This window comes from Mycolicibacterium sp. SMGY-1XX (genome assembly GCF_059132455.1).
Genome location: NZ_CP101139.1, coordinates 7,162,425 through 7,267,506, shown reverse-complemented (window position 1 = coordinate 7,267,506; position 105,082 = coordinate 7,162,425). Strand labels below are relative to the sequence as shown.

Annotated in this window: 91 protein-coding genes, 1 pseudogene and 1 riboswitch (1 of these 93 running past the window's edge); of the genes and pseudogenes, 57 read left to right on the top strand and 35 right to left on the bottom strand. The window is 66.8% G+C overall.

The annotated features are described in order from the left end of the window. Positions 1-611 precede the first annotated feature (611 nt). From rpmH to NL241_RS34645, 9 genes are all read left to right on the top strand, one after another. Positions 612-755, top strand: coding sequence for a 50S ribosomal protein L34 (rpmH, locus tag NL241_RS34685; RefSeq protein WP_005142265.1), 144 nt, complete (start codon positions 612-614; stop codon positions 753-755). Between the two features lie 22 nt (positions 756-777). After that, positions 778-1,134 (top strand): ribonuclease P protein component, encoded by a 357-nt coding sequence (gene rnpA, locus NL241_RS34680; RefSeq protein ID WP_494396416.1) that lies wholly within the window; start codon positions 778-780, stop codon positions 1,132-1,134. Next, positions 1,131-1,436, top strand: coding sequence for a membrane protein insertion efficiency factor YidD (yidD, locus tag NL241_RS34675; protein ID WP_487692068.1), 306 nt, complete (start codon positions 1,131-1,133; stop codon positions 1,434-1,436). The genes rnpA and yidD overlap by 4 nt, the downstream gene beginning before the upstream one ends. Next, positions 1,429-2,535 (top strand): membrane protein insertase YidC, encoded by a 1,107-nt coding sequence (gene yidC / locus NL241_RS34670; RefSeq protein WP_494396415.1) that lies wholly within the window; start codon positions 1,429-1,431, stop codon positions 2,533-2,535. Before yidD ends, yidC begins: the two co-directional genes overlap by 8 nt. Before the next feature lie 126 nt (positions 2,536-2,661). Then, positions 2,662-3,219 (top strand): Jag family protein, encoded by a 558-nt coding sequence (locus NL241_RS34665; RefSeq protein ID WP_487692067.1) that lies wholly within the window; start codon positions 2,662-2,664, stop codon positions 3,217-3,219. A 51-nt stretch (positions 3,220-3,270) separates the two neighbouring features. Then, positions 3,271-3,969 carry a 16S rRNA (guanine(527)-N(7))-methyltransferase RsmG gene (rsmG, locus tag NL241_RS34660; RefSeq protein WP_487692066.1) on the top strand — a complete coding sequence of 233 codons (699 nt, stop codon included), beginning with the start codon at positions 3,271-3,273 and terminating at the stop codon, positions 3,967-3,969. Then, entirely contained in the window at positions 3,966-4,913 is a 948-nt protein-coding gene (locus tag NL241_RS34655; RefSeq protein ID WP_494396414.1) for a ParA family protein, read from the top strand. Before rsmG ends, NL241_RS34655 begins: the two co-directional genes overlap by 4 nt. Further along, the gene (locus NL241_RS34650; RefSeq protein ID WP_494396413.1) at positions 4,910-5,893 is read left to right on the top strand and encodes a ParB/RepB/Spo0J family partition protein; all 984 of its coding nucleotides are present in this window, start codon (positions 4,910-4,912) and stop codon (positions 5,891-5,893) included. Before NL241_RS34655 ends, NL241_RS34650 begins: the two co-directional genes overlap by 4 nt. Positions 5,894-6,212: 319 nt before the next feature. Beyond that, the gene (locus tag NL241_RS34645) at positions 6,213-6,974 is read left to right on the top strand and encodes an acetyltransferase (RefSeq protein ID WP_487692063.1); all 762 of its coding nucleotides are present in this window, start codon (positions 6,213-6,215) and stop codon (positions 6,972-6,974) included. On the opposite strand, the gene NL241_RS34640 is transcribed toward NL241_RS34645, so the two are convergent. The 8 genes from NL241_RS34640 to NL241_RS34605 all read right to left on the bottom strand — a co-directional run bounded on the left by NL241_RS34640 (position 6,961) and on the right by NL241_RS34605 (position 17,769). Next, complete coding sequence (locus NL241_RS34640) at positions 6,961-8,187, bottom strand: N-acetylmuramoyl-L-alanine amidase (RefSeq protein ID WP_487692062.1); 1,227 nt, start codon at positions 8,185-8,187, stop codon at positions 6,961-6,963. The two genes, NL241_RS34645 and NL241_RS34640, sit on opposite strands and share 14 nt — an antisense overlap. Positions 8,188-8,345: 158 nt before the next feature. Then, positions 8,346-8,684: a thioredoxin gene (trxA, locus tag NL241_RS34635; RefSeq protein ID WP_487692061.1), complete on the bottom strand. Its 339-nt coding sequence runs from the start codon at positions 8,682-8,684 to the stop codon at positions 8,346-8,348. Continuing rightward, a complete protein-coding gene (gene trxB, locus NL241_RS34630) occupies positions 8,681-9,682 on the bottom strand; it encodes a thioredoxin-disulfide reductase (RefSeq protein ID WP_487692060.1) in 1,002 nt (333 codons plus the stop codon). The genes trxA and trxB overlap by 4 nt, the downstream gene beginning before the upstream one ends. Before the next feature lie 82 nt (positions 9,683-9,764). Beyond that, on the bottom strand, positions 9,765-10,247 hold the full coding sequence (locus NL241_RS34625; protein WP_494396412.1) for an RsmA family anti-sigma factor: 483 nt from the start codon (positions 10,245-10,247) through the stop codon (positions 9,765-9,767). Positions 10,248-10,279: 32 nt separating this feature from the next. Continuing rightward, positions 10,280-10,846, bottom strand: coding sequence for an RNA polymerase sigma factor SigM (gene sigM, locus NL241_RS34620; protein ID WP_494396411.1), 567 nt, complete (start codon positions 10,844-10,846; stop codon positions 10,280-10,282). Between the two features lie 64 nt (positions 10,847-10,910). Then, a complete protein-coding gene (gene murJ, locus NL241_RS34615) occupies positions 10,911-14,639 on the bottom strand; it encodes a murein biosynthesis integral membrane protein MurJ (protein ID WP_494396410.1) in 3,729 nt (1,242 codons plus the stop codon). Beyond that, positions 14,636-16,996, bottom strand: coding sequence for a hypothetical protein (locus tag NL241_RS34610; protein ID WP_487692056.1), 2,361 nt, complete (start codon positions 16,994-16,996; stop codon positions 14,636-14,638). Before NL241_RS34610 ends, murJ begins: the two co-directional genes overlap by 4 nt. Next, positions 16,993-17,769, bottom strand: a complete 777-nt coding sequence (locus NL241_RS34605) for an NUDIX hydrolase (RefSeq protein WP_487692055.1) — start codon at positions 17,767-17,769, stop codon at positions 16,993-16,995. Before NL241_RS34605 ends, NL241_RS34610 begins: the two co-directional genes overlap by 4 nt. 92 nt (positions 17,770-17,861) lie before the next feature. Between NL241_RS34605 and NL241_RS34600 the strand changes: the two genes are divergently transcribed. Continuing rightward, a complete protein-coding gene (locus tag NL241_RS34600; protein ID WP_487692054.1) occupies positions 17,862-19,382 on the top strand; it encodes a CCA tRNA nucleotidyltransferase in 1,521 nt (506 codons plus the stop codon). A gap of 5 nt (positions 19,383-19,387) precedes the next feature. After that, on the top strand, positions 19,388-19,891 hold the full coding sequence (locus NL241_RS34595) for a pullulanase (RefSeq protein ID WP_494396409.1): 504 nt from the start codon (positions 19,388-19,390) through the stop codon (positions 19,889-19,891). Between the two features lie 63 nt (positions 19,892-19,954). Here NL241_RS34595 and NL241_RS34590 read toward each other — a convergent pair whose 3' ends face one another. After that, positions 19,955-20,728 (bottom strand): TIGR03084 family metal-binding protein, encoded by a 774-nt coding sequence (locus NL241_RS34590; RefSeq protein WP_494396408.1) that lies wholly within the window; start codon positions 20,726-20,728, stop codon positions 19,955-19,957. A 9-nt stretch (positions 20,729-20,737) separates the two neighbouring features. Beyond that, entirely contained in the window at positions 20,738-22,024 is a 1,287-nt protein-coding gene (locus tag NL241_RS34585; RefSeq protein ID WP_494396407.1) for an MFS transporter, read from the bottom strand. A gap of 119 nt (positions 22,025-22,143) precedes the next feature. Between NL241_RS34585 and NL241_RS34580 the strand changes: the two genes are divergently transcribed. Then, on the top strand, positions 22,144-22,749 hold the full coding sequence (locus tag NL241_RS34580) for a YqgE/AlgH family protein (RefSeq protein WP_494396406.1): 606 nt from the start codon (positions 22,144-22,146) through the stop codon (positions 22,747-22,749). Here the strand turns inward: NL241_RS34580 and NL241_RS34575 are convergent. Then, a complete protein-coding gene (locus NL241_RS34575) occupies positions 22,746-23,111 on the bottom strand; it encodes a hypothetical protein (protein ID WP_494396405.1) in 366 nt (121 codons plus the stop codon). The two genes, NL241_RS34580 and NL241_RS34575, sit on opposite strands and share 4 nt — an antisense overlap. A gap of 38 nt (positions 23,112-23,149) precedes the next feature. Continuing rightward, complete coding sequence (locus tag NL241_RS34570; RefSeq protein WP_494396404.1) at positions 23,150-24,037, bottom strand: LpqN/LpqT family lipoprotein; 888 nt, start codon at positions 24,035-24,037, stop codon at positions 23,150-23,152. A 221-nt stretch (positions 24,038-24,258) separates the two neighbouring features. On the opposite strand from NL241_RS34570, the gene leuS reads away from it, so the two are divergent. The 3 genes from leuS to NL241_RS34555 all read left to right on the top strand — a co-directional run bounded on the left by leuS (position 24,259) and on the right by NL241_RS34555 (position 28,385). Beyond that, positions 24,259-27,108 carry a leucine--tRNA ligase gene (gene leuS / locus NL241_RS34565; protein WP_494396403.1) on the top strand — a complete coding sequence of 950 codons (2,850 nt, stop codon included), beginning with the start codon at positions 24,259-24,261 and terminating at the stop codon, positions 27,106-27,108. A 63-nt stretch (positions 27,109-27,171) separates the two neighbouring features. Beyond that, complete coding sequence (locus tag NL241_RS34560; RefSeq protein ID WP_487692044.1) at positions 27,172-27,906, top strand: GntR family transcriptional regulator; 735 nt, start codon at positions 27,172-27,174, stop codon at positions 27,904-27,906. After that, a complete protein-coding gene (locus NL241_RS34555) occupies positions 27,906-28,385 on the top strand; it encodes a RidA family protein (protein WP_494396402.1) in 480 nt (159 codons plus the stop codon). The genes NL241_RS34560 and NL241_RS34555 overlap by 1 nt, the downstream gene beginning before the upstream one ends. Here the strand turns inward: NL241_RS34555 and NL241_RS34550 are convergent. Then, a complete protein-coding gene (locus NL241_RS34550; protein ID WP_494396401.1) occupies positions 28,382-28,969 on the bottom strand; it encodes an SRPBCC family protein in 588 nt (195 codons plus the stop codon). The genes NL241_RS34555 and NL241_RS34550 overlap by 4 nt on opposite strands. 208 nt (positions 28,970-29,177) lie before the next feature. Between NL241_RS34550 and NL241_RS34545 the strand changes: the two genes are divergently transcribed. The 17 genes from NL241_RS34545 to NL241_RS34465 all read left to right on the top strand — a co-directional run bounded on the left by NL241_RS34545 (position 29,178) and on the right by NL241_RS34465 (position 48,915). After that, entirely contained in the window at positions 29,178-30,173 is a 996-nt protein-coding gene (locus NL241_RS34545; protein WP_487692042.1) for an LLM class flavin-dependent oxidoreductase, read from the top strand. 367 nt (positions 30,174-30,540) lie between these two features. Further along, on the top strand, positions 30,541-31,551 hold the full coding sequence (locus NL241_RS34540; RefSeq protein ID WP_487692041.1) for an ABC transporter substrate-binding protein: 1,011 nt from the start codon (positions 30,541-30,543) through the stop codon (positions 31,549-31,551). Between the two features lie 35 nt (positions 31,552-31,586). After that, positions 31,587-32,387, top strand: a complete 801-nt coding sequence (locus NL241_RS34535; protein ID WP_494396400.1) for an ABC transporter ATP-binding protein — start codon at positions 31,587-31,589, stop codon at positions 32,385-32,387. Then, positions 32,384-33,235, top strand: a complete 852-nt coding sequence (locus tag NL241_RS34530) for an ABC transporter permease (RefSeq protein ID WP_487692039.1) — start codon at positions 32,384-32,386, stop codon at positions 33,233-33,235. Before NL241_RS34535 ends, NL241_RS34530 begins: the two co-directional genes overlap by 4 nt. Then, positions 33,232-34,017, top strand: coding sequence for an ABC transporter permease (locus NL241_RS34525; protein WP_487692038.1), 786 nt, complete (start codon positions 33,232-33,234; stop codon positions 34,015-34,017). Before NL241_RS34530 ends, NL241_RS34525 begins: the two co-directional genes overlap by 4 nt. Next, positions 34,014-36,317, top strand: coding sequence for a xanthine dehydrogenase family protein molybdopterin-binding subunit (locus NL241_RS34520; RefSeq protein WP_494396399.1), 2,304 nt, complete (start codon positions 34,014-34,016; stop codon positions 36,315-36,317). Before NL241_RS34525 ends, NL241_RS34520 begins: the two co-directional genes overlap by 4 nt. Continuing rightward, entirely contained in the window at positions 36,314-37,186 is an 873-nt protein-coding gene (locus NL241_RS34515; protein ID WP_494396398.1) for an FAD binding domain-containing protein, read from the top strand. Before NL241_RS34520 ends, NL241_RS34515 begins: the two co-directional genes overlap by 4 nt. Beyond that, the gene (locus NL241_RS34510; RefSeq protein WP_487692035.1) at positions 37,173-37,664 is read left to right on the top strand and encodes a (2Fe-2S)-binding protein; all 492 of its coding nucleotides are present in this window, start codon (positions 37,173-37,175) and stop codon (positions 37,662-37,664) included. Before NL241_RS34515 ends, NL241_RS34510 begins: the two co-directional genes overlap by 14 nt. Beyond that, positions 37,661-38,683, top strand: coding sequence for an FUSC family protein (locus NL241_RS34505; protein ID WP_494396397.1), 1,023 nt, complete (start codon positions 37,661-37,663; stop codon positions 38,681-38,683). The genes NL241_RS34510 and NL241_RS34505 overlap by 4 nt, the downstream gene beginning before the upstream one ends. A gap of 40 nt (positions 38,684-38,723) precedes the next feature. Further along, on the top strand, positions 38,724-39,944 hold the full coding sequence (locus NL241_RS34500; RefSeq protein ID WP_494396396.1) for an amidohydrolase family protein: 1,221 nt from the start codon (positions 38,724-38,726) through the stop codon (positions 39,942-39,944). Positions 39,945-39,962: 18 nt separating this feature from the next. After that, positions 39,963-41,144, top strand: coding sequence for an acyl-CoA dehydrogenase family protein (locus tag NL241_RS34495; RefSeq protein WP_487692032.1), 1,182 nt, complete (start codon positions 39,963-39,965; stop codon positions 41,142-41,144). Between the two features lie 34 nt (positions 41,145-41,178). Beyond that, on the top strand, positions 41,179-43,359 hold the full coding sequence (locus NL241_RS34490; protein ID WP_494396395.1) for a thiamine pyrophosphate-dependent enzyme: 2,181 nt from the start codon (positions 41,179-41,181) through the stop codon (positions 43,357-43,359). 364 nt (positions 43,360-43,723) lie between these two features. Then, complete coding sequence (locus NL241_RS34485; protein ID WP_494396394.1) at positions 43,724-45,190, top strand: APC family permease; 1,467 nt, start codon at positions 43,724-43,726, stop codon at positions 45,188-45,190. 4 nt (positions 45,191-45,194) lie between these two features. After that, positions 45,195-46,235, top strand: a complete 1,041-nt coding sequence (locus tag NL241_RS34480; RefSeq protein WP_494396393.1) for a carbohydrate kinase family protein — start codon at positions 45,195-45,197, stop codon at positions 46,233-46,235. Positions 46,236-46,266: 31 nt separating this feature from the next. Further along, entirely contained in the window at positions 46,267-47,526 is a 1,260-nt protein-coding gene (locus NL241_RS34475) for an aminotransferase class III-fold pyridoxal phosphate-dependent enzyme (RefSeq protein WP_494396392.1), read from the top strand. Positions 47,527-47,535: 9 nt separating this feature from the next. Next, positions 47,536-48,183, top strand: coding sequence for a class II aldolase/adducin family protein (locus NL241_RS34470; protein ID WP_494396391.1), 648 nt, complete (start codon positions 47,536-47,538; stop codon positions 48,181-48,183). Positions 48,184-48,309: 126 nt separating this feature from the next. Continuing rightward, positions 48,310-48,915, top strand: coding sequence for a TetR/AcrR family transcriptional regulator (locus NL241_RS34465; protein ID WP_494396390.1), 606 nt, complete (start codon positions 48,310-48,312; stop codon positions 48,913-48,915). Here the strand turns inward: NL241_RS34465 and NL241_RS34460 are convergent. Beyond that, entirely contained in the window at positions 48,902-49,567 is a 666-nt protein-coding gene (locus tag NL241_RS34460; protein WP_494396389.1) for an SDR family oxidoreductase, read from the bottom strand. The two genes, NL241_RS34465 and NL241_RS34460, sit on opposite strands and share 14 nt — an antisense overlap. Before the next feature lie 50 nt (positions 49,568-49,617). Between NL241_RS34460 and ggh the strand changes: the two genes are divergently transcribed. Next, complete coding sequence (gene ggh / locus NL241_RS34455) at positions 49,618-50,958, top strand: glucosylglycerate hydrolase (RefSeq protein WP_487692025.1); 1,341 nt, start codon at positions 49,618-49,620, stop codon at positions 50,956-50,958. Here the strand turns inward: ggh and NL241_RS34450 are convergent. The 11 genes from NL241_RS34450 to NL241_RS34400 form a co-directional block, all read right to left on the bottom strand. Then, positions 50,955-51,443: a MarR family winged helix-turn-helix transcriptional regulator gene (locus NL241_RS34450; RefSeq protein ID WP_487692024.1), complete on the bottom strand. Its 489-nt coding sequence runs from the start codon at positions 51,441-51,443 to the stop codon at positions 50,955-50,957. The genes ggh and NL241_RS34450 overlap by 4 nt on opposite strands. Positions 51,444-51,515: 72 nt before the next feature. Further along, on the bottom strand, positions 51,516-52,253 hold the full coding sequence (locus tag NL241_RS34445; RefSeq protein ID WP_494396388.1) for an amino acid ABC transporter ATP-binding protein: 738 nt from the start codon (positions 52,251-52,253) through the stop codon (positions 51,516-51,518). Beyond that, complete coding sequence (locus tag NL241_RS34440; protein WP_487692021.1) at positions 52,253-54,037, bottom strand: ABC transporter substrate-binding protein/permease; 1,785 nt, start codon at positions 54,035-54,037, stop codon at positions 52,253-52,255. Before NL241_RS34440 ends, NL241_RS34445 begins: the two co-directional genes overlap by 1 nt. A gap of 48 nt (positions 54,038-54,085) precedes the next feature. Further along, on the bottom strand, positions 54,086-54,757 hold the full coding sequence (locus NL241_RS34435) for a GntR family transcriptional regulator (RefSeq protein ID WP_487692020.1): 672 nt from the start codon (positions 54,755-54,757) through the stop codon (positions 54,086-54,088). A 208-nt stretch (positions 54,758-54,965) separates the two neighbouring features. Continuing rightward, the gene (locus NL241_RS34430; protein WP_494396387.1) at positions 54,966-55,760 is read right to left on the bottom strand and encodes an LLM class F420-dependent oxidoreductase; all 795 of its coding nucleotides are present in this window, start codon (positions 55,758-55,760) and stop codon (positions 54,966-54,968) included. A gap of 68 nt (positions 55,761-55,828) precedes the next feature. Beyond that, positions 55,829-57,910, bottom strand: a complete 2,082-nt coding sequence (locus NL241_RS34425) for a PhoX family protein (RefSeq protein WP_494396386.1) — start codon at positions 57,908-57,910, stop codon at positions 55,829-55,831. 126 nt (positions 57,911-58,036) lie between these two features. Next, positions 58,037-59,968 (bottom strand): DNA/RNA non-specific endonuclease, encoded by a 1,932-nt coding sequence (locus NL241_RS34420; protein ID WP_487692016.1) that lies wholly within the window; start codon positions 59,966-59,968, stop codon positions 58,037-58,039. A 63-nt stretch (positions 59,969-60,031) separates the two neighbouring features. Continuing rightward, the gene (locus tag NL241_RS34415) at positions 60,032-60,919 is read right to left on the bottom strand and encodes an Rv0045c family esterase (protein WP_494396385.1); all 888 of its coding nucleotides are present in this window, start codon (positions 60,917-60,919) and stop codon (positions 60,032-60,034) included. A gap of 88 nt (positions 60,920-61,007) precedes the next feature. Next, positions 61,008-62,081, bottom strand: coding sequence for an inositol-3-phosphate synthase (locus tag NL241_RS34410; RefSeq protein WP_487692014.1), 1,074 nt, complete (start codon positions 62,079-62,081; stop codon positions 61,008-61,010). A 69-nt stretch (positions 62,082-62,150) separates the two neighbouring features. Continuing rightward, entirely contained in the window at positions 62,151-62,696 is a 546-nt protein-coding gene (locus tag NL241_RS34405) for a PadR family transcriptional regulator (protein ID WP_487692013.1), read from the bottom strand. Between the two features lie 108 nt (positions 62,697-62,804). Further along, positions 62,805-63,668, bottom strand: coding sequence for a DUF1707 SHOCT-like domain-containing protein (locus NL241_RS34400; protein WP_487692012.1), 864 nt, complete (start codon positions 63,666-63,668; stop codon positions 62,805-62,807). A gap of 151 nt (positions 63,669-63,819) precedes the next feature. On the opposite strand from NL241_RS34400, the gene NL241_RS34395 reads away from it, so the two are divergent. From NL241_RS34395 to NL241_RS34365, 7 genes and pseudogenes are all read left to right on the top strand, one after another. Beyond that, the gene (locus NL241_RS34395; RefSeq protein ID WP_487692011.1) at positions 63,820-64,242 is read left to right on the top strand and encodes a DUF5318 domain-containing protein; all 423 of its coding nucleotides are present in this window, start codon (positions 63,820-63,822) and stop codon (positions 64,240-64,242) included. Beyond that, the gene (locus NL241_RS34390) at positions 64,235-66,706 is read left to right on the top strand and encodes a transglycosylase domain-containing protein (protein ID WP_487692010.1); all 2,472 of its coding nucleotides are present in this window, start codon (positions 64,235-64,237) and stop codon (positions 66,704-66,706) included. The genes NL241_RS34395 and NL241_RS34390 overlap by 8 nt, the downstream gene beginning before the upstream one ends. 14 nt (positions 66,707-66,720) lie before the next feature. Next, a pseudogene (locus tag NL241_RS34385) lies at positions 66,721-68,301 on the top strand (glycosyltransferase family 87 protein); the annotation flags it as partial. Then, positions 68,275-68,410: riboswitch (cobalamin riboswitch) on the top strand. Its footprint overlaps the pseudogene before it by 27 nt. Positions 68,411-68,444: 34 nt before the next feature. Beyond that, a complete protein-coding gene (locus NL241_RS34380) occupies positions 68,445-69,416 on the top strand; it encodes an ABC transporter substrate-binding protein (RefSeq protein WP_494396384.1) in 972 nt (323 codons plus the stop codon). Beyond that, positions 69,413-70,039, top strand: a complete 627-nt coding sequence (locus NL241_RS34375; protein WP_494396383.1) for a (2Fe-2S)-binding protein — start codon at positions 69,413-69,415, stop codon at positions 70,037-70,039. The genes NL241_RS34380 and NL241_RS34375 overlap by 4 nt, the downstream gene beginning before the upstream one ends. Positions 70,040-70,059: 20 nt before the next feature. Then, the gene (locus tag NL241_RS34370) at positions 70,060-71,052 is read left to right on the top strand and encodes a FecCD family ABC transporter permease (RefSeq protein WP_494398447.1); all 993 of its coding nucleotides are present in this window, start codon (positions 70,060-70,062) and stop codon (positions 71,050-71,052) included. Beyond that, positions 71,049-71,870, top strand: coding sequence for an ABC transporter ATP-binding protein (locus NL241_RS34365; protein ID WP_494396382.1), 822 nt, complete (start codon positions 71,049-71,051; stop codon positions 71,868-71,870). Before NL241_RS34370 ends, NL241_RS34365 begins: the two co-directional genes overlap by 4 nt. Here the strand turns inward: NL241_RS34365 and NL241_RS34360 are convergent. Further along, on the bottom strand, positions 71,840-72,886 hold the full coding sequence (locus tag NL241_RS34360) for a LacI family DNA-binding transcriptional regulator (RefSeq protein ID WP_487692006.1): 1,047 nt from the start codon (positions 72,884-72,886) through the stop codon (positions 71,840-71,842). The genes NL241_RS34365 and NL241_RS34360 overlap by 31 nt on opposite strands. 83 nt (positions 72,887-72,969) lie before the next feature. Further along, a complete protein-coding gene (locus NL241_RS34355) occupies positions 72,970-74,322 on the bottom strand; it encodes an MFS transporter (RefSeq protein ID WP_494396381.1) in 1,353 nt (450 codons plus the stop codon). A 337-nt stretch (positions 74,323-74,659) separates the two neighbouring features. Here NL241_RS34355 and NL241_RS34350 point away from each other — a divergent pair, with 337 nt between their 5' ends. From NL241_RS34350 to NL241_RS34300, 11 genes are all read left to right on the top strand, one after another. Then, a complete protein-coding gene (locus NL241_RS34350; RefSeq protein WP_494396380.1) occupies positions 74,660-75,877 on the top strand; it encodes a CaiB/BaiF CoA transferase family protein in 1,218 nt (405 codons plus the stop codon). Then, complete coding sequence (locus NL241_RS34345) at positions 75,874-77,259, top strand: aldehyde dehydrogenase (NADP(+)) (RefSeq protein ID WP_494396379.1); 1,386 nt, start codon at positions 75,874-75,876, stop codon at positions 77,257-77,259. Before NL241_RS34350 ends, NL241_RS34345 begins: the two co-directional genes overlap by 4 nt. Then, a complete protein-coding gene (locus NL241_RS34340) occupies positions 77,256-78,359 on the top strand; it encodes an extracellular solute-binding protein (RefSeq protein ID WP_494396378.1) in 1,104 nt (367 codons plus the stop codon). The genes NL241_RS34345 and NL241_RS34340 overlap by 4 nt, the downstream gene beginning before the upstream one ends. Next, positions 78,356-79,141 (top strand): enoyl-CoA hydratase/isomerase family protein, encoded by a 786-nt coding sequence (locus tag NL241_RS34335; RefSeq protein WP_494396377.1) that lies wholly within the window; start codon positions 78,356-78,358, stop codon positions 79,139-79,141. Before NL241_RS34340 ends, NL241_RS34335 begins: the two co-directional genes overlap by 4 nt. An 11-nt stretch (positions 79,142-79,152) precedes the next feature. After that, positions 79,153-80,328, top strand: a complete 1,176-nt coding sequence (locus NL241_RS34330; protein WP_487691998.1) for a fumarylacetoacetate hydrolase family protein — start codon at positions 79,153-79,155, stop codon at positions 80,326-80,328. Further along, positions 80,325-81,086 (top strand): SDR family oxidoreductase, encoded by a 762-nt coding sequence (locus NL241_RS34325; RefSeq protein WP_494396376.1) that lies wholly within the window; start codon positions 80,325-80,327, stop codon positions 81,084-81,086. The genes NL241_RS34330 and NL241_RS34325 overlap by 4 nt, the downstream gene beginning before the upstream one ends. Positions 81,087-81,207: 121 nt before the next feature. Continuing rightward, positions 81,208-81,498 carry a 30S ribosomal protein S6 gene (rpsF, locus tag NL241_RS34320; protein WP_327532011.1) on the top strand — a complete coding sequence of 97 codons (291 nt, stop codon included), beginning with the start codon at positions 81,208-81,210 and terminating at the stop codon, positions 81,496-81,498. 100 nt (positions 81,499-81,598) lie between these two features. Next, positions 81,599-82,114: a single-stranded DNA-binding protein gene (locus NL241_RS34315; protein ID WP_487691996.1), complete on the top strand. Its 516-nt coding sequence runs from the start codon at positions 81,599-81,601 to the stop codon at positions 82,112-82,114. Positions 82,115-82,161: 47 nt separating this feature from the next. Beyond that, on the top strand, positions 82,162-82,419 hold the full coding sequence (gene rpsR, locus NL241_RS34310; protein ID WP_487691994.1) for a 30S ribosomal protein S18: 258 nt from the start codon (positions 82,162-82,164) through the stop codon (positions 82,417-82,419). Positions 82,420-82,438: 19 nt separating this feature from the next. Beyond that, positions 82,439-82,897: a 50S ribosomal protein L9 gene (gene rplI, locus NL241_RS34305; RefSeq protein ID WP_487691993.1), complete on the top strand. Its 459-nt coding sequence runs from the start codon at positions 82,439-82,441 to the stop codon at positions 82,895-82,897. Positions 82,898-83,391: 494 nt separating this feature from the next. After that, on the top strand, positions 83,392-86,469 hold the full coding sequence (locus NL241_RS34300) for a replicative DNA helicase (protein WP_494396375.1): 3,078 nt from the start codon (positions 83,392-83,394) through the stop codon (positions 86,467-86,469). Between the two features lie 882 nt (positions 86,470-87,351). On the opposite strand, the gene NL241_RS34295 is transcribed toward NL241_RS34300, so the two are convergent. Next, a complete protein-coding gene (locus NL241_RS34295; protein ID WP_494396374.1) occupies positions 87,352-88,002 on the bottom strand; it encodes a TetR/AcrR family transcriptional regulator in 651 nt (216 codons plus the stop codon). A 377-nt stretch (positions 88,003-88,379) separates the two neighbouring features. Here NL241_RS34295 and NL241_RS34290 point away from each other — a divergent pair, with 377 nt between their 5' ends. From NL241_RS34290 to NL241_RS34280, 3 genes are read left to right on the top strand one after another with little or no spacing between them, the layout of a single operon-like run. Beyond that, a complete protein-coding gene (locus NL241_RS34290; RefSeq protein ID WP_494396373.1) occupies positions 88,380-89,174 on the top strand; it encodes an SDR family NAD(P)-dependent oxidoreductase in 795 nt (264 codons plus the stop codon). A gap of 1 nt (position 89,175) precedes the next feature. Then, complete coding sequence (locus tag NL241_RS34285) at positions 89,176-90,033, top strand: LLM class F420-dependent oxidoreductase (RefSeq protein WP_494396372.1); 858 nt, start codon at positions 89,176-89,178, stop codon at positions 90,031-90,033. A 9-nt stretch (positions 90,034-90,042) separates the two neighbouring features. Further along, the gene (locus tag NL241_RS34280) at positions 90,043-90,594 is read left to right on the top strand and encodes a nuclear transport factor 2 family protein (protein ID WP_494396371.1); all 552 of its coding nucleotides are present in this window, start codon (positions 90,043-90,045) and stop codon (positions 90,592-90,594) included. 1,196 nt (positions 90,595-91,790) lie between these two features. Here NL241_RS34280 and NL241_RS34275 read toward each other — a convergent pair. The 7 genes from NL241_RS34275 to NL241_RS34245 form a co-directional block, all read right to left on the bottom strand. Then, positions 91,791-92,432 (bottom strand): TetR/AcrR family transcriptional regulator, encoded by a 642-nt coding sequence (locus NL241_RS34275; protein ID WP_494396370.1) that lies wholly within the window; start codon positions 92,430-92,432, stop codon positions 91,791-91,793. 83 nt (positions 92,433-92,515) lie between these two features. Next, positions 92,516-94,201 (bottom strand): MCE family protein, encoded by a 1,686-nt coding sequence (locus NL241_RS34270; protein WP_494396369.1) that lies wholly within the window; start codon positions 94,199-94,201, stop codon positions 92,516-92,518. After that, a complete protein-coding gene (locus tag NL241_RS34265) occupies positions 94,201-95,370 on the bottom strand; it encodes an MCE family protein (protein WP_494396368.1) in 1,170 nt (389 codons plus the stop codon). Before NL241_RS34265 ends, NL241_RS34270 begins: the two co-directional genes overlap by 1 nt. Next, complete coding sequence (locus NL241_RS34260; RefSeq protein ID WP_494396367.1) at positions 95,367-96,686, bottom strand: MCE family protein; 1,320 nt, start codon at positions 96,684-96,686, stop codon at positions 95,367-95,369. Before NL241_RS34260 ends, NL241_RS34265 begins: the two co-directional genes overlap by 4 nt. Next, complete coding sequence (locus tag NL241_RS34255; RefSeq protein WP_494396366.1) at positions 96,683-97,747, bottom strand: MCE family protein; 1,065 nt, start codon at positions 97,745-97,747, stop codon at positions 96,683-96,685. The genes NL241_RS34260 and NL241_RS34255 overlap by 4 nt, the downstream gene beginning before the upstream one ends. After that, complete coding sequence (locus NL241_RS34250) at positions 97,737-98,768, bottom strand: MCE family protein (protein ID WP_494396365.1); 1,032 nt, start codon at positions 98,766-98,768, stop codon at positions 97,737-97,739. The genes NL241_RS34255 and NL241_RS34250 overlap by 11 nt, the downstream gene beginning before the upstream one ends. After that, the gene (locus NL241_RS34245; RefSeq protein WP_494396364.1) at positions 98,768-99,970 is read right to left on the bottom strand and encodes an MCE family protein; all 1,203 of its coding nucleotides are present in this window, start codon (positions 99,968-99,970) and stop codon (positions 98,768-98,770) included. Before NL241_RS34245 ends, NL241_RS34250 begins: the two co-directional genes overlap by 1 nt. Before the next feature lie 224 nt (positions 99,971-100,194). On the opposite strand from NL241_RS34245, the gene NL241_RS34240 reads away from it, so the two are divergent. From NL241_RS34240 to gntH, 3 genes are all read left to right on the top strand, one after another. After that, positions 100,195-100,956: a hypothetical protein gene (locus NL241_RS34240; protein ID WP_494396363.1), complete on the top strand. Its 762-nt coding sequence runs from the start codon at positions 100,195-100,197 to the stop codon at positions 100,954-100,956. Between the two features lie 655 nt (positions 100,957-101,611). Continuing rightward, positions 101,612-103,285, top strand: coding sequence for an acyl-CoA synthetase (locus tag NL241_RS34235; protein ID WP_494396362.1), 1,674 nt, complete (start codon positions 101,612-101,614; stop codon positions 103,283-103,285). A 1,204-nt stretch (positions 103,286-104,489) separates the two neighbouring features. Beyond that, positions 104,490-105,082 carry the start of a guanitoxin biosynthesis MBL fold metallo-hydrolase GntH gene (gntH, locus tag NL241_RS34230; RefSeq protein ID WP_494396361.1) on the top strand. 757 nt of this gene lie beyond the right edge of the window, so only the first 593 of its 1,350 coding nucleotides appear in the window; its start codon is at positions 104,490-104,492; its stop codon lies beyond the right edge, outside the window.

Sequence of the window (105,082 nt, the reverse complement as noted above, 5' to 3'; positions counted from 1 at the left end):
CGACAGATCCCCCCTGGCTCAAACTTCCCAACTTTCACGCGAAACTCACCTGGCCGACAAAACTGTCCACAAAGTTATCCACAGATGTGGACAGGACGGTTGTCCTCGCCTGGCAGTCTAGCGGCGACAGGACGCGGGTTCGATTCACAGACGGGCCCGGCTGTTGACCAGGGCGGAGACGTCCGCGAGGTAGACGACCCGGGATCCTCGCTTCGTTGTCTGGGGCCGTCCCGGTCGGAAACGGCATTGGCAGAAGCTAACAGTTTTATCTCAGGGTGCCAACCGTTCTACAACATTCCGTAAAGCTTCCGGCAGCGTGCCGGCGCGGGACCGGCGGGGACCGTTGTGAAGGTGGTGTTTTCGGTACTCAGCGGCTCCCTCAGGGCCGGCAGAGGTCCCTGTACGAGCAGGTTTGACCCAGCGCAAACACGTCAGTACCCTCGAACAGTCGCCCGAACGTCGGCGGCACGGCAGCGAACCCGGATTGGTTTGTCGATCCGTGTGAACCGCGCCGGTTACGAGCAAGACGCATGAGCTTACCAACGGCCATCGTGCTTGCCTGCAAACGCAGGTGGAGTGTCGGTGGCCAGACGCAACAAGGAGAGACAGCCGTGGCCAAGGGCAAGCGGACCTTCCAGCCGAACAACCGGCGCCGCGCACGGGTGCATGGATTCCGGCTTCGGATGCGCACGCGCGCCGGTCGCGCGATTGTCACCGGACGGCGCCGCAAGGGGCGTCGTTCGCTGACTGCCTGATCCGATACGGGCAGTCGGGACGTTGCTCCCCGCGCGGTATCGGATGACCCGGTCCACCGACTTCGGCACCACCGTCAAGCGGGGAGTCCGGGCAGTTCAGCCTGACATCGTCGTCCACGTCCGTCGGGACGAGGGCAGCGCCGACGGCCCCCGGGTCGGTCTCGTCGTCTCCAAATCGGTCGGTTCGGCGGTGACGCGACATCGCGTCTCACGGCGACTGCGTCACGTGGCCCGGCATGTCATCGACACCCTGGATCCCGGTGAACGGATCGTCATCCGCGCGTTGCCCAGTAGCGCGCATGCTCTTTCGGCTCAACTCGAGCAGCAACTCCGCAACGGCCTGGAGCGGTCCCACAAGGTGATGGGCGCCCGCCGGTGAGCACTCGCACACGACGCGCGACACAGCTCCCGCTCCGCTCGTTGATCTTCCTCATTCAGCTGTACCGGCACACGGTGTCCCCGCTGCGGTTACCGACGTGCCGGTTCACGCCCACCTGTAGCCAATACGCCGTCGACGCGTTGACCGAATTCGGTCTCGTCCGGGGGAGTTGGTTGAGCGCGGTCCGCCTCGCGAAATGCGGTCCGTGGCATCGGGGAGGATGGGACCCGATACCCGAACGCCATCACAGTGCTCCAGACCCAGATGCCGTGACCGGCGGCAGAAACGAGTCGTATGTTTAATTGGTTCAGCCTGGACATCATCTACTACCCGGTGTCCGGGATCATGTGGCTCTGGTACAAAGCGTTCGCGTTCCTGCTGGGGCCGTCCAACTTCTTCGCCTGGGCGCTGGCGGTGATGTTCCTGGTCTTCACCTTGCGTGCCATTCTCTACAAGCCGTTCGTCCGGCAGATCCGCACCACGCGGCAGATGCAGGAGTTGCAGCCACAGATCAAGGCGCTACAGAAGAAGTACGGCAAGGACCGTCAGCGCATGGCGCTGGAGATGCAGAAGCTGCAGCGCGAACACGGGTTCAACCCGATTCTCGGCTGCCTGCCGATGCTGGCGCAGATCCCGGTGTTCATCGGTCTGTTCCACGTGTTGCGCTCGTTCAACCGCACGCAGGGGGGTTTCGGGCAGCTGCAACTCTCCGTTGCCGAGAACGCCCAGACCGCGAACTACTTCTTCAGTGCGGCCGACGTCCGCAACTTCCTGGACGCCAACCTGTTCGGTGCGCCGCTGGGCGCCACCATGATCCAGACGACGGGTCTGGACGCGTTCACCGAGTTCAACCGGGTGGCCGTGATCCTGGTGGGTGTGCCGGTCATGATCGCCGCCGGTGTGGCCACCTACTTCAACAGCCGTGCCTCCATTGCGCGGCAGAGTCCGGAGGCTGCGGCCAACCCGCAGACCGCGATCATGAACAAGCTGGCGCTGTACGTGTTCCCGCTCGGCGTCACCGTCGGTGGTCCGTTCCTGCCCCTGGCCATCATCTTGTACTGGTTCGCCAACAACATCTGGACCTTCGGCCAGCAGCACATCGTCTTCGGCCGCATCGAGAAGGAAGAAGAGGCCAAGAAGCAGGAGGCGATCGAGCGTCGCGCGGCCAACGCCCCGGCACCGGGTGCGAAGCCGAAGAAGAAGTCGCCGGGCGCCGCTGGAGCGGCCACCGCTTCGGGTGAGGTATCCGACTCGACCACCGCCGAGGGCGCGGCAGAATCGTCGGACAAGCCGGTGAGCGACAACGGCAGCGCTCCCAAGACCAACACCGCTACGGGTAGTGGCGCGGGCCAGAACCGAACGCCGCGGCCGGGAGCCAAACCCAAGAAACGGAAACGTTGATCATCAGTTGCCGCTGAGGCCAGAGCACGGCCTCCCGGACAGCTTCAAAGACCGACACTGTGGTGCTGTGCAGGATCACCGGCATCGTGTGGAAGCCACAGTGTGACTGAGAGGGATGGAAGACACATGACTGAAGCCGACATCACCGAGCAGCCCACCGACACCGAGACGGATGCGGCGGTGGAAGCGACCGCTGACGGTGAGAGCAAACCGGGTGATCTCGAGGAGCGCCTTGTCGCCGAAGGCGAGATCGCGGGTGACTACCTCGAGGAGCTGCTGGACATCCTGGACTTCGATGGCGACATCGACCTGGATGTGGAAGGTAGCCGCGCTGTGGTGAGCATCGACGGCGGCGACGATCTCGTGAAGCTGGTGGGGCGCAAGGGCGAAGTGCTCGACGCGCTGCAGGAGTTGACCCGGCTCGCTGTGCATCAGAAGACGGGGGAGCGCAGTCGGCTCATGCTCGACATCGCCAGCTGGCGTCGCAAGCGTCGTGAGGAGCTTGCCGCGCTGGGCGACAAGGTGGCCCGCCGGGTACTGGAAAGCGGCGAACGCGAGCAGCTGGCTCCGATGACGCCGTTCGAACGCAAGATCGTGCACGACGCAGTGGCCGCCGTCTCGGGTGTGCACAGCGAGAGCGAGGGCGTGGAGCCGTCGCGTCGCGTGGTCATCCTCGTCGACTGACCGTAGTTACATCCATGTAGTTCTCAGATTCAAGCGCGTCGAACCGGGAGGATGTTTCACGTGAAACACGACGGTACGGCGACGGGGCCAGCGGTGGCCGCCGAGGTGTTCGGCGAACGGCTGCCGCTGGCCCAACGCTATGCGGAGATGCTCGCTACCGACGGAGTGGAACGCGGCCTCATCGGCCCCCGCGAGACCGATCGGCTGTGGGACCGTCACCTACTCAACTGCGCGGCGGTCGGCGAGCTGATCGCGCGGGATGCGCGAGGAGCTGATGTCGGCAGCGGTGCCGGGCTGCCCGGGATACCGTTGGCGATAGCGCGGCCCGATCTGGACCTGACGCTCATCGAACCGATGCTCCGGCGGACGGTGTTCCTGGAGGCCGTGATCGACGAGCTCGGGTTGACGACGGTCCAGGTGTCACGGCACCGGGCAGAGGAACCGGCGGTCCGCGCTGCAGCAGACTTCGACTTCGTCACCTCCCGGGCCGTGGCATCCCTGGACAAGCTGACCCGATGGACGGCGCCCTTGCTCAAGGCGGGCGGCATGATGCTCGCGCTGAAAGGGGATCGTGCGGAAGCCGAGATTTCCGAGCACGGTCAGATGATGGCTTCGTTGGGCATTGTCGATGCAGAGGTGATGAGATGTGGCGGGGAGTATCTAGATCCGCCGGCGACCGTGGTCGTCGCGCGGCGGGCAGCAGAGTCCAAGGACCGGCAGCGGAAGCCGTCGGGCAGGAGGGGTCGATGACAGTGTCACACTCGGGGAGCTCGTCCCACACTGATGTTTCACGTGAAACGTGGGGGACAAGTCCGGGCGACTCGGATACCCCTATCGGCGCTGCGGCCGAACGGGCGATGCATGTCCTGCACAAGCAGAAGCACCTACCGCGCCCCCTGCAGCGCCGGGTGTTCACCATCGCCAATCAGAAGGGCGGCGTCGGCAAGACCACGACGGCGGTCAACATGGCCGCCGCGCTGGCGGTGCAGGGACTGAAGGTTCTGGTGATCGACCTCGACCCGCAGGGCAATGCGAGCACCGCCTTGGGGATCGAACGTCGGCAGTCCGGCACACCCTCGTCGTACGAGGTATTGATCGGCGAGATTCCGTTACACGAGGCCCTGCAGCAGAGCCCGAACAATCACCGGCTCTACTGCGTACCGGCCACCATCGATCTTGCCGGCGCGGAGATCGAACTGGTGTCGATGGTGGCACGCGAGAACCGATTGCGGAACGCGCTCGCCGAGTTGGCAGAGTCGGACTTCGACTACGTGTTCATCGACTGCCCACCTTCTTTGGGACTGCTGACCCTCAACGCGTTGGTGGCCGCTCCCGAGGTGCTGATCCCCATCCAGTGCGAGTACTACGCGCTGGAGGGTGTCTCGCAGTTGATGAACAACATCGAGATGGTGAAGGCGCACCTGAACCCAAGCCTCAACGTCACCACCGTGCTGCTGACGATGTATGACGGGCGCACGAAGCTGGCCGATCAGGTGGCCGATGAGGTACGGCGGTACTTCGGCGACAAGGTGCTGCGCACCGTGATCCCACGCAGTGTGAAGGTGTCGGAAGCCCCCGGCTACAGCATGACGATCATCGATTACGACCCGGGTTCGCGCGGGGCAATGAGTTATCTGGACGCCAGCCGCGAGCTCGCTGAACGCGGCGCCGCCTCACCGAAGGGACAAGCATGAGCCAGCCGTCACGACGCAAGGGCGGTCTCGGCCGCGGCCTGGGTGCCCTCATCCCCACGGGCCCGGCCGACGGCGAGCGTGATGCACTGAGCCCGAAGCTGGGCAGCGCCGCGGCCGATGTGTTGATCGGGGGACCGCCGGCTCCCGCCAACGAAGCCGGCGCTGTGTACCGGGAGATCGATCCGGCGGCCATCGAGCCGAACCCTCGGCAGCCGCGTCAGGTCTTCGATGAAGAAGCGCTGTCCGAACTGGTGCACTCCATCAAAGAGTTCGGGCTGATGCAGCCCATCGTGGTGCGCGCCCTTCCTGTCGACGGTCCCGGTGCACCCGCGCGGTACCAGTTGGTGATGGGGGAGCGGCGTTGGCGAGCCGCACAGGAAGCGGGCCTGTCCACCATCCCGTCCATCGTGCGCGAGACCACCGACAACGACATGCTGCGCGACGCGCTGCTGGAGAACATCCACCGGGCGCAGTTGAACCCGTTGGAAGAAGCGGCGGCGTACCAGCAGCTGCTCGATGAGTTCGGGGTCACGCACGATGAACTGGCCTCGCGCATCGGACGATCGCGCCCCTTGATCACCAACATGATCAGGCTGCTCCGGTTGCCGATCGCCGTACAGCGTCGGGTGGCCGCGGGTGTCCTGTCCGCCGGCCACGCCCGCGCGCTGCTCGCTCTGGAAGCGGGTGCCGAGGCGCAGGAGGAGCTGGCCGCACGCATCGTCGCCGAGGGATTGTCGGTCCGGGCCACCGAAGAAGCCGTCACGTTGGCGAACCGGGGGGACGGACCGTCCCCGGCGGCTCCGCGCCGCAAGCCGATCCAGATGCCGGGGCTACAAGATGTCGCGGAACGGCTGTCCGGTACCTTCGACACTCGTGTGACCGTCAGCTTGGGGAAGCGCAAAGGCAAGATCGTGGTGGAGTTCGGATCCGTGGACGATCTGCAGCGGATCGTCGACTTGATGGGCCAAACGAAGTCGTGACAACGCCGAAAACCCGCGACCGGTCACCCCAGGTAGAAACGTCACTGTGACGACAGCTCTGCGCCGGGCCCGAGAGTTGGGCTGGTACAACGGAAAGCTGTTGCACTGCTTGCGGTTTGGCCAACATGTCCAGCAGAGTCGCGGGATCGGGTCGGCTCCTGGCCGAGGAGTGGTCTTCTCTCCTATCCTGGAAGGGCTCGGTACATGGTCCGACTCGTCGGCCGGCTCGCACGGCCCCACGCAAGGGGGCAGTGACGGCGGTCGCGATGCCGACGTCGTAGGGCGCATGTCCGCACCGCAGAAAGGCCGGGGAAACTAAGTGTCTGCTCGAATATCGCCGCTACGCCTGGAAGCGTTCGAGCAGCTGCCCAAGCACGCGCGGCGATGCGTGTTCTGGGAGGTGGCCCCGGAGACGGTCGGGGGAGAAGACCACCTGACCGATCCCGAATTCGAAAAAGAAGCGTGGCTGTCGATGGTCATGCTCGAGTGGGGCTCCTGCGGGCAGGTCGCCACCACCGTTCCGGCCGACGAGGACGCCGACAGCGAACTGCCATGTCTGGGATATGTGCTCTATGCCCCGCCGCATGCGGTGCCACGAGCACTGCGCTTTCCCACCGCACCGGTGAGCGCCGACGCGGTGCTACTGACATCGATGGCAGTTGAGCCGGGTTCGGCAAGCGACGGGTTGGCGCACAGTCTGGTGGCGCACGTGGTCACCGAGATGGTCCGCCGCGGCGTGCGGGCCCTCGAGGCGTTCGGCCGCACCGCGGACGCGGCCGAACTGCTGGATCCGGCGACCGCGGATCACACTCTGGACGCCGCCGTGCTCGCGCTGGGGGACTGCGCATTCGATCAGTGCATGATCGAGGCCGACTTCCTGCAGGAGGTCGGCTTTGTGGTGGTGTCCCACCACCGGTATTTTCCGCGCCTGCGTCTGGAACTCGACAAGGGGCTCGGTTGGAAGGCCGAAGTCGAAGCGGCGCTGGAGCGACTGCTCGAGAGCTCGCAGTTACAGGCCCCGGTGGGCGCCTCCGCCGGCGCCTGCGTCAGTCAGAAAACGGCGCAGATCACGAACCGCTGAAGCGCCCGGCCGCCTGACCCATCGCGGCTTCGTGTGCCAGCAGCTCGGCGAACGTGAAAGTTCCTGTGGGACGGTCGTTTTTGCCGAGCAGATACAGCCGCTTGACCGCCGCGAGAATACCTTCGGCGATGGCGTCACGGGTCTGGGGAGACACCAGCATCGCCCGGTCGCGGGGGTTGGTGATGTAGCCGATGTCCACCTGCACGGTGGGCATCCTGGTCAGCCGAAGCAGGTCCCAGGTGCGGCCATGCGTCCGGCAATCCCGTAACCCGGTGCGCGCCACCACTTCTCGTTCGATGAAGCTGGCCAGGTTGCGGCCGATGGTGGACACCGAACCGTGCGAGTTGCCGAAGTGGAAGGTGGCCACGCCATTGGCGGCGGGGCTGGCCTGGGTGGCGCAGCGCAGGCTGATCATCAGATCAGCGCCGACGGCGTTCGCGGTGGCCGCGCGTTCGGCATCCGAAGGGCTGTGGTTGGCCGGGCGGGACAGGAACGTCTCCATGCCGATGGCCGTCATCCGGCCTTCGAGCCGACTTGCCAAGTCCCACAGCACATCCGCTTCGCTGATCGGGCCGTCCGGGCCCTGGGTGATCAGCCCGTGATCGGCACCGCCTCGGCCCGGGTCGATGATGATGCGCTTGCCGGACAGCTTCGGGCCGGACCGGCGCACCAGCTCCTCTTCGCGGATGGCGTGCGGTGAGCCGCCGGTGACCCGGGAACCCAGAAAGTACAACGAGCGCAACGTTTCCGGGCCGCAGATACCGTCGGAGGCCAGGCCGTACTCGCGCTGGTAGGAACTGAGCGCATTGTGGGTCTGCAGGCCGAAGTGGCCATCGACCATGCCGGTGTAGAAACCGAGATCCTGCAGGCGGGCCTGGAGGGTGGCGACATCGTCGCCGTACATCGGTGCGCCGAACTGGTGGTGCAGAGTGCGCGCCCCCAACCGGTAGGACGCCTCCTTGAGCGCGCGGTAGGTGGCCTCGCCCACGATCCCGTCGACCAGGAGTCCACGGCGCTGTTGGAAGGCTCGCACGGCGTGGTCGAGATCGGCGTCGAAGACATCGGGGGCGACATGCCGGCCGGTGGTCAGGTCGTCGTCGGGATTCTCGACCAACCCGAGCGCGGAGAGCGCCGCCCGGATTTCGGCCACTGCGACACCACGATCGCCAAGACGCAGAGCGTCACCGGCTTCTGCGCGGCGCGGAGTCGACATGTGTGGGCCCTTCGGTCACGGTGGTTCGACCGCCGATGAGCAGCCGACCAGGCGAGGCAGACTAGCCAGTATTCTCTCAGACCCGCGCCCGATTCCGGAAAACGCCAGGCGGGCGCGCGTGCCGCCTACCTGGGGTCAGCGGGTGAGACCGAAGGCTGTCAGGACACCGCTTCGCCGAGCTCGCGCAGCAACGCGGCCTTGCCTTTGGCGCCGACGATGCGTTTCACGGCCTGGCCGTTCTGGAACAGGATCATGGTGGGAATGGACACCACCTGGAAGTCCCTCGCCGTCTCCGGATTGGCGTCGACGTCGAGCTTGGCGACAGTGAGCTGACCGGCCTTCTCACCGGCGATCTCCTCGAGCACCGGGGCCACCATCTTGCACGGGCCGCACCAGGTGGCCCAGAAGTCGACCAGCACGGGGGTGGTGCTGTTGAGGACATCTTCGGCGAACGAGTCGTCGGAGACGGTCAACGTCTTGCTGTCTGCTGCGCTCACTGGGGTGCTCCAATCATCTGGGTTTCGGGGGTCTCGGAGGGGGCGGGAGTGTCGGTGAGCCAGCGCTCGGCGTCGATGGCGGCCGAACAGCCCATGCCCGCCGCGGTGATGGCCTGTCGGTAGGTGTGGTCCACCAGGTCGCCGGCGGCGAACACGCCCTCCAGCGACGTGGCCGTGGTGCGGCCCTGGGTCAGCACGTATCCCTCGGGGTCCAGGTCGACGAGACCGCGGACCAGTTCCGAGCGGGGATCGTGGCCGATGGCGACGAACACGCCGGTCACGGCCAGGGTGGACTCCTCGCCCGTGATGGCGTCGCGGACGCGCAACCCGGTCACGGTGCCTTCGCCTTCGACCGCGACCACCTGGGTGTTGGTCAGGATCTTGATCTTCTCGTTGGCCTCGGCGCGGTCCAGCATGATCCGCGACGCGCGGAACTCGTCCCGTCGGTGCACGATCGTGACACTGCGGGCGAACTTCGTCAGGAAGGTCGCTTCTTCCATGGCGGAGTCGCCACCGCCGATCACGGCGATGTCCTGGTCCTTGAAGAAGAAGCCGTCGCAGGTGGCACAGGCGCTGACACCGCGCCCCAGCAACTCCTGCTCGCCTGGAACGCCCAGGTACCGCGCGGCGGCACCCATGGCGAGAATCACGGCACGCGCGCGGTACACCTCGCCGCCGCCTGTGGTGACGGTCTTGACGGGCCCGTCCAGGTCGACGGACTCGATGTCTTCCATCTGCAGGTCGGCGCCGAAGCGCAGCGCCTGCTCACGCATCTCGTCCATGAGTTCGGGACCCATGATGCCGTTGCGGAAGCCCGGGAAGTTCTCCACCTCGGTGGTGGTCATCAAGGCACCACCGAACGAGGTGCCTTCGAAGACCACCGGCGACAGGTTTGCCCGAGCCGCGTAGATAGCCGCGGTGTATCCGGCAGGACCGGAGCCGATGATGATGACGTCATGAATCGGCGCCTGGCCGTTCTTCGACGATGTGTCAGTCATGCGGGCCTTTCTCACAGTCGTTCGGCGATCAGATCGCCGCATCTCGTTAACAACAGCGTAGGCGGGGGTGTTCCCGCCTGTGTCACGGCCGGGTGACGGTTGTGTCGGCGAACAGCCCGGTGTGCGCCACGCTGCACTGTGGCGCCACGGCGAGAGCGTTCACCACACCCGGTTGCTCGGACTCCAACAGCAGCACGACGGCCGGGCGGCCGTTGATCTCGACGGGGCGGGCTCCCTGCACCGCTGTGGTGATGGGGTACCCCAAACCGCTCAGACATGACGCCAGCCGCGAGGGATCCCGCAGGGACCCCAGGTCAGGCGGCTGGTGCAGGAGTGCGCCGAGTTCGGCGCCCGACAGCGGAATCACCGGACGAGGAACACCGACCGTGAGCGAGCGTGCGGTGGTCAGGGTGCCGGCGGCCGGGGCCGCGTCGCTCAGCAAAGTGGGAACCGACACGCCGATGGCCACCGCGATCGCGGCGATCCCGATGACCACCCCAGCCGGGCGCACGCCACCGCGTGCCGGCCGGGCGGCGTGGGCGGGCTGATCCGCTGAGGTCCCCACCCGGGTAAGTGTCCAACATCACCAGCAGCGGTTCACGCGGCGTCTCGGTGAGCCGGGCGCAGCTCTGCCAACAGCACCGCCAGCCGGGCCCGTCCGCGCGAGCATCTGCTCTTGACGGTGCCCTCGGGCACGCCCAGCAGTCTGGCGGCGTCGCTGCAGGAATAGCCGTGCATGTCGACGGCCACCACGGCGGCGCGCTGCTCCGGCGGCAGCGTGGCCAGGGCCCGGTGCACCAAGACCGCGGTGACGACAGCGGCATCGACGTCCGAGGCGCTCACCCGGTCGGCATCGGTCAAGGCGGTGAGCACGTCCTCGCCGCGGCGGAGCTGATCGATGCACTTGTTCAGGACGATCCGGTGCAGCCAGGTGCTGACGGCGGCGTGTCGGCGGAACCGGGCGGCGCCGTTGTGCACGGCCAGCATCGCCTCCTGCACGGCGTCGGCGGCATCTTCGGGGCTGCGGGTGCGCCGCAGCGCCAGCCGGGCCAGCTGTCGCTGGTACCGGTGGAACAGTTCCTCGAAAGCACGGGGATCCCCGGCGGCGTGCGCGGCGATCAGCTCGACATCGGTGCGCTGAGTTTCTGGCGAGATCGGGGCCACGGACGGCACAGTATGGGCCGGCCCAGGGCACGGCACTTCACCGCGGCCACCGTCTGTGCACAGGTCAGGACGCCGCGCGCACCGTGATCTCGTTGATGTCGGTACGGCTCTGCCCGTCGGTGGTGCCCATCTTGGAGATCCACACCAGAAGATTCGAGGTGGGCTCGGCCGCGTTGACCTGGATGGTGTTGTCACCGGTCTGCAGTGTCTGCGGCTGGGTCAGGGCCGTGGTGGCATCGAGGCTCGACGGGTTCGCCGACGACGCCGAACGGATCTGGACCTGGGTGCCGGTGCTGGTGACCCCCAGCGAGACCGACGCCACCCGGGTGGCCGACGGCAGCTGCAACAGCAATCCCACGCCGTTCTTGAAGCCCGGGAAGGGATCGGCGTCGGAGTAGGTGTCGGTGGGCCACACGGTGGCGCGGTCACCGTCGATGGCCAGCTCCGCCAGGTCGGGATTGTCGGCGCCGCCCTCCGGTGAGAACACCGTGGCGCTGACCGGCTGCACCACGGTTCCCGGGGTCGTCGACGTCTGCTCGCTGGAGCTCTCCTCCGACGGGGGATTGAGGCCCAGTTGCTCGCCGATGCTGGTGCCTCCCACGTCACCGAAGATGCGGCTGAGCACGGTGGCCAGCAGCACCAGGGCGACGATGATCACGACGGCGCCGGCGGCCAGTCCGATCAGCACGCCGCGGCGTCGCCGATTCTGCGTGTCAGGGTCGTCGGAGGCGGTCAGGCGGGCCGCCAGGCCCCGCGCGGGGGGCACGGGTTGGACCGGTTCCAGCAGGTCGGTCCGATCGGCCTCTGCGGTGGCCTGCTGCAGCAGGTTCAAAAGTGTTGGTGCGGTGCGTATTCCACCACTCGGCTGTACCGAACGGGCCGCGGCGGCCGAGATCTGGAACGGGATGTCGTTGTCCACAGAGCGCGGTTCCACCGGATTCCCCGCTGGATCGAGGTCCGCTGGAGCCAACCCGCTGGGGGTGCCGCTCTCCGGCAGTGGCCAACGATTGACCAGCAGCGCATACAGCGCCGCCCCGATTCCGCGGATGTCGTCTTCGGGGCTCGCATCCTCCATGGTGGCCGGGAAAGCCAGGGCGACATCGCCTTCGATGCTCACCCGGACCCGGCTCGGGTGATCGATCGACAGCGCGACCCCGGCATGGTGTGCCGCTTCGGCAGCCGCGGCCAGCGATTGGATGGCGCGGGCTCCACCGATGGCCGACGGTGCGGTGTCGGCCACCTCCTGCAGGGACCCGCCGCGGATCCATTCCGACACCACCATGCCGCCGGCACCGGTTCGGGCGACGTCGAGAACCCTGGCGACGCCGGGCATTTCGATTCGGCTGAGTTTGAGGGTGCGGGTCAGGATGGCTTCGAGTTCTTCGTCGGGCAGCGTGCCTTCAGGGTCGACGAAGGTCAGCGCCACCTGCCGGTCCAGCGCGGTGTCGAGTGCCTGCCAGAACTGCAGATTGGGCGGGCCGCCGTGGAAGACGAGCAGCCGGTAGCGGCCACCGGCGATGCTCGCCCCGGGAATCAGCTGTACATCGTCATCGGGAGCGGCGTTGTCCAGCGCCGGCTCGCGCGGAGCGTCGAAGGCGATGGGTTCGCGTGTCGGGTCGCCGGCGAAGTCGGCGTTCGGACGTTTGGGCGGTACGGGAGGGGCGACGGTACCCACGGGCGGATCGCCCGCACCGGGATCGAGATCGGGGTCCAGCCCGGGGTGGAAGTCGGGCTGGAACTCGTCGGCTGACTGTCTGGGCAGCTTGGTCGTCGGGGCCCCGGCATCGGGGTTGCCCGAGGTCTCGTCGCTCACCGTCGGTCCTTTCCCCATCCCTGCGGCAGCCGCTGCCGAAGGCGTGTCCTCGCCGAACCGAGGCCCGGCCGGGGGACGGCCCGGCCGTCCTCCCGATCCGGGCGAAGTCCTGTGCTCAGGGTACGGGACCCGCGCAGTGGCCGATGACGAGTCAGGCAGCGCCGCCGCAGGTACCGGCGCCGCAGGAGCGCGGCCGAGCCGACGTTTGACCGCCGCGGCTGCGGCGACCGCGTCGGGCACCTTCGCCCACAGCAACACGGCCACCACGATCGCCAACATCAACACCGCGAGCACGAACAGCCGTAGCAGCGAACCGGCGCCACCGAAGTTGGTGGTGAGTGCTTCCAGGCCCAGCAACTGGTCGACCGCGTGGGCGAGCAGGCCGGACAGCAGCGAGGCCGCCGTCGTCACCAGGATCGTCCGCACCACCGGCAGTTCCAGCAATCTGCCACCACGTGGCCTCAGTGCACGGCGCAGCAGCACATGACCCATCACGGCCCCGGCCGTGAATCCCAGGCCGTTGGCCAGGCCGAGGTAACCGGCCACCATGTCCGGGTTGTCGGTCAGGTGCGGCGCGGCGAAGGAGGCCGCGACCTTGACCGTGGTGATCACGATGATGACGGCGATCGGTGTCCACGGTTGTTCCCGCGCGTAGAACACCCGCAGCTGCAGCAGCACCAAGGCATACGGGATCAGGGTGAATGCCGACAATGCGATCGCCAGGCCGAGGTAATTGGCGTCGACCGAACCGAAATTGCCGTAGGCGAACAGCGCGCTACCGATCGCGGTGCCGCCGACGGTCATCACGGCCACGATCGGGATGAGGGTGATCATCGTCAGCCGGGTGGCCAGCGACAGGTCGGCCAGTACCGCGGAGGTGTCTCCGGAGGCGGCGTTACGCGACAGCCGCGGCATCACCACCGTCAACACGGTGACGCCGATCATGCCGAACGGCAGCATCAGCACCAGCCAGGTGTAGTTGTAGATGGCCGGACCCGAAGCGGCTGCGGTACTGGCGATCTGGTTGCCGATCACCAGGCCGATCTGGCTGATCAGCACGTAGAGCACCATCGCCGAGGCCATGGTGCCGAACTTCTTGAGCCGGTCGTCGATGCCCCACAGCGGGCGAAGGCTGATCTTCTCCTTGCGGATCGCGACGAACAGCACCGCGGTCTGCGCGAAAACGCCCAGGGTGGTGCCGATCCCGAGGACCAGCAGTTTGGCGTTGCCCATCTCCACCGGGTCGATGGACAGCTCGCCCGGTACCAGCACATACAGCCCGAGTGTCGCGATGGCGACGATGTTGTTGACCACCGGCGCCCAGGCCGGCGCGCCGAAGACGTTGCGGGTGTTCAGGATTGCCATGAACACCGACGACAACCCGTAGAAGACCACCTGCGGGAGCAGCAGATAGGCGAACGCGGTGGTCAGCGGCTCGTTCACCTGCGGGTCGTCCCCGAGCATCAATCGGACCAGTTGGGGCGCACCGAGCACCGCCAACACGGTGGTGACCAGCAGCAAGGTGGTTGCCAGTGTCACCAGCCGACGGATGAAGCCGGTGCCGCCGTCGGGGTCATCGCGCTCGGCGCGGGTGAGCACCGGCACGAAGATCGCGGTGAACGTGGCCTCCAGCACCAGCGCCGCAATGAGATTCGGCAGCTGGTTGGCGACGGTGAACGTGCTCGACAACGCGGCACCGAGGATGGTGGCCAGCAGCACGATCCGGATGAAGCCGGTGAGCCGGCTGATCAACGTCGCGAACGCCATTCCCCAGGACCGCGACACCACCGCCGAATCGGACAGTTCGGCGCGCACCGCTTTGGTGCGCTGCCCGGGCTTCACCCACACCGATTGCTGCCGGGTGGTCCGGGGCGGGCGGGAATCGCGCGCAGAAGTGGGTTTGCGCGGGGGTGGGGGAGTGGGCCTGGGTGGACGCGCAGGGATGCGCCTGGGTGGCTGCCGGCCGGACGTGGCACTCATGGGCGACCCGGTTCTGGTCGATCGAGATCGGCACGGTCGGGCTGGCCGCGGAACCGGTGCCAGAGCCGGCGGCCGGTCAGCAACGCCAGCACCGCACCGGCGGACAGCGTGATGAAGAACAGCACCTTGCCGTAGGCGTTCGAGTTCACCGAAAGGCGCACGGGTTCGCCCAGCGGCAGTCCGTCCGGGGTGCGCAGTGAGGCGTCGACGGCCACCCGCTGGGTGAAGTGCACCTCGATGGGCACCCGCAGCGGCAGGAATCCCGGGGGCAGCTCCTGCTCGCCGATGTCCTCCACGGTCATACCCGGAGGCACGGCCAGGTCGAGCCGCACCCGGATCGGTACCGCCAGGTCATTGCGCAGGGCCAGCGGCAGGGGGCTGCGTTCGGTGGCCAGTGTGTAAGCACCGCCGGGGTTGACGATGGTGACCGCGCCGAAGAGATCCTCGATGGTGCCCCCCACCACGCCGAGGCGTTGGCGCGCCAGGTCGTTGCGGGACGGGGCGGGTTCGGACTGACTCAGGGCCCGCAGCATGTCCTCCCGCAGCGGGGCGGTGTAGGCCACGCCGGTGAGCCCGGTCTGCGGGTTGGTGGTCAGCGCGGCCGTGAGACCCCACAGCCGGCGCAGCTGGCCGGACAACTGGCCCACCACGCCGTCGTCGATGCGACCTTGGGCGTTGCCGTCCGCGGCCGCCGACACCGGCTGCAGCGGACCGTGCACCGCCGCGGCTTGGGCCACCACCGCGGGCAGCGGCTGGGGGACCGCCAGCCCGGACCGGATGCTGGTGGCCAGCGTGGTGAGAATCGCCTGCGCGTCATTGGCGCTGAGGTTCCAGGTCAGCGGCGGCATGAGGATCTGGGCGCGCGGCTCGGTCGCCGGATGCAGGCCCCGCCACAGCATCGCCGACAACGCGTCCTGGCGTCGGGACACGCTGTCCTGGTCCAGCGGCACCGACAGTGACGAGTCCAGGTACGACGGCGCCGCCGGCGACTCGCCCAGCCCGGCGAGCGCGGCGCCCACGGTCGGGTCGAACGGCATCGCGACCACCTGGCCGGACAGCCGCCGCGGCGCCAGGTCGGCGGTGGCCGCTTCGCCGGTGGTCTCGTCCTGGGCGAAGCCGTCGGCGGCGGCGATGGCCACGGTGGGGCCCTGTGCGGTGAGCAGCTGCACCGTGCGGCTGGTCAGTGGGCCGTCACCCACCAGGGTCACGCCGCGGGTGGAGGTGACACCCAGGATCTGGTCCACCAGATCGAAGACGGTGGTGGTGGCGAACATGCTCAGGTTGGGGTCGCCCACCCGGTCCACCGCGTCGAGATTGGCCTGTGCGTACGGGGTGGCGGTGACACACATCCGCTGGGCCAGCTCCCGTAGCCGGTCCAGCCACGCGGTGGCGGCGGCCTGACCGGCGCCGGGTTGACCCGGTGGCGCCAGCGGATCCGCGGAGTTGCCCACCACGTAGCCGCCCGTCATCGCATTGACGGTGACCAGCAGGTCGGGGTCGACGGCCAGGCACAGCGCCCGGGTGACCTCGCCGCCGGGATCGACGGTGGGCCCGGTGGCGAATTCCGCGGCGGCCAGCAGGGTGTCGAGGCGTCCGCCCGGGGCCAGCGACGTGGCCAGCGAGTCGTCGGTCAGCCGCACCGGTGTGGTGCCGCCGGGCACCCCGGGTGCCAGCTGAGGCCGGTCCGCGATCGGCCACAGCATCGTCACCGGTACGGGGCGGGAGGTGTCGGGGGCTACGACGTCGTCGACATCAGCGCCGACGCCCTCGGGACCGCTGTCGGGGTTGTCGGCCGCCCGCGGCACCCCGAGCACCGGCAGCAGGAACCGCGCGTCGTCCAGGCGGGCGGGCTCGCCGTAGTCGGGGGTGCCGTTGACATTGACCAGCAGCGGATACACGCCGGGGGTGTCGATGTTCAGCGCGGGTTCGGTGGCCGAGCGCAGGGGATAGGACAGTGTGAACGGAGCCCGCTGACCCTGCTGCAGTTCTTCGGAGACGTCGATGAACTCGGCGACCGCGCTGTACTGGTCGTTCTCCCCGCCGAGATCGGTGCGCAACTGGCTGGAGTCCTCCACCATCGGGGCCCGTTCCAGGCGCGCGACGATATCCCGGACCGGCCGGTCGCCGACGTTGTCCACGGTTCCCGACACCGTGACCACCGGCGCGCCGGTGGTGGTGACGGTCTCCGGGGTCACCCGGTCGACGTTGATCACCAGGAAGGGTGCCGAGCCCGGTTCCCCGGCAGCGGCCTGCGGCAGCGCCGCGGGCAGTGCGAGGAGGGCGAGCAGGATCGCGATGGTGACGAACCGGGGCGCCGTGAGAGAGAACTTCTCCAGCCATCGACGCCGGCGCGTCACGGGCTCGGCCCGCAACCGCCCGCCCGGCCGGGTGCGGATTCGTCGGGCCGGCGGCGGCGGGTACGCGAATGCGTCTGTGGCCGCCGGCGTGGAGTGCTGCGCGGCAGCGGCGGCAGCGCGTTGGGCCCGTCGGTCTGCAGCTTGTGGATGAGCTCGCCGGCGACCTCGGCCAGCTTGCGCTCGTCCGCGTAGGCCAGCCGGTTGGGCAGTTCATTGACCGGCACCCAGGCCACTTCGGTGACCTCGACGTCCTCGTCGGAGAGCTCACCGCCGGAGAACCGCATCAGATAGTGGTGCACGGTCTTGTGCACGCGCCGCCCCTCGGTGACGAACCAGTAGTCGATGCTCCCGAGCGCGGCCAGCACACTGCCCTGGATCCCGGTCTCCTCCGCGACCTCGCGGATCGCGGTCTGCTCCGCGGTCTCGCCCTGCTCGATGTGGCCCTTCGGCAGCGACCACAGCATGCGGCCGCGGCGGTCGATCCGGCCGATCAGTGCGGCCACCTGTTCTTCCAGGGGTCCGTCCAGGCCGTCGATCACCAGGCCGCCCGCCGACGTCTCGTGCACCGTGCGCAGGCGGGCCGCGTTCTTGTGGGCCTGCCGCGGCCGGCGCGGTTTGGCCGGTGCGGCCTCGGGCTCAGGAGATGGCGTCGCGGGAGGTGAGGGCGTGGGGGCCGCGCTGTTCTCGGCCGCGGCTTGGGGTGGACCGGCGGCACGACGACCCCGGCGGCGACCGCGGCGCCGTCGTGGTTTGGCCTGTTCGCCGTCCGACACCCAAGCGATAGTAGCTGGCGCCAGGTCAGCCTCTTGCCTCACTCGCCGGTCGGTGGCGGACGGACCGGCCGAGCCCTCTAGGCTCATTGAACGTGCCTGACGTCGCAACCGATGCCGAACTGCTGGCCCGTGCAGCGGTCACGCTGAACGGGCATGCCCAGGTGTTGGAGTCCCTCGGCGAGCTGTTCGACGGAGCCGGACGTCAACTCTTCCTGGTGGGTGGGCCGGTGCGGGACGCGCTGTTGGGGCGGCTCCCGCAGCCCGGGGACGGCGTCGCCTACGACCTCGACTTCACCACCGACGCCCGCCCCGATGAGATCCAGAAGATCCTGCGGCCGTGGGCCGGATCCGATCGGGCCATCTGGACCACCGGAATCGAGTTCGGCACCATCGGCGCGGCGCGCGCCGGCGTCCGCGTGGAGATCACCACGTTCCGGGCCGACAGTTATGACCAGGTGTCGCGCAACCCCGAGGTCCGGTTCGGGGACCGTCTCGAAGACGATCTGGTGCGCCGCGACTTCACCGTCAACGCGATGGCGGTCCGGATCACCGGTGCGGGCCCGGGGGAGTTCCTGGACCCGCTGGGTGGGCTGGACGCGCTGCGGGCCCGGACGCTGGACACCCCGTCGGCGCCGGAGACGTCGTTCGGGGACGATCCGCTGCGGATGCTGCGGGCCGCCCGGTTCGTCTCGCAGCTGCGGTTCGAGGTGGCGCCGCGGGTGCGCACCGCCATCGTGGAGATGGCCACGCAGATGGCCCGGATCACCCCGGAACGCATCGCCGCGGAACTCGACAAGCTGATGCTCGGCGCCGACCCGGTGGCGGGCATCGAGCTGTTGGTCGACACCGGTCTGGGGGAGCAGGTGCTGCCCGAGGTCGGCGCCATGCGGATGGCCATCGACGAGCACCACCAGCACAAGGACGTCTACCAGCACTCGCTCACCGTGTTGCGGCAGGCCATGGATCTGGAAGGGCCCGCCGGTTCTGACGGTGGCGGCCCGGACCTGGTGTTGCGATGGGCGGCCCTGCTGCATGACATCGGCAAACCCGCGACCCGCAGGCATGAGTCCGACGGCGGGGTGAGCTTCCACCATCACGAGGTGGTGGGCGCCAAGATGGCCCGCAAGCGCATGCGGGCGCTGAAGTACTCCAAGCAGATGGTCGACGACGTCTCCCAGCTGGTGTATCTGCATCTGCGGTTCCACGGCTACGCGGATTCCAAAGGGACGGGCAAGTGGACCGATGCGGCGGTGCGCCGGTATGTCACCGACGCCGGGCCGCTGCTGGGCCGCCTGCACAAGCTGGTGCGCGCCGACTGCACCACCCGCAACAAGCGCCGGGCGGCGCGGCTGCAGGCCAATTACGACGATCTCGAGCAGCGCATCGCCGAGTTGGCGGCCAAGGAAGACCTGGCCCGGGTGCGGCCGGACCTCGACGGTAACGCGATCATGGAGCTGCTCGGCATCCCGGCGGGTCCGCAGGTGGGGCAGGCCTGGCGGTATCTCAAGGAGCTGCGCATGGAACGCGGCCCGCTCGAACACGACGACGCCGTCGCCGAACTCCTGCGGTGGTGGGAGGCCGACGGGAACCCGCAGAGGTCGCAGCCCGACTAACGGGTATGGATTACTGCCTGGGTGCCGATGACGGCACCGCCACCATGTGGTCGGCCCTGCCGGACGTGGACACCGACGGCGACGGTGTGTTCGACGCGGTGGCGCTGGATTTCGACCGCGACGGCCTCGAAGACGACGCTCTTGCCGATCTCGACGGCGACGGGGTCGCCGATCACGCTGTGCTGGACCTCGACGGGCAGCCGTCGTGGTTCACCGACGACGGCACCGGAACCTGGGCGGTGCCCGCCGACCCGGCCGGCCGCAGCGGGCCGTTGCGCTGGCTGAGCCTCGACGGCCTGGAGAGCTCCGGAGGTCCAATGGTGGATTTCGACGGTGACGGGGCCGTCGATGATCTGCTGCTGGACAGCGACGGCGACGGCCTGGCCGACCGGGTGCTCGGCGACGACCACCGCACCGGCTATGTCGACCATGACGGCGACGGTCGCTGGGACGTCAAGCTCGTCGACGCCGACGGTGACGGCACCGCGGACGACGCCGCCCCCCTGTGACCTACGGCCGAGCGCGCGTGTCTGTACAGCGACGCGCCGCCTCAGGCGTACAAATGCGTGCGCTCATCGGCCCGGGCCGGGAGGCCCCGCGAAGGCCTGCGCAATCGTCAGCCAGGTCTGCGCATCCGCGCCCACGGCCGTCACATCCAAGGCCGCACGGGGCCGTCGCTGGGTCACCAGAAAACAGAAGTCCTCGGCCGTCCCGGTGACCCGCTGAGCCGCATCCTCGGGACCCCACACCCAGGTCTCACCGGCCGGCCCGCGAAGTTCCACGTGAAACGTTTCCGTCGGCGGAGTCAAGCCATGGACGGTAAAGGCGAAGTCACGAGTTCGTATACCGAGGTGGGCGATGGACCGCAGCCGCGCCGTCGGCGCCCGCACCACCCCCAGCGCGTCCGCCACATCCAGGCCATGCGCCCAGGTCTCCATCAACCGCGCGGTCGCCATCGACGCCGCACTCATCGGCGGCCCGAACCAGGGCAGCTTGCGTCCGGCGGGCACGGTACGCAACGACGCGTGCAGCGCTGCACGGGTGGACCGCCACGCGCTCACCAACTCCGCCGGAGCCGTCGCCGCCAGCTCCTCGGCCCCGGCATCGACGAAGCCCGCCGGATTGGTGGCAGCGGCTGCGAGCACGTCGGCGAACGCCGGCTCGTCGCTGACCGACAGCAGCGCCACCCGGTCGGTCCACAGCAGATGAGCGATCTGATGGGTGATGGTCCAGCCCGGCGCCGGGGTAGGGGTGTGCCAGCGCTCGTCGGGAAGGTCGGCCACCAGCGCGTCCAGCTCGTCGGATTCGGCTTCCAGCTCGGCGATCAGGGGACTCGCGTCGGCCATGCCGTCACCTTAACCGGCCGCGGATCGCCGGCCGATGATCATGTGGGCGGCCATGCCCAGCAGGTAGACCGCCGAGCCCGCCACCACCAGACCCGGGGAGTACCCGTCGGCCGGGATCACCGCGGCCGCCAGTGTGGTCGCCACGATGAACGACACCCAGAACAGTGAATCCTGGACCGCGAACACGTGACCGCGCAGGGCGTCGTCGACGTCGATCTGCATCGCGGAGTCAGCGCACAGTTTGACGATCTGGCCGGCCGCGCCGAGCAGGAAACCGCAGGCGAACATCATGGGCAGGTACAGCGCGATGCCGGCCAGCTGGATCACCGCCGCGCACAGCAGGGCGCCGTTGGTGGTCGTGAACCGTCCCCAGCGCTTCACCGCCATCGGGGTGATCAGGTTCGCCAGGAAAGAGCCGGACCCGGTGGCCGCCACGAAGGTGGCCGCACTGCCCAGCCCGGCCACCTCCACGCTGGGGATGTCGGTGTGACGCACGATGACGAGCACCAGCAGCGTGTTGATGCCGAAGACCATGCGGTGTGCGGCCAGCGCGGTCAGTGTGGCCGCCACCGACGGCACCCCCGCGACCGTGCGGAAACCGTGCAACCAGCCCGTCGACACCGCGTAGAGCACCGACCCGTGGATGGCGCGCAGGGTGTCGTCGGGCCCGAGGATGTACGGCGGGAACCGCAGGGCCAGCAGCAGCGCCAACCCCACCGGTAGGGCCACCAGGAACTGGATCACCGAGGCGCCGATGTCGTCGGCACCGATCAACCACCGGGGGACCAGCATGAAGATGGCGCCGAAGAAGGTCGCTGCGGCCCCCGCGGCGGTGGCCACGGAGTTCATCGTCACCACCTGGCCCCGGGGCACCACGTGCGGTAGGGCCGCCGACAGCCCGGACGCCACGAACCGGGTGAACCCGTTGACCAACAACGCGCCGCACAGGATGGGGATGTCACCGGCGCCGACGGCCAGCAGCACCCCGACCAACACGATGAGCAACAGCCGGCCCAGGTTGGCACCTACCAGCACCGAGCGCCGGTCCCAGCGGTCAAGCAGGGCACCGGCGAACGGTCCGAGCAGTGAGTACGGCAGGAACAACACCGCGAAGGCACCGGCCACCGCCCAGGGAGTGGCCGCCCGGTCGGGATTGAACAGCAGGGCGCCGGCCAGGCCCGCCTGGAACAGCCCGTCACCGAACTGGCTGGCCAGCCGCAACTCCAGCAGCCGCCAGAACTGCGGGAGGCCTCGCACCGAACGCCACACGGCCACGGCGGCACGCGCGTCAACCACTGAACCTTCTTCCCCTGCACGTTGCGGCGCACGGTTGCCTGATGGGACCAGCCTACAAATATGCGTCATGCCGACCTCGGTTCGCCACGACGGCGGCACGCTGGTGCCATGATGGACGGGTGGCCCAGTCGGAAGACCCCGAGGATTTTGTCGCACCCGCGGCTCACCGGGTGCGCGCCGGTACGTTGTTGCTGGCCAACACGGATCTGTTGGAGCCCACGTTCCGGCGCAGCGTCATCTACGTCGTCGAGCACAACGACGGCGGCACTCTGGGCGTGGTGCTGAACCGGCCAAGTGAGACCGCGGTCTACAACGTCTTGCCGCAGTGGGCGAAGCTGGCCGCCAAACCGAAGACCATGTTCATCGGCGGGCCGGTCAAGCGTGACGCCGCGCTGTGCCTGGGCACGTTGCGGGTCGGGATGGATCCCCAGGGTGTCCCGGGACTGCGCCATGTGGCGGGCCGGATGGTGATGGTGGACCTGGACGCCGAGCCCGAGACGGTGGCTCCGGTGGTCGAGGGTGTGCGGATCTTCGCCGGCTATTCGGGTTGGACCATCGGTCAGCTGGAAGGCGAGATCGATCGCAACGACTGGATCGTGTTGTCCGCGTTGCCTTCTGACGTTTTGGTGGAGCAGCGGGTGGATCTCTGGGCGCGGGTGCTGCGGCGCCAGCCGATGCCGATGTCACTGCTGGCCACGCACCCCATCGACGTCAGCCGCAACTAGCCCTTGTTGGCCAGCGGCGATCCGCTGGCGCACGACAGCGTGCAGGACGCGCAGCTGCTGCCGCAGTCGGCTTCGGGCTGCGGGCGGGTGGCGAACCGCGCGCCCTGCCACGAGCCGGCGATGACGGTGCCCAGCGCGCCGAGCACACACACGATCAGCACCACGAGCCCGGTCGACGCGGGCGCCAGGAGCGCCACCGCACCGCCGGCGGCGAGCATCACCCCGGCGGCCAGCTGGACCGGCGCCACGGTGCGTAGGACCTGCTGGGTGAAGTCGGCGGTCCGCGGTCGCGTCAACGTCCACACTCCCGAGCCTGCGGCAGCAATCGCGGCGCACAGGCACACCACACCGGCAATGAGCATGCGCTCACCTTACGAGGTGACGCCGCTGCCCGGAAAATTCAGGGCGCGGGCGCGGGTACCGGGGCCGGCGGTGCCGGCGGCGCTGCCGGCGCAGGACCGGTGATCCGGAATCCGTTGACGATCGCGTCGGTGGCGTCGGCGGCGGCCACCACCTGGCTGACGGCGGTGGTCACCGACAGGGTCACCAGGTACTTGTCCGCGCCGGAGCTGGCCAGCACATGACGGCGTGAGGTGTTGAGCGTCATGTCGTTCTGCCGGTAGGTGCCTTCGATCAGCGAGGACGGGAATCCGCCGAACGGCGCCAGCGACGCGTCGGTGGACTGCCAGTTCGGCAGTTGCTGGCTGTCGATGAAGCCGTGGGTGATCGCCTCGTTGCCGTCGAACGCACCGCCGGCCAGCCGGTAGATCACCACCTGCGCATTGGAGGTGTAGAGGCCGTCGCCGCCCACCCGGTCGGCGATCACCGCGAAGGCGTCGGGCACGTTCGGGTCCGGTACCTGCGACCACCCCGGCGGCATGGGCAAGGTGATGTGCAGCGCAGTGAAGGTTCGCGGGTTCTGCGGCTCCAGGACGACGCCTTTGCCGGCGAGGAACTCCTTGATGGTGCCGGAGGTGGCGGGCACCAGGGCCGGTGCCGACGGAACGTTACGCGGAGCACCGAGCGTGGGCTGGGCGACCTGCTGGATCTGCGGGGCGTACTGCGCCTGGGGGGCGACGTTGGCGGTGGCCGGCTGGGTGGGCACGCCGGCCGGGACGGGTGAGACGCCGGCTTGCTCGATCATCGTCGCCGGTGTCGGAAGCGGTGGCAGCGGCAGTGTCGGCTCGGCGGTTGCGGTGCCTCCGGCGAGGCTCACGGCGATACCTGCGGCGACACCCCCCGCGAGCACCCGCTTGCCGGCGGCGCGGGCGGTGACTCTGTCGAACATGGCCACTCGATCCTTTCGGGTCCGTCTGTGTGGGTATGGCCCCCGCCATCCCAGGTCAGGCGCCGACTGTATCCATCACCGTGACGGGTTTGCCAGAGCTGGAATCGAGCTGGAATCAAGCGCTGATGTGTCCGCAATGGAACCGATACGTTGCCGTGACCGGCGGCACCGGCCCGCCACGCGCTTTTGGCCCCCGGACTTGGCCTTATTACCCTGTCAGCGTGGCGCACCCCCCTGTTTCCGAGACCTCCGGTCCTACCGACGACACCCCTGCGTTCCGCTACTCGGCGGACCTCGCGGGCCGGATCGAGCAGAACTGGCAGGAGACCTGGGAGCGGGAAGGCACCTTCTACGTTCCCAACCCGGTGGGCTCCCTGGCGCCCGCGGACGGCAGTTCGGTGCCCGCGGACAAGATGTTCGTCCAGGACATGTTCCCGTACCCGTCCGGTGACGGCCTGCATGTCGGGCATCCGCTCGGCTACATCGCCACCGATGTGTACGCGCGGTACTACCGGATGCAGGGCCGCAACGTGCTGCACGCGCTCGGGTTCGACTCCTTCGGCCTGCCCGCCGAGCAGTACGCCGTGCAGACCGGTACCCATCCGCGCACCCGCACCGAAGCCAACATCGTCAACTTCAAGCGCCAGCTGGGCCGGTTGGGTCTGGGGCACGACGCCCGGCGCAGCTTCTCCACCACCGATGTCGACTTCTACAAGTGGACCCAGTGGATCTTCCTGCAGATCTACAACGCCTGGTTCGACACCGAGCTGGGCCGCGCCCGCCGCATCGACGAGCTGATTGCCGAATTCGACTCCGGCACAAGGACACTTGATGACGGAAGATCCTGGCAGGAGCTTTCGCGGGGCGAACGCGCCGACGTGATCGACGGTTACCGCTTGGTGTACCGGGCGGACTCGATGGTCAACTGGTGCCCCGGCCTGGGCACGGTGCTGGCCAACGAAGAGGTGACCTCCGACGGCCGCAGTGACCGTGGCAACTTCCCGGTGTTCCGGAAGCGGTTGCGGCAGTGGATGATGCGCATCACCGCCTACTCAGATCGGCTGCTCGACGACCTCGAGAACCTGGACTGGCCCGAGAAGGTCAAGACCATGCAACGCAATTGGATCGGCCGCTCCGTCGGTGCGTCGGTGCAGTTCGATTCACCCGCCGGGGACATCGGCGTGTTCACCACCCGCCCGGACACCTTGTTCGGCGCAACGTATCTGGTGCTGGCACCCGAACACGACCTGGTCGACACCCTGGTCTCCGAGACGTGGCCCGACGGGGTGGACCAGCGCTGGACCTACGGTGGCGCCACTCCCGCCGAGGCCGTGGCGGCCTACCGCGCCGCGATCGCCGCGAAGTCCGACCTGGAGCGCCAGGAGAACAAGACCAAGACCGGTGTGTTCCTGGGTGCGTACGCGGTCAATCCGGTCAATGGAGCGCAGGTTCCGATCTTCATCGCCGACTATGTGCTGGCCGGCTACGGCACGGGCGCCATCATGGCGGTGCCCGGCGGCGATCAGCGGGACTGGGACTTCGCCACCGAGTTCGGCCTGCCCATCGTGGAAGTGGTGTCCGGCGGGGACATCTCGCAGGCGGCCTACTCCGGTGACGGGACGCTGGTGAACTCCGGTTACCTCGACGGCCTGGACGTCGCCACCGCCAAGGCGAAGGTGACCGAGCACCTCGAGGCCGACGGGCGCGGTCAGGGCCGCGTCGAATTCAAGCTGCGCGACTGGCTTTTCGCCCGTCAGCGGTACTGGGGCGAACCGTTCCCCATCGTCTACGACGCCGACGGGCGCGCGCACGGGATCCCGGAGTCGTCACTGCCGGTGGAGCTTCCGGACGTGCCGGACTACTCGCCGGTGCTGTTCGACCCCGACGACGCCGACAGTGAGCCGTCCCCGCCGCTGGCCAAGGCCACCGACTGGGTGAACGTCGAACTCGATCTGGGTGACGGGCTGCAGCCCTACACCCGTGACACCAACGTCATGCCGCAGTGGGCGGGCAGCTCCTGGTACGAGCTGCGCTACACGGACCCGCAGAACCCGGATGAGTTGTGCGCCAAGGAGAATGAGGCGTACTGGATGGGCCCGCGGCCCGCCGAGCACGGACCGGGTGACCCGGGTGGTGTGGACCTCTACGTCGGCGGCGTCGAGCATGCCGTACTGCACCTGCTGTACTCGCGGTTCTGGCACAAGGTGCTCTTCGACCTGGGCCACGTGTCCTCCAGCGAGCCGTACCGCAGGCTGGTGAACCAGGGCTACATCCAGGCGTTCGCCTACACCGACTCGCGCGGCTCGTATGTGCCGGCGGCCGAGGTGATCGAGCGCGACGGCAAGTTCTTCTATCAGGATCAGCAGGTCAACCAGGAGTTCGGCAAGATCGGCAAGAGTCTGAAGAACTCGGTCTCGCCGGACGAGATCTGCGACAACTACGGCGCCGACACCCTGCGCGTCTACGAGATGTCCATGGGTCCGCTGGAAGCGTCGCGGCCCTGGGCCACCAAGGACGTGGTCGGCGCGCATCGCTTCCTGCAGCGGGTGTGGCGACTGGTGGTCGACGAGGCCACCGGCGAAATCCGGGTCAGCGATGCCGATCTCGACGATGCCACGCTGCGGATCCTGCACCGGACCATCGAAGGGGTGTCCGACGATTATGTGCACCTGCGCAACAACACCGCGGCCGCCAAGCTGATCGAGTACACCAACCACCTCACCAAGGAGGCGGTCACCGCGCGCGCGGCCTTGGAGCCGCTGGTGCTGATGGTGGCGCCGCTGGCACCACATCTGGCCGAGGAATTGTGGCGGCGGCTGGGCCACGACACGTCGCTGGCGCACGGTCCGTTCCCGGTGGCCGATCCCGCCTACCTCGTCGAGGACACCGTCGAGTACCCGGTCCAGGTCAACGGCAAGGTGCGGGGCCGGATCTCGGTGCCCGCCGACGCGGACAAGAACGCGGTGGAGGCGCTGGCGCGCGCCGACGAGAAGGTGCTGGCGTTCTTGGCGGGTGCGGAACCCAAGAAGGTGATCGTGGTTCCGGGCCGGATGGTGAACCTGGTGGTGTGATTCGGCTGGGTACCGCTTCCGACGACGGATCGAATAGAGTATCCAATGTCGAAAGGGGGGCCCATGTCACCGCGATCCTCCACCACCCCGCCGCGCGCCCACACCAGGTCGGAGCGCAACGCCGGGCCGCGGGCGGACTTCGTCCGGCCGAAGACGGCTCAGCAGGCGGTGGCCGAAGCGCTGCGACAGGACATCACCACCGGCAAATTGCCCCCGGGGAGCTGGATCGTCCAGGAGTCGGTGGCCGAGCAGTTCGGCGTCTCGCGTATCCCCATCCGGGAAGCGCTGAAGACACTCGAGGCCGAGGAGTACATCACCTATGTTCCGCACAGTGGGTACCGCGTCACCAAGCTGAGCCTCGCGGAGCTCACCGAGGTGTTCCGGTTGCGGGACATCCTGGAAGAAGAACTGATTCGTGATGCCATGCCGGCCATGACGGATGCCGTGATCGACGAGATGCGCAGCTGCATGGCCGCGATGGATCGGGCCGCCGAGAACGAGGACCTGGTGGCCGTCGGTATCGCGAACCGCCGATTCCACTACCTGACCTTCGAGACCAGCCAGATGGCGCGCACCAAGCGAATCGTCAATCAGCTGTGGAACACCGCGGACGCGTACCGGCCGCTGTATGCGCACCTGATGGATCTGAGCCGGGTGAACGTCGAGCACCACCTCATGGTGGACGCCCTGGACGCCCGCGATGTCGAGCGCGCGGTCGAGATCAACAACGCCCACCGCGCGCATTCCGTGCAGCACCTCACCGTGGCGTTGAGCCAGGATTCGGAGCAGGCTTCGTAGTGGCGCGCGATGCCGCAGTGGGCGCCCCGCACCACCGTCTGGCGCAACGGGGCCTCGAGCTGCCCCCGCCCGCGGCGCCCAAAGGTGCGTACTTTCCCAGCCGGCGCTGTGGTGACCAGCTCTGGGTGTCCGGCACCACGGGCCGGGTGGGGTCCACGCCCGCGCTGCGGGGTGTGGTCGGCGCCGACGTCACCCTCGAAGAGGCCCAGGACCAGGCGCGCACGGCCGCGCTGAACCTGTTGGCCGCGATCGACGCCGCGGTGGGACTCGACGCCGTAACCGCTCTGGTTCATCTACGTGGATATGTCCGGGCCACAACGGAATTCGACGCCCACCCCGCGGTGGTGGACGGGGCGTCGAAACTGCTTCTCGAGGTCTTCGGGGAGCAGGTCGGAGCACATGCGCGCACCGCCATCGGCGTGGCCTCGTTGCCCGGCGGAGCCTGTGTGGAGCTGGAACTCGTTGTGACGCTGAGCTAGCGGACGCGTTGGGCGAGCCGGCCGAAGGCCAACCCCAGTGCCACCCCGGCCACGAAGGTGGCCAGCAGCGGCTGCAGCGCCGGGGGCACGGTGTCGGCTCGGCGCGCGGCAGCGGCCGCCGGGGTCTGCGAATCCTGTTGCGGCGCAGCGATCATGGTGTTGAGGCGTTTGGCGAACTGGCCCAGGATGCGATTGCTGACCTGCGAGATGACGCCACTGCCGAACTGCGCGATGCGCCCGCCCAGCTCGAGGTCGGTGGACACGGTGACGTCGGAGGTGCTGCCGTTGCCCTCGGCCACCATCGTGACCGTGGCCTCGGCGGTGCCGTTGCCCTTGCGATCGCTGGCGCGGCCCCGCACCACCATCTGATGGCCGATGTCGTCGCGCTCCACCACGGTGGCGGTACCGGACAGGGTCAGGCCCACCGGGCCGACCTTGACCGCCACCTGGGCGCGGTACTCCTGGCCGTCCTGTCCTTCCAGGGTGGCTCCCGGAATGCAGCTGGCGACGCGGGGGATGTCGGTGAGGGTGTCCCAGGCGACGGACAGCGGAGCGTCGACTGTGAAGGTGTTGACCAATCGCACGAAATTCACCTTTTCTTCGCGTTCCGGTTGTGAGCCTGCCGACCCAACCTTACGATTGGATACACTATCCAACCAGGTGTGAGTCGAGGCCGCGAGGTACGAGCGGCCGAAGAGCTCACACCCGATTGATCAACAGAGTGCGAGTCGAGGCCGCGAGGTACGAGCGGCCGAAGAGCTCACACCCGATTGATCAAGAGAGGCACTGCCGATGTTGAGCAAGGGAGTCGGGCTCTTCCCGACGGAGCCCGCCGGCACAATGCGTGAATATGTCCAGCTCAGCGAGTCGCTGGGCTACGAACACGCGTGGTTCGGCGATTCGCAGAACATCTGGCGGGAGTCGTCGACCGTCATGGGTGCCGCCGCCGTGGGCACCGAGAAGATCATATTGGGCACCGGTGTCACCAACGCCGTGACGCGCCACCCGTCCCTGTTGGCCTCGACGTGGGCCACCTTGTCGGAGTTCACCGGCGGACGTGTCGCCCTGGGCATCGGCACGGGGGATTCGTCGCTGCGCACCATGGGCCTCAAACCGCTCAAGCTCGCCGAACTCGAGGAGTCCATCTCCCAGCTGCGCACGCTGTTCCGGGGTGAGAAGGTGCGCGAGGCCACCAGCGGCGCGGAGTACCACCTCAACTATCTGAGCGCGCCGTTGGACATCCCGATCTACATCGCGGCCTCCGCACCGAAGATTCTGAAGATGTCGGGCCGCATCGCCGACGGGGTGATCGTCCTGGTGGGTACCGCCCCCAACTTCATCGAGGGCGCGCTGCGCACCATCGAGGCGGGTGCCAAGGAGGCCGGCAAGACCCTCGACGACATCCACATCGTGTTGTGGACGCCCACTGCCATCGATGAAGACCGGACCAAGGCGCGAGACCTGGTGCGCGCGCACGTGTCCCGAGTGGTGATCCGGCCGCTGCCGGCCAAGGTGGAGCCGGCCCTGGAGCGCGCGATCGAGCGGATCCGGGAGCAGTACAACTACTACGAGCACATGAATCCCGAAGCGGCCCATGCCGATCTGGTGCCCGATGACCTGGTCGACCTGTTCGCGCTCGCAGGCACTCCGGACGAGTGCGCGCAACGGCTCAAGGAGATCGAGGCACTCGGTGTCGATCAGGTGTCCATCGTGCCGTTCGTGCGCCCGGGCGAGAGCCGGGCACCGACCATCCGGACCTTCGCCGAGATCGTCGACCGCGCATCGTGACCTCCTCGCCGGCGGGACCCAGTGCACGGAGTCATCCGGCGCCGGGCAGCGCGGTGCCCGGTGCACCGCCCCCACTGAAGCGGGCGCTGACGCCCGCCGACGGCGAACTGACCACCCCCGACAAGGCGCACCACGAACACCCGGTGTCGCCGGTCCCAATCCGAGAGCATCGCGGCAGCGGCGGATACACCGCAGCGGTGGCGATGTTGGGAATTGCTGTGGGGCTTGAACTCTCGAATGTGATGACAATGCGCCGACAAAGCGGTCGGCGCACGTGACCTACGCGCTACTGTCGCCTGACATTGACGCAGATCACACCCAACCGTATGTTGTATCCAATATTCAGTACCGATCCGGGAGGCCCCCGATGTCCTCGTTTCTGAAAATCCTCACCACCATGTTCGCGGTGATCGCGCTCTGTCTGGGCCTGTCCGCCTGTGCCGACGAGTCCCAGGCACCGCAGTCCGGCGGCGGCGAATCCGCCGAAGGTGGTTCTGCCACCAAAGAACTGAGCATCTCCGCCACCGGCGTCGACAGCCTGCCGTTCATGGCGATCCTGCAGGCCGGCATCAACAAGGGCTGGTTCGAGGAGGAAGGCCTCACGGTCGACCTCTACTCCGGCGGCGGCGGCGGCAACACCCTGCGCGTGGTCACCAGCGGCGACGCCGACATGGCGATCGCGGGTAACAGCTCGGTGCTTCTGGCGGCCCAGCAGCCGAACTCGAACCTCAAAGTGATCGCACCGTGGTTCCAGGTCAACGACTTCTCCTGGATCAGCCCTCCCGGCCGCAGCATCGAGGGTGCCACCCTGGGCTTCAGCTCCGCCGGTTCGTCCACCGAGCTGATCGTCAAGGGCCTCGAAGAGAAGCTGGGCGTCAAGGCCCAGGCCGTCGGCGGTATGGGCGACAACTGGACCGCCGCCAAGGCCGACCAGATCACCGCCGGCTGGGCGATGCAGCCGTTCATCGCCGACAAGGTGCAAAGTGAAGGCGCCCAGGTCCTGGTGAACTCCCGCGACGAGCTCGGTGACCTGCCCGCCGACCTGGTGGCCGTCAACGCCGAGTACGCCAACGCCAACCCCGACAACATCAAGGCGTTCTTCACGGTGGCGCAGCGGCTCAACGAATGGGTGATCAGCAACCCCGACGAGGCCGCTGCCGAGATCGGCCCGCTGGTGGGCGTCAGCCCCGAGGTCATGAAGGCCGCGTACGAGGCCACCCCGGACATGGAGAAGGCCTACTCGCTCAAGGTCGACGCCGACGGTCTGAACAACCTGTCCGATCTGATGGTCAAGGCCGGCCAGATCGAGCAGCCGGTCGACTGGTCCACCATGCTGGATCAGCAGTACCTGCCCGAAGACGCCCGCGCGACGTTCTGACGTCGCTGACCCGCCATCGAAGAGAGACTCACGACATGGAACCCCAAGGCATCGAACTGGACGACGTATCGGTCGTCTTCGACACCCCCGGTGGCAAGGTCACCGCGGTCGCCAGCGTGAATCAGCAAGTGCCGCATGCCAGTTTCGTGTCGATCGTGGGGCCGAGCGGCTGTGGGAAGTCGACGCTGCTGGCGGTCATCTCCGGGCTGCAGAAGGCCACCTCCGGAAAGGCCAGCGTGGCCGGGGTCCCGGTCACCGGCCCCGACCCGAAGATCGGCGTGGTCTTCCAGGAGGATTCGACCCTGCCGTGGCGCACGGTCGAAGAGAACGTCGGTTTCGCGATGGAGATGATCGGCGTCCCGAAGGCCCAGCGTCAGAAGCGCGTCAAGGACGCGGTGGAACTGGTGGGCCTCGGCGGGTTCGAGAAGGCCTACCCGTCGATGCTCTCCGGCGGTATGCGCCAGCGGGTGGCCCTGGCCCGCACGCTGGCGGTGCAGCCGGAGGTGGTGCTCATGGACGAGCCGTTCGCCGCGCTGGATCAGCAGACCCGGTTGTTCCTCGGCGCCGAGGTGCGTCAGATCTGGGCGCGCACCAAGCAGACCATCGTGTTCGTCACCCATGACATCTCCGAGGCGATCCTGCTGTCACAGCAGGTGTGGGTGATGTCCTACCGCCCCGGCACCATCATCGATGTGGTCGACATCGACCTGCCCGACAGCCGCGATGCCGGGGTGGTCTCGACGCCGAGGTTCAACGAACTGCACAACCGGATCTGGACCTCGTTGCAGGCGGAATCGATGCGCGGATTCAAGCAGCAGGAAAGCGTCACATCGTGACCACGTCCTTTGTGGCGCAGGATGACCTGCCCGCCGAAACCGCGCCCACGCCGACCGGTCCGCCGGAACCCGGCCGGCGTCCACGATGGCGCAGTCGCGGCCTGGTCAGCGCGTTCTCCACCATCGTGATCCTGGTGGTGTTCGTGGCCATCGCCGAACTCGGTGTCGCCACGGGCATGTGGAACGCCAGTGTGCTGCCGGCGCCGTCGACCATCTTCGCCGAGCTGGGACCGTTGCTCACCGAAGGTCAGTTCTGGACCGACGCGGGACGCACGGGCCTGGAGGTCGCGGTGTCCATCGTCGCCGGAAGCCTGTTGGGTTTCCTGGCCGGACTCCTGTTCTGGAAGCTGCCGACGGTGGGCCGGGTGTTCGAGCCGTACCTGGTGTCGTTCTACGCCGTACCGTTGGTGCTGTTCTACCCGGTGATGATCGTGCTGGTGGGTATCAACGCCACCTCGGTGATCATCCTGGCCTCCATCATGGCCGCCATCCCGATGGCACTGAACACCGCGGTGGGCCTGAAATCGATGCCGCCGGTGTACATGAAGCTGGCACGGTCGCTGAAAGCCTCGCCGCGCCAGACACTGTTCGCCATCGCCATTCCCGCCGCGGGACCGTTCATCGTCGCCGGGTTACGCCTGGCGGTGGTGTACGCCCTGATCGGCAGTATCGCCATGGAGTTCACCACGGCTCAGGCCGGTCTCGGCTACCGCATCCGCTATCTGTACGAGATCTTCGACAACGAGCTGATGTTCGCCTACATCGTTGTCGTGGTGGTGCTCTCGGGTCTGCTCACCGTCCTGCTGACGTTGATCGAACGAGTCCTACTCCGCGGGAGGAACCTGTGACCGCAACACTGCCGCGCGCAAGCGCCGGCGCGCCGGCCCGGCCGAAGCGGCTGCGCTCGATCCTGCAGAGCCAGTTCGTCGGCTCGGCACTGCTGGCACTGCTGGTGGTCCTCATCTGGGAGGTCGTCTCCGGGATGACGTTCGTCATCCCGTCCCCGGCCGCCACCGTCACCGTGCTGTTCGAGAACCTCTCGGATCCCAGCTATCTGTTCGACATGCGCGTCACCGCGCAGTCGGTGTTCCTGGCGTTTGTCATCGGCACCGCCATCGGCGGATCGCTGGGCCTGGCGCTGGGCCTGTTCAGTTGGTTGCGCACCGCGCTGGAGCCGCTGATCATCATCCTCAACGGCATCCCGAAGATCGTGCTCTACCCGGTGCTGCTGCCGATCTTCAGCCTGTCGGGCTCCAAGGTCGTCATGGGTGTGCTGTTCGCCTTGTTCCCGGTGTTGATCAACGTCTCCACCGGTGTGCAGGAGATTCCCCGGGTCTACTGGAAGCTCGCCCGGTCGGTCCGGGCCAACTCCTGGCAGACACTGGTGCACATCATTCTGCCCGCCATCAGGCGGCCGCTGCTGACCGGTATCCGACTGGCCGTCAGCCTGGCCGTGGTGGGTGTGGTGCTCTCGGAGTTCTTCGCCACCCGAAGGGGTTTGGGCCGCGTGGTGCTGCAGTCGTACAGCCACGGTGACTATCCGTCCATGGTGGCCACCATCATGCTGCTCATCACGGTGTCGTTCGCCATCTCGATCGCGCTCTGGCAGTGGGAGAAGCGGCTCCATTGAGTGCACAGCAGTCAGCCGGGAGTTATGTCGGCAACTCGGTTCCGCGCCGTGAGGACACCCGTCTGCTGCACGGCCAGGGCCGGTTCCTGGCCGACCACGCCGCCGGTGCCGCGCACGTCGCGTTCGTCCGCAGCACGCGGGCCCACGCGCGTATCACGGGCATCGAGCGCGCCGCGGCCGAGCAGATGCCGGGGGTGCTCGGCATCTACCTCGCCGGCGATCTGGATCTGGCCGGTGTGCCCATCCCGTCCCTGACCACACCGGATCCGGACTTCACCGCCGCCACGTCTTGCGTGCTGGCACCGCAGTGCCTTCCGATCCTGGCGCACGACCGGGTGCACTATGTCGGTCAGCCGCTGGCGGTGGTCATCGCCGACGACCGCTACCGCGCCGAGGACGCGGTGGAGAACGTTGTGGTCGGCTACGACGAACTGCCTGCGGTCACGGAGGCGACGGACGCGCTGGCGCCGGACGCACCGGTGCTGTTCGACCACCTGGACTCCAACGAAGTTGCCCGGCTGGAGTTCTCGTTCGGCGAAGCCGCCGCCGACGCCCACACCGTGGTCACCGGCACGTACCGGATGAACCGGCACGGGGCGGTACCGCTGGAGTGCCGCGGCGCGCGCGCCGAGTACGACCCCCGGCGCGGTCAGGTGGAGCTGATGACCTCCACGCAGGTGCCGCACATGGTGCGCAACGCCGTCTGCGGGGTCACCGGTTGGTCACGCCAGGAGATCAAGGTCGTGGTGCCCGATGTCGGTGGCGGTTTCGGCACCAAGGCCAACGTCTACGGCGAAGAGATCGTCGTGGCCATCCTCGCCCGCCGCACCGAAGGCCGGCTGATCTGGGTGGAGGACCGCCAGGAACATCTGGTGGCCAGCGCCCAGGCGCGCGATCAGCTGCACCACACCCGGCTCGCGGTGGACGCCGACGGCCGGATCCTGTGCTGGGAGGACGATTTTGTGGTCGACGTCGGCGCGGGCAGCCTGTGGGTGGCGGGTATCGTGGCGAACACGGCGATCCACCTGCTGGGCCCGTACCGGATCCCCGCCGCCCGGATCCGGGGCCGCGCCGCGGTGACCAACAAGACGCTGGTGGCGCAGTACCGCGGGGCCGGCCGGCCGGAGGCCACCTTCGCCCTGGAACGCGCACTGGATGCGGCTGCCGTGGCGCTGGGGCTGACCGGCGAACAGATTCGCCGCCGAAACCTGTTGACCGACAGCGACATGCCGTATCCGCGGCCCATCCCGTACCGGGACGGGGTGCCCATCGCCTACGACGGTGCCGACTACCGCGCCTGCCTGGACTCGGTGGTCGAGGCCTTGCCGCGCAGTGAGGTGCACGCCTGCGAGTCGCAGTATCCGGACCACCGCATCGGCTACGGCGTGGCCTCCTACCTGGAGGCGACCGGCCGCGGCCCCCACGAGACCGCGCGGATCCGCGTCCTGCCCGACGGTGGCTTCGAGGTCACCGCCGGTGCCGCGGCGGCGGGCCAGGGGCACGAGACGGTGTTCGCCCAGGTGGCCGCCGACGCGCTCGGTGTCCCGATGGACCGGGTGCTGTACCTGCCGTCGGACACCGAGCGCCTGCCCGACGGGATCGGCACGTTCGCCAGCCGGTCCGCGGTTCTTGCCGGTTCGGCAGTCCACCAGGCCGCCCAAGCGCTGACCGAGCTGGCCAGGGAGCGTGCCGCGACGCTGCTGGGCACGTCGTCGACCGAGTACCGGGACGGCGCGTTCCACGGTGGCGGCCGTGCACTGTCCTGGATGGAGCTGGCGGCTTCCGGCGCGGACGAGGGCAGCGGCGCGTTGGACGTCACCTCCGTCTACCGCACCAAGACCGTCACGTGGACCATGGGCGTGCACGCGGTGATCGTCGGCGTACACCGCCGCACCGGCATCGTGAAAGTGTTGCGCTACGCCGTCTCTCATGAGGGTGGCCGTGAGATCAACCCGAAGATCGTCGAGGGACAGGTCATCGGTGGGGTGGCCCAGGGCATCGGCGGCGCGCTCTTCGAGCACTGGGGCTACAGCGGCAAAGGAGAGCCGCTGTCGACGACGTTCGCCGCCTACCATCTGCCGCTGACCACTGACGTGCCGGCCGTGAGGGTCAACCACCTGCACGCCGACACCCCGGTCAACCCGATCGGGGTGCGCGGTGCCGGCGAGAGCGGCACCATCGCGGTGTACGCGGCGCTGGCGGGCGCGGTCGACGACGCGCTGGGCAACACGGTGCACACCGCCACCACACCCATCTCCACCGGTGACCTGTGCCGTGCGCTGGCGGGAGTGGCGTCGTGAAACCCGCCGAATTCGACTACATACGGCCGGCTTCCGTGTCCGAAACGCTCGAGCTGCTGCGGGATCACCCGGAGGCGAAACTGCTCGCCGGTGGCCAGTCGCTGCTGACCTTGATGAACCTGCGCCTGGCGCGGCCCACGCTGGTGATCGACATCGGCCGGTTGACCGAGCTGGACCGAGTCTTCGATGACGAGGACACGCTGGTGGTCGGCACGCTGGTGACTCACCGCACCGTCGAGACCGATCCGCTGATCGCCGCCCGGGCGCCGCTGCTGGCCGACGCCGCGGGATACATCGGCCACATCGGGATCCGCAACCGTGGCACCATCGGCGGTTCGATCGCCCATGCCGATCCCGCCGCCGAGATGCCCCTGGCCACACTGGTGCTGGATGCCACGTTCCACGTCGAGTCGGCGGTCACCGGCCGGCGGCAGGTGCCGGCCGAGGACATGTTCGTGTCGTTCTACGAGAACGCCCTCGAGCCGCACGAGATGCTGACCTGGATCTCCGTTCCTGCCATCCGGCCCGAGCAGGGCTGGGGATTTGTCGAATATGCCCATCAGCACGGTGATTACGGCCTCGCCGGTGCCGGCGTGGTGGTGACCTTGGACGCCGACGGCCGGGTGCAGCAGGTCCGTGCGGCCGTGCTGTCTGCCGCCGACCGGCCGTTGCTGTTCACCGAGACACCTGCCGCGCGTCCCAGTACCGCACTGTGGGAGGAGCTCGCGCACACCTGGGCGGCCCAGACCGACCCCGCCGCCGACGACCGCGACTACGCCCAGAGGTTGTGCGCCGCCGCCCTGGCGGAAGCGCTGACCGCTGCCGAGGGCCGGGCGCGACAGGAGGAGCTCACCGATGTCCGACACTGAGGGACCCACCATCTCGGTGACCGTCAACGGCCGTTTGTTCCGTCGCTCGGTACCGCCGCGGATGACGCTCGCCGATTTCCTGCGCGACGAGTTGGGTTTGACCGGAACACATCTGGGCTGTGAGCACGGGGTGTGCGGCGCTTGCTCGGTGTTCATCGAGGAGCGCAGCGCCCGCGCCTGTCTGACGCTGGCCGTACAGGTCGACGGGATGTCGGTGCGCACCGTGGAGGGGCTCGACCACTTCGAGGAGACACCGCGGCTGCGCGCGTGCATGCGCGACAACGGGGGCCTGCAGTGCGGGTTCTGCACGCCGGGGTTCCTGGTCACGTCGCTGGAACTACTGCGCGACACCGACGCCGAAAAGCCGCTCACCGAGGAATCGGTGCGAGAGGCGTTGTCCGGCAACATCTGCCGGTGCACCGGCTACCAGGGCATCGTAGCTGCGGTGTTGGACGCGGCGACACCACCGGACGAGTGAGCCGCTGGGCGCCCTACCGGCCCGCCGAGCTGTTGCGCCCGGTGGGCCGGAGCCGCTGGGGGATGGCCGCCGCCCTCGGGGCGGCGCTGGGGGCCGGGCTGGCGCTGCCCGCGTGGGCCGGACACGCTGAGTTCGGGTCGGCCATCGGACTGGGATTCGTGCTGACCGCGGTGCCCACACTGCCGGAGTCGTTGCGCGCCATGGCCGCGACGGTGTGTGCGCGGGCACTCTGTGTATCGGGCGGGGCCGTGGCGGTGGTACTCACGGGCGGCCACCAGACGGCGCTGGCCGTCGCCACGGTGGCCGCCGCGGTCATCGGGGCGTTCCTGCGGTTGGTCGGTCCCACCGCGGCGCTGGCCGTGGTGCTGATCGCCGTCGACACCGGGGGGTTCCACGGCGCGCCCGCCGGCTGGGCCGAGGTGCCGGCCTATCTGGTGGGCGCCGTCGCGGTGCCGCTGGCCTGGAGTGTGTGGGTGGTGTTGCGTCGCCGGCTGCCGGCCGGCATCGACAGTCCGGCCGCCGCCGATGGGCGGCGCCATGCGCACGCCGCGCGGGTCGGCGCCGCGGTGGCCGTCGCCATCACCGGCGCCTTCGCGCTGGCGGCCGTGCTGCCCACCGGGGCTGTCGGCGCGCACTGGTTGGTCACATGTGTCGTGCTCACCATTCAGCCGGGCGCGGAGCAGACGGGAGTTCGCCTGGCGCAGCGTCTTTCGGGTAACACCGTGGGTACTGTCATCGCCGCGGTGCTGTTGGGGACGCATCTGCCGGTGGCCGTGGTGCTGGCCGTCACGGTCGTGCTGTTCACCACGGCCATGGCGCTGCGGCCGGTCAACTACACCTGGTGGGCGGTCACCGGGCCCCCGGTGCTGTTGGTCATCAGCGAGTTCCCGCACGTGTTCCCGTGGTATGAGGGCGGGGTGCGGTTGGGGATGAATCTCCTGGGCGCCGCGGTGGTGGTGCTGGTGGTGTTCGCGGTCCCGGCGGTGTGGAACCGGGTTCACCCCACCGTCACCGGGTGAGTGCGTTACTGTATATCGGATCCAATTTTGGGAGGCCGGCTTGACGACTCTGCTGATCGAAGACATCGGACTGTTGGTGCACGGCGATGCCGCTGTGGCACCCGTCCGCGACACCACACTCGTGATCCAGGACGGGGTGATCGCCGGTATCGGCGCAGACCATCCGGCTCCGGACCAGGTGCTCTCCGCGGGCGGGCTGACGGTCATGCCCGGACTCGTCGACGGGCACGTCCATCCCACGTTCGGGGAGTGGACGCCGGCGCAGGACTCCATCGGCTGGATCGGCAACTATCTGCAGGGTGGCACCACCTCGATGGTGTCGGCGGGCGAATTGCACATCCCCGGACTGGCTTTCGACGAGCTGACCCCCGAGCTCGTGCTCAGCATCGCCATCACCTCCAAGCACACCACCGGGCGGATGCGTCCCTCCGGTGTCAAGGTCAACGCCGGCACCGTGCTGCTGGTGCCGGGCATGACCGAAGAGCATTTCGACCGGGCGGCACGTGAAGGCATCGACCAGCTGAAGTTCATCTTCTACAACTGGAACCTGTTGGGCGACGGCGAAGCTCAGCGCTACGTCAGCTGGGCCCACGAACGCGGGATGACGGTCAAGATGCACTCCGGCGGGGTGTCCCGCTCGGGCTCGAGCCGGCCCGCCGGCCGGGAGGTGGTGCTTGCCGTGCGTCCCGACATCGTGGGCCACATCTCCGGCGGCCCCATCCCCGCCCCGGACGACGACATCATCGCGATCATCGACGGACTGGACACCGCGCACTTCGAGATCTGCGCCTCGATGAACTACCGCGTGACGAAGCTGGTGGCCGAGGAACTGCAGCGACGCGGGCGCCTCGACCGGCTGACCCTGGGCACCGACACCCCCGGTGGCACCGGGGTGATCCCGCGCGGGATGCTGCGCACCATCTGCCTGTTGGCCTCGGTCTGCGGAGTGGACCCGGTGGCGGCCGTGGCCGCGGCCACCGGTCAGACCGCCGCCGCCCACGGACTGAACACCGGGCGCGTGGCCGTGGGCATGCCCGCCGATCTGCTTGTGCTGGGCCCGATCACGGGCTCCGGCGCCCGCGACGGGCTGGAGTGTTTTGCCACCGGTGACCTGCCGGGCATCGCCACCGTGCTGGTCGACGGCGAACCGCTGGTCAAGACCCGCAGCCAGCAGACCCCGCCACCCAGCCAGGGCGTCACCTGGCGCCACCTGCCCTCATCCGCCACCCAGCCGCAAGCACCGGCCACCGGCTGCTGCTGACACCTAGGAGATCCCGTTATGTCCCGCCTTCCCGAACCCGCCGCCCCCGACACCCTCTTCGGGATCGACGGCCTCCTCGACGAGGAGGAGCGTCAGATCCGCGAGGCGGTGCGCACCATGGTCAAACAGCGCATCGCCCCTGATATCGCCACCTGGTACGAAGACGGCGAACTGCCGGTGCGCGACCTCGCCGTCGAACTCGGCGAGCTGGGGCTGCTCGGCATGCACCTGCAGGGTTACGGCTGCGCCGGCACGTCGGCCACCGCGTACGGCCTGGCCTGCCTGGAACTGGAAGCCGGTGATTCCGGGCTGCGTTCACTGGTCAGTGTGCAGGGCTCGCTGGCCATGTTCGCCATCCACCGGTACGGCAGTGAGGAACAGAAGCAGCGCTGGCTGCCGGACATGGCCGCCGGGCGTGCGATCGGCTGTTTCGGGCTCACCGAACCCGACCACGGTTCCGACCCCGCCGGAATGCGCACCCGCGCAACACGGTCCGGCGACGACTGGATCCTCAGCGGCACCAAGATGTGGATCACCAACGGGTCGGTGGCCGACGTGGCCGTGGTGTGGGCCCGCACCGACGACGGGGTCCGCGGGTTCGCGGTACCCACCGACACCCCCGGTTTCAGCGCGCACACCATCAAGAAGAAGATGTCGTTGCGTGCCTCGGTCACCAGCGAACTGGTGCTCGACAACGTCCGTCTCCCGGAGTCCGCCCGCCTGCCCGGGGCCACCAGCCTCGGTGCCCCGCTGAGCTGCCTCAACGAGGCCCGCTTCGGCATCGTGTTCGGCGCACTCGGCGCCGCCAGGGACTGCCTGGAGACGGCACTGGACTACTCGCGCTCGCGCAAACAGTTCGGCAAGTCGATCGCCGAATTCCAGCTCACCCAGGCCAAACTCGCGAACATGACCCTGGAGTACGGCAAGGGCCTGTTGCTGGCCCTGCACCTGGGCCGGATGAAGGACGGCGGGGGGCTGGCCAGCCAGCAGGTCAGCCTCGGCAAGCTCAACAACGTCCGGGAGGCGCTGGCCATCGCGCGGGAGGCGCGCACCATCCTGGGTGCCAGCGGTATCACCTCGGAATATCCGGTGATGCGGCACGCCAACAACCTGGAATCGGTATTGACCTACGAAGGCACCTCCGAGATGCATACCTTGGTCATCGGGCAGGCGCTCACCGGCAGTCCCGCGTTCCGCTGAGCCCACGCCCGGACAGACAAGCCGAGGAGGACCGATGGCACTGCCCGTCGACGAGTACTTCACCACCACGGTCCCCGGGTGGCACAGAACCGCACCGCGGCCGGCCGGCTCGGATCCGGTCCGGCCCGGGTCGGCGCTCACGGTGCACCAGGCGACGGCGCTGTACGACGCCCAGCTGGCCAGCCGGCACCTCGACCTGGCGGCGCGCTGGTTACGTGGCCGGGACAGGGGCTTCTACACCATCGGGTCGTCGGGTCACGAGGGCAATGCCGCGGTGGCGGCGGCGCTGCGGCCCACGGATCCGGCTCTGCTGCACTACCGTTCGGGTGGTTTCTACGTGGCGCGCGCACAACAGGTCGACGGCAGCGACCCGGTCCGCGACGTGCTGCTCGGTCTGGTCGCGGCCACCGAGGAGCCGATCTCCGGTGGCCGTCACAAGGTCTTCGGCCGTCACGACCTGAACATCATCCCGCAGACCTCCACCATCAGCTCCCACCTGCCGCGGGCGGTGGGCGTGGCGTTCTCCATCGCCCGCGCCCGCAAGCTGGGCGTGGACAGCCCGTGGCCGGCCGATGCCGTGGCGGTGTGCAGCTTCGGTGATGCCTCGGCCAATCACTCAACGGCCGTGGGAGCCATCAACACCGCACTGCAGGCGGCCTATCAAGGTCTGCCGATGCCGTTGCTGTTCGTCTGCGAGGACAACGGGATCGGTATCAGCGTCAAGACACCGCGTGGCTGGATCGCCAACACCTACGCCCACCGCCCCGGGCTGCAGTACTTCCACGGTGACGGTTGTGATCTCCCGTCGGCGTTCGACGCGGCGACCCAGGCGGCGGCGTGGGTGCGGGCCAATCGCAAGCCCGCGTTCCTGCACCTGCGCACCGTCCGGTTGATGGGCCACGCCGGCACCGATTACGAACAGGCCTACCGCAGGCCCGAGGAGATCACCGCCGACTACGCCGCGGACCCGGTGCTGACCACCGCTCGACTGCTCGTGGATGCCGGTGTGTTCACCCCCGAGCAGGCACTGCAGCGGTACGAGGCCACGCGCACCGAGGTCATCGAGATCGCCACGCAGGTCAGCGAACTCGCCACCCTGGATTCGGCCAAGGCGGTGATGGAACCGCTGGAGGCCACCCTGGACGAGGCCGTTCGCGTCACCACCGCCGACCCGTCCACCACCGCGCACTCCGGTGCCGAGGACACGCCGCTGACCGTGGCCCTGGCCGTCAACCGTGCGCTGCAGGACGTGCTGGCCACCCATCCGGGCGCCCTGATCTTCGGCGAGGACGTCGCCCGCAAGGGCGGCGTGTACGGCGTCACCCGGGGCCTGCTGGGCAAGGCCGGCCCGGCCCGTGTCTTCGACACCGTGCTCGACGAGCAGGCCATCCTCGGACTGGCTCTCGGTGCGGGGGTCTCCGGGCTGCTGCCCATCCCGGAGATCCAGTACCTGGCCTACCTGCACAACGCGGCCGACCAGATCCGCGGGGAGGGCGCGACGCTGCAGTTCTTCTCCAACCGGCAGTACCGCAATCCGATGGTGGTCCGGGTGGCCGGCTACGCCTACCAGAAGGGTTTCGGCGGGCACTTCCACAACGACAATTCCATTGCGGCCATCCGTGACATCCCCGGCGTCATCATCGCCTCACCGGCGCGCCCCGACGACGCCGCGGCCATGATGCACGCGTGTGTCGCCGCTGCCGAACGGGCCGGTGCCGTCTGCGTGTACCTGGAGCCAATTGCGCTGTACCACACCAAGGATCTGTACGACGACGGTGACGGCGGCTGGCTGGCCACCTATCCCGGCGGTATCGGCGACGCCGGGGTGGGCCGGGCCCGCACCTATGGCGATGGCGCAGACCTGACCATCCTCACCTTCGGCAACGGGCTGCGGATGAGTCTGCGGGTGGCCCGCCGGCTCGAGGAGGCCGGTATCGCGCCCCGCGTCGTGGACCTGCGGTGGCTGGCACCCCTTCCGGTGTCGGACATGCTGCGCGAGGCGCGGGCCACCGGGCGGGTCCTGGTGGTCGACGAGACCCGTCACACCGGGGGCGTGGGGGAGGGCATCCTGTCCGCGCTCGTCGAGGGCGGTTTCACCGGGCGGATGTCCCGGGTGGCCGGCGCCGACAGCTTCATCCCGCTCGGCGACGCCGCGCTGACGATCCTGCTGTCGGAAAGCGAGATCGAGACCGCGGCCCACGCCCTGCTCCACTGACCCCCAGCGCGGCCACTCCCATCAAGGCCGAGCGCGCGTGTCTGTACGTCGACACGCCGTTCCAGGCGTACAAAGGTGAGCGCTCGCCGCGGTTCCTGAGCGCCCGCGTTGCGCCCAGGTTACAAATCAAACCAACTGTTGTTCTATTTCGGACGTCCGTCTAAAGTAACTTTCACGGTTGCGGCCCAGTTCATCGGGGTCGATCCGGCGGGTCCACGTCGTCAGCGTTGAGCGACCGGACCTGACGGGTGCGCGTGTCACCCGCCTTGTTCAGGCTGCCGCCACGATGGCGGTCGTTCGGTGATGAGATCGCATCCATTGCCGCCCCTGCCCATGTACCGTGAGTTCCACTGGGAGACAACATATGTCAAGATCCGCACCGGACGCTGCCGCTCAGGCCTCATCGACGGACCCGAACCCGGGGACGGCGCAGTTCAAGGCCAACATGGGGCCGATCAAGGTATCGCTTCTCGTGGTCGCCTGCGCCGCGCCGTTGGGATCGATGATCGGCAACACCCCGATCGGGTTCACGCTTGGAAATGGCGCCGGGCTGCCCATCATCTTCCTGGTGGCGGGCCTGGTGCTGGGCTGCTTCGCGGCCGGCTATGTGGCCATCAACCGGGCGGTGCCCGGTGGTGGCGGGTTCGCCCGCTACGTCCACGCCGGCTTCGGGCCGGGTGCCGGATTGGGTGCGGCCTATGCGACCACGCTGGCCTACGGCTCCGGCACCATCGCAATCACCGCCGCCGCAGGCTATTTCGTCGACGTCATCGCCCTGGACTACGGTGTGGACCTGCCGTGGTGGGTTTATTCGGTGGTCGCACTGCTCATAGTCGGGTTGCTGGGCCGGCATGCCGCTGATCTGAGCGCGAAAGTGCTGCTGATCCTGATTCTCGCCGAGTTCGCGATGCTGGTCATACTCGACATCTTGATCCTGGCGCACAGCGGGTTGTCCGCGCTGCCCACGGAGATCTTCGCGCCCGAGCAGGTGTTCTCGGGCAGCATCGGGCCGGCACTGATGATCGCGTTCACATCGTTCATCGGCATCGAGTCGGCGGTCATCTACGCCAACGAGGCCCGTAATCCGGGTAAGACGGTACCGCGTGCGATCTACCTGTGCGTCGGGGTTATCTCGGCGTTCTACTTCTTCACGGTGTGGCTCATCGTCGGCTCGGTGGGCGTCGGTCAGATCGTGCCCGTCACTGAAGAGGCGCAGGGAGATCTGCTGTTCGTGCTGTCGGGCGAGCAGGGCGGTGACTGGCTCACCGCCATGATGCAGATCTTCTTCTGCACCAGTCTGCTCGCGTCGCTGGTGGCGCTGCACAACGCGACCACCCGCTATCTGCAGACCATGGGAACCCAGGGAACGATGCCGAAAGTGTTGGGATCCCTGCACCCTCGCTATCAGGGCCCCGCGCGGGCCAGCGAGGCCATGTCGATCCTGACGGCCGTCCTGCTCGTCGTGTTCGTGGCCGTCGGCGCCGATCCCTACCTCGGGGTGTACACCAGCCTGGGTGGACTGTTCACCGTCGGCATCGTCGCCATGCAGGGCGTGGTTGCCGTGACCGTGGTGGTGTTCTTCCGTCGGCGCAAGGACGGCCATCTGTGGAAGACGTTGGTGGCCCCGGCAATCGGCGCGCTGGGACTGTTGACCGCCACCGGTTTGATCATTGCCAACTACTCGGTGCTCACGGGCACGGAGGACGTGATCCCGAACCTGCTTCCGTGGCTGATCCCCCTGGCCTTCCTGGCCGGTTTCCTTGTCTACCGCAAGCGGCGGGATGTGGTCGTGGACTTCGATCCCGTGCCGGCGCCACACAGTCAGCCGTAGCCGAATGGTCGACAACACCTCTCCCAGAAACACTTTGGGCAAGGTCGCCGTGCTGGGCCCGCACATCGTGGACATCCTCGGCCGGCCCGTGGCGAGCATCCCGGCCGGCCAGGGCAGCGTCGTCCTCGACGAGATCCGCGTGACAGTGGCCGGAACCGGCGGCGGCGCGGCCGTCGACCTGGCCAAGCTGGGGTGCTCGGTGTCCTCGCTCGGCGCCATCGGCGACGACCTCCTCGGCCGTCTGCTCGGCATGCAGCTGCAGGTCCACGGCGTCGACACCACCGGCCTGGTTGCACGCCCGGGTGCGGTCACCTCGTCGACCATCCTGCCGATCCGGCCCAACGGGGAGCGGCCGGCCCTGCACGTGCCGGGCGCCATGGCAACCCTGGGGGCCGCTGACCTCGACCGAGCCGCCCTGCTGGCCGCCGATGCCGTCCTGTTCGGCGGCCCGGAAACCACTCCGCTGCTTCTGGATTCCGAGGGGCTGACGCTTTTCGAAGCCATCCATGCGGCGGGCACACCCACCTACATGGACCTGCTGTATCCCGGTAAACCGGAGACGCTGAGTCTGCTGGCTCCGATGCTGCCGCTGGTCGACTGGTTCATGCCCAACGATCAGCAGCTGCGCGGACTGACCGGGATCGACGATCTCGTCGCCGCGGCGCAGAGCCTGCTCACGCTCGGGGTCGGCGCCGTCGCCGTCACGGTTGGTGCCCACGGTGCCGTCATCGTGCAACCCGACGTCGCGCCGGTGACGGTGCCCGCGTTGCCCACCACCGTCGTCGACACCACCGGATGCGGTGATTCTTTCAACGCAGGCATGATCGCCGGACTGCTGGTGGGGTGTGCACCCGCCGATGCCGCGCTGATCGGTTGTGCCTGCGGAGCTTTGGTGGCGACCGGCCTGGGTTCCGACGCCGGCATCGAGGACCTCGACGGCGTGCTGCGGGTCATCGCCGATGCCGAGCCCACTGCCGCAAGTCGCATCCGCGAGCACGTGGACCAGCACGTCGCGACCCGCACCGGCGTCGTGCTCGACGCTTGAGCCAAGTTTTTCATTCGAGAAGGAGAACACTGTGACCACCGATCTCGGCCTGACCACTGACCTGCGACACCGCAGCGTCGACAGCGAGTTGCGCCGCCGTGCGGGCGTCGTGGTGCCGAACGGGATGTACGGGCACCTCGACATGCGTGCCTTTCCGGCGATTCCGCAGTACATCGCCCGTTCGCGTGGCGCGCGCCTATGGGATGTCGACGGCAACGAGTACGTCGATCTGATGTGCAGCTGGGGACCGGTGGTGCTCGGTCACCAGGATCCGGCGGTGGAGGACGCTGCCGAACAGCAACGGCGACAGGGGGATTGCGTCAACGGCGCTGCGCCGGTCATGGTCGAACTGGCCGAGACCATGGTGCGGACCGTCGCTCACGCGGACTGGGTGATGTTCGCCAAGAACGGTACCGATGCCACCACCATGTGCTGCACCATCGCCCGCGCCCACACCAACCGCAAGATCATTCTCGTGGCCACGGGCGCGTATCACGGTGCCGCACCGTGGTGCACGCCTTTTCCGTCCGGCGTCACCGCGGAGGACCGCGCCAATCTGCTGGAGTACGACTACAACGACATCGCATCGATCCGCGCGGCGGTCGGGGAGAAAGCCGATGACATCGCCGCGATCATCGTCAGCCCGTTCCGCCACGATGCCGGCTTCGACCAGGAACTGGTCGACCCGTCGTTCGCACGCGAGGTCAGGGCCTACTGCGACGCCATCGGAGCGGCGCTGATCCTCGACGACGTGCGTGCCGGTTTCCGGATGCACCACGGCGGAAGCTGGGAGCCGCTCGGCGTGCAACCGGATCTGACCCCGTGGAGCAAGGCGATCGCGAACGGATACCCGCTGGCGGCGGTCACCGGAACCGATCGCTACCGGGACGCGGCAGGCAGCATTTTTGTGACCGGCTCCTTCTGGATGGGGGCGGTGGCCATGGCCGCGGGCCTGGCGACCATCACCGAGCTGGGCAGCCGCAACGCGGTGGCCCGTATGCGCGCACTCGGGCTGCAGCTGAGTACGGGTATCGCCGACAGTGCGACGAGGTGGGGGTTCGAAATCCACTACACCGGACCCGCGCAGATGCCGAATCTGTTGTTCGCCAACGATACCGACTACGAGCTGGCCACCGCGTTCAGCGCCGAGGCTCAGGCTCGCGGCGTCTACGTGCATCCGAAACACAACTGGTTCGTCTCCGCGGCGATGACCGACGACGACCTCGACATGGCGCTCACCGGTCTCGACGGCGCATTCGGCGCGCTGCGCGAGCGTCACCCGCACCGTTAGCGAGCACCCATGGAATCGTCCACCGACCTCCAGGCGTTGCGCAGCGACGTTGCCGCGCACTGCCGCGAACTGGCCGGCCACGGCGTGGCGCTCGCCGGGGCCGGTAACGTCAGCATCCGCACCGACGAACACGTGCTGATCACCCGGTCCGGATTGCGGCTCGAAAGCGCTCAAGCCGAGGACATCGCGGTGCTCTCGCTCCACGGCCGCGTACTCGAGGGCGCCCGGCCCTCGTCGGAGACGGGCCTGCATCTGGGGATCTACGCGCGCAACGCAGCGCGCGCTGTGGTGCACACCCACGGTCGCAGTTCGGTGGCGGTCGGTCTGGTCCGTGACCAGATGCCGTTGGTGCACTACAACCTTCGCCGGCTCGGTGGCCGGGTGCCGACGGTGCCCTACCTGCTGTTCGGCTCCGATGAACTCGCCGAGGCGGTCGGCAGTGCCATCGCCGGCGGATTCAGCACGGTGCTCATGCGCAACCACGGCGCGGTCAGCAGCGCCCCTTCCCTCGGGGAGGCCGTTGAACACGCCTGCCTGCTCGAGTGGCTGTGCGACGTCTATCTGGCCGCCCACAGCCTGGGCGCGCCTGCGCTACTGACCGACAACGACCTCGAAGCCGTAGGTGCACAGGCCGCGCGCCTTGCCTACGGGCAGTGAAAGGTACTGAGCCACAACGGGTTGCACTACCCTGGGTGACAGTCGGGCGCGCCGGTGACGGTGCGCTGTGATCACCCGATCTCGACAACCCCTAAACTCGGCATAGCCGATCAGCAAGGGGACGTGATGCCGAAGATCGTCGACCACGACGAACGCCGGGAAGAAATCCTGCGTGCCGCGATCCGCGTGATCGACAGCGTCGGCCTCGACAACACCACCACCCGCGCGATAGCGCACGAATCCGGCTACTCCAACGGCGTCCTGAGCCACTACTTCCAGGACAAGGACGACATCCTGCGGTCGATCCTCGTCAGGACCCACCGCGAATTCCGCGACCGGGTGGAGAACAGCATGCGCGGCAAGGACGAGTTCGGCCGGCTCTGGGCGATGCTGATGCAGAACCTCCCCCTGGATGCCGACCGGCGCGTCGAGACCACGATGGAGATCACCTTCTGGCCCCGGGCGCTTTCCAACCCCGCGCTGCGCGAGTTCCAACGCGAGGCCGCCGAGGAGCTGCTCGCCGACCTCCGCGTCCTGGTGGCCGGGGTGCGCAGCGTCGGGCAGCTGAACAGTGACCTCCCCGATGCCGACATCGCCGAGTTGCTCATCGCGGCGATCGATGGATTGTCGGTGCACGCTCAGCTGTTCCCGAAGCGGCTGCCCGCCTCTTACCAGGAGAAGCTGATGCGCGCCCAGCTGAGGGCGATCGGCTTCGCGCTCACCGAGGCCTGAGCACCACCTCGTGCATGTGCCCGTCGGGCGGGGTGGCCACCACCTGCGCCACCACCTGCGCCACGGTCTCCGGTCGCAGGAATCTCGAAGGGTCGTACTCGCCGCCCTGGTAGCCGACCAGGTCGCGCTGCATGTCGGTGTCCACCCGGCCGGGGTGGATCGAGGTCACCCGCAGTCCGGGTTCGTCGGCACGCAACGAATCGGCGAACGCCCGCAACGCGAACTTGCTCGCCGAGTAGGACGCCATACCCGCAGAGACATTGCGCCCGGATCCGGAGTTGATGAAGATCACCTGGCCGCCGGCGGCCCGCAACGCGGGTAGCAGCGCCAGCGTCAGGCCAACGGCGCCAACCACATTCACCTCGAAGGTGGCCCGCCACTCGTCGACGCTGGTTTCGCCGACCCGCCCCGGGTACATCACGCCCGCGTTGTGCACCAGCACGTCCAGCTCGGCCAACACCTCACTGCTGGCTTCGAGGGACTCCTCGTCGGTGAGGTCCAGCGGCCAGGTGGTGGCGCCGTGCCGGGCGGCCACGGCGTCCAGCTCGGCGGAGGGGCGCCCGGCCAGCAGCAGGGTGTGCGTGGGCGCGAGGGCGTCGGCGATCGCGGCGCCCAGGCCGCGGGAGGCGCCGGTGATGAGCGCAGAAGGCATGAGGCCCACCTTAACGAGCGCCCTCGGCGCGGGGGTCGCAGAATGGACCCGTGGCACCCGACCCCAGCTTCGCGCCGACGCAGCTCGCGGCCCGCGCCGCCTATCTGCTGCGCGGCAATGACCTCGGGGTGATGACGACGGCGGCCCCTCTGCTGTATCCGCACATGTGGAGCTGGGACGCGGCGTTCGTCGCCGTCGGTCTGGCGCCGTTGTCGGTGGAGCGGGCGGTGGTGGAACTGGACACACTGCTGTCGGCGCAGTGGACCAACGGCATGATCCCGCACATCGTCTTCGCCAATGGGGTCGACGGATACTTTCCCGGCCCGGCCCGGTGGGCGTGCTCGGCGTTGGCCACCACCGCCCCACGCAGCCGGCACACCTCCGGGATCACCCAGCCACCCGTGCACGCGATCGCGGTGCAACGCATCCTCGATCACGCCAGGACCCGCGGCCGCTCGACCCGCGCGGTGGCCGAGGCATTCCTGGACCGCCGGTGGTCGGACCTGGTGCGCTGGCACCGGTGGCTGGCCGAGGCACGCGATCAGGACGAGCACGGCCGCATCACCCTGTACCACGGTTGGGAATCGGGGATGGACAACTCGCCGCGGTGGGATGCAGCCTACGCCAACGTGATTCCCGGCGCGGTGCCGGAGTACCAACGTGAAGACAACAAGATCAACACCGACGCCACCCAGCGGCCGTCCGACACCGAGTACGACCGCTATCTGTGGCTGCTCGAGGAGATGAAGGCCGCGCGCTACGACGACGCGCTGTTACCGAAGGTGATGAGCTTCGCCGTGGAGGACGTGTTCGTCTCCGCCATCTTCTCGGTCGCGTGCACCGTGCTCGCCGAGATCGGCGAGGACTACAAACGTCCCCACGCCGACGTCCGTGATCTGTACGCGTGGGCCGAGCGGTTCCGCGCCGGCGTCATCGAGACGGCAGACCAGAGAACCGGTGCGGCAAGGGATTACGATGTGCGCGCGCAGCGGTGGATCGCCACCGAGACCGCGGCGCAGTTCGCGCCGTTGCTGTGCGGCGGGCTGCCGCACGACAAGGAGCGGTCGCTGTTGCGGTTGCTCGAGGGTCCCCGGTTCCGGGGCCATCCGGACCTGAAGTACGCCCTCATCCCGTCGACGTCACCGGTGTCGCGCGACTTCCGGCCCAGGGAGTACTGGCGGGGCCCGGTGTGGCCGGTGCTGACGTGGTTGTTCGCGTGGTGCTTCGCCAGGAGGGGTTGGGCTGAACGCTCGAACAGCTTGCGCCGCGAGGGTTTACGTCAAGCCAGCGACGGCACGTTCGCCGAGTACTACGAACCGTTCACCGGCGAACCGCTGGGCAGTATGCAGCAGTCGTGGACGGCGGCCGCGGTGCTGGACTGGCTCGGTTAGCGAAGCCGGTTGGTCTCGGTGACGGTCTTGTTGGTGGCCAGCTTCTCCAGCGGTTCCAGAGCCCGGTGCAGCACGCCCAGTTCGTCGGGGCTGAGGCCCCGCAGCATCGCGGCCAGTGCGGCATACCGATTGGTGAGCGCCTCGCGGTGTTCGGCGTGACCCTTCGGGGTGATCTCCACCAGCACCGCGCGCAGATCCGAGGGGTCGCGGGTGCGTTTCACCAGCCCCAATTTCTCCAGGCGACGGATGGCCACGGTGGTGGTGGGGGTGCGGACCTTCTCGTGAGCGGCGAGTTCGGTCATGCGCATCGGCCCCTGGTCCAGGAGCGTCACGAGAATCGACAGTTGGGCCAGAGTCAGGTCGTCGGCCGGGGTGGCCGCGGTCTTGTCGCCGCGCCGGAGCACGGTGAACAGCTTGGACAACGCGCGGTGCAGACCCTCGGCAAGGTCGGCCACCTCAGCGACGCTGACTTCGCTCTCTGTCATAGTTCGCTAGTCTAACCTGTCAGCGGCTGTCATTCTGCGCGGGAACTCGAAATTCGGCAAAAATTTGACGTGTCACAGCACCTGGGACAGGAATCGCTGCAGTCGGTCGGTCTCGGCGGCGTCGAACAGCTTCTCGGGTGGCCCCGCTTCCACCACCTTGCCGTGGTCCATGAACACCACGGCGTCGGCGGCCGAGCGGGCGAAGCCCATCTCATGGGTGACCACCACCATCGTCATACCGTCCGCCCCGAGGTCGGCGATCAACGCCAGGATGCCTTTGACCAGTTCGGGATCCAGCGCCGAGGTGGCCTCGTCGAAGAACATCACCTGCGGTGCCATCGCCAGAGCGCGGGCGATCGCGACCCGCTGCTGCTGGCCACCGGACAGCGTGCCCGGCCGGACGTCGGCCTTGTGCCGCAACCCCACCCGGTCCAACTGTTGCAGCGCCAGCTCCCGGGCGGCCTCGGCGGGCAGCTTCTTGAGCTTGCGCGGTGCCAGCATCACGTTGTCCAGCACGCTGCGGTGCGGGAACAGGTTGAACTGCTGGAACACCATGCCGATCCGCTGGCGCAACGCGTCGGGATCATCGGCGAGCACCGACCTGCCGTCGAGCAGGATGTCACCGCGGTCGGGTTCGTAGAGCCGGTTCAGCGTGCGCAGCAACGTCGATTTACCGGAGCCCGATGGCCCGATCACGGCGGTGGTGGTTCCCGCGGGCACGTCGATGTCGACACCGCGCAGCACCTTGTTGGGTCCGAAGGCGAGGTGAATGTCGTTGGCGGCCAGAGAGACCGGCGCGGGTTCTGCCATCACACCATCTCCTGGGTGGTCGTCACGGGGTTCAGCGGGTCCTCGGTTTCGCCGGTGGTGCGCCCGCGGCGCAGCCGGGCGTCGATGTAGTTCACCAGGTGGGTCAACGGGATGGTCAACGCCAGGTAGAACAGGCCGGCGGCCACCAAGGGTGACAGGTTGCCGGTCTGGGCGTTGAGGTCCCGGCCCACCTGGAACAGTTCACGCTGGCTGGCGATCAGTCCCAGGAAGTAGACCAGCGACGACGCTTTCAACAGTGAGATGAACTGATTGACCAACGCCGGCAACACCCGCCGGATACCTTGCGGCACCACCACCAGCCGCATCGACGACGAATAGCTGAACCCGAGCGCGCGAGAGGCCTCCAGCTGGCCGGCTTCGACGCTCTGGATACCGGAACGCAGGATCTCACCGACGTAGGCGGCGGCCATCAGGCCCAGCGCCGCGATACCGAGCGGATACGGGTTGTTACCGGTGAGCCCACCGACCACCGGGCCGAAACCCAGCCCGATGATCAGAATGATCACCACTTCGGGCAGGCCCCGGAAGATGTCGGTGTAAACCCGTGCCGGCCAACGCAACCATCGCGACCGGGAGATACCGGCGACGGCGAGCGCCAGGCCGAGAGCCAGACCGATGATGCTGGCGCTGATGGTCAGGATCAATGTGTTGGGCAGGCCCGTCTTGAACAGATCGGGGATCGCCTGTTTGTAGAGCTCCCAGGTGAAGAACGCGTCGCCCAACTGGGCCAGTGTCGACTTCGGCGCCGATGCTGCCGGTTGGTCGGCGCCTTGCTGATTCTCCGCCGCCACGGCGGCGAAGTCGGGAAGTTGAGGTAGCGGTGCGGCTTTGGAGCCGGGTTTCCACCCCGGCGGCAGGGCCCTGGGCACCCAGTCGGTGTAGAGCCGCGACCAGGTGCCGTCGGCGATCACGGCGTCCAGACCGGAGTTCAACGCATCGATCAGCGGCCGGTTCTCCTTGGCCACCGCGTAGGCGACGAAGTTGTCCAGGCTGAAGGTGTTTTCGATGATGGTGGCCGGGTCACCTGCCTGCACGGTGCCCACCGCCTGCTGCGACGGTGCCACCCAGGCGTCGATCTGCCGGGTCTTGAGGCTGCTGTAGACGGTGTTGTAGTCGGGGAACTTCACCGGGTCCAGGCCAAGGCTGTCGACGACGTAGGCCTCCTGCACGGTGCCCTGCACCACGCCGATGCGCTGCCCGGCGGCCAGGTCGGAGAACCCGGTGATCGGCGACCCGGTGGGCACCACCAGTGAGAAGTACCCGAAGTCGTAGCCGTTGGTGAACCCGACGGTCTGCCGGCGGGCGTCGGTGGTGGTGATCGAGGACGAACCGACGTCGAATCGGCGTGAGGCCACCTGCGCGAGCAGCCCGGAGAAGTCGGTGCCGACGAAGCTGATCTGCAGGCCCAGCTTGTCGGCGATGGCACGCAGCAACTCGTTGTCGAATCCGGTGAACTGGCCCGCGGAGTTGATGCAGATACTCGGCGGCGCGTCCGACAGGGTGCCGACCGTCAGCGTGCCGGGCGTGCCGAGGCCCAGCGCGGCGACGTCGATCGAGTCCAACGGCGCCGACGTCTCCGTCGTGTATTTGTCCTCGGCGGGACCGGCGGCGGCCGCGGCGAGATTGGTCGGCAGCGCGCTGGCGCTGGCGATACCCGGGGGCGCGCATTGATCCGCGGCCGACGCCGGCGGTGCCAGCGCCAGTCCGGACACGATCAGGACGGTGGCAACGATGGCCAGGAGGCGGCCGGCGTAAGACCTCACCGTGAGCAACCTACGCCGCCCCTGGCGCAGACGGCGGCTTCGGCTGGATCAGACCGCGAGAATCGCCGCGCTGCCCAACACTCCGCGGCGGCGCAGTTCGTCCAGCATCACCTTCGCCATGAGGTTGGCCCGGTCGATGTTGGCGGTCCGCGCCCCTTCGATGTCGTGGTTGCGGATGGCCTCGGTTTCGCGCTCATACAGCGGCAGCATCTCCGAGGAGGAGTTGAGGTAGGCACCCCAGAACTCCCGGGGGATGAAGGACTGGGAGGCGCGGATGTTGGCCAGCAACCGCGGCCCGGCGTACTCGTCGTAGATGGTGCGCCGGTACTCCCAGCCCGCGTCGTTGAAGGTCTGTCCCGCAAAAGTGCTTCGCAGCACCGGCATCATCGCATCGAGTTTGGGGACCACGCGGGCTTCGGGGTCGGCAGCGGCGCGTGCCGAGGCGATCCCGTTGAGCATCCCGTAGATCTCGTGGTACTCGAGTACCACCGCTTCATCGAACCGCTCGACGAACGCGCCCCGGTGGTACCGGGTGCTGAGGATGCCGTCGTGCTCGAGTTGCACCACTGCTTCCTGGATCGGCACCCGGCTCAGGCCCAGTGCATGAGCGATTTCGTTGCGATCGATCCGATCGCCTGAACGTAATTTGCCCGTCAAGATCAGGTTGACCACGTGGGCCACCACCAGATCTTTTTCCTTGACCCCGTACTTCTTCGGCATCTGCATCTCCCCGAACCCCGGTGCTCAGATGAGCACATGTGAATTCTGCCGTGATTTCGACAGACACGCCCATGCTTTATCCGGAATTGCCGGGCCAAGACTAACTGTCTTGTATTCGTCTCAGCACGTGAACGGGTAGATGGGACGGAAGTTCACAGGAAACTCACGGTAAAATGACCGTGGCTGTCAACTGTTAACCCGTGTGAACTCACCCTTCGACACGCCGGTCGCGCCACGCCACCAGCGCCTCGGCCGCGGCCAAGTCGTAGTCGGGTCCATTGACGCCGATCGTCAATAGTGTCACTCCCAGATCCACCAGCGCGTCGGCTTCGGCGAGCATCTCGTCGACACTTCGCTCAGGGACTCCAGACGATCGTTCGATGGCCTGCGGCGCGCGGTCGACGTCGGCGCAATGCCGGTCCAGCACCTCGGCCTTACCGGGGTAGGTGTGGCGATCGGTGAACCCGTGCCAGATGTCGGCGTACTCGGCGACCAGGCGCAGTGTCTTCTTCTCGCCCTGCCCGCCGATCAGGATCGGGATGTCGCGCGTCGGCGCCGGGTTGAGCTTGCCGAGCCGGGCGCGGATCCGCGGCAGGGCGGCGGCCAGGTCGTTGAGCCGGCTGCCCGCGGTGCCGAAGTCGTAGCCGTACTCGTCGTAGTCCTTCTGTTTCCAACCCGAGCCGATGCCCAGGATCAGCCGGCCGTCGCTGATGTGGTCGACGGTGCGCGCCATATCGGCCAGCAGGTCGGGATTGCGGTAGGAGTTGCAGCTCACCAGTGCGCCGAATTCGATGCGTGAGGTCTGCTCGGCCCATGCGGCGAGCATCGTCCAGCATTCGTAGTGGGCGCCGTCGGGATCACCGTAGAGCGGGTAGAAGTGGTCCCAGTTGAAGGCGATGTCGACGCCGATGTCTTCGCAACGCCGGACCGCGTCGCGGATGTGGCCGTAGTTGGGGGAGTGTTGCGGCTGTAGCTGGACACCGATGCGAATGGGTTGGCTCATGTCCCCCAACGTAGTGATTTCGGCGCGCTCATAACCGCTCAGCGGTTATGAGCGCGCCGAAATCGCAGTTAGACGCCGATGTTGCCGCCGTCGCGCCAGACCGCCACCACCGACGGCTTGGCGGTGCCGTTGCCGCCTTCGGGCCAGCGCGACAGCGGATCGTCGATGCTGTTGTCGTCGTTCTCGCCCGGGTGCTGCACGCAGACGGTCACCAGGTCGTCCATCACGATCGGCCCGCAGGTCTCGGCGCCGATCGGCACCGTCAGGAACTGCTTGGTCTCACCGCGGTTCGGGCCCTCCAGCGCCACGGCGAACAGGCCGTCGTTGGAGTCCAGCGCGTTGCCGTCGGTGGAGATCCACAGGTTGCCGTGACTGTCGAAGGCCAGGTTGTCCGGGCAGGAGATCGGGCTGACCTTGGTCTTGTCGAACCCGCCGAAGTAGGTGTCGGCCGCGGCCGGATCGCCGCAGACCAGCAACAGATCCCAGGTGAAATCGGTGCCGGCGTGGTTGTCGGTGATCTCGAGGACCTGGCCGTTCTTGTTGTCGTTGCGCGGGTTGGCCGCATCGGGGCCGGGCTCGCCGTCGGCGCCGCGGTCGTCGTTGTTGGTCAAGGCGACGTACACCTTGCCCGAGACGGGATTGGCCTCGAAGTCCTCGGGGCGGTCCATCTTGGTGGCGCCCACCTTGTCGGCGGCGAAGCGGGTGAACACGGCGACTTCCTGCGGGCTGATCCCGTCGACCAGCGACTCGGCCTGCCCGCCTGCGCCGGAGCGCAGCAGCGGGATCCAGGTGCCCGAGCCGGCGAAGGAGCCGGACGACGGCAGGTTGCCCGAGCCGTCGATCTCGGCAGCGGGGATGTCGCTGGTCAGCTTCGCGACATAGAGCGTGCCCTCGTCCAGGATGGTCATGTTGGCCGCGCGTGCCTCGGGCGTATTGCCGGGCTGGATCTTCTTCGACGAGATGAACTTGTACATGTAGTCGAAGCGCTCGTCGTCACCCGAGTAGGCGACGACGGTGCCGTCGTCGGTGACGTAGATGTTGGCGGCTTCGTGTTTGAACCGGCCCAGCGCCGAATGTTTGACCGGGTTGGATTCCGGGTCCCACGGGTTGAGTTCGACGACGTAGCCGAACCGGTTGACCTCGTTGGCCGCCTTGGTGACGTCCCAGCGCGGGTCGAAGTTCTCCCACTTGCGTTCGGTGGGTTCGAGTTTGACGCCGTAGCGGTCCAGCCGGTCGGCCTCGACGGGACCGGGGGCGGGTGCGCCCTCGGGCGCACCGAAGTAGCTGTTGAAATTCTCTTCACCGGAAAGCACCGTGCCCCAGGGGGTTACACCTCCGGAGCAGTTGTTGACGGTACCCAGCACGGTGCGTCCGGTCGGGTCGGCGGCGGTCTTGACGAAATCGGTGCCTGCGGCCGGGCCGGTCAGCGTGAAGGGGCTGTCGGCGGTGATGCGGCGGTTGTAGCGTCCCATCACCGGCTTGAGGCCGTCGGGGGTGCGCTCCACCTCGACGACGGTCAAACCGTGGGCCGCGACCCCGATGTCGAACTGCTCGCGGGTGGGTGCGTCGGCGTCGTAACCGGGGTGCATGAACTGCTCGGTGGTGTACTCGTGGTTGACCACCAGCAGGAAGCGGTTCGGCTGCCCCTCGATGGGCAGCAGCCCGGCGAAGTCGTTGTTGAACCCGAACTGTCCCCGCTGGGCGGCGGCGGTCTGGTTGTTGACGTCGAAGGCGGGGGCGTCGGGCAGCACCGGGTCACCCCAGCTGATCACCACACCCTGGCGGTAGCCCTCCGGGATCACCACCGCGTCCTCGCTGTTGGGGGCCACGGCGGCGAAGTTCATGCCCGGCAGCGGCTCCAGTTCGGCCGGCGCTGCGCTATTGGATGTGGTTGCCGCGGTGGGGGATTCGTCCGTCGAGCAGGCGGCCAGCAACGACCCTCCACCGACGGCCAGCACCGCGACACCGCCGGCCTGCAGCACCGAGCGCCGTGACATCGCCTGGCGCACCACATCGCCGAAGTACTCGTTCTCGGTCTTGTTCGGCGCGGGGTGGGCGCACTGATCACCGCACTTGTAGCGGCACGTGATGCGCTGCCGCGACGACTTCCCATCATGAGCGACGAACAGGTTCAACGGCACGATTGCCATGGCTGCGGATCCTCCCGAGGAAACATCGGCCGGGGCTGGCGGCCGGAACTCGGGTGAAGTTACGTGCGCTGGGCAATCAGCGGGCAATCAAACGGTGAACAGCGGGCAACGAGGTCGGCGAAAAGATCACAGCACGATGTCCTCGTCGCGCAGGATCTCCCGCGGCAGCGGCAGGGCCTCCAGCCGCGCCAGCGGATCGGCAGAGATGTAGTCGGTGAGCACCAACCCGGTCAGCGTCGCGATCGTGGCGACCGGCACCTGGAAGGTGCGGTAGGCGCCGAACGAGAACGCTTCATGGCTCACCACACCGTCCAGCAGCGCCGCCTGACTGAGCAGGTATCCCGTCGCGGAGAGCGTCCCGTCGGTCTTCACCATCGACACCACCTTCCAGTATTGGCGGGGCAGTTGCACCCCGCGGTAGTGCGGGTCGTCGTCGGCGAGCACCGGCCCGGTGAGCACGCTGACCGCCAGGCGGTGGTTGTCGGCGTTGGTCAGGATGTAGTCCTCCAGGCCCAGCCATTTCGTCTGGCCGGCGTTGAAGTCGTGGTGTTGCGGCGCGCAGTTGGTGAAGTGGAAGGTGTCGTCGTTGGCGGCTTTGGCATTCGGGCCCCACGCCGGGTCGAGACGACGCACCAGGTGCCCGCGGTCCAGATCGTTGTTGCGGTAGACGTCTTCCCCGGTCTGCTGATCCTCGGGTAGCCGCGGGTCCAGGGTCCAGCGATCGCGTTCACGGCCGATCGGGGTGATCGGGCCGGCGATGTTCACGGCGGTGAACATCGCCAGTCGTCGGGCGGTGTGCACGCGCACGCTGAAGTGGTGGTACCGCAGTTCGGGCGACAGCGGCGCCGTCGACTCCGGCAGCGGCAACGGCACGCCCAGGAAGCCGGCGTCGTAACCGTCGCGACTGGAGTAGTCCGGGTCGATGTCGATCGCTTCGTGATCCGGTTCCACCACGCCGACGGCACGGACCACACTCCCGTTGAACTGCACCGTGATTCGCACCGGCTCGGTGGCCGGGGGTGCCGACACCTCGACCCCGGCGGCCACCGGACCGGCGATCGGCGTTTTCGGAAGGTCTTCGGTCAGCAGTGCGCGTTGACCCTCCGGAAGCGCAAGGCCGTCGAGGAAGCGCAGGATGCGGCTGATCCGGATGCCCTCGTTGAGGAACGCGAACTGTTCGTTGCCGGGGGTCGGGACGCTGGCGTGATGCAGGGCGATCACTTCCCACTGGTCGTTGAACACCGGTGAGCCCGACGAGCCCGGTTCGGTGTCGGCGGAGTAGGTGACCGCGATCTCGGGGATGTCGATCACCTTGTTCTCCCGCAGCACGATCTGCTTCTTGCGGCCGCCGGGATGCTGGATGATCGTCACGTACTCGCCGATGAGAACCGTGCCCTGGGCGGCGGTCAGCCGGTTGAACCCGAACGGCGCCAACACTTCTGGGGTTGCGTCCACGGCCACCAGGGCGAAGTCCAGGTCACGGTCGGCGACGAAGAAGACATCGGGTGCGAACCCGAGCCGGGTGGGTTTGACCGCTGTCCCGCCCGGGCCGTCCTGGAAGCCGAACTCGATGGCGCTGTGCCGGGCGATGTCGGCACTGCCCAGCACGTGGTGATTGGTCAGCAGCAGCCGCGGTGACACCAGGAATCCGGTGCCGAAGCCGGCCGGTCCGGCGGCGTCGACCACGTGTACCCGACCGACCGAGCGGGCGGCGGCCACCCCTTCGTCGAGGTAGCGCACCTCGAGGAAATCGGGGGTGTTGATGATCTTCTCGAGCTGGGCTTCGGCGGCGCCGGCGCTGGCGGAGGCCAGTTCGGGTGCGGCACCGGACGGTGTGGTGTTGTCCCGGTAGGCATTGACCCGATCCATCCGCTTTGCCACGCGGTCGAGTTCGTTGACCTTCACCAATCCGTCGGGCCCGGCCAGGGCGGTGGTGTTGGTGATCCGGGTGGTGCTCCTGGCGTGCATCCGGGCGCGGGCGGCGTCCTGCTGGCGGCGCAGTTCGCGCGCGTACTCGGACTGCCCGGCGTCGGGACGCGGGATGTCGATCGTGGTCATGGCGGTTCCCCCTTGGTCGCATCGAGCGTCGCGCTGATGCGGCGGGGGATCACGCGTAGTGCGCTACGCGAGTACCTCGCGCAGGATCTCGATCAGGCGCCGCGGCTGATCGCTCTGCACGGAGTGGCCGGAATCGGCGACCACGATGGTGCGCTGGAACCCCGGTGCCTCCGCGGCGAACTGAGCGGCGTCGTCGTCGTTGACGAAGAACGAGTTGGCCCCGCGCACCAGCGTCGTCGGCATGGAGATCGAGGCGACGTCATCCCAGAGTCCCTCGAACCCCTCACCCTTGCGGAACGAGTCGTACCGCCAGGTCCAGGTGCCGTCGTCGAGGCGCTTCGAATTGTGGAACACGCCGCGCCGCAAGGAGTTCCGGTCCCGGTGCGGGGCGGCGGCCACGGTGACCTCGAGCATGGCGGCGAAGCTGGGGAAGGTCCGGTCGCCCTGCACCAGTGCGACGGTGCCCTTCTGCGCCTCGGTCATCTGGGTGTGCCGTTCCGGCGCTGACGGGGTGACGTCGACCAGCAGCAGGCGCGGCACCAGCTCGGGCGCGGTGGCGGCGATCCGCAGTGCCGTGAGCCCGCCCAGGGACATGCCGACCACCAGCGCGGGTGCGGGGGCGTGCTCGCGCAGCACCGGAATGATCTTCTCGGCGGCCAGTTTCGGTCCGTAGTCACCGTCCTCGCGCCAGGCGGAACGGCCGTGACCGGGCAGGTCCACCGCCAAGGCGGGCTCGCCGAGGCCGACGATCACGGTGTCCCAGGTGTGGGCGTTCTGCCCGCCGCCGTGCAGGAACACCACCGTCGGCGGTTCGGCGCCGAACTTCAGTGCGCTGATCTCGCCGGCGTCGATGCGCTGCACCGGAGGCACGTGTGACACCCCGGCCTGCTCGGCGTTCTCCGGCAGCAGGGCGAACTCGTCGAGACCCGGCAACTCGTCATCAGAGACCACGCTCTGACTGTACAAACACGCCGAGACTGCACACAGTGCGGGATTCCCGGGGAATTCCCGCAGCGTGCGCAGTCTCGGCGCAGAAGACTCAGCCCTCGATGAAGGTTTCGAGCTGGGTGCGGGCGATATCGTCGGCCAGCTGCTTCGGCGGGCTCTTCATCAGGTACGCCGAGGCCGCCTCGACGGGGCCACCGATACCGCGGTCCTTGGCGATCTTCGCCGCGCGCACCGCGTCGATGATGACGCCGGCCGAGTTCGGCGAGTCCCACACCTCGAGCTTGTACTCCAGGTTCAGCGGCACGTCACCGAAGGCGCGGCCTTCCAGGCGGACGTAGGCCCACTTGCGGTCGTCGAGCCAGCCGACGTGATCGGACGGGCCGATGTGCACGTCCTTGGTGTTGAACTCACGCTGCAGGTTGGACGTGACGGCCTGGGTCTTGGAGATCTTCTTCGACTCCAGCCGCGAACGCTCCAGCATGTTGAGGAAGTCCATGTTGCCGCCGACGTTGAGCTGCATGGTGCGGTCCAGCTGCACGCCGCGGTCTTCGAACAGCTTGGCCATCACGCGGTGGGTGATGGTGGCGCCCACCTGGCTCTTGATGTCGTCGCCGACGATCGGCACACCGGCGGCGCGGAACTTCTCGGCCCACACCGGGTCGGAGGCGATGAAGACGGGCAGCGCGTTGACGAAGGCCACGCCGGCGTCGATGGCGCACTGGGCGTAGAACTTGTCGGCCTCTTCGGAGCCGACGGGCAGGTAGGAGACCAGCACGTCGACCTTGGCGTCTTTGAGCGCCTTGACCACGTCGACGGCCTCGGTGTCAGAGATCTCGATGGTTTCGGCGTAGTACTTGCCGATGCCGTCGAGTGTCGGTCCGCGCTGCACCGTCACGTTGGTCGGCGGCACGTCGGCGATCTTGATGGTGTTGTTCTCCGAGGCGAAGATGGCCTCGGACAGGTCGAAGCCGACCTTCTTGGCGTCCACGTCGAAGGCGGCGACGAACTTGACGTCCCGGACGTGGTAGCGGCCGAACTTCACGTGCATCAGGCCGGGGACGCTGGCGTTCTCGTCGGCGTCCTTGTAGTACTGCACACCCTGCACCAGCGAGGACGCGCAGTTTCCGACGCCGACGATGGCGACCCGGATGTCCTGGTCAGTCATGGACGTTTCCCTTCATCTTTCAACTTGCGTATTGCGTCCGTCTTCACGAACCACTCTTGCCGTGGGTTTTCAGGGTTGATCGGTGCGCCCGTTGGCGACGCGTTCGGCGGCGATCAGCTCGTTGAGCCACTTCACCTCACGCTCGCTGGACTCCAGCCCGAGTTGGTGCAGCTGGCGGGTGTACCGATCGAACGAACTACTGGCCCGCGCAACGGCTTCACGGAGACCTTCCCGGCGTTCCTCGACCTGGCGACGACGACCCTCCAGGATTCGCATCCGGGCTTCGGCCGGGGTGCGGTTGAAGAAAGCCAGATGCACACCGAACCCGTCGTCGGTGTAGTTCTGCGGACCGGTGTCGGCCACCAACTCGCTGAACCGCTGCCGTCCGGCATCGGTGAGCTGGTAGACGCGACGGGCCCGCCGGACCTTCAAGGTTCCCTCCGGGGCAGCGTCTTCGACAATGAGCCCGTCGGTCTGCATCCGGCGCAGGGCCGGGTACAGCGAACCGTAGGAGAAGGCGCGGAATGCGCCCAGGAGTCCAGTCAGCCGTTTGCGGAGTTCATAGCCGTGCATGGGCGATTCGAGAAGAAGGCCCAAGATGGCGAGTTCCAGCATCGCCAACACCTCCTTGCTCGTCCGTTACGGCGGTTCGACACCTCGCGCAATAGTATCGCGCCGATATATACGCCGCTACATCAGAGCAACATCCGAGTGAAGATCGGCCTACTCGCTGGGGTAGGACACCCGCTTGATCACACCGTCGCCGCCCAGCTCGAGGTAGCCGCTGTTACCGAATTCCGGCGTCACGTAGATGCTCACCTCGATCGTGCCCGGCGGCGCGGTGATGTCGTCGGTGGCCTCGATGCTGACGTGTGTGCTCTCGACCTCCGCGGGATCGATACCCAGCGTCTCCGGGGCGCCGCGGATGATGCCCACCATCGCGGGGATGTCGAAGGCACCGAGGTCCACGACGCGCTCGTCGGAACCCACCGTGGTCTCCGACGGGTCATCCCAGCCGCCTCGGTAGGAGTAGCTCAGCGCGCGCCGCGGTTCCGTGGGGTCCTGACGGGTCAGCGACGCGTAGTCCTCGAAGATCGTGATGTCGTAGCCGGTGGTGTCGCCGAACTTCGAGCGCATCTGCTCGAACAGCCCGGTCAGCCCGCCCAGGGAGAACAACTGCCGCGGCGGGGTCAGCACCTTGGCGGGAATGCCGTCGGATTTGGCGCCCGGATCGGTCTCGAAACTCAACGGCGAGCTGGTGTTGCCGTACAACCCCCAGCCGATCCCGATGCCCAGTACCACCAGCACCGCCGCCACCGCGGCCCGCAGACCCCAGCCGGCGCCTGGAGTCTGCAGGGGAGACGGCTTCTTCAGGTCGGGCAGTTTGACGGGTGCGTTCTCGATCTGCAGATCGGCCACCAGCGCCTGTAGATCACCGAGGGTCGCGGCGGCAGTGGCCGCCGCCACCCGCTGGCGGTGTTCCTCCATCGACAACTGGCCGTCGGCCAGCGCACTGTCCAGAACCGCGCAGGTGTCGTTCCTGTTGCTGTCCTTGGCCCGTGTACCTGCTGTTTGACGCGTCGCCACGCGATGATCGTAAGAGTTCGTCCCCCCGGATGCTTACAACTGCGGTGATGAGCGTCATGGCATGCGGCAGCGCTGGGCGGATGCACGGTTTCGTGCACAGGGCAGGCCCGTCGCGGCTCTGTGCTCAGAAGGCCGACGTACTCTTGTGATCGTGCGATTGCAGCGACAGGTGGTGGACTACGCGCTTCGGCGGCGTTCCCTGCTGGCCGAGGTGTACTCCGGCCGCACGGGCGTCTCCGAGGTCTGCGACGCCAACCCCTACCTGTTGCGCGCCGCGAAGTTCCACGGAAAACCCAGTTCCGTCATGTGCCCGATCTGCCGGAAGGAACAGCTGACGCTGGTGTCCTGGGTGTTCGGTGACCATCTGGGCCCGGTGTCGGGATCGGCTCGTACCGCCGAGGAACTGGTACTACTGGCGACCAAGCACGAAGAGTTCTCGGTACATGTGGTGGAGGTATGCCGAACCTGCAGTTGGAATCATCTGGTCAAGTCCTACGTGCTGGGCGCGCCGAAGTCTCCGAAGGCGCCCCGCACTCGAACTGCGCGCAAGGGCGCGCGGACGGCCAGTGAGTAACCCGGGGCGGCACGACCGGTCGGCTTCTGATGATCAGCGCGGGTCAGCGGCCAACGGTGCGCACGCCAGACGACCCGAGCCCGAAACCAGCCGCCTCCCGGCGCAGCCGGAGCCACACCGCAGAAGTGCCGTGCGGCCCGACCAGCGGCCCACCTCGGTCATCCCGCCGGTGCGCGAAGTACCCGATCCCCGCCTGCGCGACCCGATCGACGTGGTCAAGGCCGCCCTCGACGGGACGCCGCCGCCGAAGCTGCCGCCCGGCGGGCCGCATCCGCCCGGCGGCGGTGGCGGCGGGCCGAAGAAGCCCTCGCAGATCAACTGGAAGTGGGTTCGGCGCGGCCTGGCCGCCGCCGCCGCGGTCCTGATCCTGCTACCGCTCATCACGTTCGGGATGGCGTATTTCATCGTCGAGGTGCCCAAGCCCGGCGACATCCGCACCAACCAGGTCTCGACCATCCTGGCCAGCGACGGCTCGGAGATCGCGCGGATCGTTCCGCCGGAAGGCAACCGGGTCGACGTCAACATCGACCAGATCCCGGTGTCGGTGCGGGATGCGGTGATGGCCGCCGAGGACCGTGACTTCTACTCCAATCCCGGCTTCTCCTTCACCGGCTTCCTGCGCGCCACGAAGAACAACCTGTTCGGCGGCGATCTGCAGGGCGGGTCGACGATCACGCAGCAGTACGTGAAGAACGCGCTGGTCGGCGACGCCCGCTCCGGTGTGGGCGGGGTGATCCGCAAGGCCAAGGAGCTGGTCATCTCGACGAAGATGTCCAGCGAATGGTCCAAAGACCAGGTGATGCAGTCGTACCTGAACATCATCTACTTCGGCCGCGGCGCCTACGGTGTCTCGGCGGCCGCCCAGGCTTACTTCAACAAACCCGTCGAGCAGCTCACCGTGGCCGAGGGTGCGCTGCTGGCGGCGCTGATCCAGCGGCCGTCGGGACTGGACCCTGCCGTCGACCTGGAAGGCGCCACCACCCGCTGGAACTGGGTGCTCGACGGCATGGTCGAAATCGGCGCACTGTCCGCCGAGGACCGCGCCGCACAGGTGTTCCCCCCGACCATCCCGCCGGAGCAGGCCGGTTCGGCCAACCAGACCACGGGCCCCAACGGTTTGATCGAGCGGCAGGTCATCCGCGAGCTGCTGGACCTGTTCGACATCGACGAGCAGCAACTCAACACCGAGGGCCTGCAGATCACCACCACCATCGACCCCAAGGCGCAGGCGGCCGCGGAGGAGGCGGTGACCGAGACCCTCGAGGGTCAGGACCCGGACATGCGGTCGGCCGTGGTGTCGGTCGATCCGAAGACCGGCGCGGTCAAGGCCTACTACGGCGGCTCGGATGCCAACGGTTTCGACTTCGCGCAGGCCGGGCTGCCCACCGGCTCGTCGTTCAAGGTGTTCGCACTCGTCGCGGCCCTGGAGCAGGGCAAGGGGCTGGGCTATCAGGTGGACTCGTCACCACTGACCGTCAACGGCATCGAGATCGGCAATGTCGAAGGCAACAGCTGCGGCACCTGCAACATCGCCGAGGCGTTGAAGCGGTCGCTCAACACCAGCTACTACCGCCTGATGCTCGAGCTGGAGAACGGCCCGTCCGACGTCGCCGACGCCGCGCACCGGGCCGGTATCGCCGAGAGCTTCCCCGGTGTCGAGCACACCTTGAGCGAGGACGGCCAGGGCGGGCCGCCGAACAACGGCGTGGTGCTGGGGCAGTACCAGTCCCGGGTCATCGACATGGCCTCGGCGTACGCGACGCTGGCTGACTCCGGCGTCTACCACCGGCCGCACTTCGTGCAGAAGGTGGTCAACGCGCAGGGCCAGGTCCTATTTGACGCCAGCACCCAGGACACCGAGGGTGAGCAGCGCATCGACAAGGCCGTCGCCGACAACGTCACCGCCGCCATGCAACCCATCGCCGGCTATTCCAACGGCCACAACCTGGCCGGCGGCCGCCCGTCGGCCGCGAAGACGGGCACCAATCAGCTCGGCGACACCGGCGCCAACCGCGACGCCTGGATGGTCGGGTTCACCCCGTCCTTGTCGACCGCCGTCTGGGTGGGCACCGTCGACGGCACCAAGCCGCTGGAGAACCAGTGGGGCTCGCCGGTGTACGGCTCGGGCCTGCCGTCGGACATCTGGAAGGCAACGATGGACGGCGCCCTCGAGGGCACCGACGACGAGGAATTCCCGAAGCCGACCGAGATCGGCGGGTACGCCGGGGTGCCTGCCGCTCCGCCACCGCGGCCGACGCAGACCGCGCCGCCGACACCGCAGCCGGGCACGGTGATCCAGCCCAGTATCGAGATCGCGCCGGGTATCACCATCCCGCTGGGTCCGCCGACGACGGTGCCGGCTCCGGTTCCGGGTGGCGCTCCGCCCGTACCGGCCGCGCCGGGCGCTCCGGTGCCCCCGCCGGTCGACCCCAACGCACCGATCGTGCCCCCGCCGCCCCCGTGACGGAATCGGGGGGAGTGTCACCGCAGCGGTTGGCCACCGATACCCGCAGTGCCGACGATCGGGACCTGCCCAGCCGCAACGATGTGATGGTGTCGGCCATGTCCGACGTGGTCGGGGGACCGGTCGGACGGCATGCACTCATCGGCAGGCAGCGGTTGTTCACCCCGCTGCGGGTCATCTTCGTCATCGCCCTGGTGTTCCTCGCGCTGGGGTGGACCACCAAATCGCCGTGTCTGCAGACCGTGGGCACCGGCACCGCCGATCAACGCGTGGCCAACTGGGAGAACCAGCGGGCCTACTACTCGCTCTGTTATTCCGACACCGTGCCGCTCTACACCGCGGAGTTGTTGAGCCAGGGCAAGTTCCCGTACAAATCGAGCTGGCTGGAGACCGACGAGAACGGTCAGCCCCGCACCCAGTACGACGGCACCCAGGCCATCCGTTACATGGAGTATCCGGTGCTCACCGGCGTCTACCAGTACGTGTCGATGGCGCTGGCCAAGACCTATTCGGCGCTGACGCGGGCCGTCACCTGGCCGGTGCTCTCCGGTGTCGCCGAGGTGGTGATGTTCTTCAACATCGCCGCGTTCGGCCTGGCGCTGGCCTGGTTGGCGACGGTGTGGGCCACCGCGATGCTGGCCGGACGCCGCATCTGGGACGCCGCCCTGGTGGCCGGCTCGCCTCTGCTGATCTTCCAGATCTTCACCAATTTCGACGCGCTGGCAACGGCTTTCGCCATGGGTGGGCTGCTGGCGTGGGCGCGCCGAAGACCGGTGCTGGCCGGTGTGCTGATCGGCCTCGGGGTGGCGGCCAAGCTGTATCCGGCGCTGTTGCTCCTGCCGATCGTGCTGCTGGCGGTGCGGTCGGGCCGTCTCGTCGAGGCCGGTAAGACGGTGGCGGCGGCGCTGGCCGCCTGGCTGGTGGTCAACCTGCCGATCATGGTGCTGTTCCCGCAGGGGTGGGCGGAGTTCTTCCGGCTCAACAGCCGCCGCGGTGAGGACATGGACTCGCTGTACAACGTGTTCGGCAGCTTCACCGGCTGGCGGGGTTTCGACACCGAGCTCGGCTTCTGGGAGCCGCCGGCGATTCTCAACAGTGTGGTTGCGCTGTTGTTCGTGTTGTGTTGTGCCGCAATCGCCTACATCGCGCTCACCGCACCCACGCGGCCCCGGCTGGCGCAGTTGGCGTTTCTGGTGGTGGCGGCGTTCCTGCTGACCAACAAGGTGTGGAGCCCGCAGTTCTCGCTGTGGCTGGTTCCGTTGGCGGTGCTCGCGCTCCCGCACCGCAGGATCCTGCTGGCCTGGATGACCATCGACGCCCTGGTGTGGGTGCCGCGCATGCTGTTCCTGTTCGGCGAGCAGAACAAGGGTCTGCCCGAGCAGGCGCTGACCACCACCGTCCTGCTGCGAGACATCGCCGTCATCGGGCTCTGTGTCCTGGTGATCCGGCAGATCTACCGCCCCGCCGACGACCTGGTGCGCTGGCGTGGCCGTATCGACGATCCGTCGGGCGGGGTCTTCGACCGGGCTCCGGACAACCCACCCTCGTGGTTGCCGGACTTCCTCTCAGCTAAAGTCGGTAGCGCCGGTCAACCGATCGGCTCCGATGGACAAGCAGGAAGCCGGTGTGAATCCGGCGCGGTCCCGCCACGGTGACCGGGTAGCGAACCCGGAAGTCCGATACTGCCTCCACCGGATGAGCCTGCCCTGGGACGAGGACATCCCGGATGGAGTCACGCATGACCGTTCGCACACTCTGTGCCATCCTCACCGTTGTAGCGCTTCTCGCCGGCTGCAGTTCGGCAGCTTCGGACACCAAAGCCGAAGCGGCAGAGGGCTTCCCGCTCACCATCGACAACTGCGATGAGGCCGTCACCGTCGACGCGCCGCCGGCCCGGGCGGTCGGCTATTTCCAGCAGTCCACCGAGATCATGCTGGCGCTCGGATTACAGGACTCTGTGGTGGGCAATGTCTACCCGGACAATCCGCCGCTGCCGCAGTACCAGCAGGCCTACGACGACATCCCGTTGATCTCGGACAAGGACGCTTCCTTCGAACAATTGCTGGCGGCGGGCCCGGATTTCGTCTACGGCGGCTACCGCAGCGCGTTCGCCGAGTCGGAGGGCCGCGCCCGCGCTGCGTTCGCCGATGCCGGGATCACCACGTATCTCAGCCCGGAGGCCTGCGCGACGGGCCCGGTCCGGATGGATGACGTCTACGCCGAGATCGAGCGGGTCGCCACGATCTTCGGTGTGCCGGAACGCGCGGAGAGCCTGACGACCGAGATGAAACGCAGCGTCGACGACGCGCGCGCCGGCATCGAGGGCGTGCCACCGCTGAAGGTGTTCGTCTACGACAGTGGCGAGGACTCGGCATTCACCGCCGGCGGCAAGGGAATCGGAACCCAGCTCATCGAATTGGCCGGGGGAACCAACATTTTCGCCGATCTCGACGAGGTGTTCGGCGACGTCTCGTGGGAACAGGTCATCGAACGCAACCCCGATGTCATCGTCATCTATGACTACTTCGGCGCGCCGGGGGTGGAGAACAAGAAGGAGTTCCTGCGGTCGCGGCCGGAGCTGGCCGACGTACCGGCGATCAAGAACAACAGGTTCGCCGACCTGACCCTGCAGGACACGGTGATGGGGGTTCGGGCGCCGTACGCGGTGGGCAAGCTGGCAGCGCAGTTGCATCCGGACCGCTTCCAATGACGTTGGCGGCTGCGCTCACCCGCGCCGCCCGGTTCGGCGGGTACTTCGAAGTCGGACTGGACGGGGCCGTTCCGGAGTTCGACCTCGACAGGACGCTGACGGCGGTGGCCGCCCGGCTCGGTACCGCCGAGTCACGGGTGGCGGTGTCCTCTCTGCAATACGAGTTCGCCGAACGACTGTGGGCGGTGTCGCTGGGGGCGTGGGCTTTCGGCCGCATCGTGCCGGACCTGACCGGGCTGCGGTACGGCGCCGGCGCAGACGGCAGGCTGGTCCTGGGTTTCGCGGACCTGCGCGGCACCGATTGTCTGGGTGCGACCACGGAACAGGTGGCAGAATTGTTGGCGCACAACGTCATCAGCCAGCTCGAAGTCTTCCACGAGACCGTGCGGACCGCCACCAAGATGGCCGATGGTCTGCTGTGGGGCAACGCCGCCACGGCATTGGTGCTCTCGGCGCGGTCAGCCAGCCGGGGCCGGTCCTGCTATGCCGTCGCGTCGGCGTTGTTGGCGCAGCCGCCCCTGCTCGGCCGGGTCATCGGACCGATCACCACCCCCAAGCGGCGGAGCTGTTGCCTGTTCTACCGCACGGCCGCCGGACGCAAGTGTGGGGACTGTCCGCTGTGAACCCGCGGGCTTCCTACCCCATGGTCATGCTGGGCCTGGCCGCCCTTCTGGTCGCCAGCATGGTGCTGGGTCTGGCGATCGGCTCCATCAACGTCCCGCCGGCCGATGTCGCCAAAGCGATTCTGCAACAACCTGTTCCCACGCATCACGCGACCATCGTGCTGCAGGTGCGGGGGCCGCGGGTGCTGCTGGGCGCGGTGGTGGGCGCCGGCCTGGGTGTGGTCGGGATGACCTTGCAGGCGCTGGTACGCAACCCGCTGGCCGATCCGTTCCTGCTCGGGGTCTCCTCCGGTGCTTCGGTGGGCGCGGTGGCGGTCATCCTGACCGGGGTGACGGTGTTCGGGTTCGCCTCGACGTCCGTCGCCGCCTTCCTGGGTGCTCTTGCGGCACTGGGGTTGGTGTACCTGCTGTCCCGCGCCGGTGGCCAGATCACCACCACCCGCCTGGTCCTCGCCGGTGTCGCGGTCGCCTACGTGCTGTCGGCGGTGACCAGCTTGATGCTGATCATGTCGAGCAGCGGCGACCAGGCCCGCCAGGTGTTGACCTGGCTGCTGGGCGGTTTGGGTGGGGCGAACTGGGATTCCCTGTGGCTGCCGCTGTCGGTGGTGTTGATCGGGCTGGCGGTGCTGCTGGCGCAGTCCCGCATCCTCAACGTCCTGCTGGCCGGTGATGAGGCAGCGATGACAATGGGGGTGGACGCCAACCGGTTTCGCGCGCAGGTGTTCGTGGTGACCTCACTGGTCACCGGTGTGCTGGTGGCCGTCAGCGGGCCCATCGGGTTCGTCGGGCTGATCCTGCCCCACGCGGTGCGACTGCTCGTGGGCAGCGACCACCGGCGGGCGCTGCCGGCCACCGCGCTGGCGGGCGCCTCCTTCCTGGTGATCGCCGATATGGCGGCCCGGACGTTGGCGTCACCGCAGGAGATCCCGGTGGGTGTGCTCACCGCGTTGTGCGGTGGGCCGTTCTTCCTCTGGCTCATCCGCCGGGATGCCCGCCGGACGGTGGCCGCGTGAGCGCCGCGCGATTGCGGGCCGACGCGGTGTCGGTGCGCCTCGGCGGCCGCATGGTGGTCGAATCGGTGTCGCTGTCGGCTGAACCGGGCCAGGTCATCGGGGTGGTGGGCCCCAACGGGTGCGGAAAATCCACCCTGTTGCGCGCGCTGGTGGGCATCCTGAAACCCGCCGCCGGGCAGGTGTACGTCGACGGGGTGAAGATCGGTCAGCTGTCCAGCAGGGAGCTCGCCCGCCGGGTGGCCACCGTATTACAAGATGCGGCAGGTGATTTCGATCTGCGCGCCCACGATGTGGTGGCGATGGGCCGCGCCCCGTTCAAGCGGATGTTCCAGCGTGACGACGCAACGGACGCCGCGATCGTCGCGCAGGCGCTCGACCTGGTGGGCGCCGCGCATCTGACGTGGCAGCCGTTCGCGCTGATGTCCGGCGGCGAGCGCCAGCGGGTGCTCATCGCGCGGGCCCTGGCGCAGCACCCGCGTCTGCTGGTGCTCGACGAGCCCACCAACCACCTCGATATCCGGCATCAGTTCGACGCCCTGGCGTTGCCGCGCCGGCTGGGGGTGACGGCCGTCGTCGCGCTGCATGATCTGAACCTGGCCGCGCACTATTGCGATGTCATCCACGTGCTCGATCGCGGGCGTTCGGTGTGTGCGGGCCCACCGGCGGAGGTTCTGACCCCGGAGTTGTTGGCGCAGGTCTACGGTGTCGTCGGCACCGTCGGCCCGCATCCCGTCACCGGTCGGTCCCAGGTGAGTTTCGATCCGGGAGGGTCGGTGGCCGCGACCGGTCAGGCGGTCTCGCGCGCGACAATGCGATAGCCGACGTCGACGGCGGTGGCGTCGACGGCTTCACCGTTGATCCGGGCCAGGAGGAGATCGGCTGCGCGCGAACCGATTTCGTTGACGTCCACACTGACGGTGGTGAGCGCGGGGATGAGGTGGCGGGCTATCTCGAAGTCACCGAAACCGGTGATCGCCAGCTGGTCCGGCACCACCAGGCCCCGTCGCTGGGCAGCCAGCACCGCGGCCGCCGCGAAGACGTCGGAGGCGAACACCACCGCGGAGGTTTCGGGATGGCGTTGCAGCACGGTGTCGAGCAACTCCACCCCGGTGTCCATGGACACCTCCCGGCCGGGCAGGTCCACCACACGCAGGGGTTCATCGGGGAGCAGGGCGCGCATCCCGGCGGTGAATCCTTCGAGCCGCCGGCTGGCCCGGGCGTCACCGGGTCGCAGGATGCCGGCGAATGTCAGTCTGCGATGGCCGTTGTCGACGAGGTAGCGCACCACGTCGATCATCGCGTCGCGGTTGGAGAAGCCGACCAGGGTGTCCAGCGGTTCGGTGTTCCAGTCCCACGTCTCGACCACCGGGGCGCCGTAGTCCCGGAGCAGTCGGGTGGTGAGGTCGGTGTGCAGCGTGCCGACGATCAGGAAACCGTCCGGGCGCCGGGAGATGGCGCCGCGAATCAGGTCCTCCTCGCGCTCCTCCTCGTAATCGGTGTAGCCCACGGTCATCTGGTAACCCGCCGGGCCCAGACGCGCCGCCGCCGCGCGCAGGGTGTCGGAGAAGATCGACGCCGAGATCACCGGGACGATGGCCGCGATGGTGCGGCTGCGATTCGAGGCCAGGTGGCTGGCGGCCAGATTGGGGACGTAGCCGGTCTCTTCGATGGCCCGGTGCACCCGCTGCCGGGTCTCCTCGGATACCCGGTCCGGGCGGCTGAGCACCCGGGACACCGTTTGGGCGGACACGCCCGCGGCCTCACCGACCTCCTGCATCGTGACGGATCGGGTCGAGGAGGCGCCACGAGTGCGCCGCTGGGTGGACCCAGCCACACGGCCCCCTTCGATCGATCGGTCGGCATCCGGTGGTGCCGAAGCGATCGTATCGGTGGGGGCCGTGGCCGGTTGCGGTGAGATCAGCGAGCGCTCACGGTGCTGTCCGTGGCGGTCTCGCCGCCTGCACCCGACGGCGGCGCCGGATCTGCTTCGTAGCCGCTGATGTCGTGATTGGTCTCCGGGGCCTTCCACATCGAGAACGCGGACACCCCGGCCAGGATCGCCACCAGTCCCGCGACCAGCCACGGGCTGCCACCGCTGGCGGCCACCAGCGCGGTGGCGATCAGCGGCAGGGGCCCACCGACCAGCGCCGAGGTGGACTCGCGGGCAGCGGCGATGCCGGAGAAGCGCACCTCGGCGGGGAAGTACTCGGCGTAGAAGGAGGCTTGGACGCCGAAGATCGCACGGTCGGCGATGTGCGCGACGATCACCGCGAGGTAGAGCAGCGCGATGTTGCCGAGGTTGATGATCAGGAAGAACGGTACGACGAACGCGATCAGGAACAGTGCGCCGCCGATCACCACCGGCCGTCGCCCAATCCGGTCTGAGAGGCGGCCCCAGAACACGGTGGCGATGGAGCCGATCAGGCCGCTGAGCATGATGCCCACCAGGGAGGCGACCGTCGGATACCCCAGGGTGTTGATGGCGTACGACAGGGCGAAGGTCTGGAAGATGTAGGTCAGCGAGCCGCCGAAGTTCACCCCCGCGGCGATGAGGACCATCTTCGGGTGCTGGGTGAGCAGTCGGCGCATCGGGGATTCGTCGCGGTTGCGCACCTTCTTCTCGATGCGCTTGTAATCCTCGGTCTCCTCCATCCGCACCCGGATGAACAGAGCGATGATCAGACCAACTGCGCTGAACAGGAACGGGATTCGCCATCCCCAGGACTGGAAGGCATCCTCGGGAAGCAGGGCGAACAGCGCGAACATGCCGGTGGCGAGCATCATGGCTACGTCCACGCCGGCGGCCGGGATGGAGGTGAAGAAGCCGCGGCTGCTGCGGCCGCTCTCACCGGCCACCACCACCGCGCCGCCGTATTCGGCACCGGCGCCGAAGCCCTGGATCATGCGCAGCAGGATCAGCAGCGCGGGTGCCCAGTACCCGATCGCGTCGAAGTTCGGCAGCAGGCCGATCAGGATGGTGCTGACGCCCATGATGGTGACCGTCAGCAGCAGCACCGGTTTGCGGCCGATCCGGTCTCCGAGGTTGCCCAGCACCAGGCCACCCAGCGGCCGGACCACGAAGCCGATCGCGTACGTGGCGAAGGCGATCATGGTGCCCACCGTCGGGCTCACGTCGCCGAAGAACTGTTTGTTGAAGATCAGCACAGCGGCCGAGGAGTACAGGAAGAAGTCGTACCACTCGATCACCGTCCCGGCGGCACTCGCGGAGACGGGGACCCACCGCTTCTTGTCGATCACGCGTCGATTCATCGTTCTGACTTTCTCCGTACGACGGGATGGTTAGCGCTAACTTATGTGAGCGATGACTCGGGACAGTAGTGGTCTGACTCACAGGAGTCAACAGTGGGGGTATCGGATCTCAGGCAACATGCCAGCCGGCGGCGTGCGTGCGGCTCGACTTGAAAGTGTGTGCCATGTCTTTGCTTTCGTGCGTGATCAGCAGGTTCGGGGCAGAAGGAACGGCGTATCAAGCCCTGCGGCCACCGTCGCGAGGCGGCACCGTGCGCCATCACCGTTGCGACAACCGTGATGGCAGCGCTAACATCAGCCACATCCGAATGTGGCGGCAGCCACACGAGCCGAGTCGATGGAGAGCATCACCATGAAAGTGCTGGAGGGCATTCGCGTCCTGGACCTGTCCATTGCCATGGCAGGGCCTCTGGCGGCGCAGAAGCTCGCCGACCTCGGCGCCGACGTCATCAAGGTCGAACCCTTGACAGGGGAGTGGCAGCGGCATGTGGCAGCGGGCGGCGCGCGGGGCAGTCAGGTCAACGCCTCCTTCCTGTCGCTGAACCGCAACAAGCGCTCATTGTCGTTGAACCTCAAGAGCGATGCCGGTCGGGAGGTGCTCTACGAGCTCGTCAAGAGCGCCGACGTTTTTCTGCAGAATTACCGCCCCGGCGTGGCGGCCCGTCTCGGTGTCGACTACCCCACCCTGCGTGACCTCAAGTCGGACCTGGTGTACATCTCGATGTCCGGGTACGGCGAGTCCGGGCCCTATACCGCCCGGCCGGGCCAGGACGTGTTGCTGCAGGCCATGAGCGGCGGGCTGGCGAGCGGCCGCCGGCACGGTGAACCGCCCCGGCCCGCGCCCTTCTTCATGGCCGACGCGTTCACGGGATACTCGGCGTTCGAAGGTGCCATGGCCGCGCTGTTTCACCGCGAGCGCACCGGCGAGGGCCAGCTGGTCGAAGTCAACATGCTCGACGCGGTGATCGCGGCCCAGATGCAGGAGCTGAGCATCTCGACCGTCGGGCACATCCGGCAAGAGCCGAGTACACAGATCCACGCGCACTCCTACATCCGTGCGCCCTACGGGATCTTCCCCACCGCGGACGATTTCGTGGCACTGGCCTTCGCCGAGATGAACACCCTCGCCAAGGTGTTCGGCGACGACCGGTTCCTGGCGTTCGAGGCCGAACGGGACGGATTCACCCACCGCGACGAGATCTCGGCGCTGGTCACCGAGAACCTGCTGACCAACACCGCCGAGCATTGGATCGGCGCCCTGGGCGCCGAAGGGGTGTGGGTGGGGCCGGTCTACGACTACCAGCAACTGCTCGACGATCCCCAGGTGCAGCACAACAAGTCCTTCGTCACCTACGACCATCCCACCGAGGGAACGGTCACCACACCGGGGTTCGCGTTCCGGCTCGCCGCGCAGGCGCAGGAGGTGTATCGCCCCGCTCCGCTCAACGGCCAGCACACCGCGGAGATCCTCGACGAACTCGGGCTCAGCCCGACGCAGATTCGCGAACTGGAATCGGCGAACGCCGTGCACTGCCTGGATTCGGTGACCCGGTGAGCGCCGATGAGGTGGAGGTGGTCCTGGCCGCCGCCGAGCGCGCGCGTACAGGTGCTTTCCGCGCGTCCGCCAAACGCAGGGCGGCGTGGCTGACCGCGATCGCGGACGGACTGGACGCCCATGCCGACGACCTGGTGACCCTCGCCGGTCACGAGACGCGACTCCCCGAAGGACGTCTCCGGAACGAACTGCGGCGCACCACGTTCCAGGCGCGGCTGTTTGCCGACGAGCTGGCAGCGGGGACGTTGCTGCAGACCCGGGTGGACGTCGCGGACCCCGACTGGCCGATGGGTCCGCGACCGGATATCCGGCGCACCCACGTGCCCATCGGTCCGGTTCTGGTGTTCGCGGCCAGTAACTTTCCCTTCGCGTTCTCGGTGGCCGGTGGCGACACCGTCAGCGCGCTGGCGGCCGGGTGTCCGGTGGTGGTCAAGGCCCATGAGGGGCACCCCGATCTGTCCCGCCTGACCGCCCGCATCGTCACCGAACAGCTGGCGGCCGCGGGTGCGCCTGCGGGTCTCTTCGGACTCATCGAAGGACAGCAGGCCGGGGTTCTTGCCGTGCAGGACAGCCGCATCCGTGCCGTCGGATTCACCGGCTCCGAGGCCGGCGGCCGCGCTCTGTTCGACCTCGCGGTCTCCCGACCGGATCCGATCCCGTTCTACGGTGAGCTCGGCAGCACCAACCCTGTGTTGGTCACCGAGGCCGGATGGCGGGAACGCGCCGACGAGATCGTCTCCGGTTTTGTCGCCTCCTTCACCTTGGGCAGCGGTCAGTTCTGCACCCAGCCGGGTGTGGTTCTGGTGCCCGACACCAACGAGTTCGTGGCCCGCGTGCAGCTTCCCGCGGTGGGCCCGATGCTCAACAAGCGCATCGCCGCGGGTTTCGAGTCCAGTTCGGCCGCGCTGGCCGGTCGCGACGACGTAGCGGTGGCATTGGTGGGCCCGAAGGCGGCAGACGCGCCCGCCGCGCAGCTGCTGACCACCACGGCAGAACGGGTGCTGGCCGACCCGGCTCTGGTCACCACCGAGATGTTCGGGCCCGCATCGATTCTGGTGCAGTACGGGAGCCCGGCCCAGGCGCTGGGCGTCCTGGAACTGTTCGACGGCACCCTCACCGCCACGCTCCAGGGCGGTGCTGAAGTGGACGGGCAGGCGCTGGACGCCCTCGAGGTCCTGAGCCTGCGTGCTGGGCGCATCATCTGGAACGACTGGCCCACCGGGGTCACCGTCAGCGACGCCCAGCAGCACGGCGGGCCGTGGCCGGCCACCACGGCGCCATGGAGCACCTCGGTGGGTACGGCCGCGGCGGCCCGGTTCGCGCGTCCGGTCGCTTTCCAGAACATGCCCGCGGACGGTCTGCCTGTCGAGTTGCGCTCGTGACCGGTTTTCTGGGCCTGACCTGGGACCATCCCCGCGGTTACCAGGCGCTGCGGGCCGCGGCCGACGCCGGCGACGTTCGAATCCGTTGGGACGTGCAACCTCTGGAGGGCTTCGAGGCGGCCCCCATCGGGTCGACCGCCCAGCGCTACGACCTGATCGTGCTCGACCATCCACACCTGGGTGAAGCGTTGGCCCAGGGCGCACTGCAGCCGGTCGATCAGTTGTTCACCGCAGCCGAGGTGGCGGCCTGGCGCGCCACCAGCGCCGGCCCGTCGGCGCAGTCCTACGTCGTGGACGACACCCTGTGGGCCTTGCCGTTGGACGCCGCCACCCAGGTGTCGGTACGCGCCGACACCGGCATCCCTCTGCCGGACACCTGGGATGAGGCAGTGGAACTGTCCCGCGACGTCCGCGCAGTCGTGCCCACCACCGGTCCGCACCTGTTCCTGACGTTGTGCGCCATTGCCGTCGGCGACGGCGCCCGGCCCGGCACCGGTGCGCAGTTCCTCGATGAGGACCAGGTGGGCGCCGCCCTGGAAACGTTGCGGCACTTCGTTCCCGCGCATCCGGGCAGCGCAACGCACAACCCCATCACCGTGCTGGAGCAGATGACCGGCTCCGACGGCCCCCGGTACTGCCCGCATGTCTACGGTTATGTGAACTACGCCGGCGCCCTGCGGTTCGGGGACGCGCCGCGCGGACGCAGCGGCCGGCGCGGCTCTGTCCTGGGCGGCACCGGTATCGCCTTCACCGCGCGCTGCCGGCCCGACGCCGCTCTGCTCGAGCACGTGAAGTGGCTGCTGCGGCCTGAGGTGCAGCGCGGATTCCTGGTCGCCAACGCGGGCCAGCCCGGTTCTGTTGCCGCCTGGGATGATCCGGGTGTCGACGCCGCGGCCCACGGCTTCTACTCCGGTACCCGCGCCACGTTGGACGACGCCTGGATCCGCCCCCGCCACGACGGTGCCATCGCCTTCCAGCAGCGCAGCGCGGACGCGGTGCGCGACTGCGTGTTCGGTCACCGTGACGGCACCCGCCTGGCCGTCACCATCAACGATCTGTACGACGCCTCGCTGGAGGCCCGAGCAAAGGAGCCGGCGTGACCGATTGCCCGTCCTCAGAGGAGATCCTGGTCGAACACGACGGATTCGTGGTGATCCTCACCATCAACCGGCCGCAGAAACTCAACGCCATGACACCGGAGATGGCGGGCGTCCTGGTCGAGGCCATCTCGTGGTGCAACAGCAGTGATTCGGTGCGGGCCATCGTGTTGACCGGTGCGGGACAGCGCGCCTTCAGTGCCGGATCGGACATCCGCGCGCTCGACGGCTATGCCACCCCGTGGGATTTCCGCAACCGGGTCGACTACTGCGACGCGTTGCGCCGCGCGCAGAAGCCCACCATCGCCGCCGTCAACGGGTACGCATTGGGCGGGGGATTGGAGACCGCCCTCAGCTGTGACATCCGATTGGCCTCGGCCACCGCACAATTCGGGGCTCCGGAGATCAAGCTCGGCTGGATCGGTGGCGGCGGCATGTCGGCGTTCCTGAGCCGTGCCGCGGGCCCGTCCAACGCGGCGCTGATGTTGATGACCGGCGACCCCGTCGACGCCACCCGCGCGCTGGACTGGCACCTGGTCAGCGAGGTCGTCGAACCCGAGGCCCTGGTGCCGCGGGCGCGTGAGCTGGCCACCACCATCGCCTCGCGCGCGCCGGTGGCCGCCGAGACCGCCAAGCTGAACCTGCGCGCGGCCGCCGGGATGTCCGAGGACCAGGCCCTGATCTACGAGCGGGATCTGCAGACCATCTGCTTTGCCACCGAGGACGCCGCCGAAGGGCGAAAAGCCTTCGCCGAGAGGCGCGCTCCCGTGTTCCACCGACGATGAAAGGTTCCGCGATGACCGTCCAGTGGCCGCCCACGGCCGAGCAACTGCTGCCCGTCGACCATGAACAGGCCGTTCTGGTGGGGCGGGTGTTCACCGAGGACGGCCCCTGTGTGGTGACGGTGCGGGGTGGCCGCGTCCTGGATCTCACCCCACTGGTACCCACCATGAGTGCGCTCGCCGAGCTGGACGACCCGGCGGCGTTCGTGCGCCACAGCGGTGGAACCGACTTGGGTTCGCTGGCGGAGGTGATCGCCCACACCCCGGTGGAGCGGCGCCAGAAAGGGGTGCCGCGACTGCTGAGCCCCATCGATCTGCAGGCCGTCAAGGCCGCGGGTGTGACGTTCGCGGTCTCCATGGTGGAGCGGGTCATCGAGGAGCGCTGCCGCGGGGACGCCTCGGCCGCAGCACAGTTCCGCGAACAGCTCGTCGGGCGGGTCGGCAGCGATCTGTCCGCGCTCACGCCCGGGTCCGCCGAGACCGACCGGCTCAAGGACGCGCTCGTCGCCGAGAACGCCTGGAGTCAGTACCTCGAGGTCGGATTGGGTCCGGATGCGGAGATCTTCACCAAGACCGCGCCCATGGCGTCGGTCGGCGCCGGCGTCGACATCGGCGTACACCCCGGTTCCACGTGGAACAACCCGGAACCCGAAGTGGTGCTGCTCATTTCGTCGACATCCACGGTGGTGGGCGCCTGCCTGGGAAATGACGTCAACCTGCGCGATTTCGAGGGGCGCTCGGCGCTGCTGTTGACCAAGGCCAAGGACAACAACGCCTCCGCTGCCATCGGCCCGTTCATCAGGTTGTTCGACCGACACTTCACCATGGAGGACGTGCGCTCCACCCGCGTCACGCTGCGCGTCGAGGGCACCGACGGGTTCGTTCTGAACGGTGAGTCATCCATGACCGAGATCAGCCGCGACCCCTTGGACCTCGTGAGCCAGTTGATGGGCGCTTATCATCAATACCCCGATGGCGCAGTGCTTTTCCTCGGCACCATGTTCGCCCCGGTCGAGGATCGTGATGCGCCGGGCCAGGGTTTCACCCATCACCGCGACGACCTGGTGGTGGTGGGCGCCGACAAGCTCGGCCACCTGGTGAACCGGGTGCGGCCCTGCGATGAGTGCGAGCCGTGGGAGTTCGGGACCTCGGCCTTGTTCCGCAATCTCAGCGAGCGCGGGGTGGTGTGACCGGCCTGTTCGACCTCACCGGAGAAACCGCCCTGGTGACCGGTGGTGGCTCGGGCATCGGGCTGGCCATCGCCACCGGCCTCGCCGAGGCCGGCGCGCGGGTGGTCGTCAACGGCCGTGACCCGGCGCGCGCCGAGGACGCGGTGCAGCGGATCGGTGCCCACCGGGCGCGCGCGTGTTGTTTCGACGTCACCGACGAGGCCGCGGTCGAGGAGGGTGTGGACCAGCTCACCGCCGCCGGCTGGCAGGTGGACATCCTGGTCAACAACGCCGGCATCCAACGCCGGGGGCCGCTGCTGGACGTCTCGTCGGCCGACTGGGACGCCGTGATCAACGGCGATCTGACATCGGTGTTCGTGGTGGCGCGTGCGGTGGCGCGTCGCATGATCGCCAGGGGAACCGGCGGCAAGATCATCAACATCGCCTCCCTGGCCTCGCACTTCACCCGCCGCGACGTGGGCCCGTACACCGCGGCCAAGGGCGGGGTCCGGGCGCTGACGCAGGCGATGACCGCGGAGTGGGCCGGCTTCGGGATCTGTGTGAACGCGTTGGCACCGGGGCATGTGCGCACCGAGATGACACACGCGCTCTCCGAGGATCCCGACTTCGACCGGTGGGTGAGCGCCCGCACCCCCGCGGGCCGGTGGGCCGCCCCGCAGGACCTGGTCGGCCCGGCGGTGTTCCTGGCCTCATCGGCCTCGGACTACGTCAACGGGCAGATCCTCTACGTCGACGGCGGCACCACCGCCACCATGTGAGCTCGCACGATTTCTGTTCACCAGGGGCTTTCCGGTAACCTGGCCCGGTTGCCGACGCAGGCGACCCTCCTGCCACGGACACGCCGTGGCCGCAACGACCATAGGAGGTGATGGGTTTCTCATGCGTCCATACGAAATCATGGTCATTCTCGACCCCACTCTCGACGAGCGCACCGTAGCCCCGTCCCTGGAGACGTTCCTCAACGTCGTCCGGAAAGACGGTGGATCGGTCGACAAGGTGGACATCTGGGGCCGGCGCCGCCTGGCCTACGAGATCGCCAAGCATGCCGAGGGCATCTACGCCGTCGTCGATGTGAAGGCCGAGCCCGCCACGGTGTCCGAGCTCGACCGTCAGCTGAGCCTGAACGAGTCGGTGCTGCGCACCAAGGTGATGCGGACCGACAAGCACTGAAATAAGGACTGTGCTCGTCATAGCGCTGCCGTAGGTTGACCTGCGACCGCGTTTTGCGAACATCGATCCGGCTTGGATCCAAGGGACCTGGAGGACACCAGTGGCTGGTGACACCATCATCACCGTTATCGGAAACCTGACCGCCGACCCGGAGCTGCGTTTCACGCCGTCCGGGGCTGCAGTGGCCAATTTCACGGTGGCATCGACCCCGCGCCAGTTCGACCGTCAGACCAATGAATGGAAGGACGGCGAAGCGCTGTTCCTCCGCTGCAACATCTGGCGGGAGGCGGCCGAGAACGTCGCGGAGAGCCTCACTCGCGGGTCGCGGGTGATCGTCTCCGGTCGGCTCAAGCAGCGTTCCTTCGAAACCCGCGAGGGTGAGAAGCGCACGGTGGTCGAGCTCGAGGTCGACGAGATCGGTCCCTCGCTGCGCTACGCCACGGCCAAGGTCAACAAGGCCAGCCGCAGTGGCGGCGGTGGCGGTGGTGGCTTCGGCGGCGGTGGAGGCGGGAACTCCCGTCCGGCCGCGGCGTCCGCCGGCCCTGCCGACGACCCCTGGGGCAGTGCCCCGGCATCGGGTTCGTTCGGCGGCAGCGATGACGAGCCTCCCTTCTGAGCCGTTCCGGCCCAACAACTTCGAAGCATTTCTGAAAGAGAATCAACATGGCTAAGTCCAGCAACAAGAGGCGGCCGGCGCCTGAGAAGCCGGTCAAGACCCGCAAGTGCGTGTTCTGCTCCAAGAAGGGCGCGAACATCGACTACAAGGACACCGCGCTGCTGCGTACCTACATCAGCGAGCGGGGCAAGATCCGTGCCCGGCGCGTGACCGGCAACTGCGTTCAGCACCAGCGCGATATCGCGGTGGCTGTGAAGAACGCTCGCGAGGTTGCGTTGCTGCCCTTCGGGTCGTCGACGCGCTAAGGCAACAGGGAGCGAATCAATGAAACTCATTCTCACCGCCGAGGTGGACCACCTGGGATCCGCCGGCGACACCGTTGAGGTCAAGGACGGCTACGGCCGTAACTTCCTGCTGCCCCGTGGGCTGGCCATCGTGGCCACCCGTGGCGCGCAGCGTCAGGCTGACGACATCCGCCGGGCCCGCGACACCAAGGCCGTGCGCGATCTCGATCACGCCAAGGAGCTCAAGACCGCCATCGAGGCGCTGGGCCCCGTGCAGCTGACCGTCAAGACCGCTGGTGACTCCGGCAAGCTGTTCGGCTCGGTCACCCCGGCCGACGTCGTGTCCGCCATCAAGAAGGCCGGCGGGCCGAACCTGGAGAAGCGGACCGTGCACCTGCCCAAGGCGCACATCAAGTCCATCGGCTCGCACATCGTCGAGGTGCGCCTGCACCACGACGTGACTGCCAACGCCTCGTTGGACGTCGTTGCCGCCAGCTGACCGCTTGAATTAACTCTCGCGTCAATACGCCCCGGTCGGAGCCACCACGGCTCCCACCGGGGCGTTGCTGTTCTCTCTGGCGAACTCTCCGCAGGAGCAAGAATCCAGCGAACCTAACTTGCTGTTCATTTTCCGCACAAGACCAGGCAACACAACACGCCCGAAACGGCAACCAGGCTCGACACGCCGGGCGGATTTCCATCCACAGAACCCGCAAGTGTCTATGGTGCGTTCATCAGCGGTAACACCGGAAAAATCCATGTTCGTCCACAAGTTCTCCCCAACCACTCAACATCACTGTCCACGGCTATCCACATTCGCTCCACAGGTTCATCAACAACCTTCATTGGACCCCGCCCCAGCAACCGTCTACCGTCATGCGGGCGCGTCACGGCGCCGCGTCAGCCGGGGGAATGTCAGAGGTGTGATTTACCGTCGGCGCCATGGAGTCGAACGCAAGTTCGAGAACGTCTGGGAGGAGGCGGGAGCGCGGCATGGCCGTAGTGGACGATCTCGGGCACCCCGATATGGATGCACCGCCGCCGAACGAGGATTTCGGTCGCCAGCCCCCGCAGGACATGGCTGCCGAGCAGTCGGTGCTGGGCGGGATGCTGCTGAGCAAGGACGCCATTGCCGACGTGGTCGAGCGCCTGCGTCCCGGTGACTTCTACCGCCCCGCGCACCAGAACGTCTACGACGCGATCCTCGACCTGTACGGCCGCGGTGAGCCTGCCGACGCCGTCACCGTCGCGGCCGAACTCGACCGGCGCGGTCTTCTCAAGCGCGTCGGCGGGGCGCCCTACGTGCACACCCTGATCTCCACCGTGCCCACCGCCGCCAATGCCGGCTACTACGCCGATATCGTCGCTGAGAAGGCGCTGCTGCGCCGTCTGGTGGAGGCCGGTACCCGCGTGGTGCAGTACGGCTACGCCGGGGCTGAGGGTGCCGATGTGGCCGAGGTGGTCGACCGGGCCCAGGCCGAGATCTACGACGTGGTCGAGCGGCGCTCGTCCGACGACTTCATGCCGCTGGAAGACCTGCTGCAGCCGACCATGGACGAGATCGACGCCATCGCCTCCAACGGCGGCCTGGCGCGTGGTGTGCCCACCGGCTTCACCGAACTCGACGAGGTCACCAACGGCCTGCACGCCGGGCAGATGATCATCGTGGCGGCCCGGCCCGGTGTGGGTAAGGCGCTGGCGCTCAACACGCCGCTGCCGACGCCGACAGGCTGGACCACCATGGGTGAGGTCGCCGTCGGTGACGAGTTGGTGGGTCCCGACGGGCTGCCGACGCGTGTGGTCGCGGCCACGGAGATCATGCTCGGTCGGCCCTGCTACGAGGTCGAGTTCTCCGACGGCACGGTGATCGTGGCCGACGAGCAGCACCAGTGGCCCACCGCCTACGGCGTGCAGACCACCTCGATGCTGCACACCGACAGCATTGTCACCGCGCCTCAGGCGCAAGGTGCGGGAGCGGCCGTGCTGGCGCCGTCGGTCACCGTCGGCGCGGTGCGCCGCATTCCCAGCGTGGCCGTGCGCTGCGTGCAGGTGGACAACGACGAGCACGTGTACCTCGCCGGCGCCGGCAGGATCCCCACCCACAACTCCACTCTGGGCCTGGACTTCATGCGGTCCTGCTCCATCAAGCACCGGATGGCCAGCGTCATCTTCTCGCTGGAAATGAGCAAGTCCGAGATCGTCATGCGCCTGTTGTCGGCGGAGGCGAAGATCAAGCTCGGCGATATGCGCTCGGGCCGGATGACCGATGACGACTGGACGCGGCTGGCGCGGCGGATGTCGGAGATCTCCGAGGCGCCGCTCTACATCGACGACTCGCCGAACCTCACCATGATGGAAATCCGTGCCAAGGCAAGGCGTTTGCATCAGAAGGCGGATCTGCGGCTCATCGTCGTCGACTACCTGCAGCTGATGAGTTCGGGTAAGAAGGTCGATTCCCGTCAGCAGGAAGTGTCGGAGTTCTCGCGAAACCTCAAACTGATGGCCAAAGAACTCGAGGTTCCGGTCATCGCGATCAGCCAGCTGAACCGTGGACCCGAGCAGCGCACCGACAAGCGCCCTCAGGTCTCTGACCTGCGCGAGTCGGGCTGCATGACGGCCAACACCCGCATCCTGCGCGCCGACACCGGCGCAGAGGTCACCTTCGGTGAGCTGATGGCCACCGGAGAGCGGCCGCTGGTGTGGTCCCTGGATGACCGCAAGCGCATGGTGGCCCGGCCGATGACCAACGTATTCGCCAGCGGCCACAAGGAAGTCTTCAGACTGCGCCTGGCGTCGGGTCGTGAGGTCGAGGCCACGGCCAACCACCCGTTCATGACGCTCGACGGCTGGGTCCCTCTGGGTGAGCTCGAGCTCGGTGACCGGCTGGCCGCACCGCGCCGCGTTCCCGAGCCGGTGCACACGCAGCGCATGGCCGAGCACGAGATCATCATGCTGGCGCACATGATCGGTGACGGGTCGTGTGTGAAGCGCCAACCCATCCGTTACGCCAGCATTGACGAGGCCAATCTCGTCGCAGTCACCAACGCCGCCAAGCACTTCGGTGTCACCGCGGTGCGCGACGAGTACCCGGCCGCTCGGGTGACGAGCCTGCGGATGCCCGCGCCTTACCGGCTGACGCACGGTAAGCGGAATCCCATTGCCGCCTGGCTCGACAGACTTGGCCTGTTCGGCAAGCGTAGTTACGAGAAGTTCGTTCCCGCTGAGGTTTTCGCGCTGCCGAATGATCAGGTGGCGTTGTTCCTGCGGCATCTGTGGGCGACGGACGGATCGGTGCGCTGGGATGCCAAGGCGAAGCAGGGCCGGATCTACTATGCCTCCACCAGTCGGCGGCTGATCGATGACGTCGCGCAACTGCTGCTGCGTTGCGGCATCTTCGCCCGTATCAAGCCGGCCAACAAGGCGGGGTATCGTCCGTGCTGGCACCTGTACATCTACGGTGCGGAGAACCAGAAGCGTTTCGTCACGCACGTCGGTGTGCACGGTGCGCGGGGCGTTGCCGCCAGCAAGGTGCTCGCGGAGATCGATACGCTGGAGGGGAATCCGAACTCCGACACCGTGCCCAAAGAGGTATGGACGCAGGTGCGTACAGCGTTGGCTGACAAGAACATCTCGCACCGCGCGTTCGCCGAGTCCATGGGCACCAAGTTCTGCGGCTCTACCATGTGGAAGCATTCGCCGAGCCGGGCGCGCCTGCACCGGGCTGCGGCCATTCTCGACGATCGTGGCACCATCCATGACCTTGCGACCAACGATGTGTACTGGGACGAGATCGTCGAAATCTCTTCTCTCGGAACGCAAGACGTGTTCGACGGCACGGTGCCGGGTACCAGTAACTTCGTGGCACAAGGTATTTCAGCTCACAACTCGCTGGAACAAGATGCGGATATGGTCATTCTTTTGCACCGTCCCGATGCGTTCGATCGCGACGACCCCCGTGGCGGTGAGGCCGACGTGATCCTGGGCAAGCACCGCAACGGTCCGACGAAGACCATCACCGTTGCGCACCAGCTGCATTTCTCGAGGTTCACCAATATGGCGCACGGGGGATAACTGCTTGTGGTTTCTCAAGTTTGATGTCCAATTCTCAAGTGAAATGTCCAGACGATGTCCAATTGGACATAAAAGTGAGATTTTCGATGCCTCCGGACTGACGAGAGGGGGCGTCGGAGCGGTCTTTATGGAGTGGCTTCGCATTGGAAGCCAACACTAGAGCTGCTCTTGAGAATCATTGCGCTGCAGCGTTGTTGAAATCAACGGTCGCACGGTCAGCCTTGCAAGCTTGTCAAGGACTAGGTGTTGGGTGGGCACACGACGCGGGGCGCACCACCTACAGGCGCCTTTGACGGCAGTGAGCGCCTACCACTCATCCAGCGGCAGCCCGCTGCCGTTTGAACGCTCTCCTAGTTCAAGCCCGTGGCAGAATTTGCCGCCCACGAAAACTGTGCAAGGCGCGTCCCATGGTCCAGTACCGGGGTGATCTCGAATAGTAGGTTGCGGTGGGGTTTTCGGCCATAGCCGAGTCACTAGCCGATGACGCTCGAAGGGGTGCTTCCGGGTGATCGCGCGGAAGCGAGCTTCGCGAACCCTGCTCAACGGTGTGAGTTCCGTTGGCCCATGGAGAATCCTGGTGGCTGAACGAGGGCATGAAATTCAGCACGTTAGCTGATCCCGTGGCGGCCGACGCGCTGGATTGGGCTCGGGCGGGCGGAGCGCCTGGAATGCTGAGCATCGCGACAACAGCAGTCACCGCCACCGCGCGTCCACCATTACGACTCATCGAATTGCTCAAGGTGTCCTCCCTCACGTCGGCATTCCGCGGCGATAGAGACCATTCGGCGACAGCCGTCCGTGGCGGAGCCATGTTGAACGCGAAACGGTGCGCCCGTTCGCTCGGAATTGGAACTGTTGGTAGATGAACTCGTATTCGTGCGGCTATCGCGTGGTTTGCCGCTCAGGGTGTTCGACCACCACAAGCAGCCCTATGAGTACGCGGAGTTCGCGTTGCACCTTGACGCTACTGTTGTCGATTAGCCACTGCAGCAGTAAGCCCTCCCAAGCGGCAACGACCAGCTTCGCGGCACTGCTGGGAATGACTCCCGGCCGCAATCGTCCTTCGCGCTTGAGATCGATGAACGCGCCCGTGAGGTCGCGGCGCACCGTGTCGTATCGGCGGGAGACAAACTCATGGGCCGGGTGGGCTGAGTCGGTCGCTTCGGCTGCGAGGCGGGTGAAGAGCTCGGCGTAGACCTTTGTTTGATCGTCTTGGAAGTCGACGGCCAGAAGCAGCGCTTCGAGCGCATCTTCCGCGTTTGCCAAGCTGGACCGGGTATGCACTTCCCGCTCTTCAAGCAGCGCGGCAAGTAGTGCACTCTTGCTCGGAAAATGGTGCAGCACTGAGGCTTCTGCCATTCCGGCGCGAGTCGCGACCGCGCGCACAGTGCCAGAGTTGTAGCCCATTCGCGTGAACACCTGCAATACTGCGGCGAGGATCTGATCTCTGCGCCCCGCCGACTTGGCGTAGGCGCGACGAGAGCCGCCACTGCCTGCAGCGCGATCGCCGGCGCGTGGGCGGTCCGCGTTCACCTCACTGGAGCCTCCTGTCATAAAACCGAGTATGCATTCGATTTTGATGGCGCGGACACGGCTTCCGCATCACACCTCCTCGATCACTCGGTGGTACGTCTCGTCGCAGGGCTAGGCGGGGCGAACAAAATAGATGGGTAAGACGGGCCCGGCAAGGCTTGCAAGCTCGTGGCGGACGGCCAGGAGTGCGGTCGTCCGTTGAGTGGGAACTGGGTAATAGAAGATCCGTCACCGCGCTAGCGTCCCGGTGGGCGCATCCCGACCGACGCCAGGATCATGCCTTCACGACGTCGGTTGGGCCAGTCCGCTGGTCCTGCGCCCTCGTGTCGCTCGCGATTCGGGCTTTGTCCAGCTTTTTACGCCAGGGATAGGATGTCATGACTGATTTGGCCAAGCACGGGCCGTGGGCAGTTGTTGCCGGGGGCTCGGAGGGTGTGGGCTCAGAGTTTGCGCGGATGCTCGCTGAGGACGGTTTCGATCTGGTGATCATCGCTCGCAAGCCGGCTCCGCTCGAACAGACCGCCCAAATGTGTCGCGACCTCGGCGTGCAGGTGCGAACGCTCTCCGTCGATCTGCTCGAACAGGCTTCGGTGGAGAAGATTGCGACGGCCACTGCTGACATCGAGGTCGGCTTGCTGATCTACAACGCCGGCGCCAGTACGTGCAACGAGCCGTTTCTGCAAGCTGATCTAGTCGACTTTCAGAAGGTCATCGACCTCAACGTAACGCGCATGATGGCCCTGACCCAGCTGTTCGGCCGGCCGATGGTGGCGCGCGGACGCGGTGCCATCATGATCGTTGGGTCGCTTTCGGGTTACATGGGCGCCGATAGGCATTCGGTTTACTCCGGCGCCAAGGCGTTTTCACGTATGTTCGCCGAAAGTTTGTGGCTGGAATTGCGAGACCACAATGTCGATGTGCTCGAACTCGTGCTCGGCGTAACCCGGACTCCTGCGATGGAGCGCATCGGCCTGAACTTCGACGCTCCCGGAATGCTCGTCAATACTCCCACCGAAGTTGCTCGCGAAGGTTTGGACAGTCTCGCTCACGGACCTGTGGTCGTAGCGGGTGGCAACGCCGAGCGCGCGGTGGCAAACAGCGCGCCAGACCGTGCCCGCGTGGTGCTGGACGCACATGAGGCTATCCGTGAACTCATGAAACTTCGCAGCTAGAATGCGACTTGGATTGTCAAGCCCGGTCGTTGTGCAGGTGCCCGGTGTTTCCTCGGAGTGGGAGCCGTTTGCGTCCATCGAGGACCTTGCCGGCATCGCCGAGGTAGCCGACCAACTGGGGTTCGACTTCCTCACCTGTTCCGAGCACGTCGCGATTCCCGCCGGCGTGGCCAACGTCCGGGGCGCCGTGTACTGGGATCCTCTGGCTACGTTGGGATATCTTGCGGCACGAACCACTCAGATCCGGCTTGCCACCGCAGTCTTGGTCCTGGGTTATCACCATCCGCTGGAGATCGCGAAGCGATACGGGACGTTAGATCGGGTGAGCGGTGGACGGTTGGTCCTGGGTGTCGGAATAGGGTCCTTAACAGAAGAATTCGAGCTTCTCGGCGCGCGATTCGATCGGCGTGGCGCTCGCGCAGACGACGCCTTGCGCGCGCTTAGGGCTGCGTTCTCGACTGAAACGCCGGATTTTGAGGGTGATTTCTACTCGTTTTCGCAAATGACGGTGTTGCCGAGGCCGATTCAGCCTCGGGTACCTATTTGGGTAGGCGGACGGTCAGTGGCATCGTTGCATCGCGCCACCAGCCTCGCCGACGGATGGATGCCGTTCGGACTGGATAGTGCGGCGATTTCGCAACTACTTGCTCGCGTCGACATCCCAAGCGGGTTCGACATTGTCCTGGCCAGCGCCAGCGCTATGGATCCCGAATCCGATCCTGCTGGAACGCGCCACCGACTGCTCGAGCTGCGCACCGCAGGGGCGACGATGGTGAGTTGCAGCATCGCCGCTCGCTCGTCCGAGCACTACTGTACACAGCTGTCCTTGCTCAGAGGCCTGGCTGACACCATCGAGTGAGAGGTGCTCATGAACACTGATTTAACCGAGTTGGAGTCACGGCTTCGGCAGCTGGAAGACCAGCGCGATATCAGCCGGCTTATCGCTTCTTACGGCCCGCGGGTCGATGCTGCCGACGCAGACGGGGCGTCGGCGTTGTGGGAAGGGGACGGCAGCTACTATGTCGAAGGCTGGCGGATGAACACCAGCGGCGACATTCACGCCATGGTCAGCTCGCCATCGCACCGCGAATTGGTGGCCGGTGGCTGCTGTCACTTCCTAGGGCCGGCCGTCGTCACTGTCACCGATGACTACGCCGTCGCGATCTGTGAATCGTTGGTTCTGCTGCGTAATCAGGCATCGGCCCCCGTGAACAAGCTCGACCTCGAAGCCTGGCGCACCTCGCCGGCCGAATACACCGTGTGGCGGGCGAGTGTGAACCATTTCCTCCTGCACCGCTCAGACGGCCAGTGGCGTATAACGGCGCGCACCAGCCGACTGCTCGATGGTAATCCCGCGGCGCACGCCCTTCTGATCGCGGGCCTGGCCGGCGCCGAGGTCCCAGGGGGCAATCAGCCGTAACCGGAATGCCCGCATTGGCTTCTTTCTCCATTCGCGGTTGCAGGTACCGGGGACCAGCCAGACCCGGCCAGGCTGATCTGCCGCTGCGTTCACTGGTGTAGCGCCTACTCCTGGGCGATGGTGATCCGTCACCGTGTGAAACCTCTCGGCTTCGCCCGTATAGGGACGGGCTGCGTCAGCGTCGGCTCTGCTGGAATCAGAACTAGTCAAACAATTGTGGTGTCAGCAGCTCCGAGCCAAATCTGCACTTCAAGGCTCCGAAGGGCGTCGCGTGACGGAAAGTCCTGCCTGCAAGTGTGATTCGGCCGAGTCGATTCGATCAGTTAGTTGGGCGGCGGCCACCCCGCCCAACTTCTTGTCCTTCGTCCTTGAAGCGGCGCCATTGGCGCCAGTGGCACATCCCTAAAACCGCGCCAGGTACTGATCACAACGTCGGATTACCCCCGCCCCTAGCGGAGCACGCTCCAAGGCCTTAGCGCCGCCGTGTACACAGAAGCCGAAAAACGCTGCGTAACACTCATTTAAGAATAGGCTGAGCCCTAGGGCCTCGGTTATCGCGGAGTTGCATCACAGTGACGAATTGAAGTTTGGTGCAGGTGTCTAGGAACCAACGGTTCGCAGGCCCGTATCTCCGCTATTGATGTAGTGGACATCAAAGTGGGATTCCCGGTGGTGGACATAGTGTGTGATCGCTGTCATCGGCGCACTTCAGGGAAGCCGAGGTGGTCAGAAAAATTGGGAAGCCACACTGCGGCGCCGCCGACGACGACTGTGGCTTCTCAAGTTTGATGTCCACCTCTCAAACGAAATGTCCACACGATGTCCAATTGGACATGAAAGTGGGGCTTTTCGCCCGGCAGGACGTCACAGCGGCATGGCGTTACCTACATGACGGAAGCGAAATCTGTGCGGGCCATCCGAGACAGGAAGCGAGACAGCGGGATTATGGAGAGCGAGTGCCGGAGTGGGGTGTATGACTCAATGGCGTATCTTGGCGGTGGCCTTTGCATGCGGTGACGTCTCGCCCGTTGAGCTGTAGTGCGTTTCCGGACACTGCGATTCGGCGGCGGGTCCGCGGACGAGCTGCAACTTCGAAGTGATTGGGCGCCTCCCTTCATTGGTGCCCATCCTGTATTGGGTGCCGCTGCCTTGTCCGATCCCGACGTGGGGCTGTCGCGCGTGGTGCTCTGGGGGTGTCAGCGCGAGCGACGCTTTGCCCGGCCCGGCCGGCTGGTGCTTGATTTCAGGTGATCGATCATGAGTTGCGCCATTGCTTCTTGTTGGGGTTGCGTTGGCAGTGGCACGTCGGTGACCAGCTGGCCGACCATCAGGCCTACTGGCGCAGCCCAGAGGAGATCAGCGATCGCGGTTGCGTGCGGTGAGGGTGTGCCGATGAGGTCGGCGACGCGGTTCAGGCCCGGTTGAAGAGCTTCGAGTTGTTCGATGGCGAGGGTGGATCGCATCGAGCGGGTGGCGATCAGTATCTCCATGGCCGTCATGCTGGCTGGGTTCAGGAAGGTCTTCCATGCGGCGTCGGCGAGTGTGGTCATCCGGAGTTCGGCGTCGTTGATGCCCTCGATTTCATCGGCGAGATCGTTGACGGATGTGACTAGCGCGTTGACGGCGTGGTCGATGACTGCCCGCAGTAGCCCGTCTCGGTCACCGAAGTGATATTGGACTACTCCGGTACTGACGCCGGCGCGTTCGATGATGTGTCGGGTGCTGGCTGCGGCGAAGCCTTCTTCGCGGATGCAGCGGATGGTTTCTTCGATGACGAGTTCGCGGGTGCGGTCTGCGCGTTCCTGGCCCTTGCGCCGGGACCGTCGAGGCGCGGTCATCGTGTTTGCGTGGGTTCCGGGGGTGGCACGCGATTGATCCTAGGCGGCGGCTCGGGCTGGATGGGCGTGCGGCGTCGGCGTGGTCATGTCCGGCGCGGGTCGAGCATCAGCTCAAGCCAATTTTCTGCGGGTCGAATGGTCTTGTCGGCGGCGGCGAATACCCCTACTCGCCCGTCCCCGTCCTGAAAGAGTCCGCTTGTGGGGTCATAGGTGGACAATTGTGGGGCGGCGATGCCTGTCGGTTGCTGACTGGCCGCAACAGGTGCCTCGGCGGGTAGCGGGGCCGGTGGTGTGGGCGGGTTCTGTCCGTAGGGCGGTACCGACAGCTCCGGTGGGGGCGCATAGGGCAGCGGGGCCTGCTGCGGCCCCGGTGTGACTGGTGGCACCGGCAGCGGGTAGGGGGCGAACTCGGCCGGTCCCGGCCCCGGTGCGACTCCTGGGGGCAGTTGTACCACCGGGGGCCCGGGGTCGTAGTCGGCGCCCGGTGGGATGTAGGGGAACTTGTTGTAGGGCAGTTGGTTCCGAGGATCGGTGATTGGCGTGGCTTCGGGTACTGCCGGTCCGCGCCAGGCTTGGTTGCCGATCGGGATGTATCCGGCCGGGTCGCGGCAGAGGGCAACGGTGGGCGCTCGTTTGCCGGAGAACTCCTGGCAGGGATAGTTGCGCGCGCCGCGCACCACCGATGATGAGTTGTGTGGCACTTTGCAGTACATGTCCGTGGGTAGGTCGCGCAAGGTCTGGTCACCCGGTGAGCGGATCTGTGGCGGGGGGATGAACCCGACGTTGCAGGGCGGCGGGTCGCCCAGGCCGAGTTTGAAATCGACCTTCACGCCTTCGTCGGCGGGCAACTGTTCGGCGGCGCTGATGAGCACTGCGGTGACTGCGGGCAGGAGTACGAGGGTCTGCTCGATTGCTTTGTGATAGACGACTCCGATGCGGCCGAAATTGGCGAGGTTGGCTGCAAGCATGGGGAAGGACGGGCGAATGCCGCTGAAGGCGTCGGAGGCTGCGTCGGCTGCTCCCGGCGCGGTGTCGAGGAGAGTTCGCAGTTGCGGCTCGGCTGATCGTAATTCCGTGGTGAACCGGGCCAGCCCTTCGGCGAGTGACGTGACGTTTTCGCCGCTGCTGATCTGGGCGTCGAGCACGGGGCCTAGGCGCTCGATCAATGCCGTGGTGTCTTGGCCGTGCGCGTTGAGTTGGTCGAGCAGATCTTTGCTCGAGGAGATGAGTCGAGCTAGCTCGGGTCCGGCGCCGTCGAACGCGATGGTGGTTTCGTTCAGGACGGCGTCCAGCTTGCTCTTGTCCAGGGAGTCCGCCAGGTTCTGCGCTTGGCGCAGCAGGGTGGCGACGTCGCCGCTGAGCTGGGTGTGGGCGCGGTCGATGACCGCTCCGTTGCGCAGCGTGGCCACGGAGTCGCCGCCGGGGGGCGGAACGAGGTCGACGTATTGTTCACCGATCGCTGACACGCTTCTGGCGGTGGCGGTGACGTCCGCGGGAATCTCGGTGTCGGAATTCAAGCGCATGTGGACGTCCACGCCGAGATTGTCGGTCAGCGTGACCGCCGTGACAGTGCCCACGGTGGAGCCGCGGTAGGTGACGTTCGCGTGCGGATAGAGTCCGCCACTGGCCGCGAAATGGGCTGTGGTGGTGTAAGTTCCGATGCCGAGGGCGGCAGGCAACCGCAGGTAGAAGATTGCCACCGCGCCGATGGCGAACACCGTGACGATGGCGAAGATGCGTAGTTGCCAGCGGATCGCCCGGGTCAGCATCAGCGGGGTCCGTTCTGTGCCGGGGGTATTGAGAACGGGTCTGCGGCTTGGCCGGAAAGGTTGGCTTGTTCCCCGATCAGGAAGTCCGGGGTCGTCAGTATTTCGCTGAGGTGTTTCATGTTCGGGTCCAGCGGCGATGTGGTGAAGATGTTCTCGCCCAGCCGTCGCGTGGTGAGGTCGAGGGTGGCGATGGCGTTGAGATAGTCCCCGCGTACCGCTTGCTTGATGCCGGTCTGTGGAAACGGGTAGGTGGCGATGATCGGTAGGGCGTCGATGAGTTGTTGCGCATGGTCGTTGAGCGGCTTGATCACGGCGTAGGCGTCCACCAGGTCGGCGGTGAGGTCGTTCTTGGTTTGTTCCAGGATGCGCGCTGCGATCTCGCTGAAACGCTGCAATGCTGCGAAGGTGTCGACGATTCGTTCGGCGTTGTCGTTGAGGACTCGGGAGGCTTGCGGCAGGGCCGCGAGCGCGGCCGTGACGGTGGTGTCGTTGGCCGCGAACGTCGCAGTCAAGCGGTTGACGGACTCCATGGCGGCGATGATGTCGTTGCTCTGGCGATTGGCTGCGTCGGCGAATCGGGCCAGATTTGGGACGAGGTCGCCGAACTGGTCGGCGCGTCCGGCCACGGCGTTGTGCAGCTCATCGGTGATGTCCTGTAGCGCACCCAGATTTCCGTTGTTGACCACTACGCCCAGCCCGGCCAGAACCTCTTCGGTACTGGGGTAGCGTCCTGCTCTCTGCAGGGGTATGAGGGCGCCGTCGGTGAGCAACCCCTGGGGCTTGTCCATTGAGGGGCCGGAGAGTTGGACGTGTTGAGAACCGAGCAGTGATGTCTGACCGAGGGTGACGGTGGCGTTGGCTGGGAGTTCTACCTCCGAGCTCAGCGACAGTTGCAAGGCCGCATAGAACGTGCCGTCCGGCCGTTGTCGGACCTGCTGGCCCGACACACTGCCCACTGTCACGTCATCAACGAGAACCGGGGAGTTCTGCGGCAGGGTGGAGACATCGGGCAATTCCACGGTGACGGTGAAGGATCCTGGGCCATGACCCACGGTGCCGGGCATGTCGAGGGAGTTCAGCCCGCCGAACTGGCACCCGCTGACTACCGCGGCTGCTGCGGTGAGTGCGGCGAGCCGTCGTGTCGTACCGCGCGGTGAAGTGGGTGTCATCGACCGGGCTCCGTGGCTGGGGGAACGATCGCCGGGGGTAACAGCAGGTCTGCGATGTCGGTGTCCGGTGTCATGGTCGACGGTGGGGATCCCGGCAGCGGTTGCCATTGCAACTGTGACACTGGGGTTTGGGCCTTGGCCTGGGTGGCTGGGGTGTCGTAGATCATCTGGCCCTTGTAGGCAGTGATGGTGTTGATCGGGTGGAACAGGATGGGTGGGAAGTTCATCATGATTCTTCTGAGCACCGGCGCCATGCGTTGCCGACAGATCTCCGTGCGCTTGTAGTACTCCGGTGTAGCTGCTGCGTCGAACACCCCGGCGCAGAGGAATTGAACCGGGTTCGCGAAGTTGGGTAACGAGAGGATCGCGCCGATCGAACCCTGGGCAGGGTTGTAGATGTTGTAGAAGTTCGCCAGTCCGTTCGGCGCGACGTGGAGCACCTGTTCGATGTCTTCGCTGTGCTGGGTCAGCAGCGTGGTGAACTCGGTCAGTGTGGACACCTGGGCGCCGATGACGGTGTTGTTGGTTTCGAGGAACGACTTGACCTCTGCCAGCGCTGTATTGAGCGCTTCCAGAGAACTGTCGAGGTCGGCGGAGCTGTCGGCGAAGACCTGCGACAGTGCGGCAACGTGTCCGGTGAACTGCACGATCTGCTCGTTGTTCGAGGACAGGGCGTCGACCAGCGTACGCAGATTCTTGATGGTGCCTACCAGGTCGAACCGTGAATCACCCAAGCGACCGGCCGTTGTGGACAGCTCTCGGATCGCCGTGCGGAATGACTCACCGTTACCGGCTACGGTGTCCGCGGCTTGATTGATGGCGCCACTGAGGGGACCCTGCAGATTCCCGGCCTGCGGGCCCAGCGTTGCGGCCAATCTGGTGAGCTCGTCCTTGACGTCATCCCATTCGATGGGGACCGCAGTGCGATCAGCCGGGATGACAGCGTGGTCGGCCAGTTGCGGGCCTTCGGCGTACAGCGGTCCGAGCTCCACCACTCGCGCGGAAAGCAGGTTCGGTGCCACGATGATGGCCTTGACATCGGCGGGAACCGGAACTTTCTGCCGGACAGTGAAAGTCACCGCGGTGTTGTCCGGTCCGGGGGTGATGGAGCTGATCGACCCCACCGGTACGCCCAGGATCTGCACGTCATCGCCCGGATACAGACCCACGGCGGACGGGAAATGTGCGGTGACAATCAGTGGCGCGGACCGCGGCCATGCGGTGCTCACCCCCGCGATCAGGACACCGACCAGTGTCACCAGCACGAGCAGACGGATGCGTCCCCGACAGGGCAGGCTTTGACTTGATTGGATCATGGTGACTTGGGCCTGATGATCGCGCGGTCGCTGATGAAACCTCGCAGGAAATCGGCGAGACTGTCGGGGAGTTTGCCGGGTTGGAAGTACGAATCGAGCAGGACTCCGCCTATCGTGGGGGGAGGTACCCCGAAGACATTGGCCTGGAAACCAGGGCCAGATCCGACCACCTCGCCGAGTGCCGTTGCATAGGCCGGCAATCGGGTCAGAGCCGCGGCGATGTGCTCTCGGCGCTGGTTGAGGTTGTCGAGCACCAGGTTGAGTTTCGTCAGTGCCGGCCCCAGCTGTTCTTGGTTGTCCCGGACGAATCCCGATAGCTGCTGGGAGAGCCCGGTGATGCCGGAGATCATCTGATCGATGGCCTGCCGGCGTTCGGCCAGCTGGGCGAACAGCAAGTTGCCGTCGGTGATCAAGGTACTGATCTGCGCCGAGCGTCCGGCCACCACCTCGGAGAGAGATTTCGCCTGCGCCAGAAGCTGGCCTACCTTGGCGTCACGGGCGTTGACACTGCGCGAGAGGGCGGTGATCCCGTCCAATGCTGCTCGCACCTCAGGAGTGGCGTCACCCATTGCCGCAGTCAGAGTGTCGAGCGCTTCGGCGAAACGGTCCTGGTCGAGCTCGCCGACATTGTGTCCCAGATCCTGGAGTGCATTGTTGAGCGTGTAGGGAGTGGTGGTCCGCGACAGGGGGATTGTGGTCACCGACCGAGCGCCGCGGGGCGTGACATCGACGGAGCGTTGGCCGAGGACTGTGTCGGTTTTGATCGCGACAAGGGATTGGTCTCCGACGCGGATCTTGCGGTCGACGGTGAAGCCGACCTTGGCGGCCCGATTGCTGATGTCGAGGTCCACGTTCTCGACGTGCCCCACGGTGTAGCCGTAGATCTGTACCGGGTTGCCGGCGACGACACCGCCGGCGTGGGCGAAGTAGGCGACGTAGCGTTGGCCTTGAAGCCAGAACGGCAGCGTGGGATAGCCAAAGGAAACCAGGACCAGGCAGGTGATCACCGCGATCCCGAAGATGCCGGTGCGCAGGGGATCTCGTTGCGTGTTACTCGACAAAGTCGCACCGTCCGTTGTTGGAGGCGGGGGGCTTCACCGCGGGAAGGAGGATGTCGCTTCCGGCGGGTCCGTTGATCTTGAGCTTCACCGAGCAGAAGTAGATATTGAAGAAGGAACCGTAGGCGCCCAGGGCGCTCATCCGCAGATAGTCCTCGGCCAAAGGCTCCACTGTGTTGTTGACATCCTGCTTGCGCTCGTCGAGCGCGGTGGCAAGGGGCCCGGCGTTCTCGATCACAGCCTGGAAGGGCCTCCGGGCCGTGCTCAGTACGTCGGTGAGATCCCGCTGAGCCGCGGCCAGCGGTGGCAGTGCGCCGGCGATGGGCTCGCGTCCCTGGCTCAGAGTGGTGATCAGCTGCTGAAGCTGATCCACACTGGTGTCCAGGTCGGCGCTCTTCTGGTCGGCGGCGGCGAGGACGGTGGTGAGGTTGTCGATGGTCTCGCCAATGAGCTGGTCACGGCTGGCGAGGTTCTGGGTGAAGTCGGAGGTGTTGGCCAACACGTCCGACAGCGTGGCGCCCTTACCTTGGAGCGCGTTGATCAATGCGTTGCTCACCTGGTTGAGCTTGGCTCCGTCCAGACCTTTGAGCACGGGCCTGAGGCCACCGAGCAGAGCGTCCAGATCCACCGCGGGTTCGGTACTGCTGAGTGGAATCGTCGCTTCAGGCGGAAGTTTTCGGAGCTCTCCAGGTCCGGTGAAGATCTCGAGATAGCGGTCGCCGGTCAGATTCTGGTATCGGATTGCCGCTCGGGTGGAGGCGTAGAGCTGTTGGCGTCTGTCCACGGTGAAGGTGACCGTGGCGTGCTGCGCGTCGATGGTGACGTCCTCGACGGTCCCGACCGCGATGCCGGCGATGCGGACGTCTTGTCCCGGCTCCAGTCGGGACACGGAGGTGAACTCGGCGTGAAAGACGTTGGCCGACCCGAATCGGAACTGGCCGAAGGTGACGACAAGGCCCGCCAGAACGAGCAGCATCACACTGGTGAAGACGGCGACTTTCAGCCCAGTTCCTCGGGTGCGCATCAGTACTCATCCCGTTCGGCGTAGGCACCGTTGAACAGGAACTGCAGTGTTGACGGGGCGTCGAACTGCAACTCGGTGTTGGGCTGATAGGGGACGTAGGCATTGTCGGTCACCAGAAAGGGTGGTCGGTACCAGGACCCGCCGCCCTGCTTGGTGGGTAGATGGGGCAGGCCACGGCAGTTCGGGCCGCCGGAGGCGTTGACCAGTGGAAGGCTCTCCGGGTAGGTGTAGGCCGGGGACCCGGGGATGAACCCGGCGTTGACGAACAGTGCCGGCTCCCTGCCTCCGATGTTGGGGCCGAACTTCCTGTAGGCGTCGTCGAGTGCTGTGATGACGCAGCCGTATTCGGGTGAGTACTCGCTTAGCACGCGCAGCGGGGCACGGAGCCGCTGAATGGCCGCAACCAGGTCCGATTCGGCCGGCGCGAGGGTGTCGGCACCGGTGGTGGACAGGGCGGTGGTCGCCAACAGGGTGGTGGTGAGCTGGTCACGTTTGTCGACGACGGTGCTGCTGATCGACGGGATGTTGCCCAGGGTGGACACCAAGTCGTTGGCGGCGTCGCTGTAAAAGTCCGCAGTGGTGGTCAGTTTCTGCACATCGGCCTGTAGGGCGGGCAGGCTCGGATTCACGGTGGCCAGGTAGTCATCCAGCGTGGCCAGCGCATCCCCAAGTGCATTTCCGTTGCCTCGCAGTCCATTTCCCAAGGCCGTGACGGTGGCGTTCAGTTTCACCGGATCCACCTTGTCGAGGGTGTCCAGCAGTGACTGGAACAGCGTGTTGACCTCGACGCTGACGTCGGAGGCGGACAGTTGCGCGTACGGCTCGAGGTGGTTCGCCGACGACTCCGCGGCCGGACGCAGTTCGACGGATTTGGCACCGAAGATGGTGTTGCTTGCGATGTGAGCGGTCACGTTGGCCGGGATCTTGGCCAGTTCGTCGCTGCGGATCGCCAGGGTCAGGCTGGCGGAGTCGCCGGTGTAGGCGATGCGGGAGACTTTGCCCACCTGAACGCCGAGAAATTTGACCTTGGCATCGCGATCCATCACGAGGCCGGCTCGCGGTGAGTCCAACATGACCGTGGCGGTTGGGGTGAAGGCCCCGCGGTATCCCATGTAGGTGATTCCCGCGCCAACGATGCATGCGGTCATCAGAACCGCCGCAGACAGACGCACCTTCGTGGTCCGTCCCCACTGAACTGCCACCGTCACCCCTCGAACGCCCGGACACTTGTTGCCTTCGAGTCGGCGCCGAGTGAGGATCCAGGGCAGACTCAAAAACTAGCACCTGTTATAACATCACGAGTGATATAAAAGATAGCGTTCGGCGTTCTGCACACCGACAATCCATTTCCGTTGACGTCAAATTCTTTTCGTCGTCGCGCCCGGGCAGTAGCCGCCGGTCGCTCTCACCTGCGGAGGCACTCCTGATGGCCGACATGATCCGACACGACCACGCGAAGGCCGCCGCCGACCGGCGGGGTTTCTCCGGGCTGCAGAAATCGCTCTTCGGAGTGCTGGCGTTCTTCTTCGCGATCCATCCGGTGTTCTGGTACCTGGAGATGCACGCAGGAGTACCCCAGCCTGTTGCGTCGACGATCATGGTCGTTGTTGTCGTTGGCTGTTTCGTGACCGCGCTGGCGCTGCCCTGGTTCCGGGTGGGGGATCGCCGCGGGTGGTCCAGGGGTGATCGCCTGGGCGCGATGGTCATCGTATGGGTCTTCATCGCGCTCATCCCGCGGTTCATCTGGGAACTGCCCTGGCTGTTGTTCTTCGATCAGATCGTCGAGGGCGTCGAGAACGGAGCATTGTGGACCTACATGTGGTCGCCAATCCTCCTCGGAGGGGACGCCCGCTACCTCAACGGTGATCCGCTCATCGTCTGTCTGGAGTGGATCGCTTTGTTCGTCGGCGCCTTCGAGGCTTACGCTCTGGTTCAGTTCTTCCGAAACAATCGGCGTTTCACCAGCATTCAACTCTCACTCATCATGGCCGGCATGATCGTGGAGGTCACGCTCCCCGCGGTCTATTTCGGCGTGGAGATCGCGAACAATCTCGAAAGCATGTCGTCACCGGCGGAGATGTGGGTGAAATTCATCCTCATCAACGTGCTGTGGTGCACCATGCCGTTGCTCACCTACTTCTGGGGGGTGCGCAGACTGGTGACGCAGAATCTGGACGTGCACTTCTGACAACTGATGCCGGCGTGTAGTGGCTTGACGAATCCGCAGTCGTCATTCCAGCTTCAGTGAGCCATCAGTGATGCAGCTGCAGGCCATCCCGCGCAGAACCAACTGAGTACGGACGATCGGTAGCCCTTCAAGCCCCGGGGGTTACCGCGCAGACCGACTCGAAATGAGCTGCGATACAGTGGCGTTGCAGAGCGCCGCGGGATTACAGGTTGTTAGCAAGCGTCTCGCAGCAGATTGTCCGACTAGGTTATCGAAATGACGATTCGTAAAGCGCCCGCGTCTAAGCCATCTGGGATGATCGCGCCGAGATACTTCCAGACGGCTGTCTGACAAAAGTCCAGCGGTGCGGCGGACCTGCGTCCTAGATCTTGGTACATCAGACAGAAGGGTTACGACACAACGGGTTTGAGCGGTTACTTCAACTGGGCCTGCCGCTTGCTGACAATGGCGGGTAAACTAGACACCTGTCCAGGTTGCTTCTGGCATGGTGTGCGTCAGAGGAGCGTTAGGTGGCGGCTGCCGCACCTAAAGCTGCGCCATCGGTGTGGCACTCGGCAGTTCTAAGGCTGAAAGTGTGGGTACCGCAGTTGAATTGAAGGTCACGGCGACCAAGAAGTGCGACTAGGCTGGATGAATCGTTAGTGGAGGTAGGCCCGTGGCCAACGAGAACACTCGGTTCGACCTGTCGACGGTGTTTACGACTGTGGCGGGTGCAGTGCCGGACCATACAGTTTTGGTCTGGCGCAACGAGCGCCTCACCTACCGCGAGATGAACGCCCGCATCAACGGTGTCGCCAACTTTCTCGTCGCCTGTGGGATGGGCTGTCATACGGAGCGGGCCGACCTCCGTGGACACGAGTCAGGCCAAGACCATGTGGGCCTGTACCTGCGCAACGGCAATCAGTACCTCGAAGCCATGATCGGAAGCTACCGCGCCCGCGTTGCACCTTTCAATGTCAATTACCGCTACGCCGGAGACGAACTGATCTATCTCCTGCGGGATGCGCGTGCCAAAGCTCTGGTCTACAACGCTGAGTTCGCACCCCGCGTCGCCGCCATTCGCGATCAACTACCCGATCTGCAAGTTCTCATCCAGGTCGACGATGGCACACGAATACCACTGCTGGCCGGGGCGGTCGGCTTCGAATCGATCGTCACGACACCCGAACCCCCCGGCGGCCTACCGACACCCAGCGCAGACGATCTGTTCCTCATATACACGGGGGGCACCACCGGCATGCCGAAGGGGGTGATGTGGCGACAGCACGACATCTTCATGACATCGATGGGCGGTCGATCGTTCGGCTCGAACGACAGTCTCACCTCTTACGCCGAACTCGCCGAGCGTGCCGGCCAATCCGCCGGAGCGGTGTCGCTACTGATGATTCCGCCATTCATGCACGGCGCAGGCCAATGGGCAGCGTTCTATCTGATAACCATGGGTGGCCGGATCGTCATCCCCGATCACGTCGATCGTCTTCGCCCAGGTGCCGCACTGCGCCTAGCCGAGCGTGAGCGCATCGTCAGCATCCCGGTGGTGGGAGACGCGATCGCACGACCTCTAATCGATGAGATCGAGACCGGCCAGTATGACTTGTCGAACCTGGTGACGATCACCAATGGGGGAGCTGCACTGTCACCGACCATCCGTGACCGGATCATGGATGCGCTTCCGAACGTGATGGTTGTGGACGCCGTTGGTTCGTCGGAGTCAGGCACCCAGATGAACACGGTGGCGATCAGGGGCGGCACCTCCGCGCCCGTCTTCTCCCCGTCCGCAGACACTGCGGTGGTGTCCGCCGACTTAACCCGCGTGCTGGCGTCCGGCGACGGGGAAGGTTGGCTGGCCCGGCGCGACTGCATCCCGCTCGGATATCTCAACGACGAGGACAAAACCTCGCGCACCTATCCCATCATCGAAGGCACCCGCTGGTCTATCCCCGGTGACCGCGCAATAGCCCTGGCCGACGGGACCATTGAGCTCCTCGGCAGAGACTCCATGACCATCAACTCCGGTGGAGAGAAAATCTTCGCCGAGGAGGTGGAGCGCGCCGTCGCTGCACACCCCGGTATCTACGACGTCGTGGTCGTCGGTCGTCCTTCTCCGCGCTGGGGACAGGAGGTCGTCGCGGTCGTGCAGCTTGCGGAAGGCGCAACGGTCGGCGATGACGACCTGGCCGAGGTCTGCAGTCAGCGGATCGCCCGATACAAAATCCCGAAAGCCTTTCTGAGGACCCCTAAGATCGTACGATCGCCGGCAGGCAAGGCTGACTACCGGTGGGCAAAGGAACTGGTCGTCGACAAGCCCGCCGGACCGCGACCTGAATGAGCTGGCGAAGACCGACCCGGCCGCGTCGCTGCTTGTAGCTCTTGAGAAGATTCGCATAGGGATCGGCATTCGCCGACGGGATCTCGATTTTAATCTCCCTGTCAGCCAAGAAATATCTCAATTGCCGCCGGCGCAAGACCCCCCGGTTGTGCTCGTTATCACCAAATGAGGTGAGGGTCCGATTGATTCTTCTTCACGCTTCACGGGGTGATTGTCAGATGTGATGGTGAACGCGAGATGGCGCTCACTGTGGCTGGAAACTGCGCACGGTAACGCAACGGGACCGCCTCTTCGCGCCCGGGCTTGCTCACGAGGGTCGACGCCATCCTCTGGGCCGCCTGCGACCGGCGGGCAATGCTGTTGCGGTGCTCCTAACCGTGTGCCTCCGCGTGCCGCCGACCTCGGCTGTCGCTACGGTAGGAGCAACGACCTTGGCGCCAGTGGAAATTGCCGAACCAGTAGGGAAAGGTCGCGCCATCGGATGGCCCTCAACCCGCAGTCATGGGTCGTGTAAGCCACCACTGCCTTAGGCGGGGCGTAAGAACACTGCCGAGCGCCACTGTGGAAGCATTCTGCGTCGCAGGCGAGATACTCGCAGGGTCTATCACAGTGACGAATTGAGCCCTGATGGGAAAGGATCTGCAAGCAGACATTTTGCAGGCCGACGCCAGCGTCAGCGAGGTGTGGACATAAAAGTGAGAATTCACGGTGTGGACATCAAGTGAGAACACCGCTGACAGTGCAGGCCAGGCGAGCGGGGGTGGACATGAAACTTGAGAAGCCACAGCCAGTGTGGCTTCTCAAGTTTTGTGTCCAATTCTCAAGTGAAATGTCCACCTGATGTCCAATTGGACATGAAAGTGAGATTTTAGGGCCCTGCGGAGCCTCTTGACGAGCGACTGACACTCATTCGGGACAGCGTCGAGTATGCGATGGGCATGCGAGGCTAAGCCCGAGACGTTGCGAGGTGGGCGGGGCGGTCGAGAAGGATCGCTCCGTGCGGGGTCACGCGTAGCCGAACGGTGGGTGAACCCGCTCTCTGAGAGTCGAGGGCGGTTCTATGCTGCGGGGACGACCGGCGGGGGGGCTGTGGTGGCGACCGCGGTGGGTGCTTGACGCGCCATTTTCCCCTGGTGAGCGATCTTTCAGCAGTATGGTGAGCCTTTGCTAGAAAACGCAGGTGTTCGCAACGGGGGTGCGATCCATGGAACGACCCGAGAATCCGAGCGTGGCAGCGTCGGCGAATCCCACCGAACCAATGCACGAAGCGTCGGTGCCGACGAACCCCTACGGTGCCAAGCCGGGTGGCGGGATTTCGCTGCCGCCCTACTACAAGCCGACGCCGTCGGTCATCAGTCGCAGCACCTACTTCCCGGGCGTGGAGAAGCTCGGCAAGGACGAGATGCGTATCTCATTCGTTGGCAGCTGCCCTTTCCCGCCGCGGCGCAGCCAGGCTGGCACCTGCATCATGGTCGAGCTGGGCAACGGCGACCGTTTCTTCTTTGACTTCGGACCCGGCTGCCTGCGGAATATCTGCGCGATGCAGGTGCCTGTCTCGCTGGTGAACGACATCTTCTTGACCCACCTTCATGTGGACCACTACCACGACATCTCGTACCTGCTGCCGTTCTCCGCGTGGGCGGGGCGTTGGAAACCGTTGCGCGTTCACGGGCCCTCGGGTCGAACTCCCGAGTTGGGCACCACAGCGATGGTCGCGTGGATGAAGCAGATGCTGCGCTGGCATTTGGAGAATTTCGACGCCTCTCCCATCGGGGACGGCTACGAGGTGGAGGTGAA

What these genes read in the sequence shown, in the direction of transcription:
- NL241_RS34445 (WP_494396388.1), bottom strand. Translation starts at nt 52,253, where the DNA reads ATGGCAGAACCCGCGCCGGTCTCTCTGGCCGCCAACGACATTCACCTC.
- NL241_RS34510 (WP_487692035.1), top strand. Translation starts at nt 37,173, where the DNA reads ATGTCCGACACTGAGGGACCCACCATCTCGGTGACCGTCAACGGCCGT.
- NL241_RS34350 (WP_494396380.1), top strand. Translation starts at nt 74,660, where the DNA reads ATGGAGAGCATCACCATGAAAGTGCTGGAGGGCATTCGCGTCCTGGAC.
- NL241_RS34450 (WP_487692024.1), bottom strand. Translation starts at nt 51,443, where the DNA reads ATGACAGAGAGCGAAGTCAGCGTCGCTGAGGTGGCCGACCTTGCCGAG.
- NL241_RS34480 (WP_494396393.1), top strand. Translation starts at nt 45,195, where the DNA reads ATGGTCGACAACACCTCTCCCAGAAACACTTTGGGCAAGGTCGCCGTG.
- NL241_RS34375 (WP_494396383.1), top strand. Translation starts at nt 69,413, where the DNA reads ATGACGTTGGCGGCTGCGCTCACCCGCGCCGCCCGGTTCGGCGGGTAC.
- NL241_RS34240 (WP_494396363.1), top strand. Translation starts at nt 100,195, where the DNA reads ATGGCCGACATGATCCGACACGACCACGCGAAGGCCGCCGCCGACCGG.
- NL241_RS34405 (WP_487692013.1), bottom strand. Translation starts at nt 62,696, where the DNA reads ATGCTGGAACTCGCCATCTTGGGCCTTCTTCTCGAATCGCCCATGCAC.
- NL241_RS34410 (WP_487692014.1), bottom strand. Translation starts at nt 62,081, where the DNA reads ATGACTGACCAGGACATCCGGGTCGCCATCGTCGGCGTCGGAAACTGC.
- rplI (WP_487691993.1), top strand. Translation starts at nt 82,439, where the DNA reads ATGAAACTCATTCTCACCGCCGAGGTGGACCACCTGGGATCCGCCGGC.
- NL241_RS34460 (WP_494396389.1), bottom strand. Translation starts at nt 49,567, where the DNA reads ATGCCTTCTGCGCTCATCACCGGCGCCTCCCGCGGCCTGGGCGCCGCG.
- NL241_RS34285 (WP_494396372.1), top strand. Translation starts at nt 89,176, where the DNA reads ATGCGACTTGGATTGTCAAGCCCGGTCGTTGTGCAGGTGCCCGGTGTT.
- NL241_RS34355 (WP_494396381.1), bottom strand. Translation starts at nt 74,322, where the DNA reads ATGAATCGACGCGTGATCGACAAGAAGCGGTGGGTCCCCGTCTCCGCG.
- NL241_RS34265 (WP_494396368.1), bottom strand. Translation starts at nt 95,370, where the DNA reads ATGACACCCACTTCACCGCGCGGTACGACACGACGGCTCGCCGCACTC.
- NL241_RS34275 (WP_494396370.1), bottom strand. Translation starts at nt 92,432, where the DNA reads ATGACCGCGCCTCGACGGTCCCGGCGCAAGGGCCAGGAACGCGCAGAC.
- NL241_RS34590 (WP_494396408.1), bottom strand. Translation starts at nt 20,728, where the DNA reads ATGGCCGACGCGAGTCCCCTGATCGCCGAGCTGGAAGCCGAATCCGAC.
- trxB (WP_487692060.1), bottom strand. Translation starts at nt 9,682, where the DNA reads ATGACTGACACATCGTCGAAGAACGGCCAGGCGCCGATTCATGACGTC.
- NL241_RS34535 (WP_494396400.1), top strand. Translation starts at nt 31,587, where the DNA reads ATGGAACCCCAAGGCATCGAACTGGACGACGTATCGGTCGTCTTCGAC.
- NL241_RS34470 (WP_494396391.1), top strand. Translation starts at nt 47,536, where the DNA reads ATGGAATCGTCCACCGACCTCCAGGCGTTGCGCAGCGACGTTGCCGCG.
- rpsR (WP_487691994.1), top strand. Translation starts at nt 82,162, where the DNA reads ATGGCTAAGTCCAGCAACAAGAGGCGGCCGGCGCCTGAGAAGCCGGTC.
- NL241_RS34540 (WP_487692041.1), top strand. Translation starts at nt 30,541, where the DNA reads ATGTCCTCGTTTCTGAAAATCCTCACCACCATGTTCGCGGTGATCGCG.
- NL241_RS34570 (WP_494396404.1), bottom strand. Translation starts at nt 24,037, where the DNA reads ATGTTCGACAGAGTCACCGCCCGCGCCGCCGGCAAGCGGGTGCTCGCG.
- NL241_RS34290 (WP_494396373.1), top strand. Translation starts at nt 88,380, where the DNA reads ATGACTGATTTGGCCAAGCACGGGCCGTGGGCAGTTGTTGCCGGGGGC.
- NL241_RS34485 (WP_494396394.1), top strand. Translation starts at nt 43,724, where the DNA reads ATGTCAAGATCCGCACCGGACGCTGCCGCTCAGGCCTCATCGACGGAC.
- NL241_RS34280 (WP_494396371.1), top strand. Translation starts at nt 90,043, where the DNA reads ATGAACACTGATTTAACCGAGTTGGAGTCACGGCTTCGGCAGCTGGAA.
- NL241_RS34300 (WP_494396375.1), top strand. Translation starts at nt 83,392, where the DNA reads ATGGCCGTAGTGGACGATCTCGGGCACCCCGATATGGATGCACCGCCG.
- rsmG (WP_487692066.1), top strand. Translation starts at nt 3,271, where the DNA reads ATGTTTCACGTGAAACACGACGGTACGGCGACGGGGCCAGCGGTGGCC.
- NL241_RS34640 (WP_487692062.1), bottom strand. Translation starts at nt 8,187, where the DNA reads ATGTCGACTCCGCGCCGCGCAGAAGCCGGTGACGCTCTGCGTCTTGGC.
- NL241_RS34430 (WP_494396387.1), bottom strand. Translation starts at nt 55,760, where the DNA reads ATGAGCCAACCCATTCGCATCGGTGTCCAGCTACAGCCGCAACACTCC.
- NL241_RS34595 (WP_494396409.1), top strand. Translation starts at nt 19,388, where the DNA reads ATGGATTACTGCCTGGGTGCCGATGACGGCACCGCCACCATGTGGTCG.
- NL241_RS34490 (WP_494396395.1), top strand. Translation starts at nt 41,179, where the DNA reads ATGGCACTGCCCGTCGACGAGTACTTCACCACCACGGTCCCCGGGTGG.
- NL241_RS34260 (WP_494396367.1), bottom strand. Translation starts at nt 96,686, where the DNA reads ATGATCCAATCAAGTCAAAGCCTGCCCTGTCGGGGACGCATCCGTCTG.
- NL241_RS34545 (WP_487692042.1), top strand. Translation starts at nt 29,178, where the DNA reads ATGTTGAGCAAGGGAGTCGGGCTCTTCCCGACGGAGCCCGCCGGCACA.
- NL241_RS34250 (WP_494396365.1), bottom strand. Translation starts at nt 98,768, where the DNA reads ATGCGCACCCGAGGAACTGGGCTGAAAGTCGCCGTCTTCACCAGTGTG.
- NL241_RS34495 (WP_487692032.1), top strand. Translation starts at nt 39,963, where the DNA reads ATGTCCCGCCTTCCCGAACCCGCCGCCCCCGACACCCTCTTCGGGATC.
- NL241_RS34270 (WP_494396369.1), bottom strand. Translation starts at nt 94,201, where the DNA reads ATGCTGACCCGGGCGATCCGCTGGCAACTACGCATCTTCGCCATCGTC.
- NL241_RS34425 (WP_494396386.1), bottom strand. Translation starts at nt 57,910, where the DNA reads ATGGCAATCGTGCCGTTGAACCTGTTCGTCGCTCATGATGGGAAGTCG.
- NL241_RS34655 (WP_494396414.1), top strand. Translation starts at nt 3,966, where the DNA reads ATGACAGTGTCACACTCGGGGAGCTCGTCCCACACTGATGTTTCACGT.
- NL241_RS34420 (WP_487692016.1), bottom strand. Translation starts at nt 59,968, where the DNA reads ATGACCACGATCGACATCCCGCGTCCCGACGCCGGGCAGTCCGAGTAC.
- murJ (WP_494396410.1), bottom strand. Translation starts at nt 14,639, where the DNA reads ATGAGTGCCACGTCCGGCCGGCAGCCACCCAGGCGCATCCCTGCGCGT.
- NL241_RS34575 (WP_494396405.1), bottom strand. Translation starts at nt 23,111, where the DNA reads ATGCTCATTGCCGGTGTGGTGTGCCTGTGCGCCGCGATTGCTGCCGCA.
- NL241_RS34665 (WP_487692067.1), top strand. Translation starts at nt 2,662, where the DNA reads ATGACTGAAGCCGACATCACCGAGCAGCCCACCGACACCGAGACGGAT.
- rpsF (WP_327532011.1), top strand. Translation starts at nt 81,208, where the DNA reads ATGCGTCCATACGAAATCATGGTCATTCTCGACCCCACTCTCGACGAG.
- NL241_RS34435 (WP_487692020.1), bottom strand. Translation starts at nt 54,757, where the DNA reads ATGCCGAAGAAGTACGGGGTCAAGGAAAAAGATCTGGTGGTGGCCCAC.
- NL241_RS34370 (WP_494398447.1), top strand. Translation starts at nt 70,060, where the DNA reads ATGGTCATGCTGGGCCTGGCCGCCCTTCTGGTCGCCAGCATGGTGCTG.
- NL241_RS34560 (WP_487692044.1), top strand. Translation starts at nt 27,172, where the DNA reads ATGTCACCGCGATCCTCCACCACCCCGCCGCGCGCCCACACCAGGTCG.
- yidC (WP_494396415.1), top strand. Translation starts at nt 1,429, where the DNA reads ATGTTTAATTGGTTCAGCCTGGACATCATCTACTACCCGGTGTCCGGG.
- NL241_RS34380 (WP_494396384.1), top strand. Translation starts at nt 68,445, where the DNA reads ATGACCGTTCGCACACTCTGTGCCATCCTCACCGTTGTAGCGCTTCTC.
- NL241_RS34330 (WP_487691998.1), top strand. Translation starts at nt 79,153, where the DNA reads ATGACCGTCCAGTGGCCGCCCACGGCCGAGCAACTGCTGCCCGTCGAC.
- NL241_RS34465 (WP_494396390.1), top strand. Translation starts at nt 48,310, where the DNA reads ATGCCGAAGATCGTCGACCACGACGAACGCCGGGAAGAAATCCTGCGT.
- NL241_RS34650 (WP_494396413.1), top strand. Translation starts at nt 4,910, where the DNA reads ATGAGCCAGCCGTCACGACGCAAGGGCGGTCTCGGCCGCGGCCTGGGT.